The sequence below is a fragment of the Paenibacillus sp. 2KB_20 genome, from assembly GCF_052115765.1.
Lineage (GTDB): Bacteria > Bacillota > Bacilli > Paenibacillales > Paenibacillaceae > Paenibacillus_AQ.
Map to the genome: position 1 here is coordinate 1 of NZ_JBFRHH010000012.1, position 115,343 is coordinate 115,343.

The window sequence follows — 115,343 nt, forward strand, 5'->3', positions numbered from 1 at the left end:
GCAGCCGTACAGAATATGAAGAAGATGGCGATCCACCTGGATCGCCTGGAAAACAGGGGGTAATCCCCTATTTTCCCTTTTGATGTGACCACTTGATATGTAAGAAACCCTGTACTTTGAAAAAAGTACAGGGTTTCTCGACAATCTGAAAGCCGCATACAATGCGGCTTTCAAAGTCTTTCATAACTTCTATCGTAGACCAGCAAAACTCTTTTCATTAAATAACTCGGCATAATAAAATAACCGCTATCCCATCTCACTCGTTGAAAAAGAACTATTGAGCTCATTTTCTAAAGTTGCTTTTTCAATACGCGTAACAAGAAATCAACATTGGGCATTCTATGTTCTTCCTGTCTAACTAAATCAATGCCTGTGCATGCTGAAGTAAGTAGCGTGCGGCATCGCTATGAACATGTTTGCCGCTCTGTGCTTGAATTTCATGGATGAAACTGTTCAGTTCACCCTTGTCGAGCTTTTGTCTCAAGCTGTTTGCGATACCGTTGTTGTCAATCCAGCCGTCCTTCTCAAATCTTGTGACCATTCCTTTGAACGATTCGCTAGTCGCAGTCGTTTGAAAGTCCACACTGGCTCTTCCTATATTTCCTGCTGAATCGTAACCTGTAATTTCTAATGAATGACTGCCCAGTGAAAGTGTATAAAGCGGAATCGTTGCGCCTTGCTCCATAGGCTGTCCGTCAAGCAACAACGTTGTCTTCGTCTGATCGACTCCGGACAGATCATCGTGCACAACAAATTGCGGCAACAAATCTTGATCTATACTGTAGCTTTCTGCTGCCGGATCGCCAACAATGATAAGTGGAGCCCGTGTATCAAGACTAAATGTAATCGTCTTTGCAGGCTCTGTGTTACCCGCATCATCCCTTGATTGATAGCTTATCGTATATTTACCGTCTTGACTGAATGTAACGGGTTGAGTGTATGCCTGCCATGAGCTGCCTCCGTCCAAGCTGTAAACCGATTCGGTTACCCCCGATAATTGATCCTTAGAGGCCAATGATAACGTTACAGGATGGACATACCAACCGTTGTGGCCGTCCGGCTGTTCCGGGGATAACGTGGCTGTCGTGTCAGGCGGAACCGTATCCTGTCGTTCGAACAGAAGCACAGGCCGGTAAGCTGCATCCGTATGTTCTTTAGAGCCGTAAATAATCCAGCCGTTCGAGCCGTAGTTGGTCGTTTGAGCGAGTTGAACGGCGATCGTCCGTTCACCAACCAAGGCGGCATTCACTTGTGCGGTTACATCAATGCTTACGGGTGTTCCGGCTGCCGGGACAGTCCAGTTTCCGATCAGGCTGCCGGCAGCAGGCTTATTGTTCCAAGTAATGCCGTTTTCTGTCCATGTATGATTGCTTACTTCATAAGCGACGCCTTTTGTGTTGGCGAGTCCGGCACTTGTCGGAACCAGACGGATCTGCGCACTTTTAACTTGTTCCGGCAGCTGCGATAAATCAAATTTCAAATAAGAGTATCGGTGGTAGCCGGAGTTGGGATCGTTTTTAACGACCAATTGATCGGAAGAGCCAAAGTTGCTGTTTGCATAAGACCCGCTGCGAACGTAGGCATCATCGGAAGGTAAGATTGCATAACCAAGCGTTACGGATAATTCATTGGATGCGGCGCTTTCCATACCAGTGCTGTTAAGGGCTTTTATCGCAAAATAATACGTTGCCCCACTGGGTAGGCCCGTGACCGTATACTGGTTGTCGCCGCTGACTGCCGATATATCCACGGTTTTCGAATAACTGCCGGGCGCTGTCCCGTAATAAATGCGGTAGCCGGCAGCTCCGGCGCTGGCGTTCCATTTCAGCGTAGCTGAACCGGGTCCTGGCAAGGCTTCGATCAATTGAGGCGCCGCTGGCGGCGTCGTTGACCCTGTACTCAGCTTAGCCAGGAACGTTGTTCCAATCGCTCCTGCCGTATTCACTTCCAATATCGTAGTCGGAGAAAACTGTTTCACTGTAACGCCTGGATCAAGCAGCAGCGCGCCGGTTGTTGCACGGTGAAGTTCGACTTCAATGGTGCCACCGTTTGCTTTTGTCGGGTCTGAAACCCCGATTTGCAGCTCATTTCCGTTCTCGACAATGGTGACGGATGCTTTCTTATTACTTGTCAAGTAATCTGCTCCGTTCACTTGAACGGTTTCAATCGAATCCGTCCAAAAGTTTGCTCCGACCGCCATTTGATCCGCGGTATCCATGACCGCCTGTACGTTTCCTGTGTTTTTCAATACGGTGAAGCTAGGGTCTGCCGCATAGTCTGCTGCCTCAGTCGTCGACGCTCCCGGATAAACGGCATATGCATAGGAGGCTTGCACCGGATCGACGCCGTGATTCAGCGCGAGGCTTGCGTATTGTGCGGATACCATCTTATCGCTTCCATCGGTGTTTATATCCTTCCAGGATCCGGAACGCGTTTCACGTAGACCACGAACTGTCGCTCCTCCAGGGAATACGTACGCGATATCCGATCCCGGTACGCTGCCAGACAGATGCGCCCACTGTACGCCTGTCATCGTTTCCGTCCACCCGGTCGTTGAAGGCTTAGCCGTTCCATCCACCGTCAACGTATTTGACCCGCTCTCATTCAGCTTCCGATTTTCAACGATCGTCTCTACAGCGCGACCTCCAGTACTCGAAATGTCGGATCCGAGCGCTATATATTTATCGCCGAATAGAAACCATGACTTTTTGCCTGATAACGGAGTACCCGTATTTTTCGACATCGAAAGTTCCATACCAACCGTTCCGTAAGGGCCATCAATCGATGAGCCTCCTACCCAATTCGACGTATTGAATTTAAAGCTGAAAGAGCCCACGCTGCTCGTAGAGCCGTCCGTAGTCGTTCCCGGCAATCTCACCGGATTGATCGTTGGCCAATAGGCTCCTGAAAACTGCGTCTGATCCGTGTTGTACAAATATGCGGCACCTGCGCCTTGCCACCATGGCTTGGAATTTTCGCCGTTACCATATTCAAAAGCAGAAATGCGCGTTGAGAACAAACCAAGCGCCAGTCCGAATTCAGGCCTTAAGTGTACGGCGCGATCCATACCAGCGAATATATGCGTATCGATCATATCGCCAGCGGGTTCAACGGATGGATCGCCCATCAATGCTTTTATTTTGCCGATACTGAAGATGGACAGCCCCTCCGTATAACTCGGGAACGTTGTATCCGACATCATTTGGCCTTTAGCAATTTGGCGTACCGTCGCAGCATCCCGAGCGTTCAGGCCGTCGGCCAGCATGACGAGTGAAGCCAATATTTTCCGTCCCGCCTGATGATCCTGTGATGCTTCGCGCGATATCGCACGTCCTCGTACCGTATCCATCATGGCGCCTTTATACAGAAAAGGGCGATACGCCTCTGTTACCCAACGAATGACATTAGCGATATTCGGGTCCGTAACGTCCCAACTCGAACCGCCAAGGAGGTACAGCAGCTTCGCCATGTCTTCGAGCAGAACGGCACCGTAGCTTCCTGTATACGCGACATAGTCATGTTGGATAAACGACCCATCCTCGTAAAACCCGTCCCTGCTCTGCACATACAACAACACCTGGCTGATCGCATCACGGCCTTGAGCCATCTTGGCATCCGTCTTATTCAGCACGCCGCGCAAAGAGACAATCAGCGCTTTATCAAGCCGATTCGCACCCGTTTCTTGGAGTGAAGGGGAATTTGTACGATAGGTTGGATCCGGAACGAATTTGTCCAATGCCTTCGTGTAGTTTGTTTTTTGCGTTGCGGACATTTGATCATAAATTAAAATCATCGCATCCGTCAGGTTCATCGGCACGCCGATCTCCCAATCCCACCAATTGCCCGTTTCACCCTTCGTTTCGTTATATTTGTTAGCATACATCCAGTCCAGTCCACTCAGAATGTCAGCAGCTAGCTGCTCATTTCCTTTCAGGGATGATCCTGTTGTAGCATAGGCCAGTGCCATTTCCTTCAGCCTTACATAGTTGGATGAAATCGTACTGGAAACGCTCCAGTTCGCCAAATCACTCCACAAATAAGTTCGCCCGGCGTTTTTGTTCATCGCTGCCCAGTACTTGTTCGCGTTTGTTTCGATTAGACTGATTTTCGCTGCAATTTCCGGGTCGGACGTATCAATTGCCGTCCCCCCAGTCAAATATACATGCCACCTCTCCCTCAGCAAATCGTACTCGTCTGCAGCGGTTGATGCTTGTACTGGTCCGGCAAACAACAAAATGGGATACAGCACTAAACTGGTAAGAAGAGAAACCACAGTGAATTTCCGCCAACGCAAGCTCATCACAATATCTCCTTCCAACTCTCAATTTAAACTACTGATTGATAACACCAGCATCCTTTGGTATGAATTCCGTCCGTTGCATCACCCCCTTTCATGCGGACATCCGCTATTCACAATATCGAGAAAAAAGCCACGTTCAATCCCTCAGATAGCATGGTGGCGTCAAGACAACATTCTAAAAGAAAGAGGCAGATTGAATATGGCTCAGTATGAAAGGAAGAAAATTCGCAGCTTATTGTTAACTCTTTAGGAACTCTATTTTCAGGATGAAGAGAAATTGCGTGGAAAAGGTAGTGAATCAGGACTCTACCCTATTGATATACTATCGATGAAGCTGAGCGACCGGCTTATGTATCGGTAATTCCGCGATAAGTCCGTCGCTCTGGCGGATCCATGTCTCGAACTGTCGTTCGCCCGCTTTTAATCGAATGACTCTTGCTCCCGTCGGAAACTTATCTTTACGCACACCATCTACATAACTAACGTAACGAGTAGACCTCCCGTAGCATAAACGTATGCCGTGGAGTGTCCCGCAATAATCGTTAGAGTGGTCATGTCCGACGAATGTGCCCATCACATCGCCCATCTCTACCATGGCGGTGAACAAGCCTGAATTTACCTTCGGCGAGCTGATCCATTCGCTGCAATGGCCCTCACACACTTTCGTCTTCCATACCTCATCGTATTCCGGCAACGGAATATGGAAAAAAGCCAGTGCGGGCAAAGGCGCCCCGCCATTTCGTTCGGCCAATTGCCGTGATTCGGATACATACCATTCGATTTGATCTCGGCGTATCCAGTCGTATCCGCCCACCGCTTCAATCGGTGAGTAATCGCCGCTATCGAGGAAAAACAACGAGACCGCTGGCTTCTCCGCCCGATCGTTAATCGTCAGCACGTAGTTTCCCGCTCCGCTAACCCCCGGAGGATCCGGTTGGGCTACGCAATATTCATGTAAGAGTTGCTCCTCATGCATTCTCTTTCGAGGCAAGCTCCCTTCCGAGTCATGATTGCCAAACACAGCCGCCCATGCTACGCGGTTTTCTTCAGCGACAGCGACCGCGCTTCGAAACGATTGAAGTGGATCTTTGCTTCTAGCACTTGCCGTTAAGTCGCCTGCAAACACAACAAGATCTGGCTGCTCAATCGCAATGATTCTCTCCATCGTCGCCTTCGTCATCGAGTCGAGAAGCGGCGTCTCCGGATCCAGGTCCTCAGCGTCAATAAACTCTACATCAGAAAACTGTACGATGACAAACGTTCCATCCTCACGAAACTTTAGCTTTTTCACCAAGGTATACCCGCCCCTTTGTCGCATATTCTTTCCAATACCATAACCCGATCAAAATGAATACAGCAGCACACGCCAAATACATTGATGTCACGCCATACTGCAAACCGACCACCCAATAAATCAATGTCGGACCGATCGCCGCCCCTAAATCGGTAGATACGGAATAAGCGGTCATGACTGTAATAACGGATGTGCTCTTCGCAGCGTCAGAAGCCATAGCGTCCATGATCGTACCCAGCGCAGTGCTTGTAATCATGACGAAAATGACAATAACAATCCAAATACCGATCGGCAGCTGCCACGGAAGTAATGCGTAACCGGCTGCCGCACCCGCCAACGACAGCATAAATAAAGGCAGCCTTCCTCTCGGTCCATCCGTACGCTGTCCGAACCATCGAGCCAAGAACGGCTCCCAAGTACAGCGCAGCGCTGTCAATACGCCGCCTAACGCCGTACTGCCAATGATCAATCCGAACCATGGTATCCCCGTTGGATAACTCGTATCGATAAGATACGTGAGTGTCGCGCCGAACACGGCGTGCAGTAATGATATAATTAATCCGCTTAGAACGATTTTCTTCACCTGCAGCGACCACACCGTATTTATGTTACTACGAGTTAGTTCCATTTGATGTGTCCCGGAAGCTTTCCCTTGGTTTATGGATGCCGTGATCAACGGAAGTCCGACCAATGCCATCATGCCAAACCATATCGAGACAGACCGTAACCCGAAGAAGGGCACAAGCAACCCTCCGAACAGTACACCTACCAAGCTGCCAAGGCGCCACAACCCGTTATACGTTCCCATTAAGCGCCCTCGATTCGTATCGTCGGAGTAGCGAATGACGGTCAAATACCCGCCCATTCGCATCAAGGACCACGCAATCCCCCACACCGCTCGCAAAGCTATCCAAAGAACGAACCCTTTGAAGATGCCGTATCCTAATGTGGTAAGCGCCGCTAACAAAACGGAGATGAACAGACCGGTTCGAAGCGACATCCGATGATACAGCCAGCCAATTACAGGATTCAGGGGCAGCCTTACTAGTCGATTTACAGACAACAGCACGCCTACCTGCCAAAGCGCGTCCAGTCCCGCTTCCTTCCAATACACTGGGAGGACAATGTACAGCATGGAATCGCCAAAGAGGGTTAGCGCGGTTACGATGCCGACAATCCTAATCTGGCGCTGTTCAGTTGCGTTGCTACTGTCACTCGTCATAGGTCGACGATCAGACCATCGTAAGCCACCTTAATGCCCGCGGGTTCGAAAGCGCGTTCAAAATCATCATGCAGAAATCCGGAGTTATGTGTAAAATGAGTTACATATACAAGACCGTTACTCCCAAGCGTACCTTCTTCCCGCCACACGCGCTGAACCTCAAGCACAGTTTCAATCCCCATATGGTTTGGATTTCGATCATTGTTCGTAAAGCTATGCGTGCAATCGATTATCGCCATATCGATCACTTTGCCTTGAAGCCATTTCCAAGTATCCTCATGCAGCCATCCGGTGTCATTGCCGTAAAACAGCGTTTTGCCCCCTTTTTCTATGTAAAACAGCAAACAAGTTTCCATTGGGTCATGATTCGCAAGCAAAGGGGTGACTTGTGTGTCGCTGAGTGAAATCGTCTCGAACGGGCGCAATAAATGGAACGCAAACCTGCCTCCAGCGTCCGGCCCAAGTGCGGCTATAGTCTGGTTAATGGCCGAATCGTTGCCGTAAATATGTAAGGGGTGATCGATACCGTGCGCAAATCCTTCAATACGGTTGTATAGATCCGATGGCTGAAAATGATCGTAATGCGTATGCGTGAACAATAGATGCTCAACCGCCCCCAAGTCGATCCGATCACGGAGCGCCTGCATATGCGAATCTGCGGAATAGTCAACCTTGATAACGCCATCAATCAATACAGAGCTTCTCGTTCGAATGTTTTTTCCTCCGAGCGATCTCGCGTTGCAGCAGGCGTCACAGCGGCAGAACGGGTTTGGGAATCCTTCCGCTGCAGCTGTTCCAAGAAAGTGGATTTTCATTGGTTTCTCCTCCCTTTGAGAAGCAATCGTTTATTTTCTTGACCCTTGATTAATACAGATAATACCACATATATACAATCAATCACATACAATTATTTATGATTTACAATCTATTTTCTTACGAAATCTGTTGACCGATCATACCTGTCCCATTAACACATAAACACACACAAACACAACCACTTATAACCAAAAAACCGAGTATAAACATAAAATAAACGATCCCTGGTTCGTGAAAACCAAAAATCGTTCATATGGATTCTATTATTTATAGACGATTTCGATGCCGCTTTTGCTAAATGTATCAACGATATCCCGGTCGATTTTGGAATCCGTCACAAATCGTTCGACCTCGGTTACTCCGCATACTTTGATAAATGAATTTTGTCCGAACTTGCTGCTGTCTGCGAGGGCGATGCAGCGCTTCGCGTTCGCGTGCATTATTTTTTTCACTTGGACTTCGCCGATTGCGTTATCGGTAATTCCTGCTTCCAACGTAACCCCGCTCATACTCATAAAGAACAAATCCGCATGAAAGCGGGAAGTAAACTCTTCTGCCAGATCGCCGATGATGCTTTGCTCTTGATGACGAATAACGCCCCCGGTCATAATCACCGTATAACCTGGCATCGAAACGAGTTCGTTCACGATCGGAAGCGAATTCGTAATAACGGTTAATCGATCGAACTTGGCCTTCAACGCCTTAGCAATCTGGGTGTTCGTCGTACTTGGGTCAAGCGCGATGGACATCCCTTCGGTCACATAACGAACCGCGATTTGAGAAAGCTCCGTCTTCTCTTCCATATATATAGATTCGCGGATCGGCAGCGGGATTTCCCGGCTATAGTCGGGCTCCTTCAGAATCGCCCCGCCGTGCACCCGCCGCAGGTAACCTTCACTTTCTAAGTATTCGAGGTCACGTCTGATCGTCTCGAACGAAACCCCGAAATGCTCGATGAGCTCTGACGCTCGGATCGATTTGTCCTGATTCAGTTTCTGAATAATAATTTGATGCCGCTGCTCAGCAAACAACCACTCCACTCCTTACTTGCCTAGACTTCTTAATTAGAAGTTTACCATAAAAGCATTAAATCCTCCTGTTCAACCGTTTCGGGAGCAATTGTAGTGTTACCGCGTTATTTTACAAATAGCTTCATCAACTGTATGTAAATCGGATGTATCATGTAGCCAGTCGGGTTAACGGAATATCGTGTACCCGTGTCTAGCTGCCGGATTCGGTCCATTTCTTCCTCGCTCAGATCAAAGTCAAAAATTTCGCTGTTTTCCTTTATCCTTTGCAAATTTGACGATTTGGGGATAATAATAACCCCCCGATTTATATGCCAACGTAATATGACTTGTGCAACTGACTTTTGATGATGATGGGCAATCTCAACGAGAACCGGATGCTCCAGCAAAGCCTTGTTTCCTTGACCTAGAGGGCCCCAAGCTTCATGCAGTATCCGATCACGAACCATATAGTCATGCAAATCGTGTTGTTGAAACTCCGGATGCGTTTCGATTTGGTTGATCATCGGTGATATCCGAGATTGCTTATTGAGATGCTTCAAATGCTTAATTTCGAAATTTGCTACGCCGATGACTTTAATTCTCCCTTCCATGTACAAATCCTCCATCGCCGCCCACGCTTTCTCGTAATGAGGTCCAGCAAAATGAATCAAATACATATCGAGATACGTAACATTCAGTTTCCGACAAGTTTGCTCAAACGCTTTTTTCGTTGCATGATATCCAAGATCTGTTGTCCATACCTATCGATGTCACATTCCTGTAAGAATCAACAGTCATTCAGCTTATATCGCCGTGTGCCCCTTTTTTTCCGTAAAAAAGTACAGTAATGCCAAGATCGGAAAAAGAACGCCAACCCACATCGCCGCTTTCCAGCCGCCCATGGCGTAAGCCCAACCTCCGACTGCAGAGCCTATGGCTCCACCCGCAAAAAAGATCGCCATATACATGCCGTTCAGCCGGCTGCGCACCTCATCTCCCAAAGCGAAGATCGCTCGCTGTCCCAACACCATATTGGCTGAAACGCCCATGTCTAGAAGGATGGCAGCAATGACCAGGATAACGATAGAGAATATAGAACCTCCAGGAAACATAATCGGCAAAAGCCCCGACAGTATCACCAGCACGATGGACAATCCGGTTGCCGAACGTATCAGACCTTTATCTGCAAAGCGGCCAGCTATAGGCGCTACCGCCGCGCCGGAAACCCCTGCCAAAGCGAATAGCGCTACGCCTGTTGATGAAAAATGAAACACCGGACTCGTTAAAACGAGCGGAACCGTTGTCCAGAACAGACTAAACATACCGAACAAAAACGCGTGATACAGTGCGCGGCGCCGCAGAATCGGCGTCGACTTGAGCAGCTGCAGCATGGACGAGATGATTACCGGATAATTGTCGGCGGTTTGCGGCCGCCTTACGGGAAGAACTTTTGCTAAAACCAAAGCCAGTACCACAAGCAAGGCAGAGGAAATAATAAAAATGGCGTGCCAGCCGAAATATTTATCCACCATACTTGATACCGGACGGGCCAACATGATTCCCAAAAACAGACCGCTCATTACGTTGCCTACATTACGTCCGCGCGTCTCCTCAGGAGAAAGATGCGCCGCATAGGGAATCAGGATCTGGGCCGCGACGGCCCCCACGCCTATAAACAAGGAGGCGGCAAGAAACAGCGCCGCGTTCTGTGCCACAGCGGCGATGATTAATACAATGGACGTCAGAATCAACAGCGTAACCACCAGTTTGCGGTTTTCGAGCAAGTCTCCCAAAGGGACGATAAATAACAAGCCGATCCCGTAGCCGATTTGAGTCAGCGTGACGATCAAACCTGAGGCTTCCGAAGATAACCCTATGGCCGAGCTGATCGATTCAATTAAAGGTTGTGTATAATAAAGATTTGCAACGATCAACCCACAGGCAACAGCAAGAATCAATGTGATCCATGTAGAAACGGATTTCTCCAACCTTTCCTTTGCGTTTTCATTCATGTTAAGCACTCCTTTTTTTATGAACTATTGCATTACAATATAGGAATGATCATTCCAGTATGAAGATAGCTTGCCCCCTATGCTCAAACTCAAGGGGGTTGTTTTTCGGAATGTCATTCCAGTTTGATTAAAAAAAATAGATTTACAGCATCTCGAAGACCGCATTCATCATACGGTGGACTTTATTAATATCGCTCTGGACCCTGGCCATTACGTTGATGCTATGGTTGAGATTCAGCAGAAGGTACGAGAACATTTTAATATCTTTCTCCGGGGCTATCTCTCCCGTTTCTTGCCCTTTCTTTAACGTCTCATAAAACAGCTGCTCCAATTCCGTAAACCTTTGGCGAATCATATTCTGCAAGGGCTCATCCACCGTATCCAAACCAACAGAAGCATTCGTAATCAGACATCCATTGGGGAGAGCTTCGCCGTGCGTGGCAAAAGCGTTCATGATATGCAGCTCGAAATACTGGCGGATCCCCGCGATCGCAGAAGTTGCATGTATCATCTGATCGCGTTTTTTTTGCGACATTTTTTTATAATATTGGATGGCCTCGTAATACAGCGTCTGTTTATCCTGAAACGTTTCGTACATACTGGATCTGCTCAACTCCATGGATTCCAGTAAATCCGGTATGCTTGTAGCTTCATATCCTTTTTCCCAAAATACGATCATGGCCTTGCGCAGTACTTGCTCCCGGTCAAATTCCTTGGTCCGTCCCATTGATACCCCTCCTTTTCTACATGAGTATAAACAAACTGGAACGAGTAGTCCAGTATTTTCTCAAGCAGCAGAAGAGGATTCAAAAATGATACGGACGAGTAGATTAAATGACCCTCACATCGGCCTGGGGTTCCAAAAATAATGAAGAGAAACGTCAACCTTCCCATGACCTTCCTCCTCATTCGTTCATTTAAATAGATTTTCGATAACCCCAAAATCGAAGTCGTTCACGATTTTATACTCCCTGTTGTACCTTTTATGATTGCTCGAACCGTTATAGATTCGCACGTGGTCTGAACTAAAGAAGTATACGGCGAAGGTCGGGCCGTTACGGCCCTGGAACCAAACTTCATATTCATCGTCACCGTGATCCACTCTGCTGGTTTTACGCAGTTTGACTTCGGAAAAGGTGTTCATGATGCGCTCGATCTCTGCGGGATCTGTAATTTCTATCACTTGCTCGTTCGGACGGAACCGATTTTTCCCGACGCTCATATGGCTTATAGTCCCAGGTTCATTCAACTGATCGAGGACCATCTCCTTAAACGATGTTCTGTTTTGAAACGCCGAATATATCATCGCGCTGATTAGAATCAAAACGCAAATTGCCAGAAAGACATACCATGTGCGTTTATTCAGCCGCCATCTCCTCCCTCGTGTCGAAATAAAGCGTCCACTTTGATTATAACATCAATCACAGCCCAGAATTATCCAATATCCAAAGTGTGGCTATATTTTCACCTTGTACCAGCCAGCTTCTCCTAAGAAATCAGACCTTGTCAATCCATCTTCACCTAACAAGCATCGGTAGTTCGTTACCGTTCCATCATGAGTTATGATAAAGACCCTCTTTACACGCAGCGCTTTAATCCACCTTATCAATCTCAATCCAAGTGGTGCGAATGCGGATTCAGACAACGTATTAATTCCCGTTTTCCATAACTCCGGATGATCCTTTTCCAATACAATATAGTCTGAATGGTCGGTTACGATCATACCAAGTGGATAGTGGATATCACATTTTAACACAAAGGCTTCGGGGTTTGAGGGCATCGGAAACATTCGTGGTCCAACGAGTGGGGTCACGTATTTCTTCGCCGAGTTCAATCCACATGTAACTATATTGGTGGTCTCAATTGTTCTTAATGTTGGGCTGGAGATAAACACATCCTCTTGATGAAATGAGAATTCTGACCTCAGTTTAGCTACCTGCTCACGGCCTTTTTCGGTCAAGCGGGGATTCACTGTATTCAGTCTGTCAGGGATGTCTGTATTATGTAAGCCTTGCCCATGACGAATAAAAATGATGTCCAGTATTCCACACCCCTTTCAGTTATGAAGTGTTTTTCAAACATCTAACCATACTTGTTCCGTCTTTTCCTCGCTTTTATAAATTACTGGAATTCGTCGATCAACGAAATTCCTTTTAGAATCCGCATCCTACTATCACTTAAAAAATCACGGGTCCAACCATCTGCTTGACTTAGATCCCAACTCCGGTGCATACCGACAACCACGATAATTTCACGCAGTCTCAGGAAGAGCTCCAGCTGATCCTTCCAGCCGTCAGGCATTTGACGGCCATCCTCTGTATAGCCCCGCTCGAAATGTTTCATGAAAAGTTCGTACTGCAGCTTTCGCTCTGCCTTCGAATCTTCCCCGAATACGTAGAGCAAATAATAAAGCTGGATGGCAATGTCTTCGACATACCAACTGTACTGGCATTCATCGAAGTCAAAGAGCGTTATTTCCCCTGATTCATCTACCATGAAATTTCCTACATTGATATCTCCGTGTATCAAACCGAAATTATCAGTAGTAACACGGAGACTGGACAAATGTCTTTTAAGTTCATCAAGTGCATGAAGAATTGGTAGATGCTCTGCAGGTATATAATGTTTGGCCCGTAATAGGTATTCATTGCATTCCCATGTGTGTCTATTTGCCTTTTGTTTGTAACGCTTCGACAGTTCATGGAGACGGCCAGTCAGGCGTCCGCATTGCTCGTAAAGTACTGGATTATCTAGGCATTCTGGGTATCCGATTTTACGACCAGGCGCATATCTGAATGAGGTCACGTAGAAATCAATATGATTTCCTTGGATTCGTTCAAAGTCCTTTCCATTAATCGAAGATACCGAGTCTGAAACTGCCAGACCATTCTCTGATAGATAACGAATCCATTCTATTTCAGCTGCAAGTCCTTCATCTGTGCGATGAGTGCTCGGTGTGAAACGGAGGATATATTTCATATGATTGCGATTGTAGGAATATACAAAATTTTGAAATCCTCCAATAAAAGTCAGCTCCTTGGGGCTGATTCCGAACCGAGTTGCACCTTCAATGGCATGTTCATCCAAGAACATTAATTTTATGTTTTGGTCCATGCGCACTCCTTTCATACGAACCCCATTTCGAATCGCTTGGGTGAAACTTAACTCAACATTAGGGGTGCAGGATATATCCCATATACGGCTCCTAGTGAGATTATACATTTTAAAGGACCTCCCCCTTTTCCTCGTACCAGCGGATCATTCTCCAAGCCGGTATATTTGAGAAGAGAGTTCTGATTCTATACTCATTATATGTTTCTCCTTTATGAATTTTAAAGATCCTTACTGGCATACTTACTTCAGGTGAGTATATACCGTTACTACCGATTTCATCACTATATTAACGTTAATATATTACAAGCATAGCATAACATGGATTATACAAGTTTTATCCAGCATGAAAAACAAACCTAAATAGTCTTATGTTTTGCTGGGAAAACCATGTTTCTTCGAACTCCACGCAATAGTCAATGCAATGAGCAGCAGAATCAACAGCACTCCCGGAAACGACTTGACTCCAATAAACTCCAACAAAGCACCCCCGACAATCCCGCCACCGGCGATGGCCAGATTCCAGACTGTAGTATTGATTGGCATTACGATATCCACACCTTCTTCACCACTTGCATCGGCAAGCGCTGTTTGCAGTATGGTGGCGGCACCGCCGAAGGTAAATCCCCATAATGCCACGACCGCATAAACGACGAATGCCGATGTGACGCCCGTCCCTAGTGCTGCGGCTGCCAGCAGGAAGCCCAACAGACTAAGTAGTACAAGCAGGCGCAGGTGTCGATCTATCAACAGACCCACAATCCAGATCGAGATCAGTGCGAACGCTCCAAATACAAGCAAGATCAGATCAACACGCCCAGCCAGTCCCAAAGGCTCAAGAAACGGCGCGATATACGTATATAAAATATTGTGTGCCAGCATCCACGTCAGTACCACCATAAGAACCGGACGGATGCCGGGCATAACAAACACTTGACGGATCGTCATACGTTGATTTCCAGGCTGTCCGGGATAGTCCGGCACCTGCCACAGAACCCATCCAATTAGTGCGAGAGTCAGAAGTGACATGAGTCCGAATACAAGTCGCCAACCGATCAGATCACCGAGCAAGGTGCCAACCGGCACGCCTAGCGTAAGAGCAATCGGAGTACCAACCATCGCGACTGCCAAGGCACGACCTCTTAAAGCATCCGGAACCATACGACGTGCGTATCCGGGAATCATCCCCCATGCGGCACCGGCAGATACACCAGCGAAAAATCGAGCGACCAGCGTTAATGCATAGCTGCTTGACAGTGCGGTAATCGAGTTGAAGATGAAAAAACCTACAATAATAGCTAACAGAAGCGGACGTCGCCTCATCCCACCGGTAAACATAGCAAACGGAATTGCCGCCACAATGGAACCCAAAGCATAGGAAGTTACGAGCTGTCCGGCCATTCCTGTTGTAATATTCAAACCTCCCGAGATATGCGGTAGTAAACCGGCTGGAATGGTTTCTGTAAAGATACAAATAAAACCTGTCATCGCAAGCGCGAGCAGTGCTAACCAAGGAAGTCTGGCAGGCGTAATAGCCGTTTGTGCCGTACCCGTGGAAGATGATAATTGAGACAAAATATTTTTCCCCCTCATGATAAATTTAATTATGGATCGATCATTCCATATATTAAATTCGCCCTTCTCCCTTGTCAAGGACTTCTGGATCGATTAGTATAAAAGTAATAAAGGAGGGGCATTTATATGGCACGAACGGGACGTCCACGCGCTTTTAATCGTGACGAGGCAGTTGCTGCCGCCATGCTTCTGTTCTGGGAACACGGCTATGAATCCACTTCGCTTGCTCAGTTACGTGCTGCCATGAACGATATATCTGCAGCGAGTTTCTATGCTGCTTTCGAATCAAAAGAATCTCTGTTCCGAGAAGTAATGGATCAATATATCTCGACGTATGGACAAGTTTCTGAAAGTTTCAGGGATACAAGTGTGACATCAAGAACGGCCATCGAACAAGGACTACGACGATCGGCTCAAATGCAGACAGAAGGCTCCCACCCTCTAGGTTGTCTGTTGATTTTGTCCGCTGTGAATTGTTCACCCGAGCAACAACACATCCGAGAGATGCTTGCCAAGGAACGAGCTAGGGTCCACAGTTGGCTAAAAGGCTGTATAGAGCGGGCCGTAGCCAATGAAGAGTTGCCGGATTCAACGGATATCCCCATGCTGGTAACCTTATTCGAAACATTTCTGCAAGGAATGTCGACGCAAGCACGTGACGGTGTTTCATACGAAGCCCTAGATGCCGCCATTACTCAACTGATGAGCATATGGGATTCATTATCGACGAAGTTAGGCTAACGCGACCATCATTAAGCCATAAAGTAAAATGAACAAAAAAAACCTGCTAGCCATGGCTAGCAGGTTTTGCTCTAACAATACTTCCCTTATTACTGAATACCCGGTCTGCTTTCTAGTATGTATCGCATCGGGTTCCGCAGGTACTTACCAGTGACTCCTTCGAGCCTTCGAGCAGCGTAATCAGTTTTTGCAGGAGAACAGGCTCTTCCTTTTGGAACTCATCGAACCGGAGCCTCAGCCGTTCAAACATTTCTTTATCTTCGCGAATTTCATGACGAATATACTGATCTCTCAGCTTCATCGCCCTTTTGGTGATATCCTTGTAGCCAGCCACAAGCTCTTCATCATACGGGATGATCCCCTCATCAACCAGGTATTCAATCCGTTCGCTCATCATCTTTTTGTGCTCCCAGAGCACATGAAGGTGTCTTACATCGTTACGGTCACCGAGCCGGGAATCGTTACCCTCTACGGCATCAAAGTACAGTTGCAAATAGTCGTAGACCTTAATTCCAAAAGCTTCCTCGTTGTCCGAATTGTAATTGATCCGGTTGAGATGAGTTTCTCCGTTTAAATAATCGCGCAGCTGATCAATCGCGGCCGTTTTATCAAAAGGATATGGAGAATGCGGCTCATATTTATAAAAGTACGTATGATGGTCGGCCGTGAGCCTCTCCTTTAGAAGATGTCTCATGGACTGAACGGCGTCCTGGAACTCCCGGAACGAGATCTGCAAATTGCGGTAAACTCCCGTATGATCGAACATCGACGCATAGAAGACACTTTCGTCCCAATCGAAACCATATAGAAAAAGATGATGTGGGAACGGCTCCTTCTGATAGGAGGCCGCCGGCGATAGCCTGGCTTCGTCCAAAAACACAACGCAATAATAGCCGTTTTGGATCTGATCCGCGAAAAATCTCGGCCAGGCGTCCAATGCCAAACTCTCCAGAATCGTATAATTGACCGAGCAGGTGAGAAGAAACGGGTTGTTGAAATTCAGTTCGTTGGGCTTGCCCCGAAAAAAATCGACATAATACTGCCTGCCGTCCTCCAGAAAGTTTTTTTTGCAAAACATCTGGATAAAATTGCTGTAATACCAAGGCATCGTTTCTTCGTGGATGCTGGTGATCGAGAGTGTGTAAGCCCACCGCAAAAATCCTTTAAGCGGCGGATTCACCACCGGAAGCTGAAACGCGTTCATCTGATTCTCCCCTTTCTGACAAGTGATCCGGAATCCTGACCAGCAGTGTTCGGTGCGATTGAGCCCGGGCGCATCTACTCTTATTCCTCATGCAAGGATGCAAGCTTGGCATTCATTCAGACCCACTAAACTGCTGGCTTAACTGCTCGCGCTGCTGTATCCTTTTACGGCTTGTTTCCAGAGCAGCCGTACAGCTGCGAAGAGCAGAAGTGAAGCGGCCAGCGCCAGTCCCACATGCAGCCAGTTGAGCTGCTCAAGCAGAAACATCGGTCCGAAATTGGTAATGAGGAATAGAGGAATAACAAAGGTTCCGATCCGCCGGACCCAGGTCGGGTAAATAGCCATAGGGAAATTGTTGGCGTCCCAAATGGAATGGGCGATCTCGGATACGGAGCCCGTCTGGACGAACCAGAATGACAGCAGCGCCGGGATAATCATCAGGCAGTATGTGATGATAACAGAGACGAGCAGCAGCAGGGCAAACCCCGCGAGCTGCAGGAACGTCAGCGGAATATCCATGGCATGCCAGCCGATACCGACCATGACGAACCCAACCAGAATATCGGGGATCGGCAGCGCCAAATCGACGTAACGCAAGGAAGCCATGAACTGAAGAGATACCGGCTTCGTCAGCATTAAATCAAGCGAACCGTCCTTAATATATTCGGGAATTTTCATGAAATTTGTAAAAAACAGGCCGACATAAATTCCGGTCACCACCGTATGCATGCCTATAAATAGAAGCAGCCCTTCGGGCGGTATGCCATCTACATGAAGATCGGTGCGGAACACGACGAGCACATATAACAGCTTGGCGAGCAGGTAGACGGATTCGACCAGCAGGCTCATCATAAAATTGCCCCGAAACTCCATTTGAGCGATGAGGCAATTTTTGATAAATAAACCGTACAGCCGCATGTATTTCCTCGCGTTTTTAAACATACGCAACGTCTGTTACCCCCCTACTGCCGAATATTTCTTCATGGAAATACGCCAAGTCAGACGGGATAACCAGAAGAACAGCAGAATCCACCCACACTGGATTAGCAGCCCTTGGTACATAGCCGCCGCTTCCGCTTTGCCGCTGAGGATATTGACCGGAAAATAAATCGTATATGGGAATGGCGTGTACTGAAGTGCCTTCACAATGGACTCCCCGAAAATCTCGAGCGGAAACATCCCTCCGCTCAAAATATTTACGAGCAGACTTGTAATGACAAAAAAATACGAGATCTCATGCAGATAAAAAGCACTTGCACAGATACAGTAAGCGATCAGGAAATTGAGCAAAAGCGCCCCCGATAGCGTGACCGCGAACAGGATCAGGCGTATAGCCTGGAGCTCGAGCACGCCACCAGCAGATGCGAAACCAATAATCCCGATGAGCAGTAAAGCTGTAATCCCGTAATAGATCGCCTTCTGGCCGAAAAAAGATACCAGCCGATACCCGAAATAGCTGATCGGTTTGATCAAATACTTGTTAAGACCACCGTTTTTGATATCGTCGGCAATCTGGTGCTCGAACTGGGTAGCGATCAGCTTGGACACCAATCCAGCCAAGATCGTATACAATATAATTTGACCGTACGAATACGAGAACAGCGCATCCTGACCGGAATGCCGGTACACCGCCGTCCAGATGAAATACTGGACAAGAATCGGAAACGTGGCCCCCAGAAGACCAAGAAAGAAGTGAAAACGGTATTCCATCGAATGCTGGACGCCCATTGAAAAAACAGCCCTATACAATTTGCCTCTGTTCATCCGACGGATTCCTTGCGGTAGAGCATCGAAATACTCTCCTCGATCGCAACGTCCTCTATTGTCCAGTCCACGATCGGAAACGAATCGAGCACGGCACGCGACACTTCCTTCAAGCGGTACTTAGGCAGCTCCAAAACCGCGTTGTAGTCGTCTGCGCTGACGATTTTTCCGAATTTGGCCAACCGCTGCTCGGCAACGGGTTCGGAGAATTGCAGCCTTATCACTTTGTTCTCGCCAAAAAGATCGTTGATTTTATGAAGATCACCGTCATACAGAATACTGCCTTCATTAATGATGATCGTCCGCTTGCACAGATCCTCCACATCCTTCATGTAGTGGCTCGTCAGCAAAATTGTCGCGCCGAATTGTTCATTGTAGTATTTCAGAAACTCCCTGACCTTCTTCTGGGAAGGGAAATCGAGGCCGATCGTCGGCTCATCGAGATAAAGCAGCTTAGGGCGGTGGATCAGAGCGGCGATGAGCTCCATTTTCATCCGCTCCCCCAGGGACAACCGACGCACCTGCACGTCCAAAAGGTCCTGCACATCGAGCATTTCCGATAACTCGGCAAGACTCCGGCGGTAGAGATCATCGTCCACGTCATAAATACATTTGTTCAAATAAATCGACTCGCTGGCGGGAAGGTCCCACCAAAGCTGGTTTTTCTGACCCATCACGATGGAGAAAAGCCGCTTGAACTCATTCTTTCGCTCCCACGGCACATAGCCGAGTACATCGGCCTCTCCGCTCGTGGGATATAGAATGCCCGATAACATCTTGAGCGTTGTAGTCTTACCCGCCCCGTTAGGCCCAAGAAAACCAACACACTCGCCGGGGCCGATATCGAAGGAAACGGATTTAACCGCTTCCTTCACCAGTGACTTGCGAGCAAACAAGTTTTTTAATGAATTTTTGAGTCCGGCTTCTTTCCGGTAATACACAAACGATTTGTGCAGCTCCCGTACACGGATATAGTCCATCTCCGCTCCTCCCAAACGTTTGCCTGATCTGCCTGAATGAACGGCATAAAGTTTAAACGCTTAAACTCCATTGTTATAAAGCAGCACACATTTCGAGCAAATCGGCATCAGACCGCAGGCCAGAACTTCGCGCTGTTTCCGAAGATCTTCGCCGTGGAAAATATCCGCCACGCTATCTTCATACAAATTGCCGACACTGAATTCCGGGAAAAATTTGCACGGATTCACTTTGCCGTCCGGCATCACGTCCATCCGGTTCGAGATCGAGAAGCACTTCGTCCGGTTCATGGCCGGCTTCTCGCTTCCACGGATAAACCCTTCCACCTCTTCGGGCTCCAGCGCGGGCTGATAGCGGATACGCACATTCCATACGCGTGAATTGACGCGTTTCAGCTCTTCGATCAATGTATCGAAATGCTCCGGCGATATGTGAAATGTGAAGGAGTGCCAGCTGTTCTTATGATCGTCCGCAAAGCGGGAAGCAAGGTGAGGGAAATGGGCATCAAAATAGGTATCCATTTTCTCCGCCGTACCGGAAGGGATGTACCAAGGGAAGCAGAAGTACACGGAATCTACGCCCATCTCTTCAAAGTATTCCATAAAGCTGTAAAGCTTGCCGACCATCTGGTCATTTACTGTCAGAGCTACAGATACTTTGCCTTTATACAAGCCCTGCTTTTGCAGATCCAGCAGGAGCTGTATGGCGTGGATCACTTTCTTGAATGTGCCTTTGCCTCTTATTGCGTCATTCTCTTTCTCGAAGCCTTCCAGGCTGACCAGCATGACCAGATTTTCCGACATTTTCAGAATAGAATCCAGCTTCTGTTCAATGAGAATCGCATTCGTACAAATGGTCGTATACCGGTCTTCTTTGGCCAGCAGCTCCGCCAGTTCATCGAACTTGGAGTAGAACAACGGCTCCCCGCCCCACAGGAACACGCGCGATTTACGTTCTCTCGTTTCGGCAAGTAGCTTCTCCACGACAGGAATCTCGATTTCATCGTTCTTTACTTCTTTTGCAAAGCCGTGATGGAAGCCTTCCGGATTCCATTCGAAGCAATGCTTGCAGCGCAGATTGCATCCGTTATTGAGTTTGATCCCAATCTCATAAGGTACAGGGGCCGCATAAGTCGGGTCCTCTTTGAGCTTTCTTCCCGTTTCCGCTAGCGGTACCAGGGTTCTTTTCATATTACGGAACGTCAGTTGGTCAAACGTAACTGCTGTTTTCGGCTGCATAGGTGTTCCTCCCAAAATGGTTGATTTTTGATCGCTGCTCCAACAAACGTCTGCAAATCTCCTCTAGCATAGGTTTCGAAAAATCCTGAGCTTTCCATTCCGCAAACCGGATACCGAAACCACAGGATTCCCAATAGGCTGAATTATGAAGCTCATGGTCGCCAAACGGTTCCAGCATGACAAAAGGGATTCCGAACGCCATCGAGTCGTTCAGGGTCGCTCCCCCCGGCTTGCTGATGATTGCAACGCAATTTCGCATGAGGTCCGTGAAAGCAGAGTAATCCCCGAGTGGAAACTCCCGGAGAACGCCGTCTTCACGGACATAACGGACCATCGGCGGAAATGTGTGCCGCCCTTGCACATCCCTGCTCCACGGATCCCAGAAGGCCTCCGTTCCAAAGTAGCGCGTAACCCCGTCGTCCTCCTCCACCTCGGAGGGATCGTAAACGATCACATCAAGGCTGTATCCGAGCTTACGAAGTTCTGAGATCGTTGCGGCATAGGTCCCGATCCCCCAGCCGCCGCCATGGATCAGAATGCGTCCGGAACGCTGCGCGTAAGGCAGAGGCTCCGCTTCGTCCGAAGCAAGGTAACTGTCCGGCGACAGCTTTGAGGGCTCGTAGAACCAGATGTTGTCGTAGCCTAAATATAATTGCTTGTGTACCTTATAAGACGGCGTATCACTCGCATCCAACCGAATCAGCCGGATGTCCAGTGGGATGTCGGCAGCTGCCTTATAACGCTCCAGGATTGGCAGCCAGAAGCCGGTAAAGACGGCAAAGCGGGAGACACCGGCCTGTCTCCAGTCGTCCAGCATTCTCCGAACCGCTTCCTCGTCCAGGGAAGAGTCAACGGGCTTGGCCAGCTTATGGCCCATACGGGCAACGGAGAAATCCGCATGGAATGCTTTTTTGGTAGAGCGTATCTTGTGCCGGACTTCCGCGTGATACAAGTTCTCCAGAACATGAACCTCTGTTCCGATACCTTTGCCTTGCAGGTACGTATGCAGATGCATAGCCGGAATGTATGCGCCAAGCGAATTGCCCGACGCCAGCAAGGTGACCGAAGATGAATACATGCGCAGCCTCCAAGTTCCAGATTTAGTTGTACACTTTAACGGATAAGTCGGCGAGCATCTGACGCAGGCTTTTGGCCAATTCGCTGCGATGTTCGTCGTCACGTCCCAGCACGGCTGCATACAGCCGTCCCTTCGGCATCCCCCGTTTGTTCTGTGTTCCTTCGGCGATATGGCGCCGTGTTAGAATCTCGTTCACCATGACGGTATTGGATGATAACGGAACGATCCCGTAATCCCCGGGTGCTGTCAACAGAAGACCGGATTCGCGCAGAGAATGCAGGAGTTTCCCGAATGTAAAGCCTTGCGGAAGACCGAGAGAGAAGAACGTAAGCCAGCCGGTATGGCCATATGGTTCCCACCATTTATCGAGATACGCGTTAATCAGTCCCATGGACTTGCGGGCGTTGATCTCCACAATGGATACGACTTCTCCGTCCTCCAGGATCATGGAGTCGAAGCAGACAAAGCCATGGTAGCCGTCCTCGGCCAGAGCCCGGAGCGCTTTCTCTATCACGGTAAAATAGCCGGCGTTCTCCAGCATGTCGTTAAAATCTTCATCGGCTTGGATAGACCCGCTGTAATTTTGCTGGTGATTCATCATCCGCTGAACGGAGATGAACTCCTTCTCACCGTTCTCCTGGATAAACCAGTGAGAACTGAAATCGGTCACTTTCGGCAGCAGGGGCTCTAGCAGAAACTGAACGCGCAATCCGCTTCCCTCCTGCTTATACAGGTGCTCCGCTATCCTTCGCTGCATGGCTTCGCTATCAATGAGCAGATTGCCCTTGCCCGAAACACCGAACGGATCTTTCAGCAAATACGATCCCCGCTTCAAAAGCGTAGTTCCGATCGCCTCTATTTCCGCAGCGCTGTTTGCCTCCATCCCGTAGCGCTTCTCGCCGATGCTAGCCAGGAGTCTGCTCGAGTATATCTTGGAGTTGACACGTACAACCGTCTCCATGTCCGGTAAAGGATCAAACGGTCCGGCGGCACGGAGGTAAGTTTCCGTTTCTGCCGTAATAGCGTACGGTGATAGAATGTTGGTAGCGTTGGTGAACAACGCTTCATCCGGTGATTGTGTTTGGTTCAAACCGTTTACGGCATATAAGGAAGAGATCGATCCCGGCAAGAGTGCACCCTCAGAATAACCGGCACCGGCCGTCTGCAGCACCCTGTTTGCCGTTATAGGATCTTGGGCTTGTTCGGCTGCAAGGCTGAACATGCACCGCTTGAAAACGTCTGATCCTGGTAAAGGCTTATGCTCATCGTTCAAATCATAGTGATAACGGGACTGAAAAGAAAAACCCAGCCCGTTCAGGTATTCGTGCAGCGCCGGATCAATTTTGCAACGACTGTAAAGGACATCGTCCGGTCCGCAAAATGGAAATAGCAGCTCGTCCATGCAGAGGACAATCGATTCCCGGTCCTTATCGGGCATAGCGGGCAGCCGGGCCAGATCTGGATCCCTCCAACGTGTTTCGGGATCGAAGGTACCCATCACGATTTTCGGAATCACGCCGGCATCATTGCTTGACATCTTCGTATAGGGGCTGCTCCTGCGATTGGCAGCTTTTCAGAAAAGTGATAAATGAGTCGATCGACTGGAGATGTTCGTAATCGAATTGGTCATAGTCAATGACCACGTTTAACTGATCTTCGACTTTGAGCATAAACTGGATCATTTGCAGAGAATCGAGGCCTATATCGTTGTTTAGATCCGTATCGAGGGACAGGTTTTGGCGGAGTTCCGGTTGGTCTTCTTTGATAGAGCACAAAATGTCTACGATTTTACCGTACATGACTACACTCCTTTAGTGGGTTAATATACGAGGTACAACCGAATCTTTACATTTAGAAATTCCATTCGAACAAAAACTCCTAAAACATATTCCCTCCTTTTACCATAGTTACAATTATTATCTTCCCGGTGTTAAAATCTGTCAACAATAAATATAACAGGATTCGATAGAACGAAAATTGCCGAAAACTACGTCCAGATGGTATTAGAAAATTATAAGAATGGATCAGAGTCTCGATAACCGCGGCTTCATCTACGTAGATATTCTTGTTCACGACAAAAGGAGCTGTAACCTCTAAAGGTCACTAGCTCCTTGTATTCATGACTTGGTAATATGCGTGATGGTTCCTATGCGCACGAAAACCAGCCTGGGACACTTCGTATAAGCTTCCACACTTCATTCGGTATGCCGATTTTCTGTTGATCCTTTTTTCTGCTGATCCTTTAACGAATAGGGCGTTCGGATATTCATCCTCGCTTGTTATAACTGGAAAAACATCCCGTGGCAGACGGATGTACTAGATCTGAAGCCGCTGTGGTCCAGGCTTGAAGCATTAATCCGAAGTGGCTTCTTGTTCTTTTGGCAGTGGCAAACCCGCTTCAACCAATCGCTTGTTCCGAGCGAAGAATACCGTGAGTACGAGCATAAACAGTCCGGTACCGATCAGCAGCCATTCGATTTTAACCACATCAGCAAGCGGTCCGAATATCAACATCCCGATGGGCATCATGGAAGTCGAGATCATCCCGAAGACACCGAATATACGTCCCAGATAATTTTCGTCCACCTTCTCCTGCAGCATGACGGTCGTCGGCGTATTAAATATAGGCATCGCTACTCCGAACACAGCCATGATGGCTAAGTAAATCCAGAATACAGGTACAATGCCGAGCGCAAAAGTAGACGCGGCCATGATGAAGCTGGCTATAGCCATCGTGTACACTTTATTTTTGAACCCGCCCCATGACGCGATGATCCCTCCTCCTGCCATCATGCCAACGGAAAACGCGATTTCGATTGCCGTTAAGCGCCATACATCGTCACCGAAGCTGCGGGTAACCTGCAGCGGAGTCAGAAAGGCAGCAGGTGCCATGAGCACAAAGAAAAATGCGAAGAAGATAAAAAAGGATTTTAAAAAGGCATGCTGTTTTATATACACCAAGCCCTCCTTGAAGTCGTGCAGGTAGCCTGTACTTTGCGTAACAGATGCCTTTTTGTGCAGCGGAATTTTGAGAAAGACAAACAAGGTAAAGATCGCGATCGCAGCCGTAACGACGTCGATAAAAAAAATCATTTCGATCGTTGCCATGGTAAGCAAAGCCGCGCTGACAATAGGCGCTACGAACATGGTGAGTGCTTGCAGGCTGCCGTTAATACCGTTAACTTTCGTTAGCTTCTCTTGCGGCACAATTTGAGGCAATATCGCCCCGACCACTGGTGTCTGAATGCCTGCCCCGAGTGCACGTACGGCAGAAATGACAAACAGCAGCCAAACCGCTTGGTAGCCAAGCATAAACGTGATGGCCAAAATTAGCGTAACCACCGCGATCATTGCATCCGCAATCATAATGAGCGATTTACGATTGAAGCGGTCCGCCCATACGCCCGCAAACGGCGACAGCAAAAACGTCGGAATGAATCCGCAAATAATATACAGCGTCATCATCATGCCTGACTGCGTAGTCAGCGTGATGTACCACATAATGGCATATTGCACCAAGGCAGAACCAAACAGTGAGAGTGTCTGGCTGCTTAAGAAGAGAATGATATTCCTTTTCCAATGAATTTTCTTATCATCTTCGGTTTCTGACATCATCCCACCCTTTCGTGTATTATCTCACGCGATTTACACTCATTTTAACTTAAAACATCATGTGACATTTCTTCTTAATTGCTCATTATGCGTTATCAGCGATCCATATATCCTACAGAAAATTTCTAAGTTATCCTACAACCGCTTGATGAAAACATGCATCGCTTTATTTGCTGCCGCGCACCACCCTACGTTCCGTCAAAAAGTAGAGCAAGGCCAAGGCCGGAAAAAGAACACCAAGCCACATCGCCGCTTTCCAGCCGCCCATAGCGTATGCCCATCCCCCGGCTGCGGAGCCTATGGCCCCGCCGGCAAAAAAGATCGCCATATACAAGCCGTTCAGCCGGCTCCGTACCTCGGCTCCCAAAGAGAAAATCGCGCGTTGTCCCAACACCAAATTGGCGGACACGCCCATATCCAGCAGGATAGCGGCAAGCACCAGGATCACGATAGAGAGCAGAGAACCGCCAGCAAACACAATCGGCAAAAGTCCCGATAATATCACCAGCACAATCGATATTCCGGTTGCAGGCCGGATCAAGCCATTATCCGCAAAGCGGCCGGCAAGAGGCGCGGCGGCCGCGCCCGATACCCCTGCCAAAGCGAACAACGCAACGCCTGCAGAGGAAAAATGATACAGCGGACTTGTTAATACAAGCGGCACCGTTGTCCAGAACAGACTGAACATCCCGAACAGAAAAGCGTGATACAGCGCCCTGCGACGTAGAATCGGCGTCGTTTTCAGCAGCCGCAGCATGGATGAGATGATGGCCGGATAATGATCGGTCGTTTGCGGCTTCCTTGCCGGCAGTACTTTGATCAAAACCAGAGCCAATACGAAGAGAATGGCGGATGACATCATAAAGATAGCGTGCCAGCCGAAATAATTTTCCACCAAACTCGAAACCGGACGGGCCAGCATGATTCCTAACAGCAGCCCGCTCATGACATTACCGACATTACGTCCTCTCGTCTCCTCCGGAGAGAGATGCGCCGCATAAGGGACCAGGATCTGGGCCGCAACGGACCCCACACCGATAAACAAGGAGGCGGCAAGAAACAGAGCGGCGTTTCGGGCTGCGGCAGCAAAGATTAAGACGATGGCCGTCAGAATCAGCAGCGTAACCACCAGTTTGCGGTTTTCAAGCAGATCTCCCAAAGGAACGATGAACAGCAAGCCGATCCCGTAGCCGATTTGGGTCAGCGTGACGATGACCCCGGCGGCTCCTGAAGATAATCCTATAGATGAGCTTATGGACTCAACCAAAGGCTGCGTATAGTAAAGATTAGCAACGATCAAGCCGCACGCAACAGCAAGAATCAGCATAATCCAGGGCGATGCGGAAATCTCCAATTTTCCCTTTGCATGTTCATTTGCATTCATGAGAAGCACTCCTTTTATAAAAATGTTAGTGTAACAATATCGGAACGTTCGTTCCAATATTGGGGTAAGTTCCCCTCCATTCTTAGTAAGGGGGGATTCAACTGGAACGATTGTTCCAGTATGATGAAAAAAAAAGCTCTACAGCGATTCGATTACGGCTTTCATCATGCCGCGGACCTTATCGCTGTCGCTTTGGATCCTGGCCATCACGTTGATGCTGTGGTTGAGATTAAGCAGCAGGAACGATAACATTTTTATGTCTTTCTCGGGGGAAATTTCGCCCGTTTCCTGGCCCTTTTTTAATTTCTCATAGAACAGCTGCTCCAGCTCCGTAAAGCTTTGGCGAATCGTATTCTGCAAGGGCTCATCCATAGCATCGAGACCCACGGAAGCGTTCGTAATCAGACATCCGTTCGGGTAAGCTTCACCGTGCGTCGCAAACGCGTTCGTGATATGCAGTTCAAAATATTGGCGGATCCCGGTGATCGCAGAAGGGGCATGGTTCATCAGGTCGCGTTTTTTTTGCGACATTTTTTTGTATTGTTGGATGGCCTCAAAGTAAAGCGTCTGTTTATCCTGAAACGTTTCGTACATGCTGGATCTGCTTAATTCCATGGATTGCAATAAATCCGGTATGCTTGCCCCCTCGTACCCTTTTTCCCAAAAAACGATCATCGCTTTGCGAAGCACCTGTTCACGGTCAAATTCTTTGGTCCGTCCCATTCCTACCTCCTCCTTCTCAAGACGAGTATAAACTAATCGGAACGAACATTCCAGTATTTTTTTTTCATACCGTAATTTTCCCCGTACCTCCTTTTGAAGCAAAATAGATAGGGTTTGTCACGGCCGCCATCGACATGCCATCCGCCAGTCCGAATTGCCGCCAAACCTCTGCCCGCAAGAAGCTTCTATGCTTAGCGTCAAACGTCACTCTAACGCCCCCTTCCGAGTCGACAGCAATTTCTTCCTCGAGACCGCGCTCGCTGTACAGGCGAATCAGATCGCCCACCTTTAAATCATCCAGTTGAATGACCACCTCGTGACCGGATTGCTCATATGGCACTTCATCTCCAATCCCGTAATCACCGCATTGAAGGTTGGCAAAAGGGCCGTCAGGAGAATTAGTAATCACGACGCGGCCTTCCTTAATACCGTTCAGGACGCCCTCCACCGTTTTTTCATCGGTCCAGACCCATACGCATGGCATCGCATGCTTCACATAGGAATCCGGTCGATGCACATCGCTTCCGCCTACGGCTACCAGGCGTCTCCCCGCGGCAAGCTGTTCCTGCCACCAGGAAAGCGCGCGTCTGTTGTGCTCTCTCCAAGGCCCGTTCCAAATTTCTACCCCGTCGTAATCCACATCGAAATCCCACTCCCACGGACAGTTATCACAGTGCGTATGGTTCAGCACAATCTGGGCCCCCCGCTCGCGGGCAACTCGAAACTTTTCGTGAACATCGGATATGCCCGATACGCGAAAATCGTCCATGGGGCTCGTCACGCCAAGGAAATTACTATGACCATAATTCGTCGTAAACTCCGTACCCGGTATCATAAGCAACGAGGTACCGCGCGGATAAGCAAGGTTCTGGCTGCTCGTATTATGGTCGGTCATGGCGATAAAATCGCAGCCCAGGCTTTCCATGATGGCGGCATTTTCTTCCAGCGTATAAGAGCCGTCGCTATGAACGCTATGCGTGTGAAGGTCTCCCTTCAACCAGCGCCATGTCTTGTAGGTAAATTCGATTTCGATCGTGACCAAACAACCCTGGGCGGGCACCTTGTAGGCATTATGGAGAATAGCCCATTCTCCTGTGGCCAACCGTCCGGGCAGATAACCCGGAGTGGCAGTATTCGGACCGATATTGAATTCCTGACGAGCCCCTCCGCTCCAGCCCCTTACTATCTCCGCGTCCCGTATTCCTAGATCAATGACCGCTTCGGCGGGGTCGCCGCCTTGAGAATCCACCAGAAAACTTACGTGGATTTCTTCGACATCCGGAGGCATTTGGAACGGAATTTCGATGTACGAGCTTTGTTCCGAATACTCAATGAATCGTTTGAAAACCGATGTGCTGATCTTCCGCTCGAGTTGTGCCATATTGCTTCCTCCTCTTCTCTGCCTATTCTTTATTTGCGCCGACAAACATTCCTTTGACAAAATATTTTTGCACATACGGGTAGATGATGATGAGCGGGAGTAGGGCAATGACAATCCCCGCCATTCGGACATTGGTCGTGATCATGAAATTGCTCGAGGTCGAATCGGTATCGACGATGAGCGATTTCAGCGCGATTTGCAGCGTATATTTGGACGAGTCGTTAATATAGAGCACAGCCGGCGTGAATTGGTTCCAGCGACTGACAAACTCAAACAGCGTGACCGTTGCCAGTCCTGCGCTCGCAAGCGGCAAATACATCGTAAAGAAGATCCGAAGATCCCCCGCTCCATCGATCCGGGCCGATTCCGACATCTCGTAGGGAACGCTCAAAAAGAAATTTCGCATGAGCACGACGCTGAAGCCGGAGACGAAACCCGAAAGTATCAATGAGGACAGCGTGTTAAGGAGTCCTAAATCCTGATTCACGATATACAGCGGGATCATGATCGCCTCGCTTGGAATCATCATCGTCAGCAGGATCGCGGATAACATCCACTTTTTTCCGGGAAGTCCTTTCTGTATCAGGACATAGCCCGCCATGGAACTTAAGAAGACATGACCTAAGGTACCGACAACGGTCACAATGACATTGTTCGTAAAAGGCAAATAAAGCTTCATGCGGTTCCATACGGTGGAGAATCCCTCGAGGCTGAATTCCTTGGGCCAGAGTACGATCCCCGGCTGCATGGAAGCAAAATTGGATGAGAATGCAAGCGCGAGTGTATTTATAAACGGAATAACCATAGTTAAAACGAGCAAAAGGAGGAACAGAACATTGATCGTATCAAACAAACGGCCAGGCAGGCTTATTTTATTCATCGATTTCATATACCGACTCACCCTTCATCGTAGCGGATCACCGCTCTTGTTACATACGTCAGCGTGAATGTTGCCAAAATCACCAGGAAGCCGGCCGCCGTTGCAGGTCCAACGCTAAATTCCAATATCCCTTTTTGATAGGTGTACATCATAATGACGTCAACTTTCTTGGCAATGGCGCCATTACTCATCACGAATATTTGATCGAATAAACGCAGGATACCCAATACATTTAACATGATGACCACCTTCATGGTGGAGCGAAGCATCGGAATGGTGACGTAACGGACCTTCTGCCAACGACTGGCACCGTCCATGCTAGCAGCCTCATACAGCGAGGGATTAATGTTCACGATGGCCGCCAAGTACATAATGCAGGTATACCCCATCTCCTTCCAACCCGAAGTAAGGATCATGACGATGCGGGCATAACGGTCCGAAGACAGGAACCCGACCGACTGACCGCCGAATAGCTGAATGATCTGGTTCACGATGCCTGTATCCGGAGACAACAGCAGAATCCACATCCCGCCTACGACCACCCAAGAGAACAAATGAGGTAAATAGACGATCATCTGGGTCATTTTTTTGAACCAGGCGGAAGCCACTTCATTTAAGGAGAGCGCAAGAATCAGCGGCAAAAAGAAGTTGATGATAAAGCCTCCGGCGCCGATCACAATCGTATTCTGAAAAACTTCCCAAAACACCGGATCCTTCAGTACCCTCAGATAGTTATCGAAACCGATAAAGGGCCGGTCTCCGATCAGCCGGTAATCTTGAAAGCTGATGGCAAGTCCCCGGGCCAGCGGATAAAAGGAAAAGATGAGGAAATAGGCCAGGATGGGAAGCATCATAAAATATAGGGTTTTGTATTTGAATATGGCTTTCACGGAAATTCACCACCATGATCGAAAAATAAAGAGGGTGCGGCGTGATCACCGCCCCCTCCTCTTAAAGCTTTAATCGATATACCCGCCGGCTTTAAGGGCTTCCCGCATTTTCTTTACGGCGTCGGCTGCCGGCATCTCGCCCATGATCGCTTTGAAGGAATGTTCATTGATGATTTTCTCGGCATCCGCCCAATGGGAAGGCGTTAATTCTAAAGCAGCATATTGATCGACGAGCTCCTGCGCTTCCTGCACGCCCGGCAGTTTACCGAAAGGCGCTTCGACGTTACGGTTATACCAGAAAGGAACGCCATGGTCGGAAGCATGCTCTTTGCCGGTTTGCGTCAGCGTATACTTGCCGTTGTCAACCGTGTAATCCACATCCTTGATGCCCAAGCTTCCCAGGTTAATCCCTTCCTCCGAATGCCACCATTCAATGAATTCGAAGGCTGTTTTCGGATGCTCCGCATTCACGGGAATAACCCATACGTCCGGATCGCCCCTGCGCAGCATGTGGTTGCCGTTCGCATCGGCAGCACCAGGCAAGCCCTTCGCTTCGAATTCCGTATTCGGGTCTTGTTCATGACGCGTGTTGTTCAGCATGCCAACCCAAGCGTCCCAATACGTAATCATGCCAACGCGGTCGGCAAGGAACAGGTCGCGCATTTTACCGGTGTCATTCGTGGTGAAGTTCGGATCCAGAATGCCTTCCTCAAACAGCTTGTTCAGCCATTCATAAACCGGGATGGCCGCATCCGTGGAATACGGAACGTCCAGCTTGCCGTCAGCGGTTTCCACATATCGTTGTTTCAGGCCTGCGGCGCTGAAGAAGCCCTGCAGTTCGTACATGCCGGCCGTGCTGAGTCCGTACGTGTCCTTTTTGCCGTTGCCGTCCGGATCTTGTTCGGTGAAAGCTTTGAGGACGTTGTAATAATCGTCCAGCGTTTCAGGCTCGGGCAGATTTAATTTGTCCAGCCAGTCCTTGCGAACGATCGGCATCGTTCCTCCTTGGTACTTGGTGAACACGCCGTAGATCTCGCCATCCTTCGTCTTGACTTGTTCCCACTCCTTGGCCGGAATGACATTGGGATCCGAAAGCACCTTGGAGCCGTTCACTTGATCGGTCAATGGTGTAAGAATTCCTTGATCAATGAAAGTGGACATTTTCTCTTTGCTGATCTGCAGCAGATCGAACTTTTCCCCGGAAGCGATGGCTGCCAGCAGCTTCTGGTCATAGTCAGCCGCTGGCTTGTTCATCGTTACCTTGATGCCGGTTAGACGCTCGATTTCCTGCTCGAACTGCGTATTCTCTTCAGGTGTTTTGCCGCCGATGACACCCGTCATGATTTTGAGCGTACGTTCTTCGGCATTCGATGCAGCTTGGGACGCGGCATTGCCGCCTTCCTGTGTACTACTGCTGCCTGCGTTCGGGGAACAACCCGCAAGCAGCCCGCCGAACAGAGATACAGCCATGATTGCACTCATGATCTTGATTCTTTTTACCAAGCTAACCACTCCTTCATTGTCGTTAAGATAGAAATTTGCAGGATTCCCTCACAACCAGCTGCGCGGGTATGATGATTTGCCTGTGGATACGTTTATCGCTTATTTTCTCGAACAACAGCTTGGCTGCTTCAGCTCCGAGCGTCTCTGCCGACAATTCCACGGATGTCAGCTTTGGATTCATATCCTGAGCCAGAATAGCATCATTGCTGAGAGCGATGACCGATAGCTGTTCGGGCACCTCGATATCCAGCTCCCTGGCAGCCCTCAGCACGCCAAGCGCCACTCGATCCGTATCCGTAATGACTGCTGTATAGTTCATGTTCCCATAGGTGTTCATGATGGACATATATCCGTATTCCGTGCCGTTGGCATGCAGCTTGTGGTCATAGTACACCACATACTCTTCGGGCATCGGCAGCTTGTGTTGGCTATATGCTTCTGCCAAGCCATGTTTTCGATCATAGGACACGGTCATATCGGAGGATGCATTCAGGAAGAGCACGGTTTTATGTCCGCCCCGGAGCAAATAATCTCCGACCTGTTGAGCCACGTTGGTATTGTTGTTATCCACGTAACTGATCGTATCGTCATAAGGGTCCGACCGCCCCACCAGCACTAAAGGAGTGCCCATCATCAGGTACCGTTGAATTCGCAAATCATTTTTTCGCGGGTTGAGCAGAATGACGCCATCGACAGGATCCTGCGAATATAAAGTGGGATCCTCCTGCTCGGGCAAGGTGTCCAGAACTAGGCGGTACCCTTGCTTGGAGCATTCCTTGATGACCCCGTTAATCAGCTGAGTATCGAATGCCGTCATCGTCCCATCAGGCGGGAGAGGTATCTTGAGGCCGATGCTCATCGTCCTCTTGATCGCCAGGCTTCGGGCCAGGTGATTCGGGAAATATCCCAGCTCTTGGGCTACCTCTAGTACCCGTTCCGTCACTTGTTGGCTGATCGGCCTTTTTTTGCTGAACACACTGGACACGGTCCCCTTGGATACTCCAGCCATTCTGGCAACGTCGTCAATGGTAGCCATCTATCGTTGTTCCTTTCTCTAGCAGATTCTGATGGATTGCTGGATCATTAAACCGGTTTAATAACCCTACGTGATTGATTTTAAAAAAGAATAATTGAATAGAATGCAGGTTTATGTTAATTGAAAATTAAATCTTAGGAATGAAATCGTTTCTTTAGGCAAACAAAAAAAGCCGCCTATCAGGCGACTTGGTATGCACGTATATGATAGAGATGCCTTCCCAATTGAGTTCAGTTACCATTAAAGTTTATCCTTCCGGTACATCCCCTAGGCTTTCTTTGAGCGCATCGCTTTACATTGAGCAATGCTTTTATCGTTCATGAGTTTGAGGTATTCGTCTGACTCTACGGCATAGATCGCGACTTTCCCTTCAGCGTCATGATGAATCCCCCAGCCATAGCGCTTGCCTAAGGACGAGGTTCGGAGACAAGGCTGCCCTTTCGAAAAAAACTTCTCGCGTGCGGCTGCTCTTTCCGTTTCCGAGATCTGATTGCGCTCGGCAAACACTTCGAACAACACATCCTCTTGCGTGTATCGGTAAGGGTGGTTCGATAGCATCTCATACTGAATCACCGGTATGGTCTTAGACTCGCCTTTTGCTTTCGGAATTATAGCCGCGCTAGCAGGGCAGTCTTCAGAAACTTGAATAAAGGTATTGTAATAATTCATATCTTTCATAATATAAGAATTACCTCCCGTTCATTTTTAGTTCTCTCTCATCCTGCCCTTTCCATATAAACATAATATCCTCATTTTCTTTGCAGAGATAGTGGTTTTCTCAGGACAACAACTTACGTCGTAACATAAAGTTCTCCCGTCTACATTGCATATTGTTCTCCTTACTAGAGATAACTTTTTGGATTGTAATATAATTTATTGTAGCGCCATTATATAAGACACATAGATGCACGACATGTTTCTTGTATCGCTATATATCCTTTCCAATTTATCTACTTTTGGAAATATTAATATAATCTGAATATTTATCGCCAGGTGCGAAAAATATTTAAATTATAGAGAAACCCATATGGGAAACCAATGATACTTTGGGGCATTTTACGAGATAGAAGCTGTTAGACTAACTACGTGCGGACCGTGATTCCGCTATTTGTAAGCAAAGGTGCTAAATATAAGGTTAAACGGACACAGGTTCCGCTATTGCCTGCATATCACCCCAAAAACTGGAAAAAGCCGAGAATAACGGATCCTGTGTCCGCGAAGTCTTGAATTTGGTACATTTATTCGGAAATAGCGGATCTCCTGTCCGCATACATCTGTTGCACACCTTATACATCTGTTGCACCCTATATACATCAAATGCACACTGCATACTTCAGTGCACACTGCATACATCAGTGCACACTGCCCATCAATTGTCCCTACGTTTGCATTTATTGAATAAGTATTGCCATTACCAGCTCTTTCGTGGAGTTTTTCGAGCTTATCCGTTCTGCTCAGGTTGAGTTTCCGCCAAGCAACTCTTCATTATGGGCCTATATCCGGCACGTTGTATTTCCCGTTATATGAAAATCAAACTCCAAAACGGCTGGAAGAAGCAGCAGGGACCCGTCGATTGACGAGTCCCTGTTCTGTCCAAACCTATATCTCACGAGAAAACATAACCTATTCCAGAAAAAAGTATGGTTGTACGTTCTCTATTCGCTTACGCCAAGTTTATGCTTCGGATCGCTTCCATGTTCACTTTCGGTTTACGATCGATCGTCAGCAAGCCGTTCACTTCCTGCTGCACGTCCGTAATTTGTGTATAGCAGAATCCGCTCACGTAGGGTAAGTTTTTAATCGCTTGCGTAATTCCCTCGTATCGCTTCAAAAATTCCTCCTCGTTACGAACCTGATTGCCGTAACCCCAACCCTCTTCGCTTGTGAAGGCGATGCCGCCATATTCGCTAATGATCACAGGCTGGCCTCGATAGCCATAACCCTGTGCGAATGGATAACGATGCTTGTTATGCGCAAATTCGTTGCCTAACAGCGCGTCTTTGTCCCGATATCGCTCTTCCAGCATAGCGCCTATCTCTTCATAATCGTGGAGTGTGATGATATCCGAAATCGTATGCTCCCAGCCATCGTTCACGATGACCGGCCGCATCTGGTCGAATGCCTTGGTCAAATGATAGATCGATTCGGTAAATTGCTGCTGCTTGCGGTCGGTGGCTATGTCGGTTATCCCCCAGGACTCGTTGAACGGTACCCATGCGATAATGGAAGGATGATTGTAATGCTGCTGGACAACAGCCATCCACTCATTCGTGAATCGCTCCACCGCATCGTCCCCGAATTCGTAGGTCGACGGCATTTCCGACCATACCAGCAGCCCTTTGCGGTCGCACCAATATAAGTAACGGGGATCTTCCAGCTTCTGATGCTTGCGCACGCCGTTAAAGCCGAGGGCAAGCGTTTTGTCGATGTCTTCCAGCAGCGCTTCCTCCGACGGAGGCGTCAGATGCGTATCGTTCCAATAGCCCTGGTCCAGCAGCAATCTCTGATAGATCGGCGTATGATTCAATATAATTTGATCGCCTACGATCCGGATGCTCCGTATGCCGAAATATGAATAGACCGTGTCGATGGGATTTCCGTTTTGTTTCAGGATCATCTCGACATCGTATAAATTCGGATGGTTCGGATGCCATGGCTTGATCTTCCATTCCCCTACCGCTTCGTTGACGACGCTTACGTCAACCGTTACGGTTCCTCGCTCCACACTCGTTTCCGTCGAGCGGATCAGCTTCCCGTCAAACCGGATGATCGTCTGAAGGGTTAATCCATCATAATCATGCCCGGAATTGCCGAGTTCGTAATGGAAGTTCGCTGCCCCGCGCTCAAGCTCAGGAGTTATTTTCACCCGGTTGATATGAATCGGATTCACGTACTCCATCCATACGGTCTGCCATATCCCCGTCGTCTGCACATACCAGCAGCCGAAGTTGTCCTTCATCCATCGCTGCTTGCCGCGCGGTTGGGTACAGCTGTTGCTGTCCACAGCTCGAACGGTAATCCTGTTCTCTCGGCCAAGCTCGACCGCCTCGGTAATATCGAAAGAAAAGGCTGCGTATCCTCCCTCATGCGTACCGATTTTGTTGCCGTTGACCCACAGGGTCGCCGAGTAATCGACCGCTTGAAAATGCAGCAAGACACGTTTGCCTGTTTCCTTGGCAGGTATGGCAACCATCCGCTCATACCATACGCAGGGATGGAACGATTCATCTGCTATACCGCTTGCTTTCGTCTCGAACGCGAAGGGGACCGTAATTTTGCGGTCGGCTTCAAGACGGTCGTACCACTTGCCACCTTCCCCTTCCCATGCATCGTCGAACCGGAAATCCCATTCCCCGTTCAGATTTTCCCAGTTTTCACGTACAAATTGCGGTCTGGGATAGTCTTTAATATATTTGTGCGAGCTAGACATTATGTTCCACTCTCCATCTTCTGTAAGTTTATCGTATCTATTTCGTACCTATGGATTCCACCGTCAAGTCGCCGAGCTCGATCTGCTCCGCATGAACCGATCGCAGACCTACTCTCCCCTGCATGAATGCCTGGGGATCATCGTATGTCAGGACCGGCTCTTCCCCGTCCTGCACATATACGCGAATCGTGCCTCGAACCGCCTCAATGCGCAAGCTTACCGGCTCGTTTGGTTCCAGCGAAACCTTGACGCTATGCAGCAATTCGGAATCGTAATTATGTTTGTACAGCTCGAGTTTCGTCGCGCTGACCGCAAGGAAATATCCCATCAGCGAATCGCTCACTTGATCCCTGAAATCCGACTCGTTTGTCACTCGGAAGAGCACGCCCGCCTGACCGGACGGATCGTCGCCCAGCTTCACGGTCGTCCGGATACGATAGTCGGTCCAAAGGGGGCTTCCTCCATACATCTTGGCATCGGAATTAGCAGCCCCGGCAAAACCGCCGACAGTTTCGATCCACTGGCCGTGGACATCCTCGGAGCTTGTTTGTTCCAAAAGATGCTCCAACTTGAACGTATGCTCGTCGACCAGCTCGAAGTCCATCGTTTTCCATTCCATCGTATGGTCGCTGTCCAATTGAATGGCAAGGCTATGTAATCCCTTTTCAAGCTTTAGGGATCCAACCCGAATTTTAACCCAGGGTTCGTTACCGGAGTAATGGCTGCCGTCGACTTTATAGTTTCCGGCTTTCTTATCGTCCACGAGCAGCTTGAAGGATGCCGGCCCCGCTCCGGCCTTGACCGTTAGGTCCAGCGCATACATGCCGGATTCCGACACGTTCACCGCATAACGCAACCAGTCGCCTTTTTCCGTCAGCGATGCCGAGTAGCTCCCATCCTCTGCCACCTGGATCGCCGTACCGTCAGAACTACGCCATGCGCCTGCTGCCGATGGATGGCGGACCGAGAATCCTCTGCCTTCGCCGCTTAAGTAATGCACCGCCTCAATGCTGCCCGGAAGCGGTTTTGCCGTTTCGAAGTCACTGCTGCCGGAAGCGTGATTCGAGAATGCCGTATACGAAAAGCTCGGCTCGCCGGTTTCGTATCGATAACCGATTTTGCCTGATCCAAACGGTTCCGCTGATTGATCGAGCTTCAGAGTGCCGTCCAGGTAAACCCGGAGCCGATCTTCTCCGCGCTCGACGCGAATCGTGTGCAGCTTGGACCAATCCGTGTCTTCGGAAATCTTCGCCGTTGCAAGCACATCGCGTGTTCCACCCTCTATCCTGCCCACGGATATCCGGTTTCGCTCGGGCTCAATTTCGGCGAATCCGTATTGATTCGCTTCCTGATACGCAAACAAAGACGCGACGCGAGCCTTCGATGGGACCACGTTATATTCGGCCGTATACATTTGATCCGTGCTCTCCTTGCTCACGATTTGTGCCATTCCTCCAGAATTCACTACTTCCCACCGGCTTTGATTTATGGCGGCTGCATCCAGCCTATCGGCAAAGACCGGCCCTCCCGGAACGGGCTGGTCGTAATTCGTAGGCCCCAGAATCTCCATCTTGTCTCCGTTGAAGACCAGCCTGTCGATGTTCATGCGACGGACAGGCGGGCCTTCCTGAGACCTTCCCGTCAAGTTATGATATACGAGATAATAGGAATCCAGATCGGGTCCGAGTACGGTCGAGCTGTGGCCGAGCCCGTAGAACTCCGGCTTGGTACTGATCACAAGCGGGTTGTTGACCGGAACGGTATACGGACCGAGCGGCGAATCATGGGACACGGCATAGTGAATGCGATAACCTTTACTGAACACGTGATTGCCGGTATACGTCATGTAATAGGTTCCGTTCCGTTTGATAATCATGGACCCTTCCGTCCAATGTCCCAGATAGGGCCCTGGGATCGTCTGACCCACCCCGAATTCAGCGGGGCCGTCCATGGGAACGCCGACAATGCCTGACGAACCAGCATGCGTGAACAGCCATGAGCCGTCATCGTCGATAAACACCGAGCCGTCGATACTCATCCCGACGTTCTCGGAGATCCGTTCGAACGGGCCTGTCGGCGATTCGCTGCGAAACACATAATGCCCCTTTCCTGCCGGAGACGTATAGAGATAGAACCAGCCGTTCCAGTAAATCACTTCTGGTGCGTAGGCGCCGGTCGATACGGGATCCTCCGTCACCAGACCCGCATACCTCCAATCGACCAGATTGTCCGATATCCAAGCCTTGATGCCCGTCCGGTGATCCTTCGTGCTGACATACAGATAATAGCGGCCGTCATGCCGTAATACATACGGGTCCCCATTGCCGTAATCCTCCCATTCTTCCTCTAGGGAAGGAAAAGGATTGGCGTACATCTTTTCGTTGTAAATGTCCAAATCGACCGCCTCCGGTTTCGTTCTTGAATCGCATCCCGACAATGCCAATCCGGCCAGTAATCCTAACGTGCCAAGACAACAAACAATCTTCGACAGGCGCGGCATACTTATCGGCACATGCCTCACCCCTTGATTCCGCTGATTGCCATCGACTCGATAAAATATCTTTGGCAGAAAAAGAACACGATGATTACCGGCACCATGGCGATGATAGCGGCAGCCATGATCATCGGATAGTCCGACTGGCCGATGTACATGGCCTGCATCGAGGCGATCAGCACTTGAATCGTTTGCTTCTCGGGCGTGTGCAAGTAAATCAGCGGACCAAGAAAATCATTCCAGATGCCCATAAAGCCAAGTGCGGCTTGAGCCGCGAGGGCCGGCTTCATGATAGGCAGCGCGATTTTGAAGAATATGCCCGGAAAGCTGCAGCCGTCGATCTTCGCCGCTTCGATCAATTCCGTCGGCATCGCGCTTTGCATGTATTGTCTGATAAAAAAGATAACAACGATATTGCCGAACAGGCCGGGCACGATGAGCGGCAGCAGTGTGTCCACCCAATCCAGCCTGGAAAATCCGATATACTGCGGTATCATAACGACCGAATACGGAATCATCATCGTTCCGAGCAAGCCCATGAACAGCATGCCTTTGTAAGGAAATTCGAATTTACCGAACGCATAGGCAGACATCGCGGATACCAGCATCCCAATCGTTAGGACGATCACCACGATGATCAAGCTGTTCATGAATCCGTGAAGCAAGGGCGACTCCAGCCAGACTTTTGCGTAGTTATCGAACGTAATCGGATCGGGAATCCACTGTGGCGGAATTTCAAATACGTTTCGCCGATCCTTTAATGAAGTCGAGATGGTCCATATGAACGGTGCGATCATAAAGATCGAACCGCAAAGCAACAGCAGCAGCGACCAGAGGTCCGTCATTTTTTCCCGTTTCACAGATTTCCCCCCTAGTCTTGGTAAACCCATCGATTGGAAAGCTTAAATTGAATGAGCGTAACGATAAAGATGAGAATGCCCAGTACCCAGGCCACCGCGCTGGCATAGCCCATATTGAAGTACTCGAACGCGTGCTGGAAAATATAATAGACGACCGTGGCACCGCTGTATTCCGGCCCGCCATCCACCGCAAGCACGTAAATTTGGCTGAATGACTGGAACGCGCCAATGATACCCATGACGATGACGAAAAAATGGATCGGCGTGAGCAGCGGGATCGTAATTCGCGTCAGCTTGTGCCATGCACCAGCGCCATCGATTTCCGCAGCTTCATAATACGTTGAGGAGATCGATTGCAGTCCTGCAAGGTACAGCACCATGTTCCCGCCGATGCCGCTCCACAGCCCAATCAGGATGAGCGAAGGCTTCACCCACTCCGGCTTGCCCAGCCAGTTAGGCCCGGTTATGCCGAACGTTTCCCACAGGAAGTTGTTGAGCAATCCGTAATCTTGATTCAATATCCACTGCCACAGCAGTGATACCGCGATAATCGGCGATATGACCGGAAGATAATAAATCGTCCGCATGAACGAGATGCCGGCAAATTTGCGGTTCATTAAGATGGCCAGCAGCATCGAGAGGATCATGCCGAGTGGAATGCCGATCATCAAATAGATCGTATTGTACAACGATTTGAACACTTTCTCGTCTTTCAACAGATCCTTATAGTTTCCGAGCCCCGACCACTGCGGATCGGTAAGCATATCCCATTTGTGAAAGCTGATATAGATCGAGAACAAGATCGGCACAAGGCCGAACAAAAGAAACCCGAGAACCGGCGGAGCCACGAACAGATACAACCACGCCAGTTCTCTTCTGCGATACCCGCCAAGCTTGGTACCCATACTCCATTCCACCTTCGCCAGTATTCGTTATGACAGGATGTCCGCACGGCGGGAGGCGCCGATATGGATGGCTGACGCCCCCTGCCTTTTGCGGCATTATTTATTTCCTTTGTCGTACAGCTCCTGCATCTTCGGCTGGATCTGGGCCGTAAAGTCTTTCGCCGACATCTCACCGTTCCATACTTTGCTCGCGTTCTGTTTGAACGCATCGATCCATTGCGTATCCTTCGAGAAAGCCACCACATCCGGGCGTCCGTAATCTTGGATAATATCAATGAATACTTGCCGTGTTTGCGGTCCTTTGTCCATTTCCTTAAATTCGCCTTCTGCCATGTCGATCAGGTTAGGAACCGCTTGGCCAAGCTGGTAGTTTTCCCGCTGCCCTTGCTCATCCAGGGACAGGAAGGCCGCCAAGTCGAATGCTTCCTGCGGGTGTTTGGATTTAGCCGAAACGGAAAATCCCATCGAGCCGAGCCAGGTCGCCGTTTGTCCCGTATTCGGGCTTGCCGGCCATGCAGCAATGTCCCAATCGAAAGGCAGCTCCCAGAATGCAGGCTGATCCCACGGGCCCATCGCAAACATTGCCAGCTGGCCGTTAATAAAGCGGGTATATGCATTCATCGCTTGCTCGGCTTCCTGATTCGGACTGACCTTATGTTTCAGGTTCAGGTCAGCGACAAATTGCATCGCCTCATAGAATTCGGGCTCATTTACCTTTACCGTGCCGGTGGCGTAGTCGATATATTCACCGCCGTTGCCCCATACTGCCGATTCCAAACTGTAAGCGCCTACACCATATTGATCAGGCTTTCCGTCGCCGTTAGCATCGACCGTCAGCTTTTGGGCGGCTTCCAGCATGTCGTCCCAGGTCCATTCCCCTGCCGTTGCAGAAGGGTAAGGTACACCTGCTTCGTCAAACAAATCCTTGTTATAAACAAATGACCATGGTCCTACGTCCTTGGGCAGTCCGTACATGTCTCCGGCACCGACCTTGCTGCCGTCAAAGCGGTAGCGGTCCATTGCCTGCTTCCATACGTTATCGGGATTAAACAATGAGGTCTGGTCCAGATAGGACTGAATGTTGAGGAGCGTTCCGGCTTCCGCGAAGCGGTAAAACTCGGGACCTCCAACGTAGAATACGTCCGGAACCTTGCCGGAGCTGATCAGCGTCGTCATCTTCTGTGAGTACTCACCTGGCGGCACCGAAGTGTATTTAACGGTGACGTGCGGGTACTTCTCCTCGAAGGAAGCGATCAGCTTTTCGAAAATCTTCTTTTCGTTCGGATTGCCGTGGCCCATAAACTCAATCGTTACAGGTTCTTTTGAGTCCTGCCCGGTGGAAGCTTCATTGCCTGATTTCGGAGTGTCCGGGTTGCTTGGAGTTGCCCCGTCCTTTGGTCCATTGCCGCCGCTGCAAGCGGTTAAGGCGAACATCAGCAGCAGCATGATCATGCCTGCGAATTTGCTCTTCGATTTCATGCGATTCCCCTCTTCTTTAAAAGATGTGGTGTAAGCGCTTTACGAAATCATGATAACTTATAATAATATAATTTTATATACTATATTTAATATAAAATAGGCGATCTCCTCTATTGTCGACCACCCGCTTTACTCTTTTACCAGCATAACTGGCACCACGATTCTTCTCGCCTCAAAAGCTCCTTCGATCTGCTCGATTAGCAGCTCTACGGTCAACCGGCACATCTCCTCCTCGTTTTGGCGAATATACGGGACATTCGGCAGATCCGGCGGATCGAATGTGATCAGCTCCACTTCGTCCGGCACTTGTCTACCGGATGCAACTGCGGCTTTATAGACATTTCTGCACAGCTCCGTATTGGCCGTGATGATGCCGGTGATATGGGGACTGCCATCTAAAAACGCCCTGATATGTTCAATGGATTGACCTGATGCGATCTCTTCCAGCGGGAGGAGACACCATAAGCTTTTGTCGATCGAATATCCATGCTCCAGAAAAGCCTGCTCAAACCCTTGGGCCCTCTCGTCCGTCACCGTATTCGTAATTTCAGGAGAGATGAACGCGATGGACGAATGGCCTTTGTTAAGTAAATACTCCACGGCTTCCCTAGTGCCATTTACGTTATCCGAGCTTACACTGTATGTCTTGACCTCCTTTAAGAACCGGTCGATCAGAACGAAGGGGAAACGGTCCAGCGAGAGCCTCAGAATCGAATCGTTGTACGTCTCGTTTTCAACCGGAAAAATGATCATGCCGTCCACCCCCTGCTTCAGAAAGGACGAGATGACCTTGGACTCCTCAAGCTGGGATTCGCGTGTAATTCTCAGCATCACTTCATAACCTGCGGCAGAGGCGTACTTCTCGATGTTATCTAAAAAGCGCTGGTCCACTTTCGTTTTCATCGTCGGCAGCACTAACCCGATACGCCCGCTCTTGCCAGGACCTGCTGTCCATTCTCCCAACTGATCAAGCGCCGTGGAGTTTTCCGGTCTGCTCATAACGAAGGTGCCCTTGCCTTGGATCCGGACAAGCAAGCCTTCCTCCATCAGTCCGACCAGCGCATTTTTGCTTGTAATTTGACTGACGCGGTAACGTTCGGACAATTCTCTCTCCGAAGGGACCCGGTCCCCTTCCCGCAGCTTGCCGATGGCGATCAACCGCTTGATATCTTCCTGAATTTTTTTGTATAGCGGCAGAGATTTCAATGCCCATCACAACCTTTATAATTTAAATAGTATATTAAGTATATTATTATAATATAACTTGGTGTTTGTAAATGACTAAAAACATCGTTCGAGAGGATTCCAAAGGAAACAGACTGCTCTTAATGGAGACTTTTCAGACGATATCAACAGCAGGAGCTTTGAGATGCAAAGTTTCTTTATATCAATTAAGCGGCTGGCCCATAAGGTCTTAGATCTTGCGGAAGGCCCCCTTCTTGCTGTTAGAAGAAACTCCATGTACGAATCGATCCTCCTATCGCTGTTGCCCCACATTTCTTGGAATGGTTCTGAGCAAGGGTGAAATGTGGTGGCAAAGGCGAGCGCTGACACTTGTCCGGAATCGATTCGTCCTCTCCGCTACGCCGTGCAGATTGCTTACTTTTAGACGGAAAGAAACCGTTCTTTGGTAAAATGGAGGTTCAACCCAAACCATTTACGAAAGGAACGGTTTCTTTTGTACATTCAATATACCATGGGGCAATTCTAAGATATCCCTCAACAATCTACTTTAAGGACGACCCCTTGATGGGTTATTTCATTGTATTCTTAGATCGAACTTCGTGAAGTCCGATTCATTCCGGCCAAATCCAATGGACCGGTACGACTTCACGTCTTGGCTTGTGCGTACCGGACAACTGTTCTGACAGCAAATCGACGGCACGCCGGCTTACTTCATCCAATTGCTGACGGACGAAAGGAATGCCTTCGATATCCGGATCGTCAAAAGCGGCTAGTTGCGGTTCGTTCCCTGCTCCCGTCCTCATTTCCCGAATGGCATAATGGGTATAGCGGGCCAATTCCGCGTTAACGGCAAAGACGGCCGTGATATCGCTCCGATCACGCAGAAAACGAACGACATCCCGTTGTCCGTGACCCTCTGCTATAGTTTCCAAATCCAGCATGCACCATAGTGTCTTGTCTATAGGCAAGCCCTGTTCCATAAAAGCGGCCTCGAAGCCTTTGGCTCTTTCGTCCGTAACCGAATTTGTAATTTCCGGTGACAGGAAGGCAATGCGCCTGTGTCCCACCGCAAGCAAACTGGATATAGCTTCGCGAACGCCTCCGTAATTGTCAGAGCTGACGCTGTACGCTTTGATCTCTTTCAAGAAACGGTCGACAAGCACCAATGGAACCCGATCGAGCGACAAGCGTAGAATTGCATTATTATAGCTTTCCTGCTCGACCGGGAAAATGATAAACCCATCGACGCCTCGTTCTTGGAACTGCTTGATCGCTCGGTATTCTTCCTCTTGCGACTCGCGTGTAATGCGGATCAACAGGTCATACTCCCGCTCCGCACAATAACGTTCCAGACCATCCAGCAGCTGCTGGTCGATCTTGGTTTTCATCGTTGGCAAAATAATCGCGATCGTCTTTTTTGTGCCCGACTTAAGATGTAGCTCTTCCAGAATGACCTGCTCCCGAACGAAGGTGCCCTTTCCCCGATATCGCACTAACAAGCCTTCCTCTACCAAACCGTTGAGCGCGTTTTTGGTTGTAATCTGGCTCACACCGTACCGCTGAGCCAAGTCCTTCTCCGACGCTACCAAGGCGCCTGCCTGCAGCTCGCCGCTCTGAATGCGCTGGCGTATGTCGTTCTGAATTCGTTTATATAACGGATGCTCCATGTCTGACCTCGCTTTTTACGTCAGTCCCCACTGAAAAATAATATATATTTAGTATATCTTAAATGATATTAATTGCGATACAATCCCTTTTAGAAAGCGCTTTCTAATTCGGGTTGGGAGGTTAATTGCATATGATTCGAAACAAAGGCTTCTGGAAGAAACCACTTGCTTTCGTCGTCATGCTTGCGCTTGCTTTAACGGCAATTCCATTGTCACCGGTTCATGCCGCTTCATCAGGCATGGCGTGGGCTTCGCAGCAGATTGCCATCTATACGCCGCCATCGGGAGGCGTATGGTATCCTCGGCTGCTCAAGCTTACGCCGAGCGAGTGGCTCGTATCCTTCGACACCAACGCTGGCGGAGGCAACACGCGCATTGTCGTCTCCCGAACGCAGGACGGCGGCTATACATGGAGCGCTCCGATCACAGCTGTCTCAAGTAGCGCCGGCAATGTGGGGAACGGTCAAATGTTAAGGCTGCCAAGCGGGGAAATTTGGTTAGCCTATCGGCAGGTCGTACAGAACGGCTCGACCTATGACATCCAGCTTAACGTCAAGCGGAGCGTCGACGGTGGTTACACCTGGAGCGATTTGCCTGGCGGATTGGTCGGGAGTTCAACCGCCTCCAGCTTTAAAGGTTTGTGGGAGCCGCATCTAGACATGATCAACGGCTCAATCGCGGTGCTTTATGCGGACGACAGTCCGGCTGCGGTCGGAACGACCGGGCTGCAAAATTTGTATATGAAGACCTGGAACGGAAGCGGCTGGGGCAACCGCATCACGGTTAGCGACGGAGTGGCAGCCAGCTCCCGCGACGGTATGCCGGTCATCACGCGAATGAACGACGGGCGGTATATAACCGTATTCGAAGCCTCGGACGTTGCCGGCCACCCTTTTGTCATCAAGTATAAAATATCGCCGGACGGCTTTAATTGGTCGGTTCCCCGCCAAACGATGTACGTGCCCAGCGGCAATGGCAAAAAGGCGGGTGCTCCGTTCGTCGTGAAGCTTGACGACGGCCGTCTTATGACCGCATTCCAGACCGATGAAAGCAGCGCCAACACGGGGGATCCTTACACCTCGATGTTTACGATGATCAGCTCCGATAACGGCGCGTCATGGCAGTACAAAACCAACGTTTTTCCGGTATCCGATACGAAATCCTCCAACTGGAATGCCCTGATGACCATTGATTCGACCCGTGTCGCAGCTGTCACCAGCGCAACTTATCCGGCAAACGGCATCTATCTGCGCTTCGGGCATGTCGTGACACCGCCGCAAACGAATGTCGTTAACAATCCCGGTTTTGAAACAGCCAATGTAGCGGGCTGGACGACGTACGGCGATGATTACCCGAAACGGATTCTTATTCATGGAGCTAATGACGGCGTTGGGCTTCCCGCTGCCGAAGGCTCTTACTTTGTCGGTCTCGCGGGCACAAGCGGACCTTCGACCGCGTATGTCGGACAGACGATTAGCGGTCTCGATAACGGCACGTATACGATGCGCGCCCGCATGCGCAGCAGCGGAGGCCAGAACAGCTGTGTCATGGAAGTGAAGGACTATGGAGGCAGCATGCTTCAAACCGGGTGTCCGGTGACAACAGCGTGGACGTCTGTCACGATATCCAATATTCAAGTGACGAGCGGCAAGGCGACGATCGGATTTTACGTATCCAATTCGTCCTCTTCCCAATGGGCGGATATCGATCAGGTCGAGTTCTTCCGGAACTAGTAGGAGTATAACCTCCGGCTAAACCAATCGTCTAAATGAGGCCTCTCCACGATAGAAGTAGGTTAAAATGCATTAATATTGTTGAAACTACTTTATTCCAAGGCCGTCCAAAAGTCATCATAGATGGCAGTGGACGGCCCCTTTCATTTTAGTCAGCAAAAAGATTACTTCTTGCCTTTGATTATGGTCGTTGTATGCAAGATCATCACTTGATCGCTTTCCTCACATCTCTTCAAACAAGACCTCCGATACAAGAAACGCTGTACCGTCGTATTCGTACCGCAACCGGACCGCGACCGGGAATTCGCCAGGCGAAACCTGAATCGGCACCGATGCGTATAAGGTGCCTCCCTCAACGTAATAACTAACTATGTTGCCAACAGCGGGCTGATCCAGCCAAAAACCGGCGTCTTCCTCCTTATATTCAAATGTGCGAGTTACCCCGTCCAGCATGAATTGAAAAATCCGTTTTCCCGCTTCTGCTGTCGCCTTGTAGCTTAGTTTGGACTTTACCGAAAGCACCGGATCGGCTGACATCACCTCTCTAAAACTTTCTGTTAGAAGTTTCAACTCCGATTCTCTAATGCCAGTACCGTAGCCGGTTGTCAAAATGATAGCAAGTACATCCTCCTTGTTATTCTTTGCAGTCAGCAATGCAACGTCTGGATAGTAGGTTTCGTTGCTCACATTCTTCCAATCATGAAAGGTATGTTCCGTGTCGCCATACTGAACGTGGATGGAGCGGATCATCCCTTCTTTTTGGATCAGAGTTCCGGTCATCTTCAGGCCAATCTCCGTATCCTCTCTTAATATCACGGTATTCCCCTGCTCGTCTCCAACCTTGATTCCATCCAAAGGTGCTCCCGTTTCGTCTATGTCGATTTGCTCAATAAGCGAGATCCTGTGTGAATCGTTACGTATAGTAACGTCTATCGTTTCCTCATACTTCATCGGAATCGAATCACGCAGCAGCAGACGAAGTCGATATACGGTTTGCGCTTCTTCTGCGTTTATCTCCTTCACGTGCACTTCATATACCCAAGGGCTGGACACATCATAGCGGTCAAGCGGCCATTTCACCTCAGGATGCTCCCATATATCCGGCGATGGGCCGCCCCAGATGCCAAGCTCTCGCAGCAAGAGAGCTTCGGTCAGTGTCACGATCGTGCGGTCGTTAGCCTGTTTGATCTCATTTTTCGCAAGGTTCCACCAGTCGAAGTCGCCTCCTGTTCCAAGCAGGATGCTTGAAAACGTTCCTCCCCCCTGTGTGCCTGGACCTGGAGCTACCAGATGGGGAATAGATGGGGGCTGGTTTCCGAACCAGATCCCACCCCCTAACAGAAGCAGAATCGCGGGAATGATGGCTACAGCAGGTCGTCTCCATCCACGGCTGGTTCGTTTCATTTCAACCACCGTAAGTCTTTTTTCCACATCCTCCATCATGTCAGCTTTAAATCGCCGCTCCTTAAAGGGCGGTCCAGCCAGTCTCTTATTCCAATCCGGCTTCCATTCATTCATCGTCGTTCGCTCCTTCCCATCTGGCGGCAACCTTCTTTTTAGCTCTGTAAATTCTAGACTTTACCGTCCCTGGCGAAAGACCGGTAATGCCGGATATTTCCTCTATGGTTAGCTGAAGATGTACACTCAGCACGAGGGGGTCTCGAAATTTACCGGGCAGCTTTAGAACCTCCTGCCACAGCTCATTCGCCTCCTCCCGTTTCAAATACTCCGACTCGGCAGATGGCGAAGACATCGTCCCGTTCAGCCCATCACCCGGCGATCGCCCAATCAGCACCACTCTACGCAAAAACGCTCGTTTCAGATAGGAAAGCGCTGTGTTTCGGGTGATTTTGAGCAGCCAAGTTTTGATGGAAGCTTCCCCGCGAAAGAAGGAAACATTTTGATAAGCTTTAATAAACACATCCTGCGCGATATCATCCGCTGTATGTGAATTTCTGGTGATCACGTAAGCATAATTCCAGACATCCTCACCGTAGGATTCCATTAGCATCCGGATGTCCGAAATATTCAGTTCCGCAGAATGCTGCATCTGCATCTCCCTCAAGCTGTTCGCCCCCCTTACCAAAACAGACTCCATACGGTCGATGAAAGTTCCCGAAATCAAATGAATAATATCCGGCAGTTTAATATGTAATGGTCGTCACCTTGACCGATTCTCCTCATGAACTAAAAAGAACACCTGTTTAGGTGTCCCTCTGTTTATTTTGTCCAAGCGGGTCAGACCTGCTTATCTGCGGCGATCAATAAGAAAATGGGGCGTCTGAATGCATCATGCCATTCTGGATCCTGAAGCTGCTCGTGTTCTGGCTTAAGCTCAGACATCTCCCTAAACTGGAATCCTGTTTTCACTAACGCATTCATCTGTGTGGCTATATTCCGATGGTATTTGGTGACTTCATTGTCAAGAAATCTAGTCTGGCGTGCACCTTCCTCATGATAGTCATCGGTAGGCCAGTGCAACTTCTCCCCGTCCGGGCCATAAAACCAATCTTGTTCGGGTACAGCAGTAAACACGGGGTGTTCAACTGAAAAGACAAACGAACCTCCAACCGTTAGACTCTGATATACCTTTTTACAGATATCCTCGAAATCACGAATGTAATGAAGTGCAAGCGAACTAATCACGAGATCGAACTCGTTAGCAGGGTAGTCAAAATCCTCTATTGCGGCCTGCACATATTCTATATTCGTGTCATCGGTCATTAACCTTGCCCTCTCCAGCATGTTCTTTGAGATATCCACTCCGACCACAGACCGTGCATGCTGTTCTCTTACGTACCTGCAGTGCCACCCGAACCCGCAGCCGAGATCAAGCACCTTTTTGTCCCTAAGTTCCGGAAACATCGATCGAAAGGCACCCCATTCTCCTGCTCCCTCTAATCCTTTGATTGAACGGGGAAGTTGATTGTAATTCTTGAAAAATCCTAGATCATCATACTTGTTTTGCTTCACTACAATCTCCCCTTAACGTTATTTTATAATTCCCCCCCATTATATTTGACCTGTTTTCATTCCTCAACGCCAGTCTTGTTTCTGCTTTAATTGTGATCATGGATCAAGCACTGTAACCCAAAGCGTTTAGTCCTTGTGTTCTTCATCAAGACGCAAGGTGAACACAAGTGCCCACTCCGTATTTCTTAACGAATCCGTTGAAAGATCCGCTGTATGTATTTTATTGGTACTTGTAGCATGCATGCCAAACACATGCACGGGCTGATCTATCGTAAACGAACGTGGACGCATATCCTGAATCAAACCGTGTGCTGTCAACTTTTTGTCCCAAGGAATAGTAATGGTAGAAAGGCTTGATCCCGAGTGAGAAGTGGTGTTGACTTTAATCTTGCTGAACTCCTTTTGACCCTCTATGGATTCCGTGTCAACGGATATGATTAGTTCTACTTCGTTGCTGCCCTTTTGCTCATTCGAACTGTAAAACAAATCTCCGATCGACCCTGCCGAATCTACCTTCTGCCCGTTCTTCCAAATATTGATGTCCAAGCTGACGTTAGGTTTATTTCCCTCATACTTTAATTTAAATGCACCCGTCATCGGACCGAGGAATAGCTTAAACTTCGCTGCGTCCCCTTGGAACAAATCCACCGGTGTAAATTCGATCTTGGAAGATGTCGAATCCGTCTCAGGAGAGATCTGTTCCTTAGTTCCTGCAAAGCAACCCGTTAGAATCATGAAGACGATTAATATACACGCTTTTAACCTCAATTTACTACCTCCATTAAAATAAGCTATCATGTTGCTAAAGTTGAATATCACAGCCATCAAAAGGCAAGCCTCTTTCAATCAGCATAACAGCATGGTTGATTGCATTCTGTTGGTTCTCTGTAAGGCAGCTCTCATGCCCATTCCATTCACTAAGCCACCAGAAGAAAGAACAAATATTTCTATACTCCATAAACATGGGGATTGTTTGTTTCCAGTACTCGGTGAGATGGTGTTCCTTCTCGTAACCCATGAGGAATTCACGCAAGAACAGTTGGGCAAACCTGCTTTTTGTGACACGATCTTCTGCATGCACTCCCCACCAAACGGCATGAGTGGCCGCTATTGCAATGTCTAATGAAAACCAGCCATAGATACTATCATCAAAATCAAAAACCGTTATTTCACTGTTGTCGATAAAAAAATTATAAGGATGGAGGTCATGATGTATGAGTCCAAACGAATCGCAACACCTAGGCAGTGAATCAATCGTACTCTCCATAGAGATCAATTTTTCAAGAAGTACATTGAAACTGCCTTGCTCCAGATGAGGATTATTGATGCTTCTTCTGCTCCAGCTGTCTCTCTTCACAAGGATGTGAGATGCTTCATATGATTTCGATAGCCTATGCATCCTTCCCATGGTTTCTCCCCAATTTCTGAATATCTTCGGGCCCCATAGCTGTTCATTGTGCTTATCAAAAAAGCGACCTGCAGCCTCATGAAAAGCAGTTGCTATATACCACTTATCTTCATCGCTGAATATGGCCGTTAACTCATTATTACATGTTTGAATCGGTAATGAAGCACGTACTCCGTTCTTCACCAAGTAATAAACCCAATCTACCTCCGCCCTTATCTTCGGTACATATTCGTGTGATTTCTGAGATAACCGCAAGATATAGGACTGATTGTCCTTCGTAAACCGATATACTTCATTGGTTGAGTTACTCAGGAAGACTAACGTTCCTACATGAAATTCGAAAGATTCTGCGGCTTTAAGCAATAGCTTCGAGCTTGCCATTCAGGATGCCTCCATCTTTTTAAGAGTCCTATAGACCAATAATTATAAAAGCCGCTCAAGCGAGCGACTTTGTATTGATTATTGTAATCTCGATCACGATCATGTTTTCATTCGAAGAGTATTCGTTAAGAAGTTTGTGCGACTCCTGTTTTGGAATTATTAGCCAATCAATATAATACCACTCTTCTTATGATTTCGGAAGATAACCTTTCGCGAATGCACGTGAACAACTGCATAAGTTCGATCCGTTTGGTGCATTGTAGTAATACAGAGATGATAAAGATCTTATCAGAACATGGAGGGATCGTTTTGGCGAAGAGCAAACAGCATCAAGAAGCGCATGGGATTGGACAAATAGAACAACAGCTGAATGATCAAATGGAGGCTGCCGAAGAACTTCAAGGACAATCGAAGCTGGATCGAGACATACAAAAAGCCTCTCACCGTCAGGCTGATCCATTGAAAGATCTTTCGAAATAAGGAGAACTGTCATGAATAAACAAAGAGCGATTGAAATTTCGGAATCGGCCATTATGAAAAATGTCACTTATCAGGATACCCCTATCTTTATACAGCATGTCAATGAGGATGAAACCGCTCGGGTCTATCCGATCGGAAACTCGGAGCAGGAAATGACCGTCCCTTTATCCAGTCTCACCGAGCATCCATAAGATAGAAACACTCACCCAACCTTAAACAAAAAATCCCATCCAATTTCGTTGATGGGATTTTTTATTGTTAAAACGAAATATGATTCAAGTAGCACAAGCTATTCCTTTATTTCAACGATGCCGGTACCTTTACCCCGAGGAGTTTACCCTCCGCTTGGATGATGATCACACCGTTTGTCTTTAGCGTCGACTCGTGTAAATCTGCACCCGTCGTTACTCTAAAAACTGGCAACGTCGTCAACATATTGATGCCGAGTAATGTGCCGTTACGCTGCGCCCGATATAACCCTTTCCCATATACGTCAATCTGCGCAACAGGTGCATCGCCTCTCCAATCGATCTGTTCTCCATTCGCCAGCTTGATGCCTGCCAGTTCACGAGTCATTATGTCTTTGAAAATCAACCGTTCCTGAACCAGTCCGATCAACTCCCAGTCGCCCCCATAAGGGCGAGGAAAAGTTCGCAGAGGAACCTCACCTTTCTTATAGGTGTCAAAATTGTATTCGGCCACCTTATTGCCCTGATCCATGTATAACTTCCCTTGGTTTATGAATAAGCCGCCTCCGCCGTACTCATATGGCGGCTCCCCCGACATTTTCCAGCTATAATCTCGGCTGCTCTTCTTTACGCCGGTCTTAAGGTTATACACATTTACGATCACTTTGCGGTCCGGCAGCGACTGATAATCAGTCAGCAATGGAGAATAATAGTCAACCGAATACACGAGACCGCTTTTAATTTGGAGCGCTTCTCCCTGACCAAAATGGTCCCATAACTTCTTGCCCGTCTTCTTGTCATAGGCAGTCAATTGAAGAGAAGTGAGCGCTCCTTGTATATAGAACGTCCGAAGGATTACTCCATCCGCCTCCTGAAGATAATCAGTGCCATGTCCTTCTCCTGACGGCTCGTTCGTTTTCCACCGTAACTTTCCTGTGGCTGCATCAAACGCGAAGGTACTGCTCCCTTTTATTGCATACAGCGTATCGACAGTTGGAACCAGCACTTCCGTACGAAGCCGAGTATCTATGTAGATGGATGTGTTCGACTGCCATTTCAATTTGCCTGTCTTTGCGTTCAAAGCGTATGGCATCTGATCTCCCGATAAGCCATAAATAACGCCATTATGAAATACAACGTAAGGCTTCAGGTCCTTACCGTAACTCCATAACCGCTTGCCTGTACTCGCATCGATGGCAATCAGCTTTTTCCCGGTGAATGCGAACACCTTCCCATCTTCAGCAATCGCCTGGCGACCTAGATAATTCTCGTCGTCCATATCCAGATAGTTGTCCACCTTCACCGTCCAAGAAGGTTTTACTTCAGGAACTTCGAAGACTGAGGAAGGATACCAGTTGCGTACCGAAACATCGGCAGGTTCTGCATTCACTTGCGTAGGTTGTACTGCCAACACGCCATGGACTGTAAGTAAGCCTGCTGCAATACTTGCAATGATAAGCCGGCGTAATTGACCTTTGAGATGTTTAATCCATCGTTTCAATTCAATTCTAAGCATGAATAGCCCTCCCATTTGTTATGGCTTCTTGCTTCACGACAAATACAACGCTCAGAGAAGGCATAAAGTTCCAAGCGAACTATAAATAATCTTTAAGTTCCCTTAAGTAATTGCCTACATAAAAACTGTTTATCATCCCAAAACGGGAATCAACCCCAATTCGCATTGGAGAAGATTCCCGTTGATTAAAATTTATTATTTCAAATAGCTTTCGGCAATTTTCATCAAGGTTTCTTTGCTTACTTTATTCATGTCTCCATCTATACTATAGACGTATTTGACCTTTTTGTCCGGGCTCTCGTATACCCATTTCAGCTCGTGCCACTGCGAAGGACCAAATTCTGTATGCAGCATTTCTACACCCTTCACTTGAATCTTCTCCTGCTTAAATTCAACTTTCTCGTCAATATACGTTGTAGGGTCGCTCTTTCCAGTCAGATTAGTGATATTAACCCCGATTTTATCCTCTCCATTTTGATACGTAGCATTGAGAATGAAAAACTGATCTGTCATTTCAACAGGCATCATGGCATATCCCTTATTGGACTCTTCCGCCTGCTTTCTCAGCTTTTCTGCCATTTTCTTATTTTCTTCCGAAGAAGGAGGATTCACTTCCTGAGCATTTTTAAACATTACGTCCGCCTTTTGGAATGTATAATTTCCATTGACTTTGTCTGCGATCTTAATGGATTTATCCGTAATCTTATCGCGCAATTGAGATAGATCTTGGAAGATAGTCACCTTCGTTCCAAGAATTGTTTCATGATTCGGGTTATTGGCAACCATATAGAACAGCCCAGCTTCCCCGTTCTTTAGCATCTTATCCTTAAGTTCATGAAATGCCTTGTAACGCTCTATCTCATCTTTCGATTCTGTTTTTCCGTAATCTTTCGTCGATTTAGTCTCATATACGACTTCGCCATCCTTGTTGTTCAAAGAATGATATTGAACTGCCGCATAACCCGTGGAGGCCATTAACATCATTCCTACAAACGCAGTCAAAGCAACTTTATATTTCACAAAAAACCTCTCCTTTTCTTTTGGCTGAGCATATAGTGTATTCATTACTTTTCCTGTCAGGTCGACGTCGGGAATGCGCGGGTCATCAAACAGTTTTTTCAAATCCCGTTCCCTGTCCATATTCATACATTCCCACTCCCTTTACTTGAGCATAATACTTTCGAAATTTTGCAGATGTACGTTCGTATTTTTTACGAAGGCTTGCGCTGTTCTTGCCGAGAATCAAACCGATCTCCTGGTAGCTCTTATCCTCGACACAACGTAAGATTAACAAATTACGCTCTTCCGCCGATAATTTCGCCATGGCCTGATGTACGGATTCATCAAAATAGTTGGCTTCAATATGCATATCGACATCATTATTTTCTTTATCATCCTGGTAAAAGAAAGGTAAATATTTCACCAGTTTTCGCTTACGGATGATGTCAATACATTGATGATAGGCTATCTTGTATAACCATGCGCCAAAATCCATCTCATATTGAGTATATTTCCGCAAGCTGCGGAATGTTTTCAAAAATACTTCCTGTGCGTTATCTTCGGCCTCGGCATGATTACCCAGCATATGATAACAGTAGAGAAAAATCGGTTTTTGATAAACCTTCATGATTTTCTCGAATTGTTCTGTCCCCCCATCCAACACATCTGCAATGATCTGACTTAGCTCCGCGTCATTCAAGCCCTCTCCCCCCCTTTCACTCTATACAACGAACAACTTGACCCATAATGTGACAGCACAATAAATCACTACGTTCAGTGGATTCCGTAAACCATATTCGTAAGGATGTGCTGATTGCTCCATAGACTTGCCCATAATCCCGATCCCATCCTGATAAAACATAGAAAAACCCATAGGAGCACACTCTTTTCAAAGTGTACATCCTACGGGTCACAGTTTTATAATAAATTTATAGCTGCAATCCTTCTTCAAGTTGGGTTAAAGACTCATCCAGCAATTTTGTGAAATCAACATCGGGATGCTCAGCGTAATAAAGCATCGCCGAGATATTAACTCCAATGATGGCGCCGGCTAATGTGCGAATAGCCAAATCATCCTCCTCCCGACCCATTTTTTTCGCAACAATTTTAGCAAGCATTTGCATAGTTTGAGCCAAATTATTTATTGCTGCTGCTCGAAGTTCAGGCACAGTCATGATCAGCTGATGTCGTTCATTCACCGTCTTAAATTCATCATCAGACATCTGAGTCATCGCTAATTTCACTGCATTACGAACAGCTTGAAGTGGGTTAAAATCGGAAGGTTGATCCTCGAAAGCCGAGATTAGAAGGGAATCATAATTATCAGTAATCAATACGTCTTCTTTATTTGCAAAATAACGAAAAAAAGTACTTGGAGAAATTTCCGAAGCCTCTGCAATTTGCTCCACAGTAGTTTCGTGATAGCCAAATTCTTTAAAGAGACGCAATGCATGCATCTGGATTGCGGCCATGGTTTTAGCTTTTTTACGTTCTCGCAACCCAATGGGTTTTTGGTTACTTGATGACATTCTGCTCACTCCCCAAAGGTATTTTGCTCGAACTCGTTTTCGATTCGACTACGAGTACTCTTAAAACAACGAATCTAGACGCCGACCATCCCATGCCATTAATTCATCGTCAATCCAACAAAGGAACCTAAAAGAATCGAGACTTCAGATCATTTTATCACGCTATTGAAATGGTAAGCAAGTTAACATAACTTACATGTCCCTTTGAACAATACCTGCCCATCCTGCACAACTTCCTGCAGCAAGTAACCCTAGAGCGCCGATCACGGATGCGATAGGCAGCCCATCCCCCCTACTAATGGCTGCCGCATCAAACAAATGAAACAAGTTAGCCTTACCCATCCACATAAAACTATCATTCAGTCCAGCGATTATATGTAATAAAAACATAATGGATACGATTCCAATCCCAATCGACAAAGCTCCCCGTTCAGAGTTCAGCCATGGCGATAAGGCAAATCCAATTCCCATAAATGCTAGTGAGGTCAATAATCCTGCCAACATAACGTCCGTTACTGCCCAAGGTGCATTCAGCATGCCGTTAAATCTACCTATCAACAAGACAATTCCTGTCGATACAACAGCAATGACCATCACTTGACAAATATGTGCGATCCATTTTGCCCAATAAATAGATGTTCGGCTATACGGAAGCGTAAATAAGAACTCTGATGTATGACGATCTCGCTCTTTGGCTATGGAGCCAATTGCCCAACTCATGGAGAAAAAGCCAAGGAGAAGTAAAAAAAACGTAAATGGTTGTCCGGATACCCATTCTTCAAAAGTTGAAAGGCTTTCGGAGTAGTTTAACTGGGAGGCTGCTGCGGGGATGGCTTGGAGAAGTCCTACGACTAATAAGGCGATCCAGAAGCTTCTTTTATTTTGATTAAACTCATAACGCATCATTATATTCATATCGGAGCCCCCCATCTGATCCCGAAACATACTCGCTCATAAATTTTTCCTCAAGCGACGTTCTTCGCACGCTCAAATCCTTAACTGGCATTTTGGACAGCATAGCAAGAATAGAACGAAGTTCCTTATCTTGAATGCGAAACCGGTAAATCCCGTTTTCACATCTGGTATTTCGATCAACTTCATACAGTTCCTGCAGTTGACCGAGCTCATCTATTTCAGAAAAAGAAACCTCGATAAAATGTTCGCCCGCAGCGGAAACTTCTGATAGCGTTGATACTTGTATTAAGCGCCCGTCTCGGATAATAGCAACCTGGTTGCATAATTTTTCAACTTCTGTAAGGATATGAGTCGAGAAGAACACCGTTGTTCCCTTTAATTCATTCCATTCACGGAGGATTTGGAAAAATTGCTGCTGTACGAGTGGATCCAATCCCGAGGTGGGTTCATCTAGAACAAGCAATTCGGGATTATGAATAAGCGCAAGAAGAATGCCGAGTTTCTTTCGATTTCCGAGTGAATAGGACTTAACTTTCTGATTCCCATTCCATTGAAGTCTTTCTGCATAGTCATGAATCGGCGACTTTTTTAAGTTTATTCCGTATACGTTTGCAGTGAAGTTCAGAATTTGATTCCCTGTCATATCTGGATAAAGCCGAACCTCGCCGGGGAGATAACCTATTTTTTTGCGCAGTTGAGGGTCGTCGCCGTTGACACGATGTCCCAATACGAAGATCTCTCCTGATGTAGGAGCAATCAATTGCATAAGCAGTCGTATCGTCGTTGATTTTCCAGCCCCGTTAGGCCCGATAAATCCAAAGATTTCGCCTCGGTCTACCTTTAAATTCAGATCAATCACACCACGCTTGCCGTTATAGGTTTTATTTAGATTTCGAAAAAGAATGGCAGACATAGTACACCGCCTTAATTATTATTTTACTTTACATAATTCTGAGGAAAGATACGTGATATTATCATTGCGTCCCCTCCTCAATTTCGCAAACAAAAGTATAAGCCCCCGCCTTCGTAGTAGAGCAGAATCGAAACAGACTGCTTATTCCCCAGTCACATTTTGATTAATCTCAGGTGCTCTGTTGGAGCTTGTTTTCTTTTGTATAAAAATGACGGTTAACAGGAGTCCTAGAACCGTGGCTCCGCCGCATACCCACAACATTGCCTCCATTCCGGCAACGAACGAAGCATGTACTGAGTTCAATAAAGATGCCGAGTCAATTTTTTGTGCCACGGCTGCTCCAGCGGAAACATTGCGCTGCACGACTTCTGCAACATCTCCCGGCAAATCGATCAAGTCCAGATTATTCCGATAGTTCGTGCTGAGAACGCTCCCTAGTATAGCAACTCCCATCGTCCCCCCCACTTGCCGCAATGACATAATGAATGCCGAACCTACGCCGCTTCGTTCCGCCGATAACGGCGACATCGCAACGTCCATTGCCACGGGCAAAGCCAAGCCAATACCCAAACCGACTACTGTAACCCATATTGAGGCAAAACCGTAACCGCTATCTACACCCGTATTGGTTCCAATCGCTAATCCAGCAGACAGTATTAAGAAACCAAGTGCCAACGTAGCCCGAGTGCCAAACTTCGATTGCAGTTTATCGGATATAGGGGCTCCAATCAGAAGACCAAAAACTAAAGGCAATAAACGCAATCCGGAATCTAACGCATCAACCCCCTGCACCGCCTGGAAATATTGCGGTGTAACGAATAATACTCCAAACATGGCAAAAGAGATGACTGTTGCCAATATCGAACCCCATGTAAATTTGGATGAACGAAATAAAAAGGGATCAATAAGCGGATGCTTGACCCGTTTTTCCCAAAACATGAAAAATACTAGACAAAATATCCCGCCAATCATAGTAGTTAATGCTGCAACGTCCCCCCAGCCCTTCTCGCCTACTTCAATTACTCCGTATGTCAAACCGACCAACCCAAGGCTCGAAGCTAGGATCCCTATCGCATCCACTTTGTGCTTATCTTCGCTGCGCGTTTCAGGCAACAAGATAGAAACGGCGATTAAGGCAATGATGACTAGTGGGATATTGATAAGGAAAACGGATCCCCACTCATAGTTATTCAGCAACCAGCCCCCAACAATCGGCCCCAACGGTATGCCGATCGCGTTCGCCATCATCCATACACCTATTGCTTTAGGGCGTTCTTCCTCAGAGAACAACACCGGTATAATCGACATTGACAATGGTACCAATAAGGCGGCACCAAGTCCCAGAAAGGCGCGTCCGGTAATCAGCTCCCAGGATGAACTGGCGTAAGCACATCCTGCAGAGGCCACCCCAAACACAAGCAAGCCCATAAGAAGCATCCTCTTTCTTCCCAATCGATCACCTAACAAGCCAGCTGGCAAGAGCATAGCAGCAAATATTAGGTTATACGCATCTGCAAACCACTGCAGATCTCCATTTGTTGCATGCAAATCCGTGGCAAGAACGGGCAGGGCGAGGTTAAGAATTGTCATATCCAGTCCGACTGCAAGGATTCCAACTGCAAGAGCGCCCAGCACCCACCATCTTCGATTCCCTTGATCAATAATGACAGTTACCACCTTTCGATATTGAATTTATATTGAAATACTATATCATTTGACAGTCGATGTCAAATTTTTTATTGAAATGATGGTTTGCAGAGAATGAAATGAGAAACCTTGTCTCCCCACCTTTTTACGGTTTTTTGAATACTAAAAAAGCTTGGAATCCTTTTTCAGATCCCAAGCTATTATAAGGAATATTATCTTGTCTTACATGTTACCGCGTCGCTGATAGACTCGACTTATAAGCTCTTCAATGATTTCATCCGGTGACCGGTCAACCATCCAGGTTTGGCCATACATTTGCAAAATCTTAATGACTGGACAGTCTTCCCAAAATCCGATGAACTCTTCATTGAGGTAAATCTTCTCTACGACATGCTGATTCATCTCGTTCAGACACTCTTCCAATACGGATTTCGCAGTGGGGTCGTTGATCCAATCGCTAACCAAGCTGAATTTATGAAATGATACTTCTTCCTTGCCAAAATCACAATACAGTCGCTCCGTAATTCTGATATCACGAGAAGAGCTGCCAAGTGCAATTTGGAAATAACCACTCTCCGCTACCCAGCGGTTATATTTGGTGTTGTAATAAGCAAAGTCTCTCTCTTCAAGTTCAAAGACAATCTGCTGTTTCTCCCCAGGAGCCAACTCGATTTTGGAAAATGCCTTCAATTCTTTCTCTGGACGTGTCCATGTGCATTCTTCGTCGTGGATGTAAAGCTGAACGACCTCTTTCCCTGTTCGGTTTCCGATATTCTCCAGCCAGAAAGAGACTGTGATCCCTGTCTCCGTTTGAGCTACCTTCATATCCTTATAGGCAAATGAAGTGTAGGATAAGCCATGGCCAAACGGAAACTGTGGAGCGAGTTCCTTCCTATCGTAGTATCGATAGCCGACGAACAGCCCTTCACGATAATACAGTTTGCCGTTTTCACCACGGATCCTCATATGTGAAGGATTGTCAGAAAGTTTAACCGGAAACGTCTCGGACAGTTTACCGGAAGGACTCACCTGTCCAAACAAAATTTCAGCAATTGCTTTACCCATGCCTTGTCCGGACAGCCATGAGTGAATGACAGCGGGAACATGCTGAACCCATGGACGCATCGCCAAGGCTGAACCACTGCTGGTCACCACAATACATTTAGGTTGTACGGCTGCAATCGCTTGAATAAGCAGAATCTGCTGTTCTGGCAAATCAATGCCCTTCAAATCACGCATCTCGGATTCGGCGTACTCAGGCTGGCCAACGAATATAACTGCAACATCCGATTTCGCCGCCAATGCGACACTTTCCTTTATCATCTCCACATGAATGGAGTCATCTTCAGGGTAGCCCTGAGCATAACTCATCTCAACGGAAGCTCCAGCCGACGCCTTCATTTCTTCAAATGGAATATCAACGCGCGTCGGCGTTACTTTTGCGCTGCCGGCTCCTTGAATTCTAGGTTTTTTGGCGAAACGGCCGATAACTGCAATGGAATGGGTTGACTCCGCATGGATCGGAAGAATGCCATTTTCATTCTTTAGGAGCACAATGCTTTCTGCTGCAGCTTTTCTCGCAAGATTGTGGTACTCCATATCAGATACCGGAGCAGATTCTTCAATACCAGTTACACGATCTACGAGTTTTAGAATACGGGCAACGCTTTTGTCGAGCTGCTCTTCTGCAAGATTTCCGCTCTCCACGGCTTTGATAATCGCATTTGTGTTATAACCGGCTGGCCCCGGCATTTCGAGATCAAGTCCTGCTTTCAGCCCACGGATCCGATCATTCACAGCTGTCCAGTCTGAGATGACGACGCCCTCGTATCCCCATTCTTCTCTCAAGATATCATGTAATAAATGCTCGTTCTCACTAGTATACGAGCCATTAAGCAAATTATAGGAGCACATGACGGTCCAAGGATCCGATTTTTTAATAATTCGCTCAAAGGCGCTTAAATAAATTTCGCGAAGCGTTCGTTCGTCCACCTCTGAACTCGTCACCATTTTCTCGAATTCCTGATTGTTGCAAGCAAAGTGTTTAAGCGAAGCGCCAACTCCTTTGCTTTGGAGACCATTGATGAAAGCAGCGCCCAGTTCGCCTGTCAGACAGGGATCCTCGGAGTAATATTCGAAATTTCTTCCCCCAAGCGGAGTCCGCTTCATGTTGATTCCTGGGCCGAGCAGCAATTCGACTCCCATCTCTTTGGATTCATTACCGAGTGCCTCCCCAACTTCGTGCAGCAGTTCAGTATTCCACGAAGAACCGATAGCGGAGCCCGTAGGATAACAAGTTGCGGGAATATTCTCTGTCGTGATCCCCATTTCATCGTCACTGTTCGTTTTTCGAATCCCATTCGTTCCGTCATACATATGAACCGGCGGAATGTCGAGTCTCTCGATCCCTTTGGTCATCCACATATTTAATCCCGCGCACAGGGATGCTTTTTCAGTAAGTGTCATTTCCTTTATCAATGCGTTAATAGATGCTTTCATTTGTATCCACCCTTTCATATCAAGCTTCTTCTTGTAACCCCCGCTCTTTCTTCAACTCCTGCGCATCGTACAGTTTGAAAAACGGAAACCATACGGCGAACACAATCAGCAAGACGACGGCGAGCAGAATAAGTCCATTTAATCCGGACATGAGGTAAGTCGATACACCGATCGGCGTATACCATAGCTGGAAGATTTTACTCGGGATTTGTGCAAAACCCATATCAAGAGCTAAGTAGACAATAATGGGCGTAATGAGACCGTTAATCCACATAGGCACCATCAATAGCGGATTGAAGGCAACCGGTGCTCCATACACAACAGGCTCGTTAATATTAAACAGGGAAGGAATTAATGTTGCTTTACCAATGGTTTTCAGCTTTTTGGATCTGGCAAACAGGAACCAGATAACAAGCGGCAATGTTGCACCCATTCCTCCGATTCCAAGCCATCCGGAGAAAAATGTTTCAAATGTATTAATGTTGACAGGATCCAGTCCCTGCGCAACCAATGCGGCATTTTCCTCAATCGCCGGAATCCATATGGCATACCATATTGGCATCAGAACCCACGGGCTAACTCCGAAGGAATATAGTACAACCCCAATAAAGTTAAATAGAATAAATCCGAACAAGCTTTGCCCCATAGCATTAATAGGTTCAAACACGCTCACAATCAGTCCAAAGATGTCAAAGTGGAGCTGATATACTAGAACCCAGCCTATGCCCATGATCACGGCAATCGGTACCAGGAAGTCAAACCAATCCATAATAAACTCTGGCATGGAAGACCCTTTTTTAAAGAAAGAAAACTTAGCGCAGACATTCATGATTACGGCGATGAAGACGCCTACAATGAGTGCCGTAACCATACCCGCAGGACCGAAACGCTCAAGAATGAACTGAACGGTTCCGTCTTCGTTTACGACGGGATTAAGCAGCATGAGGAATAAGGATATGCCGGTCATTCCTGCGAGCAGCTTGATTTTGTGCCTCTCCTTTTTCTCCATAACGGTATACGGCGTCAGAAATGCAATAAACAAACCGAGAAGACCAAAACTGAATGTTGTGATTGGCGTCAAATCCGGCATGCCAGGAATGAAGTCTTGCAAAATTGAGATCAACGTAATAATAGAACCAATAAAAATCATCGGGATGGCAACCATAATGGCTTCTTGTATTGATGCTATCCAAATGTTATTTGTAATCGCATCCAATCTTGGCGCAAATGATTCCGTCATCCATTTCATAAAACGCTTCATCTGTTGATTCCCCTCCTGTAATTCTGTTGTGCGCATAGCTATAGTATAGGTACTTTTGTTAACGCTTACTCGTTGTAAATTGCCTCGCCTATGGGCGTTTTTTGTTCAATTCTTATCCTTAGATCCGGCTAATCGCATCTACTTGGAATCGACAGCAAAAAACACCCCCTCTCATGGAGGAGGTGTTCTTGAAGATTGTGTTTAAAACTGTTTCTCTAATGTGAGCAATAACACACCATGCAGTGGAAGATTGATTTCTTTCTGCCAACCTTGATCCTGTAATATCTCTGTCCGGATGACCGGGCCGCTTCTTCCGTGAAGATACGCAAGTTCCTCCTCCGTCAAGATTTCGGGTGCTCCCATGCGAACCCACTCATCAAAAACGGAGCCATGATCCCGGTCCATCTGATAGGTTGTGCATTTATAGGTTCCCGGTAGATGAGGAATATTGATTTGAAACACCTTGCTGCCTTTCTCTTCGAACACGCTGTAACGGTTATGATTGGACATCTCCGACCAGTCCCCGCTTGAAAACATATGATCTAAATGGACGTAATGATACAGCAGAAGTTGTATGCTCCCGTCTTTATTCTGAGTACCTACATAACCATCACCCTTAACGATTATCTCTTCACCCAGTTTCTGAAGAAGCTCAAAGGCGTAATAGCTCGGCTTCTTAAGTCCATCCCGATTCATTAAACCAAAGCCTCCATAAAACGGAGAGCATGGAACAAGACTTTCCTCAAACACATCAGTGAAGCACCAAAAAGCCATGGCCTGCACATCTCCCAGTGTATTCATCGCATGATACATCACGAATGGGGCCATAAACATGGTATCGTGCAACAGATGCCGGTCATAGAGGGAAAAGTTCCATTCGGTAATATGCAGCTCCATATCACGGAAAGCGGCAAGCTCCATTTTTTCCTGCAGTCGATGGATGCTCACTTTATAAAAAGTTGGAGGCATCATTTTCGTTAACATATTCTGCTCCGCTTTGAGCTGAGGATACTCCGAATAGATATGAAAAGAAAAGAAATCGATCGCTGCATGATGCCTCTTGCAATATTCCATAAACTCCTCGGCCCATGTGTCGTTCCAAAGTGAACCATAACCTAAAGCAGGTCCGCCTGTTTTTAGTTCAGGAAGAACCGACTTGATCACTCGAACGGTAGATTCATAAAAGGAGAAGTATTCCTCTTTGCTTCCTGCCCAGCAAACGCCTGATAAATCCGGTTCGTTCCATACTTCAAAGTACCACTGTTTTACTTCCTCGGCCCCGTAGCGGTTTAAGCAATGCCGAACGAACTCACGAACAAGCGCCTCCCATTTTGCCTGATCAGCTGGAGGGGAAATATTCCCTTTCCACCAGAATACCGTTTCGTTAGAACGGCTGAGCAAGGTCGGCATAAAGCCTAGCTCTACAAACGGCCTGATTCCCAGCTCAATAAGAAAGTCATAAAGCTTGTCAACATAAGCCCAATTATAGACCGGAGTACCGTCATCCTCTTCGTTGTATACCATCATCTCATCATTAAAGATTCCATGAAAACGTATATATTCAAAAGGAATTCGTGCTTTAAGCTCGGAAAGCTGCCGACGCCAGTCATCGCGCAGCCCTTCAACTGCCCTGCCCGCTGTTGTGGTAACATTCCAGTGTTTTTTGTACCCTGTTGACAACATTCCCGGCTGAATCCGAATTTGCTCCTGATCCGTAACAACCGACGTTAGTGGGTTCGCCCTTTCCTGTTCTTGATCCGACTTCGCTTCCAGATATCGATATAACGACCCCATCGCATTGATCGTATCTAATTCATAATAGTCCCCACTAGAGGACTCTTCATATGTAAGCGGTTTTCGATTAGGCTTATCCTGAAGCGGAGCAGCGGCTTCACGATACGAGCTTGGTGTACAACCGTACTTTTCTTTGAAATACTTATTGAATAGCTTCACGTTCGCAAAACCGCAACCCATCGCAATTTCGGTAATGCTCTTTTCACTTCCGGAAAGCTCCGATTGGGCCTTCTCCAATCGGATCAGCGTTAAATACTTTTGGAAAGGAATACCGATTTTATCGGTGAAAAAGTGAGAAAAATAATGCAAACTTAAGTGTTCTTGTTCCGCCATCGTCTGCAGCGTAATCTTCTCTTTATAATTTTGATCGATATAGGTAAGAACCCGATTCAACCTCTTATAGTCATAACTCTTGCTACCATCTTCAGCTTCCGGATTGATTCCTTCCGAAAAATATCGCAATAAATGCCCACATAAGGTTTGCAGCCTTCCCATCGTGTAGCTTCGATAGCCTGGAGACTTCTTGTTCATCTCCCACACCATCTTTGCAAGCTCTTGCTTGATTGTGTCAAATCGGAAGCCGATCGGCTCAGCCTCTGTCGTAGAATTACAGGAAATAAAAACATTATTATGCAGCCACTCCGGGCCGAATTGAAGCGTTAATAAAATATTGTCAGGGCTATTCTGTTCAAACTTATGGATCGACATGCTGTTCACCACAATGACATCGTCCTGATGCAGGGTATACTGCTTCTGGTCAAGATGCATGATAACAGAACCTTGGAGAACATAGACAATCTCCACCTCTTTATGCCAGTGAAATGGAACCTGCTTCACACTGTTGACAAACAGCTTAAAAGGCATGTCATCTTGATGCTCGATAAATTCATAAAGGTAACGCATATTGGGCCCTCATTTCTTATGAACTGAAAACGATATATCTTTATTGTACATATCGAACGGATGATAAAGTGACTCATAGATTGCAAATATCATCATAAATTATAGAACCTTATCATGATAGCATGTATAGTTTACGACTTTTACATACATTAGAACACAGGCTATCCGGAGCACTAAATGTTATTATACTAGTTTAGTTTCATTGTAAAGAAAGCTGATGCCGATTAGATAAAAACCTAATCGGCATCATGGTGTTCAGTTTCTTGAAAGGATGTCTGTAATCCTATGGTTCATGACCAACAAAGTGAAGGGCTGCCCAAATGGCAGCCCTTCTGTCTTAATCCAAGATTTCATTTGAACGTGGTTTTAATGTAGTCATTAATCTCCGTTAATGATAAGAACAGGATGAATGGCCGTATCCGAATGTTCCTTGGTCGCATAATCTGCGCCCATATCTTCATCTAGTCCGACGATGCGGAAGCTTACGACTCCATCCGATTGACTGTTTACAAATGAAGTAACATCAAAGCTCACATAGGCACCTGTTTGACTTACCGTCACGGTCTCCAATGCAGACCCGGCTTCTGTCGGCTGGTTGGTTGCGTTGATCGACGTTTCAGACCATGCATCATTGTTGATTCCCCTGGCTTCCACTGTATAGGAGCTCGTATTGCTATGAATATTGGTTACATAGATTTTGAGAATAGCAGAGCTTACGGACCCGCTTAATGAGGTAGTATCAAATTTCAAGTATCCTGCTCGATCATAAGAGGCATTGGAGGCGCGCAGCTTTACAGTCATCGTATTCTGGGAGCCATATTGATCCCCGGCATACGTACCGCCACGAACGAAGCTGTCCTCGATCGCTGTAAGTTTGACAGGGTTCACCGTATCCCCGCTAGTGGTCGCACTGATTTCGTTGCTTGCAGCCGAGACGTTGCTGGCTGCATCTTTCGCTTTAACCGTAAATGTATAGGTCGTGTTGGCGTTTAGCCCGCTAACCGTCGCTGTCGTGTCGGTAACGATGGCAGCCAACGTGGCGCCCTCATAAACATCGTAACCGGTAACGCCTACGTTGTCCGTTGCAGCACCCCATGAAAGCGTAACGCTGGAGGAGGTCGTGTTGGTTACTGCCAAATTCGTTGGAACCGTTGGTGTCTCCGTATCCGAGCTGCCCATAGAATCTGTTCCGTACACTTCAAACTCATATAAGGAATATCCGTAAGGGGTACCTCTGGCCGTTCCGTACATCCTTACGTATCTCGCATTTCGGTTCGAAATGGCAATATCATCTATGGCGCCATTCCCGGTTGTTGTGGAGAATACATCCGTCCAATTGGTAGGTGTCCCGTTATCGACAGATACTTGAATCTTGTAACTCTTCGCATAGGCTTCTTCCCAATTTAATTGGATTCGGTTGATGTTCTTCACTGCCCCGAGATCGACATAAATCCATTGCGGGTCAACGCCTTCTGCGCTTGCCCATCGCGTTGCCTGGCTGCCGTCAAAAGCTTTAGCTGGCTCAAAGCCCGAGGCTTCGCTTGAGCTTGCAACGGCCGTCTTGTTCAAGGCAAGATTCGGGGACGATGTATCGTTATTTGTTGTGGCTGTCACTGCATTGCTTGCGCCTGATATATTCCCGGCGGCATCTTTGGCTTTGACCGTAAAGGTGTAGGCCGTGTTGGCGCTCAAGCCGCTGATGGTCGCATTCGTTCCTGTAACGGAAGCCGCTGGTGCTGAGCCGTTATAAATCTCATAACCCGTAACCCCTACATTATCCGTAGAAGCGTTCCATGAAAGAGAGATACTGGACGAAGTCTTTGCAGTAACCGCCAAATTCGACGGAGCCGTTGGTGCTTGCGTATCTGCTGGGTTGCCTCCCCCTCCTGGCTTCCACCAGTTACCTGAAATGAACAGCATGTTTAAGAGGGTGAAGCTGTCGCTGTAATAGCCGGATTTATGACTTTTCATCCAGTCCCAGCCGCTATTGATCCAGGCCTGGTTTCCGCTATTCGGGGTTCCTGCCGAAATAAACGGAGCCACAAACACACCTTCCGCCCCGCTTGCCGATGGAGACACCGTTCCGTTCAATAGATACCCGTCCCGAATATTGTTGGGGTTGCCGCTCGTCTTTCCTTTAATCCAGGAAGCCAGTTTATCGGTGATCGATTTGGCTCTCGTCTCACCATAATGCGCGTAATCCATCACAATCCTGAGTGGTACCCGAGCGGCATTATAATTGTATTCGTCCGTTTCCGGGAACTCTTCCAAATAATTTCGTGGAGCGGGCTTTGGAGGATTGTCAACGACAAAATCCGAAATCAACCCCGTGTTCGGCGAATAGGAGGCGCTGAATGAACTATAGACGTTGTACAGGTTATTGATGACATTCAACCACGTTGAATCGCCGGTAACCTCGTAAAAGGCTCTTAAATGGCTGAGCATCCAATCCGAAGGTCTCGTGTTCAGTGCGCTTTTGCTATCCCAATCGCCCAGATTTAACCGGTTGTTAGTCGTGACATTGCTTTTCTTGATTCCATCCGTAATCATTTTTTTGGCTTCCGCCAAATAATTGATTGTACCGGATGAACCCCATTGATCATGAGCAAGAATGAGCGAGTAAGCGATGTCCAGATCCCCGTCGGTCGCCGAGTAGAAATCTCCCTGCGCGTTTTTGGAGTCCGCTACGACCCAGCCCATCAGGTTAGGATTTCCCTTGCTTTTATAAGCTCTGGCCGTTTTGAACAGGCCGTCGTAAATGGTTTTGGCATTCGGATCATAACCAGCCATTAACACCGTAATGAGCATGCCGTATCCTTGACCTTCGGAAGAGCCCAACGCCTTATACCCGCCAGGTTCTCCTGTAATTTCGCCTTTCACATAATATCCGCCGGGCAAGGAGGACAAGTTGTTCTTCAAATAGCTGGATTTCCATGAATTATAGTAAGCGATAACGTCTGCATTCAATTGCGACTGCGAGAGATGATTGGGCTTCGTAATTCCAGCAAAACTTGCTTGCTGGGGAAATGGCTTTTGCTCGCCTGCTGCATAGGCTTTTTGTACAAACACCGGTGAGAGAAAAGTCGACATCAAAAGGACGAGGCAAAGTGCGTGAATGGACCATTTTTTATACATTCCTATTCCTCCTATTGGATTGGTTTCGGGCATCTTGCCTGTGACCATAGTTACTTCTAAAAGATAAGCCCTGCGTCATTGCTGATCATATCGCCGGGATCCGTATCGCTGCTTGAAGCAGCGGAACCGTACACCTCAAACTCGTACAAAAGTACCCGTAGGATGTTCCTCTTGCCGTGCCATACATCCTTACATATCTGGCATCCCGTGCTGCGAATGAGATTTCGTCCATCCCTCCGTCACCGGTTGAAGTGGAGTATACCTCCGTCCAATTTACAGGCGCTGCCGTATCCGTCGACACTTGAATTTTGTAGCTTTTCCCATAGGCGTCTTCCCATATGAGTTTGACTTTATTAATGCTTTTTGAACACTCGGTATAAGCAATCCCCCTTTCACGGAGTTATAAAAACCACATTCTGGGATGTATACAAATTATTGTATGGTATCTTAGTTCTAATCCCATTTCTCAAATTCGGAAAGGGACTAAATTAAGGTGTATTGTTGTTTTTTTAAGGTTGTCATGTAATCGACTATGAATTTAACTAAAATAGGAGGGACACTAGTGTACCCGATCACATAGACCTCGGGTCTGGATAACGGATAAGCAAAAAGCGCTGTTATCAACAGGCTTACGACGGTTCCAACCAGCGTGGTCAAGATCGTGACTCCGTAAGCTTTCGCTATTTCCGAAAAATCATTGAATAAAAATTGATAGGCCGCAAAGCTGATTTGACTGGGAAACAATGAGTATCCGTTCTGTAAGATGGAATCTTCACTGGATATCGACACCATAAAGACCAGGATGAACGGAATTAACGAGGCGACTGTAAATGCCCAGAAAAACAGGTGAATCGAAGATGCGCCGATCCATTTTTTAGGGCTCCATTCCTTCACCATTTCTATCTCTCCCCCTCTGTTAAAATAAAGCGTCACGTTTATTAATGCGTCTTACTGCCGAATTTGCTACCAGGATGAGCACTAAACAAACGACGGATTGATAGAATCCAGCTGCTGTCGACATGCCGATATCCCCGGATTGAATCATGGCACGATAGACAAAGGTATCGATGGTATTCGTCGTCGGGATCAGAGCGCCTGTATTCATAGGAACCTGATAGAATAATCCGAAATCCGACCGGAGAATGCCGCTGACCGCAAGCAGGGTCATGGTGGTGATGACAGGCAAAATAAGCGGGATGGTGATCCGAGTCATCTGCTTCCACTTGGTTGCACCATCAATCGTGGCAGCTTCATAGTATTCTTTGTCTATTCCGATAATGGAAGCGAAATAGATGATGGATAGATAACCTACGTTAACTTCCATGCATTTACGATGACCAGGATGTAAGGCCAATACGTGGGTTCTCCATACCAAGACACCGCCTCCGAACCAAACCAATGGATTAATAACCTGTTCACAAGACCGCTATCCACATTCAAAAAGCTGTAGACCAGATAGGCGACCACGACCATCGAGATGATATGCGGCAGCAGGAATGTGCTTTGATAGAACCGGCTGGTGAGACGAACCCCTCATGTTCCAGCCCCTTCTTGTCACGTCATGTAAACCCTTACATCCTCATTCTATAACCAATGATTCTGGTCAACCACTATCCTTATGACTTTCTGATACCACAATGATGACTTCTTTTCTTCCGGTTTCAAATGGCGATTGACAGTTTTAACCATACTCATTATGCAAGGGGCGTAATCGCCGACACGGTTCATATAAAGATCAGGACGGGTTGTTGAACAGCTTGCAGCCATTCCAAAACGCACGAAAAAGCTGTTTAAGTTTTTTAAACGCAAAAAAGGGGGTCCCAAAAGGTCCTTTGACCTGGGACGCCCTCGCTGTCTGTTGTTTGACGCTGCGCGTATGAATCTCTCATTAACAATGAGGTGGCTCGTTTAGCAAAGTCATACTTGATTAATATAAAATAAAACATTTTCATAGTGTTTCATAAACCTTTTATAATTCGTTGTTTCCTTCAGTACAATTATGGTTGGATAAGCATTTACTTTGCGTTGTTTTAGTGTAGCTAATACTTCCTTCTGTTCGATGCAATAAAATTTCCCTTCTTTATATTGAATAAGAAGTGGTGGAAGAGTAGCTGAGTCTGCTTCATCGGTACAGTCTTTCCCGGGCATGATTCCATTAAGCTCGATGAGACGCAAAGGAAATTTAACAACACCGAAATACAAATACTCTTTTCTCATAAAATCATGTAAACTAGGAGCAGCATTTCGGGAGTGGAGCATATAACAATGAATCCATTCTTCGAGCATTCCGATATTCGCATACTGTACAGCAGATCGTACAGTTGGAGCATAAGTGAATTGTTGGTCATTTTTCTTCGAATAAATGATTTTCTTAATGGAATCCAAAGATAAAAAATACTCATCCGCAAGTTCCGAAACCGTTACCCCATTTGCATACTTATTGCGAATCATAATATTACGCCTTTGTAATTGATTTCGGTAACCAGACTTCTCGCCCCAACCCCTTTTTTCCTCTCCAGTAGGAATATAAAGAAGTTTTCCAGCAGCGTATTTCTGAATTTCTTTCAATAACTTCTCAGGTATGATATCGCTGGCATTTTCATATTTCATAGGATCACCCTTTATAAGGCGTATATTCGATCCTTCAGTTGACCGATAGATTTCATAATAGAATTGCAAGATTCTATGTCATCGATCGACGCATGCCACCGCAAAACATCGATTCCCTTGTAATACGCCATACATAAAAATCGTTCTTTAAAATCCGGTATGACAATGTTCCTTTTTTTGCAATACTCGAATAACAATTCAGGTATGTTTAAATAAGGCTTATTTAAGTCCATAATGACAAAATCTAAAAGGAAATCGCATATGCCGGATCTGCTCCAGTCTGGGAAACCGACCGTCGTTTTTCCATCTGTGATCATTATTTCAAAAAACGTATTATTATTAACTAAATAACGTTTGCCTTCACAATAATCAATTCTAGTGTCCATTTCCATCAAGTATTTTTCGACAAAGTCACGATCTAAAATCGTTGTATCAAAGAGTTCCTTCCAATTATACCAGTATCCTTCTTTATCTTCTGCAAATGTGTCGATTAGAAATTGCCTGCAGGTGCTATACTCTGTTTTGCAATCCTCGTTGAACTCACCATAGCCTTCTACTCCCGCTATATCCGCTGCACTAATTTCCAAGACTTTGTCAAAAAACAACTCGTAACAATCTGCAAACTGATTTGGGCTTAATTCATCTGCGACAAATCCATTTGGTGTCATACTTACCTGATCCGAAAGCATGGACTTAATTATACTGTCTTTACTCATGTTCATATCTCCTTTACATCAACAATGGTTATACACATCAGCTGCGCACTGATATGGGGTAATGATAACATTGGCCATGTATCGGATATAGGCAACGAATAGGTTTAGTCAACTTTACACCAGCCTCTTGTGATTACCTCAATTCTAACAGTACAATTTACCCTCAATCATCGTCCACTGCACTTGATACCTTTCGTCCATCAGGACGAGATCCGCATTGTATCCTACCTCGATTTTTCCTTTGTGAGATAAACCCAGAATACGGGCCGGCGTAGTTGAAGCCATGTGCACGGCGTCCTCCATTGAAATTCCGTTAGCCACGGTCAGACGTAACGCTTCATTCATAGTCACCGTGCTCGATGCTAAAGTGCCATCCGCAAGCCTTGCAATCCCCTCGGAAACGGTAACGTGATGACCACCAAACATATAATTGCCATCACCTAATCCCATCGCCTGAAGTGCATCTGTAATCAGCACCATGCCTTCAGGCCCTTTGAGACGGTGCATTAATCGGACAATGGCGGGATGAAGATGGATTTGATCGACAATCGCTTGCAGGCTGACATGCGGTTCTTCGAATGCGGCTACAATCAGTCCGGGGTCTCGATGGTGAATCGGTCTCATGCCGTTAAAACAATGGGTTACATGACTCGCACCGGCTGCGAAAGCCAGCTTCGCTTCCTCGTATGTGGCATCGGAATGGGCTACGGCAATCACAACATCCTGCTCTTTCAGATAGGATATGAGTTCCATGCCTCCAGGCAATTCTGGTGCGATCGTAACCATTTTAATGAGCGAACCCGCTTCTTGAAAAATTAACTTTATTTCTTCCAGATTCGGGTGGCGAAGATATTTCTCGTTTTGCATCCCTTTTCGCTTCGGATTCAAATAAGGTCCCTCCAAGTGAATGCCGGCAATCTTTGCCCCTTGTTCTCGTCCGATTACAGATTTTACGCTGCGAATCATATTGAGCAGATCCTCTATCGTCGAACTCACGGAAGTCGCCAGAAACGAAGTGCATCCGGTTGCAGCACAAGCGCGTGATACTTCTTGAATGCTGTCCTCGGTTCCGTCCATCATGTCATAGCCATTGGCCCCATGAATATGAACATCTATCATCCCGGGTATGAGCCACATTCCTTTGCCATCAATTAGTTCAGCATCAACTTCGATTGTTTCCAGTTCTTGCGTCGCTTCTATTCGCTTCAACTTCCCGTTCGCAATCCAGACGGTTGCAGAAGGAAGTACTTGATGAGGCAGGTGAACTTTGACATGTTGAATGATTTGGTTGTTCATTTCGACTCAACTCCATCCTGTTGATTATGGGTCTGACATTCTATAAGTGTAATATTTTTGTGGTCTAATATTTCCTGTATTTCAACGGGAATCGATTGATCAGTTACAATAATATCCACGTGATCAAAGTCCAACTTGAACCTCGATTTCACCGCGAATTTGGTATGATCTGCAACAAGTATGACCTGATCCGAGCGCCGGGCCATTTCTCTCTTCACCCTGACATCTTCTTCATATGGATAATAGAGTCCGTCTGGCTGGATTGCCGTCGCACCGATGAACGCTTTGTCAGCACGGATTTCACTGATTTTATCAATGACGGAAGGACCGTATAATAATCGATTTTGGGTATGCAGATAACCGCCAAGCAGGTAGATGCTCAGATCTTCCCGTTTGGAGAGTATCCCTACATTATCGATGGAATGCGTAACCGCTGTTATCTCTCTCGCTTGAATATGCTCCGCAACAAATTGAACGGTCGTAGATACGTCCAAAAATACCGTTTCGTGGTCCCGAATCAGTTTAGCGCCATGCTCGCCGATCACGTTCTTGCTCGTCGGCTCATCAATCAGTCGTTCCTGGTAAGAAGTAAGTTCCTTTTGAAGTTCAGGCAAGGCTACCCCTCCGTGCGTTCGAACGACCACGCCTTCTTGAACTAGTCTGACAATATCTCTGCGCGCGGTATCCCGCGACACTTGGAAGAACGAGCATATCTCTCCAACACTCATCGTTTTATGCTGTTTTAAGTAATCCAGTATTTTTACTAAACGTTCCTCTTGGAACACATCTTATCCCTCCCCGCTTAAGTATTTACATTCTGATTATAAGTATATATAAGCAATAATAAATAATCAATAAGTATATGTAAGTTGATTGCTGTTATTGTGAAAACTAAAAACCACGTTCTTCGTGGTTTTTAAAGTTGAATATATTCAGCCCTTCGACATTTTCCATCCCGACTATCGTACCGTGAGGCCATATCACCTCTTAAATAGAAGACAGGCAGGCCGCTTCTTGCATAGAAGCAGCCTGCCCTTACAATCGAATAGGAGAGCCGTTAATAAGTAAATGATTGTTTTACCGTGCCAATCCGTGCGTTTGCATATTGGATATCATTACATCTCATATTTTCAAACACCTGCACTGCGGCATTGGCTACATCGATATCCTGAGCGCTCGTTCCTCCACTTACACCAATGCCGCCCACAACCCTACCTTCGTGAACTAGCGGAATTCCCCCGCCAAGTATAACGACTCTTCCCTGATTCGTCGTGTTAATGCCAAATGTAGCTCCGCCCGGAAGCGCAGATTGCGCTAAATTCGCCGTCGGCATTTGCATCGCTACGCTGGTCCATGCTTTGCCTATGGCAATATCGATGCCTGCTATTCTGGCATTATCCATCCGATGAAAGGCAATGAGGTTCCCCCCTTCATCGACGATCGCTACATCAGAATTCAGACCCATTTGTCGAGCTTGGTGTTCAGCAGTTTCCAATAACTTCTTTGCCGCAGTCAAAGTGAGTTTGTACATGGTAGCTCTCCTTTACTTAAAAGAAATACTACATTATATGTCATTTGCCTATAGTGGTGAATTGGATTGTTTTCTCTACAGAGAATTTCATTCCGCACTTCTGCCGTCATTCAAAGAATCCAGTCAGCAATCGTTAAAACGAAAAAGCCGGCTGCTTGGCGACTTCTTATGCTTGCATGTTCGTGTCCTCCGACACCCCCTAACAGCTATTGTTGTATAATTTTTTGAAGAAGATTATCGAAGGCAGAAGGATTTCGATGGATATTCGATAATCTCATCAAGCCATATGCTCCATATTGGCGGATTAACCCTTCCTCGTTTAAAGCAAATTCCTTATGTTTATCTGGAAGGGTCATTCGCTGCGCCATCGTGGCATGATACACCCATGATTTCAGATAGCACTTTGGCCTCCAGTTCGTTCGTGTCCCCATATAATAGTAGTAACTCAAGAGCAAGCTATCGTCCTCGTATCCTTGTTTCCCTCGTAAAAATTGGGTATCGTATCCCCCTATTTCGCGTAAGATCCTTGCTTTATGAACTACAGGATGAACAAATCCTTCTACGACTTCATCTCGCTTCAATTCGCCCAATAAAGTAATTAATTCCGCCTCTTGATCATCAGGAGTCACTGCATCAAGGCCGCTTGGTTGCAGTTCACCATACATGGTCACAATGCCAGGGGAGATCATGGGTTCATCGGAATTGGCTAAAAAATCAAGCAGAGGTACATACCAGTTTCGGGGAAATACCATATCAACATGAATTTCTGAGATGTATTCAACATCCCTGTGATGTTTCCAAATGTACTCAAAACAGGTTTGTCTTGCTCGGGCGATACCTATATTCTCCCCATCGCCAAGAATTACCGCGGATAAGCCGCAAGAAGTTAGCAACGCCCTCAAATTATCATTACTTAGACACCCTTGATTATATAAAACAACAAGATGATCCTCCGATGACCGTAAGCTTTCGAAGCATGCTCTTGCCATACTTAGATCATCATCACGGAAACATTCGCTTCGGATCATTACAGGCAGGGTATGAATAATTTTCATAAAACCGCCCCTTTTTCCCTATTCGATCCATGGGATCAGATTCGGATTTTCATCCAATATAGATAAATACTGCTCCATCCAACCAAATTTCGCTTCCGGGTCAAGTAACATATATCTTTGATGTTTTTCAATGCGGTATTCGGATTTTGCCCATCCGTAGTGCTTCAAGCGGAGATCGGACAGTTGGTGGGGCAGTTCAAATATGTTTTCTGGGAAACGCCCGCAATGCTGCGGAGTTTCCTTCCAATTGTATACAAAATCATGCCGGTAACGGATCAAGAAAGGGCGGTAAGTAAAGTGTGATCGCCAAAGATGGTCCTCTCTGTAATGGGTTTGATTCCAAAAATCATAGAGCCGAAAGCAAACCACGTCGACTTCCGATTGCTTTAACAGTAGATGGATTTCCTCAGAAAAACGACTCTCAAATATTTCGTCTGCATCGAGATTCAGAATCCAATCGGGTTCGGTTTTTAATGTTTCCTCCCATTGTTGCTTTCGTAAATCGACCTCGTTGTTAAACTTTGAAATGTCATTCCTCACTATCCGAACCGGTATCCCTTGTAGCGTGTCAAGGCAAACATCCACCGTGTTATCTACGCTTGCATCATCGATGATCACTGCCTCGTCGATATATTTCCGATGTTCTTCTAGTACTTGCCTTAAGTAGCGATTCCCCTCGTTTTTCAAAACCATGGTCAACGTCAATTTTTTTTGTCCTCGGTTTACCGCAGGGCCTATTTTTTTACAAACGTCACTTGGGAATAAGACCCTGTTCGATGGAGTGATTTCTTCCCCATGCTCTCGTTTGAATTTCTCTACCCCCTCTAGGTCAGATTCGCGATAAATATGATATGCCGGAAAAAAAGTGTCCACATATAACGGAAATCCAATCGCGGCGGCACGAACACAGAAATGACGATCCTCCCCCCAAAAGGAAAGGTTTTTAATGGGCTTGAAATTGACCCCGGCGACCATCGCATGACGGCTGATAAGAGTACAGGCCCCTAATCCCCCTACCTCATATATCCCTGGAACTTTTAGCTGAGTAATAAATTGGTCATAACGGACGGCAATTTCTTCCTTACTCAAATCCTCTCCCCGTTGTTGTTCCCATTGTGTATATTCGTCACGAAGCCACACTTGAGGCTGGGGTGCAGAATCCGGCTGCCATGATGTCCAAAAAACCTCCGACACAATATCTCTTCCCGAAGCGACTAGCTGTTCAACTGTTTCGGGATGCAATAGCAAATCCGAATCGACTAAAAACAAAAAGTCATACTGTTCATCAATGGCATGTCGGATCATGGTATTCTTAAATTCTGCTACTTTCCAAATAAGATGCTCGTTCCAAAAATGCGTATTTTCGTCCCGACAATATTCGTCCCCTTGCCCGGATGCCAGTACCGTAACAGGAGCCATAACCTTGGCGAAATCTCGAAGCATATCACTGGCCTGTTTATCTTGGTTGTCGTCAATGAATAAATATCCGAATTCCACATCATCCTGCCTTAAACAATGCAGTGAAACTAAAAACTCTTTTAGTATGGCCGGCTTTTGATGGATAGGGCTTCCGATTAATATGCGCTTTTTGTTCTCATTCATGAAGATCACCGCCGTCGACCTTTATTCCTTCATCCATCCCTAAGACAGATTCCAAATACCGTTTATTCTGAGTGACTCTTGGGTCAGTCGGTCGATAGCTACGGGCTATCTCATTATGATTGTAGGCAAGCCTGTATTCGCCAATTCGGTCGTAACATACGCATAGCTGAAGGTGGGGCAACCACGTCGAACATACAGGGTTAATAAATCCCCAGTTATCCCCTGTCTGTTTGCGTTGTGTGGCCAGCTTATACCAGAATATCGCTGTCCGAATATCGCCATGGTTCAAGAAATGATATCCGATACGACAACAAAATTCAGCGCGTGGGCTGCTGTATTGAAAGGAGCGTAAAGAGGATTCCAACTCCCGTTCCCGATTACCAAGCTCGTGGTAGCAATCCGCTAATTTCCCGCAGGAAGAAATGTTATCTTCGACCCACCCTTTACCTGTGGCCAGAAATTTTTCGTAATAACAAATCGCTTGTTCGTACATCCGGTGATCAACGAGTTCATTTGCAAAGTAATATAGGTCCCTCGGTGAAAACTCCTCGCCGCGAAGTAATCGTGTTTCGTAAATTTTAAGATTTCTGTCGCTATCATGGTGGAGTCTGTTATGCGTGATGGCAACGTCACTATTCAAAATGTTCCCCCACACTTCAAGGTACTCATGGACTGCACCAATCCATTGGAAGTTGTTCTCCCTCTTTACGAGACGATTCCGTCTAACGCTCGAAGTGACATTTCCAAATTCGTCGAATGCCAAATGGTAATCCATTGTAACGGAATCAACGGATTGGTCGAGAATCCCTTTAAGATGAATAAACTTCTTACGATCTTCATCCTTTAAAACGTCATCCGCGTCCATCCAAAAGATGTAGTCCTTCGTAGCGAGACGAAAGGCATAATTCCGGGCCGCTGCAAAGTCATCCATCCATTCGAAGTCGAAAATCTGGTCCGTATATTGAAGTGCAATTTCTTTAGTCTTGTCAGTTGACCCTGTGTCTACAATCATGATTTCATCAATGATATCCTGAACAGACTTCAAGCAACGATCGATACTATCCTCTTCGTTTTTTACAATCATACAAAGGCTAATGGAAATCAAATCGCTCACCCCATTACAGTTATATTCCGGGGAATATAACCATGTGATCCTAGATTCCCTAATTTGGAAAAACACCTCCAAAAGGTAAAAGCGGCCATCCCTCAAGAATTAGCCGCCTCTTTAGCCTAAGGCTGTATTAAAGCTCCTATAAAGGTAATTGCTCCAATAGCGTTTGCTGTACCTACAGTAGTTAGTGCAGCTAACGAATACGTAACATTCCCTGTTCCAGGAGTTAGATCAACGTGGTCAACACTTGTTGCTTCAAATGTGCTATTTCCGACTGCATGTTGATTAATGCTAAATACAATTGTTGCTCCACGGAGAATTTGTAACTCGAGCACTGTAGTACCCGCAGTAGATTGCCAACCGACGATTCCCGTTAACCAAACTCTACTTCCAGCTGGAACTCCTGTTATTGTAACGCTTTTTAATGTTGTCGCGGCGGCAGCTATCGGGATTGCTGAACTTCCCGTCGTATTTGGTGAATTCTCCGATACCTGAAACTGTTGGAAAGACCCCGTCGGGCCAGTCGAGCCAGTCACACCTGTTGCTCCTGTTACTCCAGTGGCTCCAGTGGCTCCGGTTGTTCCAGTTGCCCCAGTCGCTCCGGTGACTCCAGTTGCACCTGTTGTACCGGTGGCTCCGGTCGCTCCTGTCACTCCAGTAACTCCGGTCGCTCCGGTCGCTCCAGTTGCCCCAGTCGCTCCTGTGGCTCCAGTGACTCCAGTCGCTCCAGTCGCTCCAGTCGCTCCAGTTGGTCCAGTCGCTCCGGTCGCTCCAGTTGGTCCAGTCGCTCCGGTTGCTCCAGTTACTCCAGTAGCTCCAGTTGCACCAATCGCTCCGGTTGCTCCAGTGGCTCCGGTCGCTCCGGTCACTCCAGTCGCTCCAGTCACTCCAGTTACTCCAGTCGCTCCAGTCGCTCCAGTCGCTCCTGTTGCTCCAGTGGCTCCGGTCACTCCAGTCGCTCCAGTCACTCCAGTCGCTCCAGTCACTCCAGTCGCTCCAGTCGCTCCAGTCRCTCCAGTCRCTCCAGTTACTCCAGTCGCTCCAGTCGCTCCWGTCGCTCCTGTTGCTCCAGTCGCTCCGGTCGCTCCAGTCGCTCCTGTTGCTCCAGTGGCTCCGGTCGCTCCGGTCACTCCAGTCGCTCCAGTGGCTCCTGTTGCTCCAGTGGCTCCGGTCGCTCCGGTCACTCCGGTCGCTCCAGTTACTCCTGTTGCTCCAGTCGCTCCAGTCACTCCAGACGCTCCGGTTGCTCCAGTTACTCCAGTAGCTCCAGTTGCACCAAGCGCTCCGGTTACTCCGGTCACTCCGGTTGCTCCAGTCGCTCCAGTCGCTCCAGTCGCTCCAGTCGCTCCAGTCACTCCAGACGCTCCGGTTGCTCCAGTTACTCCAGTAGCTCCAGTTGCACCAAGCGCTCCGGTTACTCCGGTCACTCCCGTTGCTCCAGTGGCTCCAGTCGCTCCAGTCACTCCAGACGCTCCGGTTGCTCCAGTGACTCCAGTAGCTCCGGTTGCTCCGGTTGCTCCGGTTACTCCAGTCACTCCGGTCGCACCGGTTGCTCCAATGACTCCGGTTGCTCCGGTTGCTCCAGTTGCTCCTGTTTCACCAGTGGCTCCAGTCACTCCAGTTGCTCCGGTTGCTCCAGTTTCACCAGTCACTCCGATTGCTCCAGTGGCTCCAGTCACTCCGGTCGCACCGGTGGCTCCAGTTTCACCAGTTGCTCCAGTCGCTCCAGTCACTCCGGGCGCACCGGTTGCTCCTGTGGCTCCGGTCACTCCAGTTGCTCCAGTCGCTCCAGTCACTCCGGGCGCACCGGTTGCTCCAGTGACTCCGGTCACTCCAGTGGCTCCAGTCACTCCAGTCACTCCAGTCGCTCCAGTCGCTCCAGTCACTCCTGTGACTCCAGTCGCTCCAGTGGCTCCTGTGGCTCCAGTCGTCCCAGTCGCTCCGGTCGCTCCAGTGGCTCCGGTTGCTCCAGTGGCTCCGGTCGCTCCGGTCACTCCGGTCGCTCCAGTTACTCCTGTTGCTCCAGTCGCTCCAGTCGCTCCAGTCGCTCCAGTCACTCCGGTGACTCCAGTCGCTCCAGTGGCTCCGGTTGCTCCAGTCGCTCCAGTCGCTCCAGTCGCTCCAGTCACTCCAGACGCTCCGGTTGCTCCAGTGACTCCGGTTGCTCCAGTCGCTCCGGTTGCTCCTGTGGCTCCAGTCACTCCAGTGGCGCCGGTTGCCCCAGTCGATCCGGTGGCTCCAGTCACTCCGGTTGCCCCAGTTGCTCCAGTTGCTCCAGTCATTCCAATCGATCCAGTTTCACCAGTAGCTCCGGTGGCTCCAGTTGCTCCAGTCGCTCCAGTGACTCCGCTTGCTCCAGTTGCACCAGTCAATCCAGTAGCTCCAGTAACTCCAGTCACTCCGCTTGCTCCTGTGGCTCCGGTCGCTCCAGTTTCACCGGTTGCCCCAGTTGCTCCGGTTGTACCCGTCACTCCAGTAGCTCCAGTCATTCCAGTAGCTCCAGTCATTCCAGTCGCTCCAGTTTCACCGGTGGCGCCGGTTGCCCCAGTCACTCCAGTGGCTCCGGTGACTCCAGTGGCTCCTGTGGCTCCAGTCACTCCAGTGACTCCAGTCGCTCCAGTGACTCCAGTTGGTCCAGTCGCTCCGGTCGCTCCAGTGGCTCCTGTTGCTCCAGTGGCTCCTGTTGCTCCAGTGGCTCCGGTTGCTCCAGTGATTCCGGTTGCACCGATTGCCCCAGTGGCTCCGGTTGCACCCGTCACTCCAGTGGCTCCTGTTGCTCCAGTGGCTCCGCTTGCTCCAGTGGCTCCGCTTGCTCCAGTGACCCCAGTTTCTCCAGTCACTCCAGTGGCTCCAATTTCACCAGTCGCTCCGATGGCTCCAGTTGCACCAGTTACTCCACTCGCTCCAGTTACTCCGCTTGCTCCAGTTGCACCAGTCACTCCAGTAGCTCCAGTAGTCCCAGTTTCACCAGTTGCTCCAGTAACTCCAGTCACTCCGGTTGCCCCAGTTTCACCAGTAGCTCCAGTTGCACCAATAGCTCCAGTAACTCCAGTCGCTCCAGAAAATTCCGGTGGATCCGTTAGCTCCAGTAGCGCCATTGACTCCGGTCTGTCTAGTCTCTCTTGCGTATCCAGTTCACCAGTGTATCCAGTTACTTCAGTTGCACCCATTGTTCCGTATGGACCCTTTGTTTTAGAATTTTTAAGTTTTCTGATACATCTCAATACTTGATTAAGGTGAAGTAGGGAGTTTGCAATTTCTTTCTTAGCACGAATTGTTTTTCTTTGTTTCACAAAATTCTTGGCTTCTCGCAATTCTCTCATTGCCGTATTTACTTTTCTTACACACCTTTTTCGTGACCTTTCCCGTATATTTGTTTTTGGCTCCCCCCCCACCTTTCCAAGGATGTTTGGTTTTTTTATAACTATTTAAACTCCCGAACACTCCAATCATAATGACTATTGTGGCCTCAATCTCATTTACTGCACGTTCAGTTCTTTCCTGGACTAAAGAGTGTTTTGCCCTCCGCAGACGCCTTTCTGCAACATTCAACATACGTATTCGATTCCGATAGGTCACTTATCGTTCTCCTTTCGGAAGTTGTTGTTCTTACTTGACCACGATCTTCCGGGTATCACAACATTCTACGGATGGGAGACTAATATCAACACGGTATTCGCCTATTTAATGTATTTTCTATTGTGCTGATTCCCAGTCAAGCACTTTCCAGGTGCTGTAAACACCCGTTGAAATGGTTTTTCTAACATGGATAAAAGAAAAAAGCACCTCAAAAAGAGATGCTTTTCAAATCACTCAATCAACTTTCTGCTGAGTAATCATTTCAGCCACTGTTCTGCTATCTGTTATGAAGCGATAATTGACGCTGCGATAACTCAAAAGATGAAAGTATGGGATGTATTATCGGCTAAGTCGGGCAATCAGGGGGGCGCTTAAGCAGGAAAAACTATCTTATCGGCTAACGATGTAGACGGTTTATAACGGTTCACTCCCATTTATCACAGGCTGTGTGCAGATTGATTTCGGAGTCCTTTTTGCAACAATGGGTTTGACTCGATACACCGGAACTTACTTATGAGGCTCCCCTTTACTAAAAGAAATATCTCATTATATTGTCATATGCCTATAGTGTGAATTGCCCAATACCAGTAATCCAGAATGAATGCTAAAGAAATGTCTCGCACACCCATTCAAAAAATTTTTCCTTCTCTTCAAATTGCGGATAATGCGCAGATTGATCAAACGCGATAAACACCTTCTGATCGGCTTCAAGCTTATCGAAAAATTCTTTTGCTGCATGAGAGGACGTCATATAGTCATAATCGCCCATGATAAAATAGCGCTGATTAAGTAGGTTAAACTGTCCATCTCGCTTGTTAAGGTATCCCCCATCTGGCCAATCCCGACATAAGCCTCATATTTTTCGGGAGCCTTATGGGCCGCCTGTGCAGCAATATACGTACCATAAGAATGTCCAATGAGAATTATCTTTTCTTTGCCCAGACGTTCCGAAACGTGATCCGTTAAAGCCAATAAGTCATTTACCAGCAATTCCGATGAAAGATTAGCGTAATCCTCAAAAAAACGATAGGATTTTCCGCTGGCTCTTTGGTCGTAATGAACAACCGTAAACCGGGTTTCCAACAAGTCTTGATATGCCGCGGCATAAGGGATTTCCGGAGCTCCAGGTCCTCCGTGGACAAATAAAATAACGGGATTGTTCTTGTCATCGCCGCGTATCATCAGTTCTTGCTTGCTTCCATTCATCTCTACTTGTTCTAATATGCTAATACTATTTTCGCCTTTGATGGACGATGTCCATGTAGGAAAAATTAGGGCTGTTATGAGTAGTGCTATTGGTGTTACCCCCATAATTCTTAATGTTTTTTTCAATTTTCTCATGGTCTTGGGACACCTTTCAGCTTAAAGCTTGAAGTAAATTGCGGAAAATCCAATGTAGATTTCATTACATCTCATTGTACCTTAGGCTCGTTTACTCCAAATCCATCCCGAGACTGAATTGGACCTAGACCCTAGTCGAAGAAATCAGCGGCATTAGAACATAGCTAATAACAAAAAAAGCCGCTGATCTTGATACAGATCAGCGGCGTAGAAACTACCAGGAGGATAGTTCGGTTCTTTTCCAATTGTTTTGGGCAACGCACACATATACATATTGGTCGTCCCAAGAAATCTGTCCTTGGCTGCATGCAGCAGTGGACGAAGCGGGCGTATACTTTTCGCGAAGACGCAGCATATCCCCGTTTACATCGAGCTTGGTGTCGGGTTCATTCGTGCCAATTCCGATATTGCCGTCACTGCGCTGCACGGTGAGCGGGGAATCGAGCACTTTGCCGTCATCTCCATAACGGACGAACTGCAGGTTGGCTCCTGCATTGTCACCCGATTCCTCTAAACTGTCGGCCCGTACGGCCCATCTCGGTGTCGTCTCATTATCCTTGCCGGCTGCACTTAGTTGGATATCCCGGTTCGTCCCGCTTTCGCCGGCTACCCGCAAGATACCACTCATGACATTGAAATTGGACGAATGTGTACGGATCTCGCTTACGTCGGTGTCAAACGGAATTTCAAACCGGGTAAACAACTGGTTGGGGTATTGACCAGTCGGCGACATAGTCGTCTCGAACGAGATATGCTTATGATCCTGCTGCTCCGGATTGTTTGCCTTGTCATGGGAAATGATCGCCGTCTTGTCCTTGCCATTCTCGTCAACCCAGACAATCGCCGGCTTGGCCCTTTCTGCCGTCCATTGCAATCGAATCAGATCGGACTGATGCCCTTCTTCCTCGATCCATTTCTTATCGGTGGATAAATGAAGCCGTTCATTGTGCGGTATGCGTATATCGTCGCCGTTTTGCTCGGATTGTCCAAGTGTCGTTTCCACTTCCTTTTCCTGATCCGTACAACCCATGCCGAGCAAGAAGATGCTCACCATTATAATCATAATCGTCCCTAATAATTTCACAGTGTTTCCCTCCATTTATCGGTATGATTCGATTTCGTTCGTGTTCATGAACAAAAACACTTTGTCTGATCGTATTATATCCAACCCCCAGCGTACACCCATTTCATCAAACTTCCCGAAAAAATGATTCTTTTCGTCTATAAAGTTTTGTCGGAATTCGTCCGAAAGGTGTGCTTCGGTTGGTCATACAAAACAGCCCAAACTTTCATTCTTTTGTAGGCCCAGCAAGAGGGACTTTTGGGTCATTCGGTAGTAACTGGTTCGAGCTTAAAACTTGAAGTCCTAGTCTTCCAAGATTATTCGATATCGTTAAAACAAAAAAAAGCCGCGATTTCCGCGGCTTTCAATATATGATTAATAAACTTCATAATTTTGTCCGGTTTGTGCTCCTTCTACGCTTTTTTTGAAAGCAAGGGCTACGCGACTAGCAGGAACTGCTTCAAAGCCCGGAAAAAACTCGCCATATTTTCCAAGTGATTCTTGTAAGACATTAGGGCTAACACTATTTATACGGATTCCCCTAGGCATTTCAATCGAGGCGGATTTAACGAACGCTTTAACACCACCATTGGCCATGGCCGCTGATGCACCTTGAGGAATGGGATCATCCATCATGATACCCGTTGTTAAAGTAAAGCTTCCGCTGTCATTAACGTAGTCCATTCCCAAAAGGACTAAATTGATTTGCCCTTTAAGTTTACTTTCAATCCCTATTTCGTTTAACTCAGGCGTTAATTCGGTAATAGAAGCAAAATGAGCACCGCCTGTTGCACTAATGACTGCATCCACTTTCCCAACTTGCTCATACATGTTTTTGATGCTATCAACCGATGTAATATCAACCATTACGTCTGTTCCGTTTCTTCCAGCGCGAATGATTTCATGATGTTGTCCTAGTTCTTTGGCGACTGCTTGTCCAATCGTACCGCTTGCCCCAACCATGATTATTTTCATGTTTGCTCTCCTTTCCATCTGCAAAAAACCTTGCACCATGTTTCATTTAGGGAATTTCCCTTGGAGATAAGAATCCCATAGCTGATGAATAAATTCAATATTGATTGGGTCCCTGAGAAAATCGCTGAATATCCTTTTGAAAATATCCATTCAGCGCATCTTAAAAACCATGTTTATATTAACACATCATCGGTAAGACATAAAAAGTCGCCTCAATGGGCGACTTTCTATTCGTAGATGTTTTTCCTGGAAAGAATATCTACTTAAACCGATTCTCTGCTAAAATCAAGACCATTCACCAATGACCGCTTGTATGCGCTGCTCCACTTCCGAACGCTTTTCTTCCGTAATACTTCCCGCTTTGGCTTTATTCAGATGCTTGAGCGCATCATTCAGATGCTTCACGGCCTGATCCTTCTTGCCCTGTTTATGCTTTAGCTCTGCTTGTTTCAGAGCATTGCCGATCTGCTGGCTAAGCGGATGGCTGATATCACCCTGCAACTTCCAGGACTGAATATCGTCCATCAGGGAGCCCAGCCTATCCGGTGCCGCCGCATCAGACACTTCAATCTTCATCAGCTGCGTATCGTTCGTGTAGTAAATGTTGCCGTCGTGTCCCAAATTCACATGCTGGGATTCCGCCAGCGTCTGGTAATCCATCGTTTCCGGATTGACCACGGTGACATGACCGGCAAGCGTCAGATACATAAGGCCGTCCTCGCTCCAGCGAATATATACCGGACGCCAATTGCCGTATTTCTCAACACCTTCGTAAATCGTTTTGCTTTTTACAATTTCCAGGGTGTTCGGGTCTACAGCGAATAACGTTCCGTCAAAAGCCGCCCACAGCAGCCCGTCCGGACCAAAACTCGTACCGCTGATGATATGAGGCGTGGGAGAAGCGCCTTCAATGGAAGGTACCCATTCCTTCTCCACTTTGCCGGTCGCGATGTCCCAGATAAACAATTTGGCCGCCGGTTCTGAAGGAGTGATGCCCAGTCCGCCAGCGACGGTGGTGGAACCATAGACCTTGCCATCTTTCACCGCAATGCCGACAATCGACTGATTGTTGATGACGTTCTTGTATTCGGTATAATTGCTGCCGTTGGCCGGATCATAAATGGTTAGGGATCCACCGAGTTTGCCGTAATCCGGAATGGTACCGATAAACAGCTTGCCGTCCGCGGCTCTCATGATGAACGGTCGATCCTGGCCGGTAATTTTGAACAGGCTCTTACGCTGTGTCGGATTTTCCGTATTGTATTCAAAGATATCCGCCCCAGGATAAACGCCCATATACATCTTGCCGTTCATGGACACCATCCCTTCCGACTGACCCATAGGGAAGTTCTCGAAGGTTCTTGTCTCAATCGAATACGCAGACCCTGTTCCGCCAGGGTATCCGCTAATGAACAGACGTCCATCCGGACCGTTCTCCATCGTCTGGACAGGAATCGGGTTGCCTTTCACCGGATATGGAATCGCCTTGACCTGTTTGGTCGTAAGATTCATGAAGGCTACGCTGCCGCCGAATTGAACGGTTGCAAGAGAAACACCTGGAAGATCCGGATCGTTTAGAACCTCAACCCAGGCCGTATTGCGCAGGAACGTTCCGTACACCACACCGGTGTCGACAGCAGTAAGGGTATTCAAATCCACTTCCATCAGATGGTTATTCTGCACGAAATAGATTTTATTGCTGCCTTCCGGTCCGTAAGAGAGACGAATGCCTTTATTGTTCAAGTGGTATGTCTCGCTCCATTTTTGCAGATCCAGATCATAGAACAAAAGCGCGTTGTTTCCTTTGCTGATGCCGGCAACCAAATATTTGCCCGCGACATCCAACTGGTTCACCATGCCGATGTCAACCGCTCCGTTGTAGCTCGGAATCTGGATGGTCTCCTTCTCGCCAGACTCCACATTGACCTTCACAATGCTGCCTTCTATCCCGATGCCGACATACAGGTATCCATCATGATACGCAGTGGAACGACTGTAGCTTTGGCCCGTGCCTACAATGCCGTAGTCCTTCATCTCCCCTGTAGCGGGATCGTAGCGGCCCGCTTTCGCACGGGGATAAGAACCGAAGTAGACCCGGCCCTGCTCATCGTGAGACAAGCCATATACGACCTGCTCACCGATGCCGCCCAGAACTTTCAATTGTTTAGTCACCGGAGAGTAGGAGTACAGTGTGCCGTTCCCCCCGATATACACCGTCCCGTCAGGGGTCGTAATATGCGTCCAAGAGCTTTCGGAACCCGTCAGCGGATGCGTGCTTAGCACCTCTTTGGTTTTCAGATCAATGACATGAAAGATAGGCGGCTTGCCGGATACCGTTGTATACATAACCTCGCGCCCGTCTTGTATGCCAAAGGCTCCGTCATATATGGCAACGCTCTGCATTGGGGAGCCCAAATCGATAGGGTCGCTGTAGGTTTTGCCGATTTCCGCCGAGGCGCTTGCCGGGAAGAAAACCGCGGTCAGCAAGATGACGCAAATGGCGAAACATAGATGACGGAGTCCCTTCTTCGCTAGAGGTTTGCTGTGGGTAACGTTCATCAATTCATCCTCATTTCTATTATGGAATGTACTGTAAATCAAATAACTGTCCGACCTGTGCAGGTAAACTTGATCGTTTTACCAAGTAAGGATCGCGGCATCCCTCCCCGACTAAGAATGTTGAATCATGAAGTCCTGGTATTTATGTAGTTCATATACTCGCAAAGAATTTAGCATATACCCTATATAGTGTCAACTGGTTCTTATCTGGTCATTATCTTGGAATGATAGAATCGTTCAGCCTCACTGAAAACTTGTAAATTCGAGAAAGTAAAAAAAAGCCGTGACCACGGTGGTCACAGCTTACGAATCCATTTATCTCTTGTTGTTTTACTTCCCAGCCCGGACATCAGCTCTTCCTCATCGATCAGATAAGAGAAGTATTGCTTCAACTGCTCGCGGAACAGCAGCATCTCATCCAGGCTTAGTCGTATATCTTTGCAGGTCTTATATAGATGAGCCATTTCTCGGTGCAGGTTGAGACGGGAGGGCCGTCCCTCCATCTCCGGATCCACATTCTCAGTAATATAGCGGTTTGCTGGTAGGCTGTACGAATGCCTGCGGATGTATTCCTGCACCTCGTTAGAGGCCAGGAAATCGGCAAAGTTTTGGGCCAGCTCCTGCTCTTTGGAGTGGGCGCTTACCCCGATCCCGGTGCCCAATAGTAGTGTTGTTCCATTATCAAAATGCGGCAGAGGCGCCACGTCATAAGTAAAGGACGCTCCCTTCAGCTGGTTTAGCAGATAATACGTCGTCAAAATGACGGAGACCTTCTGCTCACGGAACAGATTCTCCGCTTCAAAAGCGCCTTGAGCTAGCGCCAACGGGAACATGCCGTCCTCGTGAATCAGCCCGCGGAGCCAGGACAAACCCTCGATCGCCCGGCTCCATGACGAATCAATCTCCGTATCGCCTCTATTCTGCATGAGGAAAATGGGCCATCGGTTCAGTGAATACAATTGCAGGGCCAGACTGTAACGTCCGGGGCTTTTCAGCTCCCTCAGCATTCGCTGAAGATCGTCCCAGCTCCAACCACTGTCCGGCTCAAACTGTCGTTTTTCCCGAAGATGCTCCTTGTTGTAGGCTAAAATCACGGGAGAATGAATGAACGGCTTTGCCGCCAGCTTGCCTTCTGCATCCACGAACGGAGCATGCAAAAAAGTGTAGGTTGACGCATAGGGCTGCTGTGGGAGAAACAGACCGGTACTTCCGCTCTCCTGGAAATGCATCATATCCTGCATGTTGACGGACAACACGTCCACAATGCCAAGTCGCATCAGGTTCGCGATGCTTTCCGCATGTTCATACGGCAGGTCCACGATTTCTACAAAAATATCCGGGTGCCGTTCCTGGAACAGGGCAAGTAGGGCCTCCATTTCCGCCTCTGCATATAGAGAAGGATACATACCGAAACGAATCTTCCGGACTTGTCCGGTAGAAGCAACCACTTGGGTGCCCACACGGGGCACTTTAACGATCAATTCTTCCTGAACCAGCTGATCCAGCGCTTGCCGGACCGAATTTTTGCTTAGACCGTACAGCTCGATCAGAGACATTTCCGAAGGAAGATAATCGCCTTGAGCGTAAGCGCCGCTTTTAATTTTTTGCCGCAGATCGGTGACCATGCGCTTCATTTTATTTTGAAAAGTATACCGGTCGGATTTAGCCATATGTGTCCACCTTTATTTACCATAACTGGTTTGCTACATCAATCCATTCTTATAGTATACTCACTCTTCAACTCGTTTGGCAAAATTAAATCCCATGAAAACTGTACCTGGGCAAATAATCGTTGAATCAACAATCAACAAAAAAGGATTTATTCATATCATCTCGAACATGATATTTCGGTGCATGGATTGCTAGGTTACATTGGTTACCATCCCCTATACTCAATCTTGAAAGGATGGTCTGTATGGATTGGCTGGATCGTATGAACAACGCAATGGAATATGTAGAAACACACCTGTCTGATACGATTGATTACGATATCGTGGCTAGAATTGCCTGCTGCTCAACATACCATTTTCAACGAATGTTTCCGTTCATAACAAATGTGTCGCTTTCAGAGTATATTAGGCGCAGGCGGCTCACCCTTGCCGCATTTAAACTGCAGCAGAGCGGTACAAAGGTCATCGACATCGCTTTAAAATATGGTTACGAATCGCCTGAGGCATTTTCTAGAGCGTTTAAAAAAATGCACGGTGTGATGCCAATGTCAGCGCGCGACAAAGGCGTTACCCTGAAGGCCTATCCTCGATTATCCTTTCATATTTCGATTCGAGGAGATGTTGGCGATATTCTCAACCGGCCTCTACCCCGACGGGCAAAGCGGTATTCATGAATTGTGGAAGCGCATTTGGGCAGAGTGGTTTCCAACCTGCAATTACGAACCAGCAAATGGTCCTGAGTTTGAAATGACTTACGATAGAGGCAACAGCATGTATGAAATGGAAGTTTGGATCCCTGTCGTTAAGAAGAAGGGCTCTTAGAACGAGAAGAGCAGCACGAGGGTCAATCTCTCATGCTGCTTTCTCTCGTCCTGCCTCTAATGCCCTCTACGCTTAAAATAATAAACGATACCCAACACATTAAATGATCATCCGTTCGTCTATGTGCGCGATATTCGCGGCTTTTTAACGAATATGTTAGTAATTAGATACAATGCTTACTCTCCAACCTTAGAAGCGGGCAGTTTTACAACAGCTGTAAGTCCTTCCCCTCGATCACTCTCCAGAATCAGTTCTCCCTGATGAGCCTTGGCAATCCTCTCCACCATGGGTAGTCCCAGTCCATGTCCTTGTCGGTTCGGGCGTGTTCGTCCAGAAGTGTAGGGAAGTAAAATCACGCCCTTTAGTTCTTCTTTCGGGATGCCTTTTCCGTTGTCCGATACCACAAAGCTATAACCCCCCCCGTCTGCCGGACCCGTTTTCAATTCAATTTTACATCCGTCCGGATTATGCCTGATACTGTTCTGTACCAGGTTCGTTATCGCCCGATACAATAGACGTTCATCCCCGCTCACGATCAGACTCTCGTCCATCACATGAAGAGAAATGTCATAGCTCTCATCGAGGCCGTTGTTTAAAAAGTCGGATACGACCTGTCTGGCCAACGCGGAGAGACGGATCGACTTCAACTGTAATGGCTGCATATCGTATTCCAGCATCGATACCAAATTCAGATCACTCACCAAAGATCGCAAGCGTTCCCCCTGGCGACGGATGATTGCAGCCTGTTGTTTATGCTCAGCAGACAGTTCCGGCTGGTCCTCCAACTCGCTCGCATAACCCAGGATCATGGATAGCGGTGTCCGGATATCATGGGAGATGCCTGCGATCCAGTTCGATCTCGCAACGTCCCTCGCTTTGAGTGCATCATTCTTCTCTTGGAGCATCTGAGAGGTCGAATTGATGCTTTGGGACACATCATTGAATATACCCCCTGTATCCACCTGGACCGGCTCTTCCTTGGAAAGAGCATGGATTCCATGAATCAACGGCCTTATTCCCCGGATGACCCGCGTTCCAATTAGCACGGAAACCAGCAGTGCAAGGGCTACATTGCACAACAGTAACAACAAAATTCGTACAGGTAGGGACCTTAGCCACTCGACCAAGAAGTCGATTTGATATTTTCCGTAGGTGTTTTTGGGATATCCCAATACCAGCAATCCATCTTCTCGTTCCCATACATATACGGGGTATTCCATCAGATAGTAGCGGGAGAACTTGGCTACGTCCGTTACATCATAGGACCTTGGAATGTCCTCAGGCAGTCGTTCGCTCCACTGTACCTCTCCATCCCGATCCATCAACATGGCCCAAGTTTGGTGCGTATCCAGCAGTTGAATCCCCTCATGGCCAAGCACATAGTTTCCCTGTTGCAGAACCAATTCGTTGGCCAATTTTTGCACAATTGCTTCAGGGGAAGGCCCTTTGTGGTTTTCCTGGAAAATCAATGAACCGAGTAATACCAGATTGAACAGCAACAGAAGAAAGGAAACCAGAATCGTCGAACCGACAAACCGCCGTAATATCCGGATAACGCCATCCATTATCGGGACTCCTGTGTCATGAGTTTATACCCGAGTCCACGCACGGTTAACAAATACACCGGATTTGATGGATCTTCCTCGATTTTCTCCCGAATGCGTCGAACATGCACCATCAAAGTGTTCTCATAACCATAAATCTCATCACCCCATACGGCTTGGCATAAAGCGTCACTGGTTACGATCCGGCCCTGATTCTCATACAGCTTCATCAGTATGGAGTGCTCCTTAGCAGTCAACGAGAATTCTTTGTGCTCCCTTAGTACGACAGCGCTATCCAAATCTACCGTTAGAGCACCTAACCGAAATACAGGTAACCGTTCTACGATGTTGGAGGCATAAACCCGCTTCAAAATAGCCATCAGTCGGAGAATAAGCTCTCTGGGCAAAAAGGGCTTGACCATATAATCATCAGCGCCCAAGCCTAGCCCGAGCAGCCGATCTTCATCTTCACCTCGCGCAGACAAAAACAGTACAGGCATGTCCGTAAACGACCGGATGGATGAAAGCAGCGAAAAGCCGTCTCCATCCGGCAGCATGATATCCAATATGGCCGCATCTGGCTTCTCCGATCTGCATACAGACAGGGCATTCGAGAAATTGCCGGCAGTATAGATCCGGAAGAAGCCTTCTCTTCGTAGGAAACGTTCAATCATCTCCCGTATTTCAGGCTCGTCGTCAACAATCAGTATTTTTTTATTCTTTATCAAGTCCATTTCACATCACCCAATTTAGTATACATGACGAATGCATGCAGCCGATATTTTCCTAATCTATTTAAGGTAAATGTAAGGTTAACTTCAGCGGAACGCAAGAATCCTGTTCTATAGTGAGCAACAGAGACCTTTATGAAATGGAGTTGAAATCAATGTTAATTACGTCGCCCCCCATCGTGGAGACCCATAACCTGTCCAAAGCTTATAGTGGTACACACCGTGTACACCAGGTGAATCTAACAGTGCAACCCGGACAAATCTTCGGCTTCCTGGGCCCGAATGGAGCTGGCAAAACAACCACGCTTAAGATGCTGCTCGGGCTCATTAAGCCTACCGAAGGCAAGGTCAAAATGTTTGGCAAAGACTTGGACAATCATCGCCCGTCCATTCTGAACCAGACCGGTTCCCTGATCGAATCTCCGTCATATTACGGCCATCTGACAGGACTTGAGAATTTGAAGGTCATGCAGCGTCTCCGCAGCGTCCCGAGCAAGAATATAGACGAGGTACTCCGAATTGTAAAACTCGAAAACCATAAGCATAAGAAGGCAGACCAATACTCTTTGGGTATGAAACAACGGCTAGGCATTGCCATGGCTCTGCTCGCCTTTCCCAGCCTGCTGATTCTGGATGAGCCAACGAACGGCCTTGATCCTGCGGGTATCGGCGAAATCCGTGAGTTAATCAAATCCCTCCCCGGACAATACGGGATTACCGTGGTGTTATCGAGCCATCTATTGTCGGAGATAGAGCAGATTGCAACATCCGTAGGCATTATCAATGACGGTAAGCTGCTTTTTCAGGGGACGATGCAGAACCTCCAAACCAGCAACAAAGCCACCATTCGTTTCAAGACAACGGACCCGACAAGAGCGGCGAAGATTCTGCTAACCCAAGGATATTTGCCCAAAATCCAGGGGAAACAGCTTGTGTTTGAACATCTCCCGGACGAGGAAGTTTCACGCATAAATCGGGTGCTGGTGGAACAAGATCTTCCCGTCATCCGGATTGAGGAGCATAAAAAGAGCCTGGAAGACATTTTCCTTGATTTGACCGGAAGGGAGCGGAGCCTATAATGATTGCTCTATCACTGGAGTATTTCAAAATTCGCCGCAAACGGATCTGGGTCATGCTTACGCTGTTTCTTGCTGCTGAGATGGTCTGGGCATCCATGTCCATGAGTATTTCCATTTCAAGGAGCGCTGCTAATGCGAGTTGGGAAGCCTTGATCTTCAGCATCTCTTCCATGAACGGTCTGTTTCTTCCTATTATTTCAGCTATTGTGGTTTCCCGCATTTGTGACATGGAGCATAAGGGAAACACGTGGAAAATGTTAATGACAACCAATATAGGTCGGAATCATGTCTACGCTGCAAAATACATATGTGCGAACAGCCTGATCCTCTACGGTATTATGGCGCAGGCAGTTTTCATCGTGGGATTCGGCAAATCCAAAGGCATTGGCGGGAGTTTACCACTTTCCCTGCTCGTCCAATTTACCATCGGAACGATGGTAACAACATTCGTCATCATCGCTCTCCAGCAATGGTTGTCCCTTACGGTACGGAATCAGGCTTTCTCCTTATGTTTGGGCATGCTGGGCGGCTTTATTGGAACGACATCCGGGCTATTTCCGTCCGGCATTCGTCACCTGTTCGTTTGGTCCTACTACATGGATTTAAGTCCAGTTACCTATGTGTACAGCTCTACTTCAGGTTCATATCTATCCGGCCCGCTGCCTGCTGGATTGCTGATTGCTTCTATTCTTCTGGCTGCGGTTTTCTATTTTGCAGGGAGCATTCACACTTCAAAACAAGAGATCTAAGGAGGAACCCCATGTTAAGGAGCATTTCCGCCGAATGGCTCAAACTTCGACATTCCCGCATCGGCCTGGTACTGGCGATACTGCCCGTATTCAGCCTGCTGATCGGATGCTTTAACTTTTATTTCAACCAAGCAGCCTTGCAGAACGGTTGGTACAGCCTGTGGACACAAGTCAGTTTGTTTTATGGTGAGTTTTTTCTGCCCATTCTGATTGCCATCTGCTGTGCCTTCGTATGCCGATTGGAACACGCAAATCGTAACTGGAATATGGTTCTTGCCTCCCCAATGTCCATCACCAGCCTGTTTGTTGCCAAATTGTTTACTGTCAGCATGCTGATCTTTGCCGCCCAGACCTTCTTTATGTTCATGTACTGGGCCGCTGGCCGGTTATTCTCCATTCCGGGCCCGTTCCCGATGGAAACCGTAATATGGAGCCTGCGCGGATGGTTCGCTTCCATTTCCATTGCGGCACTGCAGTTGGGGTTGTCCATAAGGATCAGAAGTTTCGCTACGCCTATCGGTATCAGCCTTTGCGCCGTTTTTCTGGGACTCGGCTTGTATGTGCTGAACTTCGGCATGCTGTTTCCCTACTCTTTGTTAACCATAGGCATGGGCGTCCTGAGTCAAAAAGGACTAACCCTTGCGGAGAGCCTCGTTTTTATGTTCATGAACAGCACCTTTATTCTGCTATTCGGAGCATGGTCCATCCGCCGCTTGAAATACAAAGATATCGCTTCATCCTAAATTCATAAAGAAAAAGGAGCATTGAATATGAAAAGAGCATTTGCCATCCTCGCATTTTGAATTGCACTATTTGTGATTTTTATGTCAACTGTCAAATTGACCTCAGATCTTCCGATGGGCAAAGAAACCTACTATACCATCGTGGATTGTGCTCCCGGCATTGGGAATAATGGTAGATATATCTACGTATTGGTTAGCTATACAAACGAAGGGAAGCCGAAATCATTGTCCTTTTCTTCTAGCAAACCATTACAAAACGGGGCATATTTAAAGCTGTATGTCTCAATGCTGAGGGGCGTCACCTACTGGGAAGAAGTCTCGGCAGACGCTATACCTGTGCAGGCGAAGCAGCTTACCTCTAAGTGCAGAAAGAAAAAGATATACAATGGCAGAAGAGCCACTCCGTATGAGAGCGGCTCTTCTCCTATCTGTATTATACCAAGCTTATCCGAGCCCTCCGTTCCTAAAAAATACAACCGTGCCGATCGTAATAATTTGCTCGAATTGACGTGTACACTCACCTGTTTTCTTCTCAAGTTGTTCTCTTATCAATGTAATCCAAAACTTCGTAATACACGATCGATCCGAAGCCCACCTGCTCAGGCAAGATAATCGCCGTCTCTTCCCCGATACGGGTATTATTCGATCTGGCATCTGACAACGTACAGCTTGCTAAATAGCATAACAAAAGCGAGTCCTTGCAGGGCTCACTTCACTATGTTTCGTTTATGTTCGGATAGCATGATTATCCACTCCATATACAGATATGCTGTGAGCATGATCATCTAAATTCTATAATATAGAACGCATCTAGTCATACAATAGTTGATACATCTTGGGAATATTATCATTTCGTATTCCTCAATGGCACTTATCGGTAGTGAGACCTGTTTGTTGAGAAATCTGACACCGTCATCTATCAGTGGATCTCAACTTCCACCGGCAGGTCATCGTCAAGTTACCTTCATGTAGCTCCGCTGTCAACGAGCCATTCATCTTGTCCATTAAACTTTTGGCAATGGAAAGACCAAGTCCCGATCCTTGGGCGGATCGGGTACGGTCGACCGTATAGAAGCGATCGAATAAGAACCTCACATCGCTTTCGGATAATTCCTTTGCTTCGTTAACAATCGTAAAGTCGGCCGTCTTATGATGTTGCTCGAAGCGAATGACCACAAGACCGGTAGCATGTTCGACCGTATTGGCGAGCAAATTCTCGAGGACCCTTCGCACAGCAGATTCGTCGGCATATACAGCCACCTCTTCCTTCGGCAATCGGATCTCCGGCGTGATACCCCTTTCGTTGAACCGATCATAGAAACCAACGAGAGTGTCTGTCAGGAGGGTGGTCATTCCGATACGCTCGGTTTTAAGTCGATAATCCGAAGACTCGATTAACGACAGCTCGAAGAAATCGTTCAATAGCGCTTGAAGCCGTCTTGTACGATTTTTAACGATTGTGACGTATTCAAGCTTCTCCTCAGGCGTAATAGATTCTGCTTCCAGTAGTTGAATAAAACCGATTATGGAGGTCAGAGGAGTCCGAATATCATGGGAAATGTTCGCAATCGCCTGCCTTAACTCATTCTCGGTTCGTCTTCTGAGGGCCTCCGCGTCGACGATGAGATCGGACTGGCGATTAATTTGTACCGCAAGCGCTTCGAGCCTCCTGTCGAATAGAGTTAAGTTGATTTTTTTGCCGGTTGTCCGTTTATTGTAACGGCACAGTTGCTCTGTCATCCTCCCCAACTCCCGCCTCAACAGCAGCAGACGGGCTAGCAGGAGAGCCACCACCGTAGCCAATATAAGCGTTATGATAAGCAAGACTCTCCCGCCTCTCTCGTCCTTTATTTAATTTCCTTTCTACGGTACACGAGAATACCAAGCAGACCGGATATGACGATCGTCAGCAATGGCACGAGCAGAAGTGCTGGCAGATCACCGTTGTCGATATTGGTCTTACTGATATTGCCTAGTAGCTTGAAGATAGAATAATCGTATAGCGTAGTAAACAATGGGACATATTCACCCAAACCGGTCATAATTGAATCAATCATTAGGAAGAAAATCATCGAGAAGCCGATCGTTTTGCCGCTATCGGTCAATACGGTTGTGAACATGGCCCCAACCGCCGCATAGCCCGAAGCATACAACAGTGTTAGTCCGAGGACTCTCGGTATGAAGAACGTGTCGAGCCCCTCCGGCAGTTGACCGAAACCTGCAAGCACTGAAACTTCGATCGTGCTGACGATCGGAAATACAAGAGAGATAGCCATCGCACCGACTGCGAATCCGATCACTTTGGCGGCAAACAGCCGCCCTCTATCATTGCCCGACGATGCAATAGTTTTCATAACACCTGTCGAATATTCGTTAGAGATGAAGAATCCCGCCAGAGCGGCTACCCCGAATTTGATAACATAGGCATTGCCCGTAATAAAGTTTAGTAGAAATTCGGCACCGGTGATCTGCGGATCTCCATTGGACATATTGTCAAAATAATAGAGCAGCGGATACGCTAGTGAAAGAGCAGCGATTGCGAGCAGTAGCACACGGAACGATCTGTCCTTGCGCAGCTTGAATAGCTCGGCTCTGATTAAATTATACATGCAGGGCACCCCCGATCCGCTTCGTGAAATAGCTCTCCAAGTCTTCGCCCATCGGCATAAACTGCTCAATCTCCAGGCCCGCGGTGAATAGTGCCGAAGATACTTTACCTGGGTGCTCGATGCTGCTATACAGCTTGATGGCGCCATCGGGCATCACTTCGAAATCGGTTGTGCCAAGCTCATTCTGAATTACAGTTGCCGCTTTGTCCGGATTATCCGCTTTAATAAACACGTACTGCTGGCATTTGCCGTTCAATTCTTGGGCAGTGAGCTGCTCCAGCAACTGGCCGTGATGAATGATGCCGAAGTGGCTCGCCAGTAAATACAACTCACTCAGAATATGACTAGAGATCAGAATCGTAATCCCTCGCTCGCGGTTGAGCCGCTTGAGCAGCTCGCGCATTTCAATGACCCCCATCGGATCGAGCCCGTTGGTCGGCTCGTCCAGGATGAGAAATTCCGGCTCACCTAGTAAGGCGATTGCGAGTCCGAGTCTCTGCTTCATTCCAAGTGAGAAATTTTTCGCTTTCTTCCTGCCCGTTCCCTGTAGTCCGACCAGTTCAAGCATGCTTGGGACGCAATCTTGGCCGGGGATGCCACGGAGAATCCGGTTCGCCTCCAAATTCTCAGCGGCGGTCATATGAGGAAACAACGCCGGGCTCTCGATAATCGACCCGATCCGCTTACGAGCTTGAATCAACGTCCGCTCATCGCTGGCGCCGAACAGTTCGATCGTTCCTTCGGTTGGAAAAGCAAGCCCTGTCACGATGCGTATAAGCGTCGATTTTCCTGCTCCGTTCTGCCCAATAAAGCCATAAATGGAGCCCTTGCGGATGGATAAATTCACTTTGTCCAACGCTAGGCTACCTTTGAATTTCTTGGATAACTGGTTCGTTTGCAATACATATTCGCTCATCGTCGTCTTGGCCTCCCTTATGTGATAGACCAAGTATAGGAACAAAAAATTAAGAGGGTCTAAAGCCAAATCTTAAGAATGTCTTAAGGCATGAGCCGATAACCTATGCCCCATACCGTTTCGATAAATTCGCTGCCCGGCGCGGCCTTTGCCAGCTTGCTGCGCAAATTGCTCATATGTACGTTGACCGTGTTGACGTCTCCATAGAATGGCTCGTTCCATACGCTTTCATATAGATCGGCTTTCGTGAATACCTTTTTAGGCGCTGACATTAACAACGCGAGAATCTCATACTCCCGGGCAGTCAGTGCAAGCTCTATCCCATCCGTCGTTACGGACTTAGCGTCGCGGTCGAGCACAAGTCCATTATGCTGCAGAACGTTGGGTACAATCGGCAGCGCTATCTGCGCAAACCGACGCAGATGGGAATCGATTCGCGCCGACACTTCCTCGATATCGAACGGTTTCGTAATGAAGTCGTCCGCCCCCCCTCGCAGTGCCGATACCTTGGTATGCTGTTCGCCCTTGGCTGAAATAATAATAACTGGACCATTTCTCCGTCCGTCGATCCGTTTGAGCAGTTCCTCACCTGTCATTCCCGGTAACATCAGATCGAGCAGTACCATGCTCCATTGGCGCTGCTCCAGATAGAGAAGCGCTTCTGTGCCGGAGAACGCGGGCTGTGGAACGTAGCCGCTTTTTCTTATAATGCTGCATAACAGCTGGCTAATATCACTATCGTCCTCGGCTACGAGAATATGTATCGAATTATCCATCGTATCTCCTTAATATTATGTAGTAGCATGTAGTAGCTTATTACTTAGATATCCTTTAGCAATAAAAGATATGAGTCGAAAGGTTCCCAGTTCACAGGTTCGGTAAGCAAGGACGCGTACGTATCATAACCCCCGAATCGAACTCGCACGACGTCAACGCCACGGGTTAGGAAGCTGTCCAGTAGAGTCGGTAGTTTCTCGAACGCAGTACGGCTAACCGTTGGTTTGGACAAAGCCTCGAGGCGTTCCGGCAGAGTCTCGTCGGGAAAGAAGCCGCGTGTAAAGAGCATGAGTTCAGCGCCCATTACCATGACAACCTCCACCCCCGTAATTCGGAGGTGTTCGGCACGTTCTGCACAGTCCTCAAGCAAGGGGTGAGAACCTTAGAGTTTTCGTTTGCATTCATGTTTATAATAATCTTGCACATGTACTGCTTTGAATCCAACTGACTCATATAACCTCAAAGCATGGTCGTTTCTCGTTTCGACTTCTAAGTGTATCGTAAATCCAGCAGAGCTTTGCTCTTTAACGACTTGACGAAGCACTTTCCTGCCTATACCTCTGCCCTGATATTCCGGCAAGATGGAGAAACCATAAATCCATGCCTGCCCGTCTTCACGACTCACCCGAAGTTTTCCAACCGTTTCTTCTTTCACGTCAATCATGAGCATATCCGTGTTATCCGCGAAATGATGGCTTTCCATCGCTCTGGCGTCATCTTCTTCCAATCCGAACGCCGTCACGGACAAACGAACGCTCATTTCGTAATCTTCTTCGGTTGCCTGTCTCAGAAGCACATCGTTCGTCTCCACCAGAGGCGTTTCGCGCCACTCCATTTGATGCTCCGAGAATGCATATTCAGCACCTTGTGTATTCAAAAAGAATTTTGCCGCATCTGATCCCGCAGGCGCGTTCAACAAGATTTTCTTGTATCTATTTGAGTTTGCTTTTTCCATTGCCAGGTGAAACAACCGCCCGAAATGCCCCTTTCGACGTTCACTTGGTTTTACCATGCCGCATACCTCGACAGTAGAACCAAAAGCATACAGACCTAAAAACGCTATAAGTTCGCCGTTTTCATAATGAAAAAAATCAAGCGGCTCCGTTTGGCGATCTCTTAGCATTTCCCAGTTAAGCTTCAGTTGTACATGATCAAGAATTTCACACTCTTTTTGCAATTGTTCAATGTCTTGTAGTTGTTGTGTCGTTAACATATTTTTCTCCTTTTAACTGTCGCATCAATAAAACTAAAGCTATAAAAATTCGAAACACCTAGCCGGGAGACGAACATCATCTGTCCGTTAAGTTCTACTTTACCATACTCACATGATGTGAGGGCATTCATTTGACTACACAAAGAAAAAAGGACTTGTGGCTAAATGCCAGCAAGTTCTTCCCTTATTCGACACTCGTTAATCCAAGCCTTTTGTCTCCATGGCGCGCCAAATCACGGTAATCGCTTCTGCACGGCTAGCATGAGATTTGGGTTTTATCATGTCGTTTGGATAACCCTTCATGATTCCATGATCTACTGCAATCATCATCGCTTTCCGTGCCCAAGCCGCAATCTTATCCTGATCGGTAAAGATTTTGTTGGTACGCGCATGGTCCAATTGAAAAGCTTGAACCACCATTTGTGCCATTTCTTCGCGCGTAATGAAATCGTCGGGGCCAAAGGTAACCGAATCGTATCCTTGAATGATTCCGTAATAATACGCTGTTGTAATAGCTTCCCTCGCCCAATGATTCGTTGTATCGTCGAACTCCTTATTACCTTTACTAGTGAGCCCCAATGCATGAACCAGGATTGCTGCTAATTCTGCTCGGCTAATCGTACGATCAGGTCTGAAACTTCCGTCTGTATAACCGTTCACAACGCCTTTTCCTGTGATTTTCTCAATATTCTTTTGTGCCCAATGACCCTTCACATCGGTAAACGTAACACCGATTTCAGCTGGCACCATCGTTCTCGCGAAAATCGCAAATGAAGTAAAGTGGTCGGTTGTACCACTTATAATCCCCTCATCCCAGTCAATGTTGACGTTATCCAGCGCTACCCATTCCTTCGTATCTTCGTTAAACTGACGGAGTTGGAGCACATGAAGGCCTTTTTGTATGGCGTTTGCGTCAAATTTCAAGCGGATGGTTACCTCTGTATCGAATTTTCCGGATACATCTTTCTTGAACTCCACGATTTTACTAGCTAATTGTTCTCCTGCGGATAAGGGAAATTCTTCATCATCTAGAAGTTTTAGATTTATGGATAAATAAAATGGCCTCTTCAGTGCTTTAGCAAGAATGAGAATCTGCCCACCCTCAAAAGCAATGGTTCTCCCTTCCAAGCCTACAAGAAAGGTGTTGCTCGGCAGTGAATATATATGGCTATCGTTAGTGAGATTTGCATCGCTTGCTTCACTCGTCGTCTGGGTTATCAAACGATATCGGCTGGACGTGACGTTAACTGCATTACCTGTTTGGTCCTGTGCTCTTACATGCAAGTACCAATCACCGTCAACACCACTTTTCATAAGCGTAGCCTCGTTCACAAATGGTCTCCAGCCTGTAGCTGGCATGGACGAATCGGTCGTCCAATGAAACTCCAGCGAGGCTTTATCTATGCTGCTTCCTGAATCAATGACCGTTACCCTCGGTGTTGCCGATGTTGCCTGCATTTCACTTCCATTAGGGTGAATCGTAATCGATGGCGGCGTATTGTCGATCTTCACCGTGATGTCCAAGAATAACGTATTGCCCGCTTGATTGGACGCCTCAAAACGAATGTTAGTTTCGCCTTCGCTCGATATTTCAATGAGGGCCTTGTTCTCGTAGGCTTGTGAAGGCCCCCCATTCAGGGTGTAGGTCAGATTATCGATCTCGCTGACTCCCGATTCGGCATAGACGCTCAAGGTTACGCTCGACCTAGCCCATTCGCCGCTCGTATATTCACTTCCATCCGCCTTCACTAGTGTAGGCGTCAAAGTTATACCCGTTGTGCTGATGCAGACTGTACGTCGTTCAATCGATTCATTGCCCGCTGTATCGACGGCCTTGAACGAAATTGTATGAACACCTTCATCACGAAGGACGATATCTGATAAATAAGAACTCCACGACACTCCGTCATTTAGCGAATACGTAAATGAAGTGACGCCAGACTCGTCAGATGCTTCTGCACTTACGTTAACCGTTTGATTGCTCCACGTGCGATCAACATATTCCATTCCATCCGCTGTCGTCATCATAATGGAGATGGATGGCGGTGTATGGTCAACGGGAAGAGTCAGGTTGTCGATGATTCGATCCGTTAAACTGAGCAACGCATTGTTTGCGTGGTCGGAAATATTTCCCGATTGTTTATCGTAGGATAGGAGAACCTGTTGATCTTCTTCAAATGCTTTATCTACATTAAAGACAAGCGTATGAGTTCCCGATCCGCTCACCCGAGTAATAGTAGAAGGCCTCCCGTCCGCTGTAATTGTAATACCTCCGGCGTCAGTGAGGGTGACTTCTTCATCAAAGGTCACGATGACGTTATTCGGATGCTCACGTTTAATCTTCGCACTGGTGACGGTTGGTGGAGCAGCGTCCCATTCCAGGTTCGCTGCAATTCCTTGTAGAACAGGAAACATGGCTCCCTCCTGTAACACCCATATTCCGCTGAAGTCCCACTCGGTACCGAAGAGTGCATGCTGTTTCATTTCCGACGTCACCCGCGGTTCACCTTTGCCAGTATCAGATTGTCCGGTCGTTTCCTTATTATAGAAGCTCGCTGTAACCGTGCCGAATTCCCGTCCGACCAACCCCCCGACTTCGCCGCTGCCGGTTACACCGCCGACGGCATAAGTGGTCCTGATGTCACCGATATTCCTTCCCACGAGTCCGCCAACATCGGAACGACCGGAAGCGGAACCGATTGCGTAGGAATCATTGACCTTACCGCTCTCATTCCGCCCCACGAGGCCTCCGACAAAATCCATTCCGGTAACAGTCCCAGCGGCGAAGGACAGGTTAACTTGGCTATTCATATCAAGGAGTCCGACCAACCCGCCGACATTGAATTGACCATCAACTTGACCCGTTGCGTACGCCTTATTTGCCAGACCCGCATTCAAGCCGATCAATCCACCGATATGGCTGTTTCCGCTAACGCTCCCGGTAGCATACACAGCCTCAGTAACACTCCCTATGCTGTTCCTTCCGACCAGTCCACCGACTTCGTTCATTCCATTGACCGTCGCAGTCGAACTAGAACTGCCGATCATTCCGTCGTTATACCCGATCAGACCACCCGTCTTGTCTGCTCCGGTAACATTCCCTGAAACATGGACCTTCATAATCTGACTGCTGGGGCCGTTCTGTCCCGACAGCATGCCTGTCTGAAGGCCGCCGGTGACATCCCCGTTCTTTAAATGAACGTCTCGAACCTCACCGCCAGAAATATGACCGAACATACCGACACTCAACAAACTGCTCCTGTTGATATAAAGGCCGGTAATATCATATCCTTGGCCGTCGAGCGTACCTGTGAACGGAGTGCTGTCATTACCGATTGGTTCAAAACCGAAACCGTTCCCTATACTCGTCGCCCACATATCGGAGCGACTGTTGTCAGTGAACGTTGTGTCGAAATCAATACCCTGCGCCAGTGTGTAATTCGCTGACAGATCCATGGCCATCAGTTGCAGTTGATGCGAGTTCCCAATTGCGGCCGACCATTCGGAGCGAAGGAATGGTCGTGTCGAGTCTTCGACCATAAACCAGTCATTGTTGAAATCCCAGCCCGAGTAACTCGATGGGGTTAGTGCATGTGCGGTAGTGAGGCCGGTCGCTTTACAAGATCCGTATGTATCGTATCCGCAGGCGTTATCCAAGCCGACCGTTTCGGCATCCCAGAAACTGTCGCTAAAAGTTCCGCTATTACTCCCCACCAGACCACCCACAATATGATCGCGCCCGCTGACGCTGCCAGTGGCGTATGACTGAATGATCGATCCGTGGTCCGTGCTGCCCACAAGACCGCCGACAGCACTCCCGCCATGTACAGCTCCCGTGGCGTATGACTGACTAATGAGAGCAGAAATATTATAACCGACCAGGCCGCCGACATGTTCAGCGCTCCCGCTGACGGCACCCGTGGCGTAGGACCGGAATATTTCCCCACCTTCATTATCCCCTACTAACCCTCCGACTATAGAGGTACCACTGATCGTACCGGCAGCATAGGAGTCACTCACCGTCCCGTCATTACGCCCTGCCAAACCACCGACATAATCGGTACCGGTGACGGCACTCGTAGAGTAAGAGGAGGTTATTTTACCGTGAATGCCATTGTATCCGACCAACCCTCCGACGGTGGTCATCTGGCTTCTAACCGTTCCGGTAACGTAGGACTGCTCAATCGTTCCAGTGTTACGCCCTGCAAGCCCGCCTACATGGTTGTTTCCGATGATCGAACCTCCTTCGAGAGCGATATGGTCTATCACCCCGTTGGAGCCTACCATCCCGAATAGGCCGACAATGTCAATCTTGGGCTGATGAATGGTCAAATTACGGATGACATGTCCAGCTCCATCAAAGACACCGGTGAACGGGCTATTCCCGTTTCCGTCGTTGCCTATAGGCATAAAGCCAGCCCCGTTACTCCAATTTGCTGTCTCCGAAGCATCGATATCCGCTCCGAGCTTGTAATGAGCATTCAAATCATTACGCACGGCGTTTAATTGATTTAACGTTGTAATGACGTAAGGATTGTTCGCCGTCCCATCACCGGACATTGCATCATTCGAAGCGAATGCTTGAAACGGGATGATGCCTATCACGAGAAATAATGCCATCGAAATACAGAAGATGCGTCTCATCTGATCTTTTCTTCCTTTCGTTATTCAGTTGTCACGATGAACATTATATTGGATTTTTCGATAGTTCGAATCTAACCCCGGTTATAGGCCCGGTTATAGTTCACACATTAAAAAGAGACCCGCCATCCGGCGAGCCTGCTGTTGAAACTTCTGTGTTTAACCCTGAAACTCTTTACCTCTTTTAATCGCCTCGACTCGGTTTTTCACCTGCAGCTTGCTGTAAATGCGATTGATATGTGCCTTCAAGGTCCCCATTCCGATGCCAAGCGTTTCAACGATTGCCGGATTGTCCATCCCTTCCTCCATATAACGAAATATCGTATATTCTCGCGGTGTCAGAAGCTTTTCTAATGTTGCTTTGCCTTGTACCGGAGATTCGGCTGTTCCTCCGAAAGCGGACAATATTCTCCGCACATAGGCAAGTGAAGGCGCATTTTTATCTCGAATATTCCCTTTTTGACGATGTTGGACATATTCCGCTAGCAGCTCTGCTACCAGATGGCCTTTATCAACAAACACACGGATATAATCATCGGGCTTCGCAAATGTAAGCGCCTCTTCCAGCTTGAGCAGTGCTTGTTGCGGCTTATCCCTCACCTGCAGCATCATCGCCTGGAGCACTTGGATCTCCAAAGCGTCCATCGGACGATGGCCTTTTACCGCAATTTGCAGCAATCTCTCAGATAACGCCCCTGCCTCCTGAGTGTTGCCGGTCTCCACCAATACTCTAACAAGGAAGATATAGACGAATAGCTGATATACGGATACCGGATCATCCGACGAGACCTTGTAGCGATCCTTCCATTCAATAGCTGCAGATAAGTCTCCAGAATCCACTCGCAGACGAGCCATTTCGACATCCAGCAAGATGGGGGCTTCCTTAGCGCCATCCTCAATCGCCCTTCTATAGGCTTCCTCCAACCATTTTTCGGCTTGACTGATGTCCTGCCTGGATTTGCTGATACGTGACATGAAAAGACTAGCGGGAACGTATACCTTCTCTGGTTGATAATGCGCCTGACTCGTGCCTTGTAAGCCCAGTTTCAAGTAATCCTCCGCCTGCTCCAGCTCGTTGCGTTCGTAGAGTAATTCACCATAACAAACAACGACCGAATCCTGCAGGCCCATTGGCTTCATGAACTCGATCATGCTCAAAAAGAAGGTATCCGAAAGGCTCCGAGGCAAATGTTGGCCGCGCTTGCCATTGTATGACCTGTAGATAGAAGGAGAAAGTGGCATATGAGGAGATGCAAAGATCAGATCCGTTCCTTTAGGACTATGCTGAAGTGACAGATGGATATACTCCAGTCCTTTTATCATATCCATGTCATATTGGGTCGCTTTAAAATTCCTTACATAATACAAATATCCCAAATAGCGATTATTCTCTTCCGGGCTCCAGCTTGCTGAGGAAGCAGCATAATGCTTTTCTGCTAGCTGTAAATACCGCTCCGACAGCTCCAGCTCCTGGGACCACAATAACGAAAAAATGTACGAAAAATAAAGGTACGGATACTGCATAAGCAGTTCCTCGGGAATCGCCGACAACCACACCTTCATGGTCGAAAATTCCCTGCGGACCATCAAACTTCTCATCTGTTCTAGCAGACGTATCGCTTCCGAATGATAGGCTCCGGCCAAGTAGTAATCTATCGCTTCTTCGAGCAGTCCCTGCGATTCACACCAGGCTGCAGCCGATTGGAAGAGCACATTTGTCCTCGCAGGATCAAGGCGTCGCTGCTGCTTCAGCAAAAACTCGCCGAATACATGGTGAAATCGGAACCAGTCCCTGTTCTCATCCAGCGGGATGAGGAACATGCTGCGTTTATCCAGCTCCGCTAGCATCTGTGCACCATGTTCGCCAGCTACAACCTTACATAGCTGACCGTTCATTCGCTGTAAAATCGAGACGTTCAACAGAAATTGCCTTGTTGGCTCATCCAACGATTCAAACACTTCCTCCAATAAATATAGCTCGACGCGTTCCGGGTTGGAATGTACATACTTGAAAGCTCCCATCCACTCATCATCATGAATAGACAACGAGATCAGCCTAAGTCCTGTCACCCAGCCCTCGGTTTGAAATTGGATTCGTTCAATCTGCTCTCTCTGCAGCTCCCTCTTCTCAACGTTTTGGAAGAAATTCACCGTCTCCTGCATATTGAAACACAGCTGCTGGGTATGGATTTCCTGGATCCAGTCCCGACTAATCCATCTTGACTTTAGAAATCCATGGATGCTTCGACTTGAGAAACAAAGATGCACGTAGGAAGGCAAATACTCCAGAAAATAAGAAACGGACGCCTGGATATCCGTATTATGTATGACATGCCAGTCATCCAATATCAGAATAGTCGGCTCATTCAGGCTGTTCAATTCATTTAACAGAGTAACCATAAATGGCTCGTATTGGCCCGGGCTTAGCATTGCGTTCGAGGCACGAACGGAGTCTGACAACCTACCGATTGCCTGTTCGATCGCTTTCATGAAGTAGTTCCAAAATCGGATGAGGTCATTATCCTTGTCATCCAGCGATAACCACCCGACGGGTAGGTCCAGTTGTCTGGCCCAATCACTGACCAGTGTCGTTTTACCGTATCCGGCAGGAGCCGTCACGAATGTCGCCCTGCGGTTTAGTCCCGCATTCAATCGTGCAAGCAGCCGGGGACGCGGCACTGATTGATAAAGGGGCTGGGGCAGTTTCAATTTAGTTGAAAGCAAGAAATGGCTTTCCTCTCTCTCTTGTATCATGCAGCCTCTTTTCGTTAGCCTCTATGGGCCGTTTCTTAGGTTTTGTCAATAAAAATTTCCGGAATCTGGGGATAACCAGCAGATGTGTGACATGTTTTATAAAATGAAGGATATCTAAAATTCAGATTATCTTAGTTTAAGAACTTTTGCACCTGTATTTTGGGAACAACTCGTTTTCTTAATAGAGTCGATACTTGGAAATCACTCAATATGCCATCTGAGTAAAGCAGCATGGACGATTATGAATGGGTTGATCTTTGTCTAGGTCGCGTGAATCCGTTTCTGCCGCCAACAAACAGCCCCCATTTTGCTTAAGCAGAATGAGGGCTGTTTGCCTTGGTTTCTAATCTATTCAATCAAACCAAACTCTTCATATACCTTTCGAGAAACAACACCATTTGGAATAAGGTGATGATCCCTCTGATATTTCTTAAGTGACTCGGTTGTATTGAAGCGGAACTTCCCGTCACATTCCCCATTGTAATATCCTGCACTTTTTAGCCGGGATTGAATAAGCTGCACATCTCCACCAACATCCCCTTCAGCTAAATCCCTCGGATTTTGATTTGTGTCTCCAAGTACATGACCGTATATCGTTACTTTGGTTCCAATCGGAATTAATTCGTACAGTTCAATAACATCCTTATTATGCATCCGGATACAACCATGGCTAAGGTGTTGACCAATTGAATAGGGCTTATTCGTACCGTGAATTCCAAAATTCCCCCACGGTACATTTAATCCTATCCAACGTGGGCCAAATGAGGGTCCCCAATTCGTTCCTTTATATTCAACTCTAAAATCTCCCACTGGAGTCGGAGTTGACGGATTGCCAACAGCTACAGAGTAGGTCTTAATTACTTGCCCATGTTCTCGTACAAGTAATTTGTGACGTTCGGGGTAAATTGCAATCTCAAGATTGCTTTGATCATGTATTATCGGCAAGACAGGAGTAGTTAAATGAAATACTCCTAGGATTGCCAACATGATTAGAATTAATTTTTGATTAGTTGGTATCATGTATTTTCACCAAGTTAAGATATTTTCATATTGATCAAACATCTTTAATATTTAATCAATCACGTCATTTTATACAGTTCATTTTTGTTGATTTTCCTCCTTCGATGACAAAACAAAAAATATCTAAACAAAAAAAAGACTGTGCATAGACAGTCTTTTTTGCTGGTTCAAATCAATTATAAATTGAGCCTGAATTTACTGTTGGCATCATAGAGTTATTTTGCATCATGCCTTGGGTGTTCGAGTTTCCGTGACAATTATTGTACATTTGCTCTAAATCGGAATCGCTGAGATTGGGATGCATTTCTTTCATGAATGGAATCATGTCTTTAAAGGTACTTGGAGCCACCTCCGCAGCATAGACCGCAGTTCCGATGCCAAGTGTCAAAACAGCAGCACCTACTATCGCGATGAACTTGGAGTTCATGATGTTCACCTCCTTTCAAGACCCTCATGCCCAGCAAGATTCAATCTTGCTTAGGATGACATGTTCCTACTGATATTCGGGTCAGTAATGACTCTTCCTTTATCATACATATTAAATGTGTTGAAGCTGTGAAGATATCATAAACGTCACTCTCCCTTATGATTTCTTCACAAGCCACCTGATCCAGGAATTGGTCAGGAACAACTGAGAGCGTTTCTGGTTCAGGCCTATAAGGGCGCCTTCGATTCATAACCAACCTAAGTTCGGTTCTTTTTTGGCACTCAAGTTTCTCCAGTGTGCGGGATGCATAACGTTCTCCTTTAGTTTAACGAAGTAAGTGAGTTATGTTGGCAAAATCGACTAATGTAAAACGCCCATGACAACACCTAATATGCGTTATAGAACATTCTGGGACCAGATCGCTTTGTGCAATTATAAAATTCGGGTGTGTACCGTTCAACTCTTCCTCGGTAAATTCGCTTACCATAAAGTCTGTAATCAAACCGCCCACGCTTCGATATTGGATAAGAAAAAAAGCCACCCAATTGGCGGCTTAAGCATGCATATGTGTTTATTTTCTATCATGATTCGTACCGGTTCGGGAATATTCTCAGTTACTTGTTTACGTTCATGCTAACTGCTTCTGTTCACATTCTTCTCCAGCGCATTATAATGTCATGGCGTGTCCATACTTCGCAAGGAACGCTTCCTTCGCTTTGTAATCCTTCATCATGCTGCCAACGAGTCGCCAGAAGGAGCGATCATGATTCATGTGAATGAGATGACAGAGCTCATGAATCACCACATAGTCAATGACCTCAAGAGGCGCCATCGCGAGACGGTAATTGAAGGTAAGATGCTTAGTCGAGCTGCAGCTGCCCCACTTCGTTCGCGATTCTTCAACGGTGAAGGATTTAGGAGTAACTTTCAACTGCTTCTGATAGATCTTTATCCGTTCCCCGATCACCTTCTTACAGCTGGCGAAGTAAAACTTCTTCAGTTCATGCTGGAGCGCTTCTTCCGTAAGCCCATGCGTTTCGATTAACTCATCAAGCGAATAATATTTACCAAGATGAAGGAATTTGCCACTCTCTTCGTATGCCCTGACCTTCGGAGCAGTTCGAGCTTCCTCAATCGCTTGCAGCTGTTTCAAAATTTTATCCCCATACTGCCTCACAGCGTTCAGCACCACATCATCACCTGTATGATTCGGTGCCTTCACCGTAACAAGCCCTGAGGGATCAATTTGGATTGAGATCTTTTTGCGTGGGCCATATTCTACATGACATTCTATTTGTTGTTGTCCTAGTTCAATTTTCATATTCAACTTCGTTTCTAAAAGATTTTATCTTCATTGTAACAGAATGGAACCGAATCCTCCTCTATTTGTGGTAAGATTCAACCTGTTGCGTGTTTTATGGGCTCGAATAAAGCACACTCAAAAAAATGCAGCTATATTTTAATATGGGATAATATTGCTGATGGTTTCCGGCCTGTGATCAGTTGTTGCCCATCCGTATAGCCCTCCTCACGACCATCAAGCTCCTGTATGAGAACAGAGCGCCAATATCGGATACGTTCTTGGCGTTCTTCATCCGCAATTGCATTATGCAGTTCTTGCGGGTCATCAATCAGGTCAAAGAATTGCTCCTCACCCGTTTGGGTGAACCAGATGTACTTCTCCTTCCCATCAGTCACCCAGTGATTCGACTGCATTCCTTGTGCGTGCTCGCCATGCAGATGGTGGCGCCAAGACCGAACGCTTTGCCCTTCTTTCTCTTCTGCTGAGGCAAGTCTCCAGATGCTTTCTCCTTCGACTGTATCCGGTATTGGCACGCCAGCCGCTTCCAGCAGCGAAGGCATGATATCCCGCATCTCCACCACTTGATCCGACACCATGCCGCGCTGCAAGCCTAATCGGTTGCCCGGATCATTGACGATAAACGGTACATGGGTGCTTCCTTCATACGGAAGAGACTTCCGGAATAAGTGATGGTCTCCAAGCAGCTCGCCGTGGTCCGATGTAAACAGGATGACTGTGTTCTGCAGCTCGCCATATTCATTCAACGATTGCAAGAAGCGGCCAATTTGGTGATCACTATGCGTGATCAGGGCATAATAGGCAGCCATCGCTTTACGCAAGCGGCGTTTCGGTACCAGTCCCCTCCCTGTCGTAGGAGAGTACCCAGCCAGATCGGGGTCTTCCGTTTGCGCCCAGTCACCCACCGGCGGCTCCGGAATATCGGCCTCCTCATACAGATCCAGATACGCCTGCGGAGGATCGAACGGCGGATGGGGCCTGACGAAAGACATCCACAGGAAGAATGGCTTCCCGGGATCTCGGCGACGTAGAAAATCAATAGACTGCGTGACCACCCAATTCGTCGGATGCAGCATTTCTGCCAAATGCCAAGGACGGGCGACGGTCGATGCGTTGCAATCCAGACCGAGATCGATCATATCCGCGCCGGGCACCCTCTCACGGAGCCATTGCAAGTAATCGTCGACTTGATCGTAATGCTCCTGCATCGGAATACTGTGGTAATTGCGGTTGTGATGCAAGTAACCGTCGTGAAGCATGACATTGTGGAACCCCATCAGATTCCGTGCCGGATAGACGTGCATTTTGCCGATACACTGTGTATGATAACCGGCACCGGCCAATTCCCCAGGCAGCGTTCTCTTATAATCCCATGGCACGCAGTCTTGATAGCCGACACGGCCATGAGCCCGCTGTGATTGGCCGGTGAATATGGCTGCCCTTGCAGGTACGCAAGTCGGTGTGCCAGAATAGGCACGGCTAAACCGTACACCAGTCCTCGCAAGCTCGTCCAGATTGGGCGTCTCAACGACAGGATGACCCGCTATGCTGAGACAATCAAAACGCATCTGATCGACTGTAATGAGTAGAACATTAGGCCTTCCTTGGTTTTGACTTGAATTCATCACGTTCCCCCTCTCAACTACACCCCGCGAATTCTTCAAAATTTGGTCAACTCCATTTTTATCGTGACGGCACCCACTAACTAATAAGTCATAGCAGTTTCCCAAAAACGAGATGTTCTATTGAAAGTATTCGTCCGAAATCATTAATATCCTTTTGTTGAAATCCTAACGTCCCTGTTGAAGAAACCGTTGATGAGATCACCTAAAAAAAGTGAAAAGGAGCCGCAATCGTACGACTCCTATCATTTCGTTGCTAGCAAACTACTCCTTGATCCATTGAAGCTTTCGCATCCTATTGATTCAACACATGCCGATATGCAATAAGTGAAATCCATAGCACAGCCGCTATCCATATTACAATAATCATACTACCTGCAAACCAATTTTTCGGTTTACCGCGCTTCATCCGTTCCTCGGCTTGTAGTTCATGCTCTTGGACCACGGCTTCCGGAATCATCTTCAATGTGATCGCAATTCCAAGAGGGACTAATATCACATCATCCAGATAGCCTAGTACAGGGATAAAATCTGGAATCAAATCAATTGGACTAAAGGCATAAGCGACAACACATATAGCGAATATTTTGGCGTACCAGGGAGTCCGACTATCTTTATAAGCAAAATAAAGTAAAAAGACCTTTCTTTTTAGCATCCCAGCCCATTTCTTTATCCGATCCATCCTATTCGTTCTCCTACGTTGCATTTTACTTCATATTACCACGCTATCCTGTCCAGCAGCTAACTGATTTCTACTGGTTAGTTAGGCGGCTATCGTTACGAACTCCTAGCCCTTTTGGATATAACAAAAAAAGTCGCCAATATGACGACTTCGTAGGAGACCTTGCTTATTCGAGGCAACCTTGGTCAGTTCTAGATGCACCGCCATCTTTTTATTGATCAGCATACATCGAGTGACAGGCTTTCGATCAAATGCAAGGCATGCGGGCACCACTCTTCAACCAGTGACTCTCGGCTTCGTCGGATCGCAGTTCGGGTTCTGTATTTCACCCAGAGCAGCCAACTTAGACAAATAGTAGCACTCTTCACGATACATATGATCTGGTATTAGCGGATTAATCCGATCCAGCACCTCCCCGCGCAGTTCAAATTCTTCGAGTTCCGCCAAAAAGTGCATGAACACCCTCATTTCCAGATCTACATCAGCATGGAATTTGCGCAGGGCAGGGAAATCTTTTATATGGGTCCTTAAATAACCCG

The 115,343-nt window shown here is 47.5% G+C and carries 92 protein-coding genes and 4 pseudogenes (1 of these 96 running past the window's edge); 10 read left to right on the forward strand and 86 right to left on the reverse strand.

The window, feature by feature from the left end; translation table 11 throughout:
- Positions 1-358: 358 nt before the first annotated feature.
- The 12 genes and pseudogenes from AB4124_RS26215 to AB4124_RS26270 all read right to left on the reverse strand — a co-directional run bounded on the left by AB4124_RS26215 (position 359) and on the right by AB4124_RS26270 (position 15,340).
- Positions 359-4,300, reverse strand: a complete 3,942-nt coding sequence (locus AB4124_RS26215; RefSeq protein ID WP_441974652.1) for a polysaccharide lyase family 8 super-sandwich domain-containing protein — start codon at positions 4,298-4,300, stop codon at positions 359-361.
- A gap of 322 nt (positions 4,301-4,622) precedes the next feature.
- Positions 4,623-5,594: a metallophosphoesterase family protein gene (locus AB4124_RS26220; protein WP_441974653.1), complete on the reverse strand. Its 972-nt coding sequence runs from the start codon at positions 5,592-5,594 to the stop codon at positions 4,623-4,625.
- Positions 5,569-6,816, reverse strand: coding sequence for an MFS transporter (locus tag AB4124_RS26225; protein ID WP_441974654.1), 1,248 nt, complete (start codon positions 6,814-6,816; stop codon positions 5,569-5,571). The genes AB4124_RS26220 and AB4124_RS26225 overlap by 26 nt, the downstream gene beginning before the upstream one ends.
- A complete protein-coding gene (locus tag AB4124_RS26230) occupies positions 6,813-7,631 on the reverse strand; it encodes an MBL fold metallo-hydrolase (protein ID WP_441974655.1) in 819 nt (272 codons plus the stop codon). The genes AB4124_RS26225 and AB4124_RS26230 overlap by 4 nt, the downstream gene beginning before the upstream one ends.
- A gap of 264 nt (positions 7,632-7,895) precedes the next feature.
- Positions 7,896-8,663: a DeoR/GlpR family DNA-binding transcription regulator gene (locus tag AB4124_RS26235; protein WP_422759471.1), complete on the reverse strand. Its 768-nt coding sequence runs from the start codon at positions 8,661-8,663 to the stop codon at positions 7,896-7,898.
- Positions 8,664-8,767: 104 nt separating this feature from the next.
- A pseudogene (locus tag AB4124_RS26240) lies at positions 8,768-9,364 on the reverse strand (aldo/keto reductase); the annotation flags it as partial.
- Between the two features lie 81 nt (positions 9,365-9,445).
- A complete protein-coding gene (locus AB4124_RS26245; protein WP_441974656.1) occupies positions 9,446-10,654 on the reverse strand; it encodes an MFS transporter in 1,209 nt (402 codons plus the stop codon).
- A gap of 142 nt (positions 10,655-10,796) precedes the next feature.
- Positions 10,797-11,381: a TetR/AcrR family transcriptional regulator gene (locus AB4124_RS26250; RefSeq protein ID WP_430112438.1), complete on the reverse strand. Its 585-nt coding sequence runs from the start codon at positions 11,379-11,381 to the stop codon at positions 10,797-10,799.
- A 186-nt stretch (positions 11,382-11,567) separates the two neighbouring features.
- A complete protein-coding gene (locus tag AB4124_RS26255; RefSeq protein WP_256720450.1) occupies positions 11,568-11,876 on the reverse strand; it encodes a hypothetical protein in 309 nt (102 codons plus the stop codon).
- A 234-nt stretch (positions 11,877-12,110) separates the two neighbouring features.
- Positions 12,111-12,698: a phosphoglycerate mutase family protein gene (locus tag AB4124_RS26260; protein ID WP_430112532.1), complete on the reverse strand. Its 588-nt coding sequence runs from the start codon at positions 12,696-12,698 to the stop codon at positions 12,111-12,113.
- Positions 12,699-12,775: 77 nt separating this feature from the next.
- Positions 12,776-13,768, reverse strand: coding sequence for a phosphotransferase enzyme family protein (locus tag AB4124_RS26265; protein ID WP_441974657.1), 993 nt, complete (start codon positions 13,766-13,768; stop codon positions 12,776-12,778).
- 366 nt (positions 13,769-14,134) lie between these two features.
- Complete coding sequence (locus AB4124_RS26270; protein WP_441974658.1) at positions 14,135-15,340, reverse strand: MFS transporter; 1,206 nt, start codon at positions 15,338-15,340, stop codon at positions 14,135-14,137.
- Between the two features lie 126 nt (positions 15,341-15,466).
- On the opposite strand from AB4124_RS26270, the gene AB4124_RS26275 reads away from it, so the two are divergent.
- Complete coding sequence (locus AB4124_RS26275) at positions 15,467-16,081, forward strand: TetR/AcrR family transcriptional regulator (RefSeq protein WP_441974659.1); 615 nt, start codon at positions 15,467-15,469, stop codon at positions 16,079-16,081.
- 112 nt (positions 16,082-16,193) lie between these two features.
- On the opposite strand, the gene AB4124_RS26280 is transcribed toward AB4124_RS26275, so the two are convergent.
- The 24 genes from AB4124_RS26280 to AB4124_RS26395 form a co-directional block, all read right to left on the reverse strand.
- Complete coding sequence (locus tag AB4124_RS26280; protein WP_441974660.1) at positions 16,194-17,285, reverse strand: hypothetical protein; 1,092 nt, start codon at positions 17,283-17,285, stop codon at positions 16,194-16,196.
- Positions 17,286-17,423: 138 nt separating this feature from the next.
- On the reverse strand, positions 17,424-18,227 hold the full coding sequence (locus tag AB4124_RS26285) for an ABC transporter permease (protein WP_379406152.1): 804 nt from the start codon (positions 18,225-18,227) through the stop codon (positions 17,424-17,426).
- A 12-nt stretch (positions 18,228-18,239) separates the two neighbouring features.
- The gene (locus tag AB4124_RS26290; protein WP_379405865.1) at positions 18,240-19,049 is read right to left on the reverse strand and encodes an ABC transporter permease; all 810 of its coding nucleotides are present in this window, start codon (positions 19,047-19,049) and stop codon (positions 18,240-18,242) included.
- Entirely contained in the window at positions 19,046-20,029 is a 984-nt protein-coding gene (locus tag AB4124_RS26295; protein WP_076321627.1) for an ABC transporter ATP-binding protein, read from the reverse strand. The genes AB4124_RS26290 and AB4124_RS26295 overlap by 4 nt, the downstream gene beginning before the upstream one ends.
- 60 nt (positions 20,030-20,089) lie before the next feature.
- Positions 20,090-21,265: a radical SAM protein gene (locus AB4124_RS26300; RefSeq protein WP_339290308.1), complete on the reverse strand. Its 1,176-nt coding sequence runs from the start codon at positions 21,263-21,265 to the stop codon at positions 20,090-20,092.
- Positions 21,237-22,343, reverse strand: coding sequence for a hypothetical protein (locus tag AB4124_RS26305; RefSeq protein WP_441974661.1), 1,107 nt, complete (start codon positions 22,341-22,343; stop codon positions 21,237-21,239). The genes AB4124_RS26300 and AB4124_RS26305 overlap by 29 nt, the downstream gene beginning before the upstream one ends.
- A gap of 22 nt (positions 22,344-22,365) precedes the next feature.
- Positions 22,366-23,880, reverse strand: a complete 1,515-nt coding sequence (locus AB4124_RS26310; RefSeq protein ID WP_441974662.1) for a hypothetical protein — start codon at positions 23,878-23,880, stop codon at positions 22,366-22,368.
- Complete coding sequence (locus tag AB4124_RS26315) at positions 23,867-24,142, reverse strand: acyl carrier protein (RefSeq protein ID WP_076321631.1); 276 nt, start codon at positions 24,140-24,142, stop codon at positions 23,867-23,869. The genes AB4124_RS26310 and AB4124_RS26315 overlap by 14 nt, the downstream gene beginning before the upstream one ends.
- Before the next feature lie 553 nt (positions 24,143-24,695).
- Positions 24,696-25,955 (reverse strand): MFS transporter, encoded by a 1,260-nt coding sequence (locus AB4124_RS26320; protein ID WP_441974755.1) that lies wholly within the window; start codon positions 25,953-25,955, stop codon positions 24,696-24,698.
- A gap of 166 nt (positions 25,956-26,121) precedes the next feature.
- The gene (locus tag AB4124_RS26325; protein ID WP_441974663.1) at positions 26,122-27,339 is read right to left on the reverse strand and encodes an MFS transporter; all 1,218 of its coding nucleotides are present in this window, start codon (positions 27,337-27,339) and stop codon (positions 26,122-26,124) included.
- Between the two features lie 138 nt (positions 27,340-27,477).
- Positions 27,478-28,062, reverse strand: a complete 585-nt coding sequence (locus AB4124_RS26330) for a TetR/AcrR family transcriptional regulator (protein WP_441974664.1) — start codon at positions 28,060-28,062, stop codon at positions 27,478-27,480.
- 64 nt (positions 28,063-28,126) lie between these two features.
- Positions 28,127-29,443 (reverse strand): CehA/McbA family metallohydrolase, encoded by a 1,317-nt coding sequence (locus AB4124_RS26335; RefSeq protein WP_441974665.1) that lies wholly within the window; start codon positions 29,441-29,443, stop codon positions 28,127-28,129.
- A gap of 22 nt (positions 29,444-29,465) precedes the next feature.
- A complete protein-coding gene (locus AB4124_RS26340; protein WP_009592464.1) occupies positions 29,466-30,332 on the reverse strand; it encodes a carbohydrate ABC transporter permease in 867 nt (288 codons plus the stop codon).
- Between the two features lie 8 nt (positions 30,333-30,340).
- Positions 30,341-31,213 (reverse strand): ABC transporter permease subunit, encoded by an 873-nt coding sequence (locus AB4124_RS26345; RefSeq protein WP_441974666.1) that lies wholly within the window; start codon positions 31,211-31,213, stop codon positions 30,341-30,343.
- Between the two features lie 69 nt (positions 31,214-31,282).
- Positions 31,283-32,725, reverse strand: a complete 1,443-nt coding sequence (locus tag AB4124_RS26350; protein ID WP_441974667.1) for an extracellular solute-binding protein — start codon at positions 32,723-32,725, stop codon at positions 31,283-31,285.
- A 13-nt stretch (positions 32,726-32,738) separates the two neighbouring features.
- Positions 32,739-33,752: a LacI family DNA-binding transcriptional regulator gene (locus tag AB4124_RS26355; protein WP_441974668.1), complete on the reverse strand. Its 1,014-nt coding sequence runs from the start codon at positions 33,750-33,752 to the stop codon at positions 32,739-32,741.
- 267 nt (positions 33,753-34,019) lie between these two features.
- Positions 34,020-34,430, reverse strand: coding sequence for a DUF6157 family protein (locus tag AB4124_RS26360; protein ID WP_076321639.1), 411 nt, complete (start codon positions 34,428-34,430; stop codon positions 34,020-34,022).
- A gap of 985 nt (positions 34,431-35,415) precedes the next feature.
- The gene (locus AB4124_RS26365; protein ID WP_441974669.1) at positions 35,416-37,182 is read right to left on the reverse strand and encodes a glycoside hydrolase family 2 protein; all 1,767 of its coding nucleotides are present in this window, start codon (positions 37,180-37,182) and stop codon (positions 35,416-35,418) included.
- Positions 37,183-37,219: 37 nt separating this feature from the next.
- Positions 37,220-39,694, reverse strand: a complete 2,475-nt coding sequence (locus AB4124_RS26370; RefSeq protein ID WP_441974670.1) for a family 43 glycosylhydrolase — start codon at positions 39,692-39,694, stop codon at positions 37,220-37,222.
- A 5-nt stretch (positions 39,695-39,699) separates the two neighbouring features.
- Positions 39,700-40,536 carry a carbohydrate ABC transporter permease gene (locus AB4124_RS26375; RefSeq protein ID WP_215159481.1) on the reverse strand — a complete coding sequence of 279 codons (837 nt, stop codon included), beginning with the start codon at positions 40,534-40,536 and terminating at the stop codon, positions 39,700-39,702.
- Positions 40,537-40,547: 11 nt separating this feature from the next.
- Entirely contained in the window at positions 40,548-41,441 is an 894-nt protein-coding gene (locus AB4124_RS26380) for a carbohydrate ABC transporter permease (protein ID WP_076321643.1), read from the reverse strand.
- A 96-nt stretch (positions 41,442-41,537) separates the two neighbouring features.
- Positions 41,538-42,920, reverse strand: coding sequence for an ABC transporter substrate-binding protein (locus AB4124_RS26385; protein WP_379405838.1), 1,383 nt, complete (start codon positions 42,918-42,920; stop codon positions 41,538-41,540).
- A 129-nt stretch (positions 42,921-43,049) separates the two neighbouring features.
- Positions 43,050-44,126: a GntR family transcriptional regulator gene (locus tag AB4124_RS26390; RefSeq protein WP_339265386.1), complete on the reverse strand. Its 1,077-nt coding sequence runs from the start codon at positions 44,124-44,126 to the stop codon at positions 43,050-43,052.
- A gap of 590 nt (positions 44,127-44,716) precedes the next feature.
- Positions 44,717-45,772: a LacI family DNA-binding transcriptional regulator gene (locus AB4124_RS26395; RefSeq protein ID WP_430112467.1), complete on the reverse strand. Its 1,056-nt coding sequence runs from the start codon at positions 45,770-45,772 to the stop codon at positions 44,717-44,719.
- 131 nt (positions 45,773-45,903) lie between these two features.
- Between AB4124_RS26395 and AB4124_RS26400 the strand changes: the two genes are divergently transcribed.
- On the forward strand, positions 45,904-47,505 hold the full coding sequence (locus AB4124_RS26400; RefSeq protein WP_441974671.1) for a sialidase family protein: 1,602 nt from the start codon (positions 45,904-45,906) through the stop codon (positions 47,503-47,505).
- Between the two features lie 222 nt (positions 47,506-47,727).
- Here the strand turns inward: AB4124_RS26400 and AB4124_RS26405 are convergent, their stop codons facing one another.
- The 5 genes from AB4124_RS26405 to AB4124_RS26425 form a co-directional block, all read right to left on the reverse strand.
- Complete coding sequence (locus AB4124_RS26405) at positions 47,728-49,023, reverse strand: hypothetical protein (RefSeq protein ID WP_441974672.1); 1,296 nt, start codon at positions 49,021-49,023, stop codon at positions 47,728-47,730.
- The gene (locus tag AB4124_RS26410; RefSeq protein ID WP_441974756.1) at positions 49,016-49,561 is read right to left on the reverse strand and encodes an RNA polymerase sigma factor; all 546 of its coding nucleotides are present in this window, start codon (positions 49,559-49,561) and stop codon (positions 49,016-49,018) included. Before AB4124_RS26410 ends, AB4124_RS26405 begins: the two co-directional genes overlap by 8 nt.
- Positions 49,562-49,743: 182 nt before the next feature.
- Positions 49,744-50,478, reverse strand: a complete 735-nt coding sequence (locus AB4124_RS26415; RefSeq protein ID WP_441974673.1) for a class I SAM-dependent methyltransferase — start codon at positions 50,476-50,478, stop codon at positions 49,744-49,746.
- Between the two features lie 126 nt (positions 50,479-50,604).
- Positions 50,605-51,246, reverse strand: coding sequence for a hypothetical protein (locus tag AB4124_RS26420; protein ID WP_441974674.1), 642 nt, complete (start codon positions 51,244-51,246; stop codon positions 50,605-50,607).
- A gap of 34 nt (positions 51,247-51,280) precedes the next feature.
- A complete protein-coding gene (locus AB4124_RS26425; RefSeq protein WP_441974675.1) occupies positions 51,281-52,267 on the reverse strand; it encodes a phosphotransferase enzyme family protein in 987 nt (328 codons plus the stop codon).
- A 309-nt stretch (positions 52,268-52,576) separates the two neighbouring features.
- On the opposite strand from AB4124_RS26425, the gene AB4124_RS26430 reads away from it, so the two are divergent.
- Together AB4124_RS26430 and AB4124_RS26435 are read left to right on the forward strand one after the other, a co-directional pair.
- Complete coding sequence (locus tag AB4124_RS26430) at positions 52,577-52,747, forward strand: hypothetical protein (protein ID WP_430112475.1); 171 nt, start codon at positions 52,577-52,579, stop codon at positions 52,745-52,747.
- Positions 52,748-52,758: 11 nt separating this feature from the next.
- On the forward strand, positions 52,759-52,938 hold the full coding sequence (locus AB4124_RS26435) for an H-type small acid-soluble spore protein (protein ID WP_076321652.1): 180 nt from the start codon (positions 52,759-52,761) through the stop codon (positions 52,936-52,938).
- Between the two features lie 106 nt (positions 52,939-53,044).
- On the opposite strand, the gene AB4124_RS26440 is transcribed toward AB4124_RS26435, so the two are convergent.
- From AB4124_RS26440 to AB4124_RS26580, 29 genes and pseudogenes are all read right to left on the reverse strand, one after another.
- Positions 53,045-54,451, reverse strand: a complete 1,407-nt coding sequence (locus AB4124_RS26440) for an outer membrane protein assembly factor BamB family protein (RefSeq protein ID WP_441974676.1) — start codon at positions 54,449-54,451, stop codon at positions 53,045-53,047.
- A gap of 195 nt (positions 54,452-54,646) precedes the next feature.
- On the reverse strand, positions 54,647-55,597 hold the full coding sequence (locus tag AB4124_RS26445) for a hypothetical protein (protein WP_441974677.1): 951 nt from the start codon (positions 55,595-55,597) through the stop codon (positions 54,647-54,649).
- Positions 55,557-56,150 (reverse strand): RNA polymerase sigma factor, encoded by a 594-nt coding sequence (locus AB4124_RS26450; protein ID WP_441974678.1) that lies wholly within the window; start codon positions 56,148-56,150, stop codon positions 55,557-55,559. Before AB4124_RS26450 ends, AB4124_RS26445 begins: the two co-directional genes overlap by 41 nt.
- Positions 56,151-56,379: 229 nt before the next feature.
- Entirely contained in the window at positions 56,380-56,979 is a 600-nt protein-coding gene (locus AB4124_RS26455; RefSeq protein WP_076321656.1) for an acyl-CoA-like ligand-binding transcription factor, read from the reverse strand.
- 192 nt (positions 56,980-57,171) lie between these two features.
- The gene (locus AB4124_RS26460) at positions 57,172-57,894 is read right to left on the reverse strand and encodes an ABC transporter permease subunit (RefSeq protein WP_430112481.1); all 723 of its coding nucleotides are present in this window, start codon (positions 57,892-57,894) and stop codon (positions 57,172-57,174) included.
- Positions 57,872-58,807, reverse strand: coding sequence for an ATP-binding cassette domain-containing protein (locus tag AB4124_RS26465; RefSeq protein ID WP_430112483.1), 936 nt, complete (start codon positions 58,805-58,807; stop codon positions 57,872-57,874). The genes AB4124_RS26460 and AB4124_RS26465 overlap by 23 nt, the downstream gene beginning before the upstream one ends.
- Positions 58,808-58,948: 141 nt before the next feature.
- Positions 58,949-60,484: an MFS transporter gene (locus tag AB4124_RS26470; RefSeq protein WP_441974679.1), complete on the reverse strand. Its 1,536-nt coding sequence runs from the start codon at positions 60,482-60,484 to the stop codon at positions 58,949-58,951.
- 192 nt (positions 60,485-60,676) lie between these two features.
- Entirely contained in the window at positions 60,677-62,953 is a 2,277-nt protein-coding gene (locus AB4124_RS26475) for a beta-glucosidase (protein WP_441974680.1), read from the reverse strand.
- 19 nt (positions 62,954-62,972) lie between these two features.
- Positions 62,973-64,214, reverse strand: a complete 1,242-nt coding sequence (locus AB4124_RS26480; protein ID WP_441974681.1) for a PTS sugar transporter subunit IIC — start codon at positions 64,212-64,214, stop codon at positions 62,973-62,975.
- A 201-nt stretch (positions 64,215-64,415) separates the two neighbouring features.
- On the reverse strand, positions 64,416-66,911 hold the full coding sequence (locus AB4124_RS26485; RefSeq protein ID WP_441974682.1) for a GH39 family glycosyl hydrolase: 2,496 nt from the start codon (positions 66,909-66,911) through the stop codon (positions 64,416-64,418).
- 378 nt (positions 66,912-67,289) lie between these two features.
- Entirely contained in the window at positions 67,290-68,747 is a 1,458-nt protein-coding gene (locus tag AB4124_RS26490) for a CBM96 family carbohydrate-binding protein (protein WP_441974757.1), read from the reverse strand.
- A gap of 51 nt (positions 68,748-68,798) precedes the next feature.
- Positions 68,799-69,965 (reverse strand): annotated as a pseudogene (locus AB4124_RS26495) (glycosyl hydrolase family 8); the annotation flags it as partial.
- A 166-nt stretch (positions 69,966-70,131) separates the two neighbouring features.
- Positions 70,132-70,431, reverse strand: a complete 300-nt coding sequence (locus AB4124_RS26500) for a discoidin domain-containing protein (protein ID WP_441974758.1) — start codon at positions 70,429-70,431, stop codon at positions 70,132-70,134.
- Positions 70,432-70,529: 98 nt separating this feature from the next.
- On the reverse strand, positions 70,530-70,943 hold the full coding sequence (locus AB4124_RS26505; protein WP_441974683.1) for a hypothetical protein: 414 nt from the start codon (positions 70,941-70,943) through the stop codon (positions 70,530-70,532).
- Positions 70,944-70,962: 19 nt separating this feature from the next.
- A pseudogene (locus AB4124_RS26510) lies at positions 70,963-71,573 on the reverse strand (ABC transporter permease subunit); the annotation flags it as partial.
- A 390-nt stretch (positions 71,574-71,963) separates the two neighbouring features.
- A complete protein-coding gene (locus AB4124_RS26515) occupies positions 71,964-72,656 on the reverse strand; it encodes a CD3324 family protein (protein ID WP_441974684.1) in 693 nt (230 codons plus the stop codon).
- Between the two features lie 11 nt (positions 72,657-72,667).
- Complete coding sequence (locus AB4124_RS26520; protein WP_339265410.1) at positions 72,668-73,372, reverse strand: hypothetical protein; 705 nt, start codon at positions 73,370-73,372, stop codon at positions 72,668-72,670.
- Between the two features lie 144 nt (positions 73,373-73,516).
- Positions 73,517-74,668 carry an N-acetylglucosamine-6-phosphate deacetylase gene (gene nagA, locus AB4124_RS26525; RefSeq protein WP_441974685.1) on the reverse strand — a complete coding sequence of 384 codons (1,152 nt, stop codon included), beginning with the start codon at positions 74,666-74,668 and terminating at the stop codon, positions 73,517-73,519.
- Positions 74,665-75,453 (reverse strand): DeoR/GlpR family DNA-binding transcription regulator, encoded by a 789-nt coding sequence (locus tag AB4124_RS26530; RefSeq protein ID WP_430112503.1) that lies wholly within the window; start codon positions 75,451-75,453, stop codon positions 74,665-74,667. Before AB4124_RS26530 ends, nagA begins: the two co-directional genes overlap by 4 nt.
- Before the next feature lie 272 nt (positions 75,454-75,725).
- Positions 75,726-76,199 carry a GlcG/HbpS family heme-binding protein gene (locus AB4124_RS26535; RefSeq protein ID WP_076321669.1) on the reverse strand — a complete coding sequence of 158 codons (474 nt, stop codon included), beginning with the start codon at positions 76,197-76,199 and terminating at the stop codon, positions 75,726-75,728.
- A gap of 206 nt (positions 76,200-76,405) precedes the next feature.
- A complete protein-coding gene (locus AB4124_RS26540) occupies positions 76,406-77,254 on the reverse strand; it encodes a hypothetical protein (RefSeq protein WP_441974686.1) in 849 nt (282 codons plus the stop codon).
- An 18-nt stretch (positions 77,255-77,272) separates the two neighbouring features.
- Complete coding sequence (locus AB4124_RS26545) at positions 77,273-78,856, reverse strand: glycosyltransferase (RefSeq protein ID WP_441974687.1); 1,584 nt, start codon at positions 78,854-78,856, stop codon at positions 77,273-77,275.
- Positions 78,849-79,961 carry a tetratricopeptide repeat-containing glycosyltransferase family 2 protein gene (locus tag AB4124_RS26550; RefSeq protein WP_441974688.1) on the reverse strand — a complete coding sequence of 371 codons (1,113 nt, stop codon included), beginning with the start codon at positions 79,959-79,961 and terminating at the stop codon, positions 78,849-78,851. Before AB4124_RS26550 ends, AB4124_RS26545 begins: the two co-directional genes overlap by 8 nt.
- A gap of 125 nt (positions 79,962-80,086) precedes the next feature.
- Positions 80,087-83,137 (reverse strand): collagen-like protein, encoded by a 3,051-nt coding sequence (locus tag AB4124_RS26555; protein WP_441974689.1) that lies wholly within the window; start codon positions 83,135-83,137, stop codon positions 80,087-80,089.
- A 1,013-nt stretch (positions 83,138-84,150) separates the two neighbouring features.
- A pseudogene (locus AB4124_RS26560) lies at positions 84,151-84,887 on the reverse strand (alpha/beta fold hydrolase).
- A gap of 214 nt (positions 84,888-85,101) precedes the next feature.
- Positions 85,102-85,971, reverse strand: coding sequence for a hypothetical protein (locus AB4124_RS26565; protein WP_441974690.1), 870 nt, complete (start codon positions 85,969-85,971; stop codon positions 85,102-85,104).
- Positions 85,972-86,325: 354 nt separating this feature from the next.
- A complete protein-coding gene (locus AB4124_RS26570) occupies positions 86,326-86,925 on the reverse strand; it encodes a short chain dehydrogenase (protein ID WP_441974691.1) in 600 nt (199 codons plus the stop codon).
- Positions 86,926-87,210: 285 nt separating this feature from the next.
- Positions 87,211-89,484, reverse strand: coding sequence for an FIMAH domain-containing protein (locus AB4124_RS26575; protein ID WP_441974692.1), 2,274 nt, complete (start codon positions 89,482-89,484; stop codon positions 87,211-87,213).
- 296 nt (positions 89,485-89,780) lie between these two features.
- Positions 89,781-91,154, reverse strand: a complete 1,374-nt coding sequence (locus AB4124_RS26580; RefSeq protein WP_441974693.1) for an extracellular solute-binding protein — start codon at positions 91,152-91,154, stop codon at positions 89,781-89,783.
- 245 nt (positions 91,155-91,399) lie between these two features.
- Here AB4124_RS26580 and AB4124_RS26585 point away from each other — a divergent pair, with 245 nt between their 5' ends.
- Positions 91,400-91,828, forward strand: coding sequence for a helix-turn-helix transcriptional regulator (locus AB4124_RS26585; protein ID WP_441974694.1), 429 nt, complete (start codon positions 91,400-91,402; stop codon positions 91,826-91,828).
- Positions 91,773-91,976: a GyrI-like domain-containing protein gene (locus AB4124_RS26590; protein WP_441974695.1), complete on the forward strand. Its 204-nt coding sequence runs from the start codon at positions 91,773-91,775 to the stop codon at positions 91,974-91,976. The genes AB4124_RS26585 and AB4124_RS26590 overlap by 56 nt, the downstream gene beginning before the upstream one ends.
- Before the next feature lie 176 nt (positions 91,977-92,152).
- Here the strand turns inward: AB4124_RS26590 and AB4124_RS26595 are convergent, their stop codons facing one another.
- Positions 92,153-93,541, reverse strand: a complete 1,389-nt coding sequence (locus AB4124_RS26595) for a sensor histidine kinase (protein ID WP_441974696.1) — start codon at positions 93,539-93,541, stop codon at positions 92,153-92,155.
- A complete protein-coding gene (locus tag AB4124_RS26600) occupies positions 93,541-94,254 on the reverse strand; it encodes a response regulator transcription factor (RefSeq protein WP_215162392.1) in 714 nt (237 codons plus the stop codon). The genes AB4124_RS26595 and AB4124_RS26600 overlap by 1 nt, the downstream gene beginning before the upstream one ends.
- A 152-nt stretch (positions 94,255-94,406) precedes the next feature.
- On the opposite strand from AB4124_RS26600, the gene AB4124_RS26605 reads away from it, so the two are divergent.
- The 4 genes from AB4124_RS26605 to AB4124_RS26620 all read left to right on the forward strand — a co-directional run bounded on the left by AB4124_RS26605 (position 94,407) and on the right by AB4124_RS26620 (position 97,434).
- Positions 94,407-95,330, forward strand: a complete 924-nt coding sequence (locus AB4124_RS26605) for an ABC transporter ATP-binding protein (protein WP_441974697.1) — start codon at positions 94,407-94,409, stop codon at positions 95,328-95,330.
- On the forward strand, positions 95,330-96,079 hold the full coding sequence (locus AB4124_RS26610) for an ABC transporter permease (protein WP_441974698.1): 750 nt from the start codon (positions 95,330-95,332) through the stop codon (positions 96,077-96,079). The genes AB4124_RS26605 and AB4124_RS26610 overlap by 1 nt, the downstream gene beginning before the upstream one ends.
- 11 nt (positions 96,080-96,090) lie before the next feature.
- Entirely contained in the window at positions 96,091-96,822 is a 732-nt protein-coding gene (locus AB4124_RS26615; RefSeq protein WP_441974699.1) for an ABC transporter permease, read from the forward strand.
- Between the two features lie 114 nt (positions 96,823-96,936).
- Entirely contained in the window at positions 96,937-97,434 is a 498-nt protein-coding gene (locus AB4124_RS26620) for a YxeA family protein (RefSeq protein WP_441974700.1), read from the forward strand.
- Between the two features lie 300 nt (positions 97,435-97,734).
- Here the strand turns inward: AB4124_RS26620 and AB4124_RS26625 are convergent, their stop codons facing one another.
- The 14 genes from AB4124_RS26625 to AB4124_RS26690 form a co-directional block, all read right to left on the reverse strand.
- Positions 97,735-98,646 carry a sensor histidine kinase gene (locus AB4124_RS26625; RefSeq protein ID WP_441974701.1) on the reverse strand — a complete coding sequence of 304 codons (912 nt, stop codon included), beginning with the start codon at positions 98,644-98,646 and terminating at the stop codon, positions 97,735-97,737.
- 23 nt (positions 98,647-98,669) lie between these two features.
- Positions 98,670-99,431, reverse strand: a complete 762-nt coding sequence (locus AB4124_RS26630; protein ID WP_076321680.1) for an ABC transporter permease — start codon at positions 99,429-99,431, stop codon at positions 98,670-98,672.
- Positions 99,424-100,347 (reverse strand): ABC transporter ATP-binding protein, encoded by a 924-nt coding sequence (locus tag AB4124_RS26635; RefSeq protein WP_441974702.1) that lies wholly within the window; start codon positions 100,345-100,347, stop codon positions 99,424-99,426. Before AB4124_RS26635 ends, AB4124_RS26630 begins: the two co-directional genes overlap by 8 nt.
- 83 nt (positions 100,348-100,430) lie before the next feature.
- Entirely contained in the window at positions 100,431-101,123 is a 693-nt protein-coding gene (locus tag AB4124_RS26640) for a response regulator transcription factor (protein ID WP_076321682.1), read from the reverse strand.
- A gap of 44 nt (positions 101,124-101,167) precedes the next feature.
- Positions 101,168-101,434, reverse strand: coding sequence for a hypothetical protein (locus tag AB4124_RS26645; protein WP_441974703.1), 267 nt, complete (start codon positions 101,432-101,434; stop codon positions 101,168-101,170).
- A 72-nt stretch (positions 101,435-101,506) separates the two neighbouring features.
- On the reverse strand, positions 101,507-102,337 hold the full coding sequence (locus AB4124_RS26650) for a GNAT family N-acetyltransferase (protein WP_441974704.1): 831 nt from the start codon (positions 102,335-102,337) through the stop codon (positions 101,507-101,509).
- 198 nt (positions 102,338-102,535) lie between these two features.
- Positions 102,536-106,981 carry an S-layer homology domain-containing protein gene (locus AB4124_RS26655; protein ID WP_441974705.1) on the reverse strand — a complete coding sequence of 1,482 codons (4,446 nt, stop codon included), beginning with the start codon at positions 106,979-106,981 and terminating at the stop codon, positions 102,536-102,538.
- A 156-nt stretch (positions 106,982-107,137) separates the two neighbouring features.
- On the reverse strand, positions 107,138-109,702 hold the full coding sequence (locus AB4124_RS26660) for a LuxR C-terminal-related transcriptional regulator (protein ID WP_441974706.1): 2,565 nt from the start codon (positions 109,700-109,702) through the stop codon (positions 107,138-107,140).
- Positions 109,703-110,080: 378 nt separating this feature from the next.
- On the reverse strand, positions 110,081-110,719 hold the full coding sequence (locus AB4124_RS26665) for a L,D-transpeptidase family protein (protein ID WP_441974759.1): 639 nt from the start codon (positions 110,717-110,719) through the stop codon (positions 110,081-110,083).
- A gap of 205 nt (positions 110,720-110,924) precedes the next feature.
- Positions 110,925-111,179: a CUE domain-containing protein gene (locus AB4124_RS26670; protein WP_213644571.1), complete on the reverse strand. Its 255-nt coding sequence runs from the start codon at positions 111,177-111,179 to the stop codon at positions 110,925-110,927.
- A gap of 667 nt (positions 111,180-111,846) precedes the next feature.
- Complete coding sequence (locus AB4124_RS26675; RefSeq protein ID WP_339265446.1) at positions 111,847-112,500, reverse strand: M48 family metallopeptidase; 654 nt, start codon at positions 112,498-112,500, stop codon at positions 111,847-111,849.
- Positions 112,501-112,631: 131 nt separating this feature from the next.
- Positions 112,632-114,125, reverse strand: coding sequence for an arylsulfatase (locus AB4124_RS26680; RefSeq protein ID WP_441974707.1), 1,494 nt, complete (start codon positions 114,123-114,125; stop codon positions 112,632-112,634).
- Positions 114,126-114,417: 292 nt separating this feature from the next.
- The gene (locus AB4124_RS26685; RefSeq protein ID WP_430104488.1) at positions 114,418-114,804 is read right to left on the reverse strand and encodes a YkvA family protein; all 387 of its coding nucleotides are present in this window, start codon (positions 114,802-114,804) and stop codon (positions 114,418-114,420) included.
- 276 nt (positions 114,805-115,080) lie between these two features.
- Positions 115,081-115,343, reverse strand: partial view of a DUF2935 domain-containing protein gene (locus tag AB4124_RS26690; RefSeq protein WP_441974708.1) — the 3' end only. It continues 532 nt past the right edge of the window; the window shows 263 of its 795 coding nt (coding positions 533-795); its start codon lies beyond the right edge, outside the window — the gene reads right to left on this strand; the stop codon is at positions 115,081-115,083.

What these genes read in the sequence shown, in the direction of transcription:
- AB4124_RS26315 (WP_076321631.1), bottom strand. Translation starts at nt 24,142, where the DNA reads ATGTACGGTAAAATCGTAGACATTTTGTGCTCTATCAAAGAAGACCAA.
- AB4124_RS26615 (WP_441974699.1), top strand. Translation starts at nt 96,091, where the DNA reads ATGTTAAGGAGCATTTCCGCCGAATGGCTCAAACTTCGACATTCCCGC.
- AB4124_RS26245 (WP_441974656.1), bottom strand. Translation starts at nt 10,654, where the DNA reads ATGAATGAAAACGCAAAGGAAAGGTTGGAGAAATCCGTTTCTACATGG.
- AB4124_RS26520 (WP_339265410.1), bottom strand. Translation starts at nt 73,372, where the DNA reads ATGAGTAAAGACAGTATAATTAAGTCCATGCTTTCGGATCAGGTAAGT.
- AB4124_RS26310 (WP_441974662.1), bottom strand. Translation starts at nt 23,880, where the DNA reads ATGTCAAGCAATGATGCCGGCGTGATTCCGAAAATCGTGATGGGTACC.
- AB4124_RS26585 (WP_441974694.1), top strand. Translation starts at nt 91,400, where the DNA reads ATGGATTGGCTGGATCGTATGAACAACGCAATGGAATATGTAGAAACA.
- AB4124_RS26355 (WP_441974668.1), bottom strand. Translation starts at nt 33,752, where the DNA reads ATGGCTACCATTGACGACGTTGCCAGAATGGCTGGAGTATCCAAGGGG.
- AB4124_RS26380 (WP_076321643.1), bottom strand. Translation starts at nt 41,441, where the DNA reads ATGGGTACCAAGCTTGGCGGGTATCGCAGAAGAGAACTGGCGTGGTTG.
- AB4124_RS26635 (WP_441974702.1), bottom strand. Translation starts at nt 100,347, where the DNA reads ATGAGCGAATATGTATTGCAAACGAACCAGTTATCCAAGAAATTCAAA.
- AB4124_RS26455 (WP_076321656.1), bottom strand. Translation starts at nt 56,979, where the DNA reads ATGTCATCAAGTAACCAAAAACCCATTGGGTTGCGAGAACGTAAAAAA.
- AB4124_RS26480 (WP_441974681.1), bottom strand. Translation starts at nt 64,214, where the DNA reads ATGAAGCGTTTTATGAAATGGATGACGGAATCATTTGCGCCAAGATTG.
- AB4124_RS26440 (WP_441974676.1), bottom strand. Translation starts at nt 54,451, where the DNA reads ATGCTTAGAATTGAATTGAAACGATGGATTAAACATCTCAAAGGTCAA.
- AB4124_RS26255 (WP_256720450.1), bottom strand. Translation starts at nt 11,876, where the DNA reads ATGAGCGTCGGGAAAAATCGGTTCCGTCCGAACGAGCAAGTGATAGAA.
- AB4124_RS26405 (WP_441974672.1), bottom strand. Translation starts at nt 49,023, where the DNA reads ATGAATGAATGGAAGCCGGATTGGAATAAGAGACTGGCTGGACCGCCC.
- AB4124_RS26365 (WP_441974669.1), bottom strand. Translation starts at nt 37,182, where the DNA reads ATGTCTAGCTCGCACAAATATATTAAAGACTATCCCAGACCGCAATTT.
- AB4124_RS26505 (WP_441974683.1), bottom strand. Translation starts at nt 70,943, where the DNA reads ATGGTGAAGGAATGGAGCCCTAAAAAATGGATCGGCGCATCTTCGATT.
- AB4124_RS26575 (WP_441974692.1), bottom strand. Translation starts at nt 89,484, where the DNA reads ATGAACGTTACCCACAGCAAACCTCTAGCGAAGAAGGGACTCCGTCAT.
- AB4124_RS26595 (WP_441974696.1), bottom strand. Translation starts at nt 93,541, where the DNA reads ATGGATGGCGTTATCCGGATATTACGGCGGTTTGTCGGTTCGACGATT.
- AB4124_RS26320 (WP_441974755.1), bottom strand. Translation starts at nt 25,955, where the DNA reads ATGTCAGAAACCGAAGATGATAAGAAAATTCATTGGAAAAGGAATATC.
- AB4124_RS26225 (WP_441974654.1), bottom strand. Translation starts at nt 6,816, where the DNA reads ATGACGAGTGACAGTAGCAACGCAACTGAACAGCGCCAGATTAGGATT.
- AB4124_RS26295 (WP_076321627.1), bottom strand. Translation starts at nt 20,029, where the DNA reads ATGGACTATATCCGTGTACGGGAGCTGCACAAATCGTTTGTGTATTAC.
- AB4124_RS26535 (WP_076321669.1), bottom strand. Translation starts at nt 76,199, where the DNA reads ATGTACAAACTCACTTTGACTGCGGCAAAGAAGTTATTGGAAACTGCT.
- AB4124_RS26610 (WP_441974698.1), top strand. Translation starts at nt 95,330, where the DNA reads ATGATTGCTCTATCACTGGAGTATTTCAAAATTCGCCGCAAACGGATC.
- AB4124_RS26650 (WP_441974704.1), bottom strand. Translation starts at nt 102,337, where the DNA reads ATGTTAACGACACAACAACTACAAGACATTGAACAATTGCAAAAAGAG.
- AB4124_RS26250 (WP_430112438.1), bottom strand. Translation starts at nt 11,381, where the DNA reads ATGGGACGGACCAAGGAATTTGACCGGGAGCAAGTACTGCGCAAGGCC.
- AB4124_RS26655 (WP_441974705.1), bottom strand. Translation starts at nt 106,981, where the DNA reads ATGAGACGCATCTTCTGTATTTCGATGGCATTATTTCTCGTGATAGGC.
- AB4124_RS26485 (WP_441974682.1), bottom strand. Translation starts at nt 66,911, where the DNA reads ATGCGTTACCTTTATGAATTTATCGAGCATCAAGATGACATGCCTTTT.
- AB4124_RS26570 (WP_441974691.1), bottom strand. Translation starts at nt 86,925, where the DNA reads ATGAAAATAATCATGGTTGGGGCAAGCGGTACGATTGGACAAGCAGTC.
- AB4124_RS26680 (WP_441974707.1), bottom strand. Translation starts at nt 114,125, where the DNA reads ATGAATTCAAGTCAAAACCAAGGAAGGCCTAATGTTCTACTCATTACA.
- AB4124_RS26265 (WP_441974657.1), bottom strand. Translation starts at nt 13,768, where the DNA reads ATGGACCAAAACATAAAATTAATGTTCTTGGATGAACATGCCATTGAA.
- AB4124_RS26305 (WP_441974661.1), bottom strand. Translation starts at nt 22,343, where the DNA reads ATGTATTCATCTTCGGTCACCTTGCTGGCGTCGGGCAATTCGCTTGGC.
- AB4124_RS26400 (WP_441974671.1), top strand. Translation starts at nt 45,904, where the DNA reads ATGATTCGAAACAAAGGCTTCTGGAAGAAACCACTTGCTTTCGTCGTC.
- AB4124_RS26280 (WP_441974660.1), bottom strand. Translation starts at nt 17,285, where the DNA reads ATGAACGCGTTTCAGCTTCCGGTGGTGAATCCGCCGCTTAAAGGATTT.
- AB4124_RS26665 (WP_441974759.1), bottom strand. Translation starts at nt 110,719, where the DNA reads ATGTTGGCAATCCTAGGAGTATTTCATTTAACTACTCCTGTCTTGCCG.
- AB4124_RS26465 (WP_430112483.1), bottom strand. Translation starts at nt 58,807, where the DNA reads ATGTCTGCCATTCTTTTTCGAAATCTAAATAAAACCTATAACGGCAAG.
- AB4124_RS26515 (WP_441974684.1), bottom strand. Translation starts at nt 72,656, where the DNA reads ATGAAATATGAAAATGCCAGCGATATCATACCTGAGAAGTTATTGAAA.
- AB4124_RS26385 (WP_379405838.1), bottom strand. Translation starts at nt 42,920, where the DNA reads ATGAAATCGAAGAGCAAATTCGCAGGCATGATCATGCTGCTGCTGATG.
- AB4124_RS26215 (WP_441974652.1), bottom strand. Translation starts at nt 4,300, where the DNA reads ATGAGCTTGCGTTGGCGGAAATTCACTGTGGTTTCTCTTCTTACCAGT.
- AB4124_RS26435 (WP_076321652.1), top strand. Translation starts at nt 52,759, where the DNA reads ATGAATAAACAAAGAGCGATTGAAATTTCGGAATCGGCCATTATGAAA.
- AB4124_RS26285 (WP_379406152.1), bottom strand. Translation starts at nt 18,227, where the DNA reads ATGTTTAAAAACGCGAGGAAATACATGCGGCTGTACGGTTTATTTATC.
- AB4124_RS26360 (WP_076321639.1), bottom strand. Translation starts at nt 34,430, where the DNA reads ATGAAAGATATGAATTATTACAATACCTTTATTCAAGTTTCTGAAGAC.
- AB4124_RS26340 (WP_009592464.1), bottom strand. Translation starts at nt 30,332, where the DNA reads ATGAAATCGATGAATAAAATAAGCCTGCCTGGCCGTTTGTTTGATACG.
- AB4124_RS26580 (WP_441974693.1), bottom strand. Translation starts at nt 91,154, where the DNA reads ATGGCTAAATCCGACCGGTATACTTTTCAAAATAAAATGAAGCGCATG.
- AB4124_RS26590 (WP_441974695.1), top strand. Translation starts at nt 91,773, where the DNA reads ATGTTGGCGATATTCTCAACCGGCCTCTACCCCGACGGGCAAAGCGGT.
- AB4124_RS26605 (WP_441974697.1), top strand. Translation starts at nt 94,407, where the DNA reads ATGTTAATTACGTCGCCCCCCATCGTGGAGACCCATAACCTGTCCAAA.
- AB4124_RS26290 (WP_379405865.1), bottom strand. Translation starts at nt 19,049, where the DNA reads ATGAACAGAGGCAAATTGTATAGGGCTGTTTTTTCAATGGGCGTCCAG.
- AB4124_RS26410 (WP_441974756.1), bottom strand. Translation starts at nt 49,561, where the DNA reads ATGCAGATGCAGCATTCTGCGGAACTGAATATTTCGGACATCCGGATG.
- AB4124_RS26445 (WP_441974677.1), bottom strand. Translation starts at nt 55,597, where the DNA reads ATGAATATGGACAGGGAACGGGATTTGAAAAAACTGTTTGATGACCCG.
- AB4124_RS26335 (WP_441974665.1), bottom strand. Translation starts at nt 29,443, where the DNA reads ATGGCACAACTCGAGCGGAAGATCAGCACATCGGTTTTCAAACGATTC.
- AB4124_RS26600 (WP_215162392.1), bottom strand. Translation starts at nt 94,254, where the DNA reads ATGGACTTGATAAAGAATAAAAAAATACTGATTGTTGACGACGAGCCT.
- nagA (WP_441974685.1), bottom strand. Translation starts at nt 74,668, where the DNA reads ATGAACAACCAAATCATTCAACATGTCAAAGTTCACCTGCCTCATCAA.
- AB4124_RS26545 (WP_441974687.1), bottom strand. Translation starts at nt 78,856, where the DNA reads ATGAATGAGAACAAAAAGCGCATATTAATCGGAAGCCCTATCCATCAA.
- AB4124_RS26475 (WP_441974680.1), bottom strand. Translation starts at nt 62,953, where the DNA reads ATGAAAGCATCTATTAACGCATTGATAAAGGAAATGACACTTACTGAA.
- AB4124_RS26230 (WP_441974655.1), bottom strand. Translation starts at nt 7,631, where the DNA reads ATGAAAATCCACTTTCTTGGAACAGCTGCAGCGGAAGGATTCCCAAAC.
- AB4124_RS26685 (WP_430104488.1), bottom strand. Translation starts at nt 114,804, where the DNA reads ATGGATCGGATAAAGAAATGGGCTGGGATGCTAAAAAGAAAGGTCTTT.
- AB4124_RS26325 (WP_441974663.1), bottom strand. Translation starts at nt 27,339, where the DNA reads ATGAATGCAAATGAACATGCAAAGGGAAAATTGGAGATTTCCGCATCG.
- AB4124_RS26675 (WP_339265446.1), bottom strand. Translation starts at nt 112,500, where the DNA reads ATGAAAATTGAACTAGGACAACAACAAATAGAATGTCATGTAGAATAT.
- AB4124_RS26425 (WP_441974675.1), bottom strand. Translation starts at nt 52,267, where the DNA reads ATGGCAAGCTCGAAGCTATTGCTTAAAGCCGCAGAATCTTTCGAATTT.
- AB4124_RS26620 (WP_441974700.1), top strand. Translation starts at nt 96,937, where the DNA reads ATGGGCAAAGAAACCTACTATACCATCGTGGATTGTGCTCCCGGCATT.
- AB4124_RS26540 (WP_441974686.1), bottom strand. Translation starts at nt 77,254, where the DNA reads ATGAAAATTATTCATACCCTGCCTGTAATGATCCGAAGCGAATGTTTC.
- AB4124_RS26395 (WP_430112467.1), bottom strand. Translation starts at nt 45,772, where the DNA reads ATGGAGCATCCGTTATATAAACGAATTCAGAACGACATACGCCAGCGC.
- AB4124_RS26300 (WP_339290308.1), bottom strand. Translation starts at nt 21,265, where the DNA reads ATGCAGCCGAAAACAGCAGTTACGTTTGACCAACTGACGTTCCGTAAT.
- AB4124_RS26645 (WP_441974703.1), bottom strand. Translation starts at nt 101,434, where the DNA reads ATGGTAATGGGCGCTGAACTCATGCTCTTTACACGCGGCTTCTTTCCC.
- AB4124_RS26640 (WP_076321682.1), bottom strand. Translation starts at nt 101,123, where the DNA reads ATGGATAATTCGATACATATTCTCGTAGCCGAGGACGATAGTGATATT.
- AB4124_RS26275 (WP_441974659.1), top strand. Translation starts at nt 15,467, where the DNA reads ATGGCACGAACGGGACGTCCACGCGCTTTTAATCGTGACGAGGCAGTT.
- AB4124_RS26670 (WP_213644571.1), bottom strand. Translation starts at nt 111,179, where the DNA reads ATGAACTCCAAGTTCATCGCGATAGTAGGTGCTGCTGTTTTGACACTT.
- AB4124_RS26330 (WP_441974664.1), bottom strand. Translation starts at nt 28,062, where the DNA reads ATGGGACGGACCAAAGAATTTGACCGTGAACAGGTGCTTCGCAAAGCG.
- AB4124_RS26460 (WP_430112481.1), bottom strand. Translation starts at nt 57,894, where the DNA reads ATGAATATAATGATGCGTTATGAGTTTAATCAAAATAAAAGAAGCTTC.
- AB4124_RS26630 (WP_076321680.1), bottom strand. Translation starts at nt 99,431, where the DNA reads ATGTATAATTTAATCAGAGCCGAGCTATTCAAGCTGCGCAAGGACAGA.